Source organism: Polyangium jinanense, from assembly GCF_028435365.1.
Genome location: NZ_JAGTJJ010000032.1, coordinates 1 through 115343, shown reverse-complemented (window position 1 = coordinate 115343; position 115343 = coordinate 1). Strand labels below are relative to the sequence as shown.

The window sequence follows — 115343 nt, the reverse complement described above, 5'->3', positions numbered from 1 at the left end:
GTGCACCTCTCGCGGGAGCACGCGGCGCTCGAGGCAAAACGTCGCGAGGAGCCCCGCTGCCTCGCCCACGCTCCACTCGACCGGGTGGACACGGAAGGCACCGTTGGTGATATGGGTCGTCCCCAGGTTCTTGCCTCCTGGCAACAAGTTTTCCATACGCACCGGAATGAGCGCGCCCAGCGGAATCTGAAACGGCCAGCAGCCAAGGTCGAGGTAACCCGCGCCTCCGACGCGCGGGTGCAAATCGATGCGGTAGCAACCAATCCCGACGCTGTCGTCGAAGATCGCGGGGCCATCGGGGCGAAGCGGATACGCGATGTGCTGCTCGAGCACCGTGAACTCCGCGCGGATCCGGCGGGATTCGCGAATGTACGGCGCCGGCGCGAGGCCGTCCGCGGTGCCGCCGACCACGTCCGCGCGGAGGCGCAACCCGCGGTATCCGACGCCGCCATCGGGTCGGGGGGCCTCGGTCTGTAGCCAGTAGAGGAGGCTCAAGCTGAGCTGCCGCGCGGCGTCCTCGTTCCGCGCGGCTTCCGCCGCGTCGACGCCGCAGACGGGCCCGAGCCAGTAATCGTTCTGGGGCCAGTTCACGATGGTGACGTCGCTCCGCGCGAAGCCCGGCTCGAAGATGTCCTTGTCGAGGATACGCCGGAAGGTCCACCACGGGTGACCGTCGTCCGCGGCGAACAGGCCCCGCCTCAGCGGCTCGAGGGTCTCGGGGCGAACGGTCGTCCAATCGAGCAGGCGGCCTGGCCAGCTCTGTGGCTCGTACGCGCGCCAGAAATCGTATTGACGGGGTTTGTCGATGGTATGGTCTTCCCCGGGGAGGTGCTCCATCGCGAAGCACACCGTGATCGCTTGCTGGGCCCTCGGGTCCGCCGCCTCGGCGGCGTGCGGCTCCCCCGTCTCCCCGCGGGACTCTTGCCCGAGGACGTGTTCCACGCCCGCGAGGGCCAAGAGCTCGCCGTGGGGCGTGGCGTCGATGAAGTAATCGGCCTCGAGGAGGACGTCGCGCCCCGACTCCCGCCCTCGGACCACGACGCCGGTCACCCGGTCGCCATGCGTCCACGCCGAGATCGGCCGGTGGAGGCGAAGCTCGAAGAGGCTGCCGTTGAGCCGGTACGGCGCGATCATCTCGTGCAGCACGGCGACCGCGATGCGCGGATCGTGGCAGAGGCGGCTGACCCATCCATTCCCCGGGTTCAGGGTGGGAAGGGCCTTGGCCGCCGCGGAGAGTGGTACATTCCTGCGATAATATTGCCGGATCCCGTCGCGCAGCGCGCGGTAGCTCCGGTTTGCCCCATGTTCCTCGATCCACGGGTGTTCGTCGGGAGGAACGGCCTGGTTCGTCAATTGACCGCCGAGCCAGCGCGTCTCCTCGGTCAGCACGACACGGAGGCCCATTCGAGCCGCCGCGAGCGCCGCGGCGCAGGCGCCGAGTCCTCCGCCGATGATGGCCACGTCGGTCCGGATCACGTCCATGTCACGCCGCCTCGCGTTCGCGTTGCGCCGTGAGGATGTCGACGACCATCCGATTCGTCTCCCTCGCGCGATCCTTGAGGGCCGGGAGCAAGCGGCGGATCTTGGCGCGCGTCTCGTTACGCGTATCCCACGAACGGTCGAGCCTCGCGATGAGCTGGCCGGCGCTGATGCTGCCGAGCGGCGGGGTCTCCATTTCGAGGTCCTCGATGAACCCCTTCACCTTGGAGGCATAAGGCAGCGCGACGAAAGGGATCTCGCGGAGCGCCGAGAAGATCAAGAAGTGGAGGCGCATCCCCACCGTGAACTCGAGGTGGCCGACGAAATTGAGGATCTGCTGCGGCGTGTACGAGCGCCGCAGGACCTCGGCGCGCTCGGCGTTTTTCATGTGGGCGACGACGGCGTGGCTGTGCTGCACGTCCGTCCTTTCCATCGACACGAACACGACGTCCGCGTCGAGCCGCTCGATGACGAAGTCGGCCGCGTTCGCGAGCAGCGAATAATATTCGTCGGGGTCGATGTCGGGCGCCGCGGGCCCCGGCTCCCGGACGGAGAAGCCGACCAGGTGCCGTTCGAACTCGACGCCCTCCGCCTTGATGGCCTCGATGGGCAAGGGCTCCTCGCGCAGGAGCAGCGCTGGATCGGCGGTGAGGTGAATCTCGCGATCCACGCCGACGTCCTCGAGCAGGCGGCGCGCTTGCTTGTCACGGACGGTGACGACCGTCGCCGCGTTCAGGGCCGTCCGCACGGCTTGTCGTGCGCTCGGATCCACGAGCGGTCCGGCGCTCACGGCATAAACGACGACGGGGACGCCGAGCTCTTTCGCGATGAGCACCTCTCTCAGGTACGTCGCGGCATCACGATCGTAGAGAATGCCGCCGCCGCCGAGGATGAAGAGGTCGAGCCGTCCGACCTCGGCAGCGGATTCCTTGCGCGTGAGGCTGCGGACGGGTACGGCGCGGTCGACATCGTGCCTCCGTTCCGTGTCCTGGGGATTGAGGGAGAATACGGTGATCTCCGCGGGAACCGACGCTCGTAATTGCGTGATGATACCATCGAGGATGGCTTCGTCGCCGAGGTTCATGCCTCCGTACGAGCCGGAGATCCCGATGCGGTAGGGGTGGTTCGCCCGCTCCATTCATTCCTCCATTCGCGCGGTACCCGAGATGGGCCTGGGGCTGCGATGGCGAATGTCCAGCAGACGATACGGTCAGGCGGTGGGCAAGAGCGGCAGCTCGACCTGGAACGTCGAGCCCTGGCCGACCTCGCTCGACACGGAAATTCGCCCGCCGTGCGCCTCGACGATGGTGCGGGTGATGTAGAGGCCGAGCCCGAGCCCCCCGTAGTGGCGCGAAGATACGCCGCGGTGAAATCGCTGGAAGAGGTGCGCCTGCACCTCGTCCGGAATCCCGATCCCGTGGTCCGTCACCGAGAGTCGCGCGAGCTGCCCATCGATGCCGATCGTGATTTCGATGGGTTTTTCTTTCCCGAACTTGATGGCATTCGTGAGCAGGTTCGTCACGACCTGCTCCAGCCGGTACGGGTCCCATGGGCCGACGACCGGCTGATCCGCGCGCACGGTGAGCGTGCTGCCGGATTGCGCGATCTGATCGCCAAGGTGGGCGGCGACCTCCTGCACGAGCGCGCGCAGATCGACGAGCGTCGGGTTTAGCTCGAGCCTTCCCGCCTGGATCCGAGTGACGTCGAGCAGCGCATCGACGAGGCTGGCGAGGCGCTTGATCTGGCGCCCGGAGAGGGTGACCGCGGAGCGCACGCGCTCGACGTCCATGCCCCGCGAGAGCCGTTGCTCCAGCGATTGAATGGCGAGCTGCAGGCTGGTGAGCGGGGTGCGGAGCTCGTGGGAGGCGATGGAAAGGAATTCGTCCCGCACGCGGACCGCCTCCTCCGCCGCGGCGCGCGCGCCCCGCTCGTCGAGCAGGAGGCGATCACGCTGCAATTCGGCGTGCACGCGCGCGGTGACGTCGCGGAAGCTCCAGACACGCCCGACCACGCGCTCGCCGAGGCGCTGCGGCTGCGAATAACGCTCGAAGACCCGACCGTCCGCGAAAGGAAGCACATCGACGCTGCTCTCCTCGGGCGAGGAATAGAGGGCGTGGACCTTTTGCTCGAACGGTCCGGGTTCGAGGAGCTCATGGCGGACGAACGAACGGAACACGTCGTCCGACCCGCTGGCGAGGACGTCGTCGGGGAGGCGCCACATTTCCACGAACCTGCGGTTGTGGCGCACGACGTGCCGCCCGCAGTCGACGACGAGGATGCCGTCCGCCGTCGATTCGAGCGTGGCCTCGAGGAGCGAGTAAGAATGGCGCAGCCCCTCCTCGGCGCGCTTGCGGGAGGTGACATCGGTCGCGATGCCGCAAATGCCGTACGTTTTCCCGGCGAGATCGCGGAGCGGGAACTTGATGCACATATAGGTGCGCATCTCGCCTTGGTCCAGCGCCGACTCGTCGAACTCGATGGCCCGGTTCTCCCGCACGACGAGGAGATCATGGGCGCGATACTGATCGGCGAACTCGCGCGGGAAGAGCTCGTGGTTGGTCTTGCCGAGGATGTCCTCGTGGCGCATGTGGAGGAGCTCCTCGAGGCAGCGGTTGGCGAATACGAAGCGGCCCTCCAGGTCCTTGGCGAAGATGAGGGCGCTCGTATTGTCCACGATGGACTGGAGGAGCTCCTGGCTCTCTCGAACGGATTCCTCCGCGCGCCGTCGCACCGCGTTCTCCTGCTGCAGATCCGCATAGAGGCGCGCATTTTCGATGGAAATGGCCGCCTGGGCCGAGAGCAGCCGGATCACCTCGACGCGCGCGGGGGTGAACGCCGAGCGGGTGAGATCGTTCTCGAGGTAGATCACGCCGGCGAGGCGGCCCTTGTAGACAATGGGCGCGGCGAGCAAGGAGCGAGGCCGTCCACTCGTGAGCCAAGGCTCACGCGCGAACGGCCCGTCGCTCGGGCGGTCGTCGAGAACGATGGTCTCCCCCGTGCGCGCCACGTACGTCACGACGCCGGCGGGCAGGTCCGCGCGGCCCTCGAGGGGCGTCGCGCCGAGCGCGTGGACGGGCGCCTCCCCGATGCGGTGCTCGGCCTCGACGACGAGCCGTCCGTCGCGCAGGAGCAAAAGGACGCAGCGCCGCGCGCCGGTGTTCTCGATCAGGATGCGCATGAGCGCGTCGAGCAGTCGGTCGAGGACGATCTCGCCCGAAATGGCCTGGGAAGCCTTGAGCACCGAGGCGATGTCGAGCACGGCGCCTGCAGGTACGGCGGCCCCCGGGCCCCTCGCACCGCGGAGGATCTCGCCAGGGACGAGGTCCGGGTAGGAACGTTCGAGGCGCCGCATCACCTCGGTCGCGCCCCATTGGCCGTAGACCCTGTGCGCCTCGGTAAAGTAGGCGCGGGCGATGGTGGTCTTGCCGAGCGCATGGAACGAGAAGCCCGCGAGCTCGTTGGCGAGCGCCTCGTCCTGGAGGTAGCCGCCGCGCTGCGCGAGGGCGATGGCCTCGTCGTATCGATCGCCGGCGCCGCGCGCGTCGCCGCGGGCGCGCGTGAGCTCGGCGAGCAGGAGGACGCACCGATGCGCGAGGTTCTCCGGGCATAGGTCGGCCCAGCGGGAGAGCTTGCTCGCGTAGGCCTCGGCGGTTGCGAGGAAGTGCGCGCGCTCGTCGCTGGAGACGACATCCGACGCTCGCGCGAGCGCGAGGCCACCATAAAAATGCAAGGCCGGGTTGCCGTGCCAGCTCTCGACGCCCGAGAGCGCGGGGTTCGTCCGAAGCGCGATGCGCGCGGCCTCCTCGAACGCGCCCTGAAAGACGCAAAGGACCACAGCGTAAAAATGGGCGATGTAGAGCGAGGCCTGGTTGCCGATGCGGCGCGCCTCCGAGATGACCTCGTCGATGTCCACGAAGGGGCCCACGAGCGTCGTGGGTCGCTCGGTCTCGACCGAGAGGTTGTGCGCGAGTTGCCCCACCGCTCCGCCGATCCACGTGATGGCGTTGAACTGATCGAGCTTGCGCACCCGATGGAAGCTGTCCACCTCGGCGAGGAGATCGGGGAGCGGGAGGCCTCGGAGGAAGCTGTTCGTGAGGAGGTCGATCGTGTTGTAGAACGACCAGATGTAATGGCCGGTCTCAAGCCCCGCATGGATCCCCGCGAGGAGCGTCTCCCGGCAGGCCACGTAGCTCTCGCGCCAGTGCTGGACGCACGCGCCCCACATGTTGCAGAACATGGCCTCGCTCTGTTTGTCGCGGGAGCGCCGGACGAGGTCGCGGGCGACGCGGCCGAAGCGGTAGCCGAGCTCGATGTCGCCGCGGCCGCAGAGAAACGCCCCCAAGTTGATGCAGCCGTAGATCGCGTGTGACGACAAGCCGTGGCGAAAGGTGGTCTCGAGGCTCTTGGCGACGGTGATGCCGAGCTGGTTGAGGCTCAAGAACCAGCACGGCGCGAAGAGCTCCTGGAGCACGTCCTGCAGCGCGCGGATCTCGGGATCCACGAGCGGCGGGAGGTCGGGCAGCGCCTCCAGCGAGCGCTCCCGGACGAGGGCCATGGTCGTGCGGAGCTGCGCGTCGAGCGTCGCGTCGTCGGGGAATGGAGGCAGGTCGATCCCGAAGCCACGAAGGGCCGAGAGCCCCTCCGTGAGCACGGCCGGCAGGTCGTTTTTCAGCACCTGCACGTTCATCTTGAGCCTGAGCACCTCGGTGCGATCGAGCCTCCCCTCCGTGTGCTCGACGCAACGCTCCAGCTCGGCGAGGCCCTCGTCGTGCCGGCCGCAAAGCGCGAGCATGAGGCCCCGCTTTTTCGCGTACGCGAGGCGCAGGGCATGGTTTGACGTCCAAGCGTCGGGCGGCAGGCGCGGGAGGCCCTGCTCGAGGTAATGCAGGGCCGAGCAGAACGCGGCCGATTCCTCGGCGCGGATCGCGGCGTCGAGGTTCATGCGCGCGAGGCGCAGGCGTTCGGCGCCGTCCGTGAGGAGGTCGCCCGCGGCGTTCAAGTGGCCGACGACGTCGAAGAGGTTCTGGCTGTCCGCGAGATCGATGTGCCCCGCGAGATGCCGGCCGATGCGGAGGCGGTAAGCAGCCCGATCCCCCTCGGGGATCATCGCGTACGCGCTCTCCTGGATCTTGTCGTGGGCGAAGCGGTAGCCGCTCCGATCGGCGAGGAGCAACCCTTCCTCGACCGCGCATTCGAGGCGGAAAACCGCCTCCTCCGGCGAGCAAGCGAGCAAGGAGGCGAGCACGTCGAGGTCGAAGCGACTCCCAATCGCCGCGGCGATTCGCAGCGCCTCCTGGGTCCGCGCCGGCAGCCGCTCGATGGTGCGCACCATGAGGTCGACGACGTTTTCCGAGTACGCGAGCGCTTCGATCTTCGCGAGATCCCACCGCCAGCCCGCGTCGAACGTGTACGTGAGCACGCCGTGGTCGTGGAGGGATTGAACCAAACGTTTGACGAAGAACGGGTTGCCTCCGGTTTTCTTGAGCACCACGTCGGCGAGCGGGCCGGTGTCCTCGCGCCCGAGGCAATCGCCCAGCATGGCGAGCAGATGGCGCCGCCCGAGCGGGGCGAGGACGATGCGCTGCACCGAGAGCCCTCCGCGCTCGAGCTCCCCGAGCTCCATCATGAACGGGTGCGCGGGCGATATCTCGTTGTCGCGATAGGCGCCGCAGAAGAAGAGCGCCTCGAGCGAGTCGTCGGCGAGGAGCGTGCGGAGCAGGCCGAGGCTCGCGCCATCGATCCACTGCAGGTCGTCGAGGAAAAGAACGAGCGGGTGCTCGTGCCGCGCGAACACCGACACGAACAACGAAAAACACCGGTTCAGGCGGTTCTGCGCTTCGAGGGGGCCGAGCGTCGGGACCTCGGGCTGCGGGCCGATCACATGGGACAAGGAAGGGATGACGTCGCAGATGACCTGCCCGTTCTGTCCGAGCGCATCGAGCAGCGCGGTCCGCCACGTCCGGATGCGCGCCTCGCTTTCGACGAGGATCTGCCGCACGAGGGCGTCGAATGCCTGGATGAACCCGCTATAGGGCGTTGCGCGGTGGAACGGGTCGTGTTTGCCGCTCGTGAAGTAGCCCTTCTTCCGCGCGAGCGGTTTCAGGATCTCCTGCACGAGCGAGGACTTGCCGATCCCGGAGTAGCCGGACACGAGCACGATTTCCCGGCTCCCCGCGAGCGCGCGTTCGAATGCGGAGGTGAGCGCCTGGATGTCGTGCTCGCGGCCGTAGAGCTTCTGGTGGATCCGGAGGAGGTCGGCGCGGTCGTGTTGCCCTGGCACGAAAGGCGCGAGCTCGCCGCCGCTCTGCAGAGCCTCGCGGCAGTGATGGAGGTCGAAGAGCAAGCCTTCGGCGCTCTGGTAGCGGTCCTCGGCGTTTTTCTCGAGCAGCTTGAGCACGACACCGGAGACCGCCTCGGGGATGGCCGGATCGAGGACCGAGGGCGGCGCGGGCGCGACGGCGAGGTGCGCGTGGATGATCTGCATCGGATCGACGCCTTCGAAGGGCGGGCGACCGGTGAGCGCCTGATAGAGAATGGTCCCGAGCGCATAGAGGTCGGTCCGGTAATCGACGCCTCGGTTCATCCGGCCCGTCTGCTCGGGGGAGACGTAGGGCAGCACCTCGACGAGCACCACGGGTGCGTAGAGAAGCTCGTGCGCGCGGGTGATCTCGGCGTCGGCGCCGAGACCGGTGATCTTGACCGCACAGCCCTCGCCGACGAGCACGTTCCGCGGGCGGAGATCGCGGTGGACGAGCCCCGCGGCGTGCATCGCGGCGAGGCCTTCGGCGAGCGCGACCGCGAGATCGAGCGCCTCGCCCACGGGCATTTTGCGCGAGGGGCGCGCGGCGAGGGTCTGGGCGAGGTCGCGGCCCGGGACGTCTTCGAGCACGACGATCAGCGCGCCGGCGCGCTCCTCGACGCCTCGGATCGCGACGAGGCGCGACGAGGTGATGCGGGCGAGGCGCTCGTACTGCTGCTTGAAACGCGCGATTTCGACCGTGCGCGCACCCTCGGGGCGCAGGACCTTGAGCAGGACGGCCGTGTCGCCTTCGCGCCGCGCGCGATAGAGGGTGAAGTAGTCGGTTTCCTCGGTCTTCTCGGCGAGCGCGTAGCCTGTATCGGCCATCATGGAAAACCTCGCTCGACTGCCAGGCGCGGGCGCGAGCGATCCGTTTATGCCACAGGGCCGAGGCCACGATCCATCGTTGACGGTCATCCCTATCCGGTGAAACCAGCGTGGCGTGACGAACCTGCCTCCCCGCCGCCGACGCACCCCAAGAGCGCCTGCTCTGCTGGGTTCTCGTGGAGGAACCGAACGCTCATCTCGGCTGAGCATTGGCGCCGCGCCGGGGCGCGGCCCCGGACCCCGCGGGGGCTGTTCGCCCCTCGACCCGAACCAGCGCAAGCGCTGGACCTTCAGGGAAGAACTGCGCGGTGCGCAGTTCTTCCACGGGCCGGTGGCAAGACCATGGCCGGCGTTGACCATCGAAATGGCAGCGCGGCTGTTTTGGTTGGCGAGGGCGTTCCTCGGCCTGTTCGATGAACTGCGCATCGCGCAGTTCATCGAACCCGGGTCCAGCGCTTGCGCAGGCCCCGGGTGCAGGGGCGGATAGCCCCTGCTGGGGCCTGGGGCAACGCCCCAGCGAAACGCCGCCCAGAGGAGACGACGCCGCGCATTCACACGCCCTGGCAGCGCGCTGCGTATTTCGATGCCGATATCGTCGCCGCCCAGAAGAAGAAGAGCGATCTCGTCGCGTTCATGCGGACGCTGTAGGTTTTCCCCTCGCGTCCGTCTCGGCCGGGTCCTCCTCGGCCGGCCCTGCCATTCCGTCGACCATCACCGGATCGCTCTGCTCGGCGAGGTGCGGCTTGCCCTCCATGTCGATGTAGTGGCCGCTGCGCTTCGCCTTCGTTTCGAGGTAAAACTTGTTGTACTCGTTCGGCGGAATCACGTGCGGGATCCTACCTGCCACCTTCACGCCGTACTGCTCGAGCTGGCTTATCTTGTTCGGGTTGTTCGTGATGAGCCGGACCGACTTCACCGTGAGGCTCCGCAGCATGTGCGCCGCCACCGCGTAGTCGCGCTCGTCGTCGCGGAAGCCGAGCGCGATGTTCGCCTCCACCGTGTCGAGGCCCTGATCCTGCAGGCCGTACGCCCGGATCTTGTTGATGAGCCCGATCCCGCGTCCCTCCTGGCGCAGGTACAGCAAGATGCCGCGCTCCATCGACTGGATGCGCCGCAGGCCTTCGAGGAGCTGATCACGACAATCACAACGGAGCGAGCCGAGCACGTCGCCCGTCAGGCACTCCGAGTGCAGGCGCGTGGGCACCTCCTCGCCGCCCATCACGTCGCCGTGCACCATGGCCACGTGCTCCTTGGCGTCGCGGTTGTTCCAGAAGGCCACGATCTTGAAGCGACCGACCCGCGTCGGCAGATCCGCGACGCCCACTACCCGCACGCAGACCCCCGCAGGGCCGTAGCCGTCGCACTCGTGGACCCTGTCCCGCTCGACGAGATCGAGCAAGCCACCGCGTCCGGCGTTCGTCATCGACCTTTCTCTCCTCCCGCCATCCGCCTTGCGAGTAGCAGGCCCAGGGGCCGATGCCAAAAATCTTGGCCGAAGGGCGCCGCTCGATCGATAGCCACCCGTGGTGTTTCCGATCCGCGCACTCCTCGCCCCGGCCGCGCTCGCGTCCGTCCTCCTCGTCGGCTCGCCCGACGCCGAGGCCGCGTCGCTCGGCCTCCACCGCATCCGTGTCACGCCCGAGGCCGCCTACGGCGCCGTGGGTGGTCAGGCCAAACCCGTGCGCCTGACGCTCGATCCACGCCTGCAACGCGAGGCCGAGCGGCTGCTCGCGCGCTCGGGCGCCCCCGAGGCCGCGATCGTCGCCTCGGACGTGCGCACCGGGCGCATCCTCGTATGGGCGAGCCGCGGCGACCGCGACTTCGTGGCCGAGCCGTACGCTCCGAGCGCGAGCCTCTTCAAGATCGTCACGGCGGCCGCGCTACTCGACGGCGGCCACGCGAACGAAGGCACGGAGGCGTGCTGGTCGGGCGGCGAGCACGACATCACGGCGGCCGACCTCGATCGGCGCGGTGGCAGCGCTTGTACGCCGTTCGGCGAGGCCCTCGGCAAGAGCATCAACATGGTCTTCGCGCGTATGGCGAAGCGGCACCTCGACCCGGACGATCTGCGTCGCATGGCCTCTGCGCTCGGGTTTGCCGGCGACGTGCCGATCGACGTCCCCGCCCAAACCGGGCGCGTCGACATCCCCGCCGATCCGTTTGGCATGGCCCGCGCCGCGGCCGGGTTCTGGAATGGAAAACTCTCGCCGCTCGGCGCCCTCTTCGCGATGCAGACCATCGCCAACGGCGGCGAGCGCGTGCGGCTCGTGCTCAAGGATCCCGGCGTGCCCGTCGCCCGCGTCGTCGAGCGCCGCGCCCTCGATCCGCGCGTCGCGCGCACGCTCAATCGCATGCTCCAGGTCACCACGAAGCGCGGCACGTGCGTAAAGGCGTTCCGTCACGCCGATGGGACGCGCGCTTTGCCCGGCATGGCCGTGGCCGCGAAGACCGGCACGCTCGTCGGCAAGAAGCCTGCGCGCATGTTCTCGTGGTTCGCCTCCTTCGCGCCCGCCGACAAACCCGAGATCGCCGTGGCCGTCATGCTGGCGAACGACATCACCTGGCGTACCAAGGCGAACGTCGTCGGCCGTGATCTGCTCGAAGCCTACTTCGCGGGCAGCCGCGACGAACGACGCGCGCGCTGAGGGGGTGCTGCCACAGCGTCGCGCCGGGGTTTCACCCCGGGCCCGACCAGGGGCTCTTCGCCCCTGGACCCGAACCAGGGCGCAGCCCTGGACCTAGGGTGCAAAGGCCGCGGTGCGGTCGATGCAAGGGGTGGGCGCCTTCGGCGTGCCCGGACGAAGTCACGGTAGGGGGCGTCGCGGCGGAGCTTGTGACGTCGTTTACAGTTTTAGGCTACGGGGCGTAGGGCGCGGGACCGGAGCCTCGGGCAAACGATCGTCCAAAAAGGACCTCGGGGCCTCTGTCCGGGCATCGTCTCGCGGGCGCGGGGGCGCTAGACTCGTGCCGCGTGCAGGCAAGTCAACTCCCCCTCTCGCACGAGGCCACGGCCCTCGCCGTCTCCGCCGACGGCAAGCGACTCGCGGCGTCGGCGATCGGCAACGGACGCACGGTCGTCTACGATCTGCGTGTCGGCCGAGCGCTCTTCCGGTTCGGCGTGGGCGCGACGGGGCTCGCTCTCTCGCCCGACGGCGGGCGCCTCGTCACGGCGTGGTCGGACGACGCGCGCGTGCCGCCGAGCGCAGCCCGTTCCGCCCTCGACGCGCGCGTGGAGGCCGACGAGCCGGCGCACACGGTGCAGGTCTTCGAGCTCGTCTCCGGTCGACGGTTGACGCCCGAGCCGTGGCGCGGCGAAGCGCCGATCGCACTCTCGCCAGACGGCAAGCTGCTCGCGGTCACGGCCGATCGCCTCACGAGCGCGGTGCTCGTCTACCGCCTCGCCGACGGCGCGCTTCTGTACGAGCTCGCGTATCCGCATCGGCGCAGGCTGCGCAGCCTCGCGTGGAGCCCCGACGGTCGCCTGCTCACGGCGGCCACGGGCGTGACGCCGGTCGTGCACTGGTCGGTGGATGATTTTCAGGAAGTGCGGCCCGAGGGCGTGCGTGAGAACGACGCGGCGGTGGCGTTCTCGCCCGATGGAAAGCTCGTCGCGGTGGCGGGGCCGGACAGCCGGATTCGCCTGTTCGAGCCGGGCCACGAGGGCGAGCCGCGCGCGGTGCTCTCGGTGAAGAATGGCCTCAACTTGCTGCGCGGCGTCGCGGCGCTCGAGTTCTCGCCGGACGGCGCGCTCGTCACCGCGCTCGGTCGAACGCGCGCCACGCAGGTCTTCAGCGTGCCGCTCGCGCGCCCGCTCTGGACGGCGAGCCCGGGCCCGATGGCGTTTTTGCCGAACGGCAAAACCGTGGCCGCGTGGTGGTGCGGCGCCGTGTGGCTGCGTGACGCCGAGAGCGGTGATCTGCGCGTGTCCACGGCCGACGACGCCGGCGACGACACGCCCACGAACGGTGGTCCGGTGAGCCGCACGGTGACGCTGCGCAGCCGCGAGTTCGAGGGTCGGATCCCGACGCCCCCGCAGACGCTGCGGGTCGTGCCCTCGGCGCAGAGCGGCGCGGAGGTCGCGGCGTCGAGCGCGGCGGCGGCGCTCCTCGCGCGGCTGTCGACGGGCTGGGTCGAGTCGAGTTACCGCACGGCGGCGCACCTGCTCGCGCGTGATGCCGATGGCCTCGGCGTGCGCCTGCCGCTGCGCGGCGGATATGCGTACGTGCAGATCCGGACGAACGAGGAGCGGTATCGTATCCTCGTGAGCGTCACCGCGGACGAGCCCGATCAAGATCCCCCGCCCTCGTCGAGCCTCGCGCGCCTCTCGCGCTGGATTCGCGATCGCCTGAGCGCGGAGGCGCGCCGGGTCGCCGCGGCCGATCGCGAGTGGGTCGCGGAGATCGCGCCGGGCGCGGGCGAGGGGGACGTCCAGGTCGAGCGTGGTCCTGGCTCGCTCACCATCACGCTCGATCACGTGCCCCTGCCCTCGCTCGATGATCTCGAGGCCTTGATCCACGCGGCCGAGCTGAAGCTCGAGCCCTGAGCCGAAAGCCGCGCGTTGAAGAAGCCGCCGCCCGTCACCGAGTTCGTGCGATTTCCCATCACCGCCGGCGTGGCGATGCTCGCCATGTTCGTCACGGTCCTCGACGCGGCGGGTCGATCGATCCAGCAGCTCGTGATGAGCGTGCGCGCGTTCGAGGGCGAGCCGTGGCGGCTCGTCACGAGCGCCTTGCCGCATGCCGACGCGCTGCACCTCATCTTCAACGTCGCCTGGCTCTGGACGCTCGGGACGATGCTCGAGGAGCGCTTCGGATCGTTCCGCCTGCTCGGCCTCGTGCTGCTCTTCGCCGCGGGATCCGCGGCGGCCGAGTACGCGACGTTCATCGGCGGGATCGGCCTGTCCGGCGTGGTGTACGGGCTCTTTGGCCTCGCGTGGGTGCTCGATCGCGCGGACGCACGCATGCGTGGCACCGTGAACGCGCGCGCGACGCAGCTCTTCGTTGGCTGGTTTTTCCTTTGTATTGCAACGACCGTCTTCGACGTCTGGCGCGTCGCGAACGTGGCGCACGGCGTGGGCGCACTGCTCGGCGTGCTCACGGGGCTCGTGATCACGGGGGGCTTGCGCGTCGCGCAACGCAGCGCTCCGGTGCGCGCATCGGCGGGGGTCGCGATCTTGCTCGTCCTCGCGGCATCGGGCGCGGGCGCGACCGTGCTCCGGCCGCGCGTCAACTTCTCGAAGGACGCAGGTGCGGAGAGCGTGCGCCTCGGCAACGAGGCCTTCGACGCGGAGAACTACGACGAGGCCATCGCCCGATACCGAAGGGCGGTCGAGCTGAGCCCGAAGAGTGAGATCGCCTGGTACAATCTCGGCCTCGCGCACGGGCGAAAGGGCGAGCTCGACGACGCCGCGCGCGCTTATACGCAGGCCGTCGCGCTCGCGCCCGAGGACGGTGGGATCCGGCGGATCCTCGAGGAAACCGAGCGTCTCCGTGCACGCGCGGCGGAGTTCCCTTTCGACGAAGACGTCGAGCTCGAGCACGACGCGGGGCCTTGAACGGCCCTTCTCCGCGCGCTCCATCGCCCCTACACTCGTTCCTTCCGGAGGCCGCCCCTTGAAGACCGTCGAGTTCTTTTTCGACTTCTCGTCCCCCTACAGCTACCTCGCCGCCACGCAGCTCCCGGCGATCGCGGCGCGCACCGGCGCGACGCTCGTGTATCGCCCCTTCGTGCTCTTCGCCGTCTTCAAGGCTGCGGGTAACGACATGCCCGCCAAGATCCCCACGAAGGGCGCGTACCTCTTCAAGGACCTCGAGCGCTGGGCGCGGCACTACGGCGTGCCCTTCCGCTTCTCCAGCCACTTTCCCTCGAACACGATCAAGGCCATGCGTTTGGTCCACGTCGCCGCGGATCAAGGCAAGGCCGAGGCTTTCGCGCAGGCCGCCTTCCGCGCGATGTGGGCCGAGGATCGGGACATCGCGAGCCCCGAGACGCTCGCCGATCTCGCGCGCGGCGCGGGCCTCGATCCCGAGGCCGCGCTCGCCGCGATCGAAACGCCCGCGATCAAGGATCGCCTCCGGACGGGCACCGACGAGGCGATCGCGCGCGGCGCGTTCGGCGCGCCCGCGATCTTCGTCGGGGACGAGCTCTTCTGGGGCAACGATCGGCTCCACTTCGTCGAGGAAGCGCTGAAGGGCTGATGGCGCTTCGTCCTTTCGAACGGCTGCCGTACGAAGAGCTCCCCGCGCTGCCGCGCATCCCGCACGGCTACCACCGCGCCGAGGCGCGCCGCGTGCTGGTCTCGTCGCGTATCTTCGGCGACGTCGGCGTGCATGTCCGCGTCGTGGGACAGGGACCGCCGCTCCTGCTCGTGCACGGGCTCATGACGTCGAGCTACTCGTTCCGGTACGTGCTCGAGCCACTCGGCCGGCACTTCCGTGTCTTCGCGCCCGATCTGCCCGGCTCTGGCCGCTCGGACAAGCCGACCCGCGCGGATTTTTCGCCGCGGAGCTTCGGGACGTTCCTCGCCGAGCTGCAGCAAGCGCTCGGCATCCGTGGCTCGGCCATCATGGGCAACTCCCTCGGCGGGTACGTCGCGATGCACCTCGCGCTCCAGGATCCGGCCGCCGTCTCGCGCCTCGTGGTGAACCACGCGCCGGGCACGCCAGATCGGCGCTACGTGGCGCTCAGAGCCCTGCTCTCGACCGCCGCGGGACGCGCGCTTCTGCGTTACCTCGTGCAACGCGACCCGCGTCGCTGGGTGTACCGGAACGTCCATTACCACGACGAACGGCTCAAATCGCGCGAGGAGCTCGACGAGTACGGCGCGCCGCTCGCCACGGACGCGGGGCTTGCCTGCTTCACGAAATCGCTGCACGAGACCCTCGCGCCCGCGGGCTTCCACGCCTTCGTCGACGAACTCGGCCGCGAGCCCTTCCCCGTGCCGCTGCTCTTCGTTTATGCCCGCAAGGATCCGGTGGTGCCGCCGCGCGTCGGGGAAGCCCTCCACCGCCTCGCGCGGGGCTCCGAGCTTCGTTACCTCGACGGCACGTCGCATTTCTCCCACGTCGACTCGCCCGATCGGATGGTCGAGACCGTCCTGCCCTTCCTGCGCGCCGACGAAGCCCGCGAGCCCGCGGGGGCCTCTCTCGGCGGCTGACCTCGAGCCGATTCGCCATTCCCCGGGCGGGGCCATGCCGGCTCTCCGCGCGAAAAACCGTGTACGCTCCTCCCCGTGCGCTTCGTTTGCGTACCAACCATGCGAAGGTGAAGGGAGGCATTCGGATGAAATCGTCGTGGTCTTTGGGGGGGTTCGTCGTTTTGAGCGTGTCGGTCGGGATCGCCGGCTGCGGCAGTGAGGTAAACGGCGGCGGCGGTGGCGGCTCCGGCGGCTCCGGCGCGGGCAGCACCGCGTCGAGCGGCGGCTCCGGGGGCACGGGCGGCACGGGCGGAGGAATGGGCGGCGCGGGCGGCTCCGGCGGCGCGGGCGGCGGCATGATGGCGGGCTCGGGAGGCGCCGGCGGGGGAATGGGCGGCGCGGGCGGCGGCAATTATGCGAGCTGTGAAGAATGCACGGCCGACACGGGCGCACCCGCGAACGAGTGTCAGGCCGAGTTCGACGCCTGCATGGCCTGGAAGACGTGTGTCAGCATCTACCACTGCCAGCATACCGCCACCCCGAACGGCCCTGGCCCTTGCGACACCACCCAGGCCGGGGCCTGTTGCACGTGGTTTTGCCAGGAGATGGGCCTCGACATGGAGGGGATCACGCGTTTCCGGGCGCTCGACAATTGCATTCATTGCAAGACCTGCGCGGGGGTCTGCGAAACGACGGATACGTACTGTCCCGTCTTCGACCCGGGCGGCAGCTCGGCCTGCATTCCCTGAATTGATCCGACCGACGACGAACGCCGGTTGACGCCGCCGTCGACCTCTGGTCTGGAGCGTACGCATGCGCTCCGCTCTCGCCCACCTCGTCCCGCTCGCCCTTCTTGCCGGTTGCGCCGGAGAACCCCCGATGCCGGCCGAGCCGCCGCCGCAGTGTGCCCCCGAGCCGCCCGCCGCGGTGGCGCGCCCCTCCGCCGAGCCTTTGGCCCCCGCCGCTGCCCTGCCGGCGCCCGTCCCCGTGGACCTCGCGGCCCTCGAAGCGGAGCTCGTCGGCAAGCATGGCGAGGCAGCGCGGCCTCGGATCAAGCGGGGGCTCGCGCAGATCGCGTCGCTCTGGCGGGCGGAGGACGGGGATCTCGCCGCGTTCGCGCGCGAGCAGTTCCTCTCGGATCCGGCGGCGATCGACGCCTCGTTCGCCCGCCTCGAGGGCTTGATGGAGCAGCTCGAAGGCCACCTGCACGAAATGGGGCGCGCGCTGCGTTTCTCCACGGACACGGACACTGGGCCGCTCTTCCCGCTCGATCCGCTGCTCGCCGGCTACGAGCCCGCGGCGCACCTCTACGAGGATCTCTTCAAGGCGCGGATCGCGTTCGTCGCATTGCTGAATTTCCCGCTCTCGGACCTCGCCACGAAAAACGCCGAGGGCGAACGCTGGAGCCGGCGCCGCTGGGCCGAGGACCGGCTCACGGGGCGCTTCGCGATCCGCATCCCCGGTGAGATCGCCCAGGACATCGCGCGCGCGAACACCGAGGGCGACCTTTACATCTCCGATTACAACATCTGGATGCATCACCTCGTGAACGAGAAGGGCGAGCGCCCCTTCCCCGCGGGGCTCCGGCTCATCAGCCACTGGAACCTGCGCGACGAGCTCAAGGCCAATTACGGCGATCCGCGCGGTCTCGAAAAACAGAGGATGATCGTGCAGGTGATGGAGCGGATCGTCACGCAGACGATCCCGGCCGCGGTGATCGACGATCCGCGGGTCGACTGGAATCCGTTCACGAACGAGGTTCGCCTCGCGCCGGCCGCGGAGATCGAGCCTTCCGCGCCGAAACGCGCCCCGATCACGACGGCGTCGGCGAGCCCCGAGCCCTTCGTGCGATATGGAAAACTCCTCGCCTCGTTCCGGGCCTCGCGGCGGGCCGATCCGTATTCGCCGATCGCGAATACCGCCATCAAACGTCGCTTCGAGCTCGGCCGCGAGATCGGCGAGGATCGCGTGCGCGCGCTGTTCCTGGAGATCCTCGGATCGAGCACGATCCCGAAGGTCGCCGCCGAGATCGAGCGTCGGCTCGGCCGCAAGCTCGGGCCGCAGGATCTCTGGTATGCGGGCTTCAAGGCGCGCGGCGGCAAGACGGAGGCCGAGCTCGACGCGATCACGCGCAAAAAGTATCCCGACGCGAAGGCGTTCGCGGCCGACATCCCGCGGATCCTCGTGGATCTCGGTTTTCCCAAGGATCGCGCGAAGACGATCGCCGAGCGAATCGCGGTGGATCCTTCGCGCGGCGCCGGGCACGCGATGGAGCCACGGCGCCGCGGGGACAAGGCGCGGCTCCGGACGCGTATCGAGAAGGACGGGATGAACTACAAGGGATACAACATCGCCGTCCACGAGCTCGGGCACAACGTCGAGCAGGTCCTGTCGCTGTACGACGTCGACCACACGCTGCTCGCGGGCGTGCCGAACAATGCCTTCACGGAGGCGCTCGCGTTCACGTTCCAGGCGCGGGATCTCGAGCTCTTGGGCTTGCAGAAGACGACGGGCGAGTCCGATCGGGATCGGGTGCTCGGCGAGCTCTGGTCGGCGTGGGAGATCGCGGGCGTCGCGCTCGTCGAGACGGACGTCTGGCACTGGCTCTACGAGCACCCGGAGGCGACGGCCGAGGAGCTCGGGAAGGCCACGGTCACGATCGCGAAGAAGTACTGGAACCAGTATTATGCGCCGCTGCTCGGGTCGCCGGATTCGACGCTGCTTGCGATTTATTCGCACGCGATCTCGACGCCGCTCTACTTGCCGGATTATCCGCTCGGCCACCTCATTGCATTCCAGATCGAGGAGGCTGTCCGGAAGCAAGGCAAGCTCGGTCCCGCGTTCGAGCGAATGGCGAAATACGGGTCGGTCCTGCCGGACCTGTGGATGAAACACGCGACGGGGGAGCCGATCAGCGCGGGACCGTTGCTCCGAGCGACGGAGAAGGCCCTCGCGGGGAAGCCGTAGCGGCTTCGGTCAGGGCATGGAAGGCGGCGGCAGGATGCCGACGGCGTCGATCTCGTTGTAGCCGGGCACGGCCTTGGAGTCGAGGTCGATGCGCACGGCGGAGATCTTTGCGCAGGTCAGGGTCGGCACCGAGAGGATGTGCGCGCAGGCCCCAATCGACTTGGGCGCCGGATTGTCGTAAATCACCTTGTCACCGTCGGTGGTGGTGATCGTGACTTTCTTCACGGCGCCCGGGTTGTACGTCTCGTAGATCCAGACCGCTTCGCCCGTCATGGCAGTCGAGAACCCAACGGTCAAGAACTCGCCGTCAGCGTCTTCGGTCAACGTGGCCCAAGCCTTGGACTCGTCGGCTGCATCGGGATAGACATTCGGCGCGCCGAGAGCCTGCTCCGCCGAATACCCTCCCGCGGGAGAGTATTCGGTCGAGACGGCGACCTCCATGTCGGCCCACACCACGCTGGCCGGGGCCTGGATCTCGTTCACGAGATTGGTCACGTTGACGCAACGCTTCGTGTCGTCCACCTCGTCGACGACCTCGCCGTCGTTGCAGAGCGCCATGCTGCCGCCGCCCTGCCCGCCCTGCCCGCCGGTGCCGCCCTGTCCGCCCGTACCGCCCGTGCCACCGGTGCCACCGGTGCCACCGGTGCCGCCGGTGCCGCCGGTGCCGCCGGTGCCGCCGGTGCCGCCCATGCCACCGGCCGCGCCACTGCCGCCGCTGCCAGCGGTCCCGCCGTTGCCGCCGGAACCCCCGGTGTCGTCGCTGCAACCCCCAAAGCACGCGAGCATCACGAGCATCGGGGCCACCATCGAAATTCGTCGCAGATGAAGATTCATTCTATTTGCTCCTTCCGCTGAGAGTGCCCTCACAGGGAAGTCCGGAACGTATCCGGCCGGACGGACTCATGTCAACGCATCGCGACAGCCGCGCGCCGCCCTCGTCCGTGGTATGAATTCTGACCACCCGAGGAGGCCGCCGTATGTATCGCGTCACGATCCTGTACCCGCATGAAGAGGGCAAGCGCTTCGACCTCGACTACTACGTGCAAAAGCACATGCCGCTGGTGAAGTCCTTGCTCGGGCCGTTCGGCTTGAAGAGCGCCGAGGTCGCCGAGGGCCTGCCTCGCAATGGCGCGCCTCCTCTGTTCGTCGTCATGGCGAGCATGACGTTCGACGCCATCGAGGATTTTCAGCGCGGCATGGCCCAGCACGGCCGCGAGATCAACGCCGATCTGCCCAATTACACGGACCTGAAACCCACCGTGCAGATCAGCCGGATCCGCTGACGCGAGGCGCCTCGCGGCACCATTCTCACACCATGACCACAACCCCTCCCCGCGCCCTCGTCCTCCTCGCCGAAGGGGCTGAGGAAATGGAAGCCACCATCAGCGTCGACGTCCTTCGCCGCGCCTCGGTCGAGGTCGTCCTGGCCGGCGTCGACGGTGCGTCGCCGGTCCGTTGCAGCCGCGGCGTCCGTATCGTGCCCGACGTGGCCCTCGCCGAGGTGACGGGCTCGTTTGACGTCATCGTTTTGCCGGGCGGCAAGGGCGGCGCCGAGCGGCTCGCTGCTTCGCCCGCCGTGGGCGCGCTCCTCCGCGCGCAGGCCGAAGCGGGCCGCCTGGTCGCGGCGATCTGCGCGGCGCCGATCGCGCTCGCGGCGCACGGCGTCTTCGCGGGACGCCGCATGACGTGCCATCCCTCCGTGCGCGAGGTCGTCGCGCGTCACGGCAAACACGAGACCGAACCCGTGGTGATCGACGGGTCTCTCGTGACGAGCCAGGGCCCGGGGACGACCTTTTTGTTCGCCCTCACCCTCGTCGAGATGCTCTCGGGTGTTACCACCCGCGACGAAGTCCGCGCGCCGATGATGCTCATTTCGTGACGCATCGTGACGCGATCGAATCGTCAAGAAATGTGTAGCAAAGAGCGGCGGAATCTCGTAGAGTGGACATTCCCCGCACAATGCCCCTGATCACCTCTGATCGGGTTGGGCGGAGTCCTATTCTTGACGCGCGTGTGCTCTCCCCGCGCGACGGGAGGAGTGTTTCCATGGGCTTCCCGCACGGCGAATTCGTTGTCCTCGGCACCGTGGTCCTCGCGGGTATCGCGGGGATGTTATGGCTCGCGGGTCGCGCAGGTGGGGAGACGCCCGAGGAAGCGACGAGCCTGCGGAGCTCGCGCCGGGGAGACGGGGTTTCTCCCGCGGCGAACGCGCGCGGCCGGGACGAGGACGTCGAGGAGCCCGTCCCCGAGAGCGGAATCCGCGTCAAGCAGGGCGCGCGCGTGCGGCGCGTCGATGTTCGGCAAGGCGGTTGAGAGGGGGCACTGGTCTCTTCTTGGGGCCGCCGCGCCGGGGCGCTGCCCCGGGCCCCGCGGGGGCTGTTCGCCCCTCGACCCGAACCAGCGCAAGCGCTGGACTCGTGATGGAAGAACTGCGCGGTGCGCAGTTCTTCCATCGGGCCCGTTGGAAGACCAGGAACAGCGTTGTCGATCGAAAGGGCAGCGCGGCTGTTTTGGTCGGCAGGATCGTAGCTGGTCTTGATTCGGCCTGTTCGATGAACTGCGCATCGCGCAGTTCATCGACCCCGGGTCCAGCGCTTGCGCTGGTCCGGGTGCAGGGGCGGATAGCCCCTGCTGGGGTCCGGGGTGAAACCCCGGCGCTACGCTGCGGAGGCCCGCGCGATCACCTGACTGAATACCTCGACGGCCCAATCGAGGTCACTCTTCATCACGAATTCGTCCGGGGCATGCGCCTGCGCGATGTCGCCGGGGCCGATCACCACCGCGTCGATGCCCGCGACCGAGAAGAGCGCGGCTTCGGTCCAGAACGGCAGCGTCGCTTCGGCGCGCGGGAGCGAGCCGAGCAGCGCGCGGAACGGCTCGACGTCGCGGGTTTCGAACGGCGACATCGAGAGCTCCGTCCGCGTCACGATCCCCTCGCCCGCCGCGCGTGCGCTCGCCTCGACCTCGGCCTCGAAGGCGGCCGCGTCGAACCCGGGCGGCGGGCGCACCGAGAACGAGAGCGCGGCCCGGTTCGGCACCACGTTGAACGCGACGCCGCCCTCGATCGCCGCGACGTTCAGGCAAAGCCCCTTCATGTCGGCGGGCCCGCGATCGAGCCAGCGCCGGCCGATCTCGTCGAGCCCGACCGCGAGCCGCGCCATCGTGACGATCGGCTTCGGCATGTGATCGGCGCCCGACGAGTGCCCGCCGCGGCCCATCACCTCGGCCGACAGCGCCACGCAGCCGCGATGCCGTACGCCCACCGTGCGTCCCGTCGGCTCGCAGACCACGGCGCGCCGCACGACCTGGGCCCACGGGCTCGCCAGGAAATGCCGGATGCACGTGCCCGTCCTTTCCTCGTCGCCGGAGAAGACCACGCCCACGTTGCGCGGCTTCTTGCCTTCGAGCGCGACGAGCGTCGCGGCGATCGCGCCCTTCGTGTCCGCCGCGCCGAGCCCGATCACCCGATCTGCGGTGACCACGCCTTCCCACGGATCCACGGTCCACCCGCTGTTCGCGGGCACCGTGTCGACGTGCGCGTTGATGATCGTGCGAGGCTCGCCCCAGCGCGCGGCCACGTAGGCGCCCGTTCCTTCGGCGCGCGGCACTTCCACGACGCTGACCTCGTCCGCGCCGAGCTCGGCGAGCGCGCGCGAGAGCATGCGGCAGATCGACGGCTCGTCGCCCCCGGGGTTGTCGGTGCGGTGTCGGATGAGCTCGGCGAGCAGGGCGGCGGGATCCATGGCCGAGCATCCTACCTCGCCGGTCCTTTCGGACAACCGGCGAAAGCTTCCAGGCGCTCCGGGAGGGATGCTAGGCTCGCGCGCGAGACGAGAGCACCCGCTGTGGCATGGCGTCAGGCCCCGGTGCTCGAGGGGGTAGATCCGAGCACATGAAGGCACGAGTCGTGAGCGAGCTGGTACGGGCCAGGGAGCGGGTCAAGAGCCTGCTCCGCTTCCCCCCGCGTCCGGCCATGAGCGCCGACAACCTCTATGCTTATCTGGACGCCCTCTACCAGAAGCGGAACGTCGAAGGCCCTGTCGTCGAGATCGGCGTCGCCAGCGGCGGGACGACCGCGTACGCGTGCGACCTGCTTTCACGGATCGGATGCAAAAAGGAGTATTACTGCTTCGATACCTTCGACGGCTTCGTCGAGGAGCATCTCGACACCGATCACAAGCTTGGCCTCACGCCGAGGCACGACCACAGTTTCCGGGGGCTTTCCCTGGAGCGGGTGCGGGCCAACCTGGCGCGGTGGAGCATTCGTCGGAACATTCATTTCGTGAAGGGGGATATCTGCAAGATCGACGACGCCGAGATCCCCGAGAACATCTCCGTCGCGCTGCTGGACGTGGACCTGCGCGACCCGATCTACGTCGGGCTGAAGAAGCTCACGCCCAAGCTCGCCAAAGGCGGGGTCATCCTGGTCGATGATTGCAAGGCCAACACGTCGTGGGTGGGGGCCGACGTGGGCTACCTCGACTTCGTCCGGGATCACGGCCTCCAGCCCAAGTATTTCCTGGGTTTTGCCGTCGTCGAGAAGACGGACGGCGACGCCCCTTCCCTCTCTTGGTCGTTCTCGCAGACCGCCAACACCACGCCCCAGAACTTCTTCGCCTGAGGTCTTTGACGCGCCTCCGCGCGGGTGATACGTGCCCGCCCGCATGGAGGCCGTTTCCTGCATCTTCTGCGGTGACCGAGGGACGCGCCCGTACCACGCCGAGAACGGTCATCAGGCCGTCGCGTGTAACGACTGCGGCCTCGTCTTCGTCACCCCGCGGCCCACCGAAGGCGAGATGAAGCGCCTCTACGAGGGCCAGGAGACGAAGGTCAACCTCGGCCTCCAGATCCGCAACGTCGAGCGCGCCGTCTACGAGGCCCGCCGCGCCCTCGACCTCATCGGCCGCCACGTCTCCAAAGGCCGCCTCCTCGAGATCGGCTGCGCCGCCGGTTACTTCCTCCGCGAGGCGAGCCTCCGCGGCTTTTCGCCCACCGGCATCGACATCACCGGGCCGTTCGTCCGGTATGCGACCGAGGTCCTCGGCGTCGACGCGCGCGAGGGCACGCTCGCGTCGGTCGAGCTCGCGCCGCGGAGCTTCGACGTCGTCTACCACCGGAACGTCCTCTCGCACCTCGCCTACCCGCTCGACGCGTTCCGCCAGATGCACGGGCTCCTCCGGCCGGGCGGCTGCATGGTCTTCCAGACTGGCAACGTTGCCGAGCTCCCGGGCGAACGCTGGGCCGGCACGAACGAGCTCGATCTGCCCGATCACCTCTACCACTTCGGCGAGAAGCAGCTCCGCTTGCTCGCCGAGCGCACCGGCTTCGAGATCCTCGACGTGCAGCGTTACGCCCTGCTCCTGCACGAGCCCGCCCCACGCGCGGCCCTGCTCCGCTTGCAGTCGTTCTTCCAGACGAACGGCAAACCCGCATCTACCAAGCGGGAAATGGCCGAGCCGTTCGTCGTGCCGAACGAGGTCCCGTCTCGTCGGTTCCTCCAGACGCTCGAGGTCCTCGTGGACGGGTACATCACCTACGACCTCGGCGCCGTGGTTCCCAAGGAGGGACGCCGCGCCACGCTCGTCGTCATCGCCCGGGCTCGCTGACGTGCGCCCCTTCTCGTTCACGCATCGCCCCTTGCGCGCCTTTCGGCGCGGCGTCCGCGCCGCCCGCGCCGCCGTGAGCGGCCTCGTCATGCACGGCCCCGCGCGGCCCGAGGTCGCCCTCACGTTCGACGACGGCCCGAGCCCCGAGCACACCCCGGCGATCCTCGACATCCTCGCCTCGCGCCACGCCCGCGCCACGTTTTTCTTGCTCGGCAGCTCCGTCGAGCGATCGCCCGAGCTCACCCGCCGCGTCCACGCCGAGCAGGAGATCGGCTGCCACTCGTATGCCCACGATCGTTCGGCCGTGAACGATCCCGAGGCGTTCCGTGTCGACACGGAAAAAGCTCTCGACCTCTTCGATCGCACCGTCCGCGCGCGCCCCCGCCACTACCGTTTTCCCTGGGGAAACCCCGGCCGCATCGCCCCGCGCGATGTCGAGCGCCGCTTCGGCATGGTCTGCGTCCACTGGTCCGGCGGCGGTTTCGACGAACGCTCCGACACGGAGGCCATCGTCCGCAACATCGAGGACGCGCTCGAGCCCGGCGCGATCCTCCTGCTCCACGACGGCTGCGCGCCCGGCTCCGTGTACGCGGGCTCCCGCGAGCCCACCGTTCGCGCTTTGCCACGCATCCTCGACGCCCTCGAAGCCCGCGGGCTCCGCTCTGTCACCGTCGGCGAGCTGCTCTCGGCCGGATGAAATCGCCATGAACCGAAAGGCGCCTCCCCGCATCGTCCTCGACGCCCGCGTCCTGCGCGGCGCGCCCGGCGGCGTCGCGACCGTCGTTGCCGCGCTCGTCACTCACCTTCCCGCGCTCGCGCCCGACGTCCCGTTCGTCCTGCTCCGCCATCCCGACGCGCGTGGCCCGCTCTCGCGCGCCCCCAACGTCACCGAGTGGCTCGTCTCCGGCGACCCGAACCACCCGGACTCGCTACTCCGCCTCGGCGTGTGGCTGCGCAAGCGCCTGGGACCGGACGACCTCTTCCACGCGCCGTACCGTGTCCTGCCGTTCGGCGCGCCTGCGAAGAGCGTGCTCACGATGCACGACATCATGCAGATCGCGTGTCCCGAGCTCGTCTTCCCGAACCCCGTCCTTCGCAGGATCCTCGCGCCGTACTGGTCCACCACGATCCGCTCCTCGATCCGCCGCGCCGGCCTCATCCTCGCCGTCAGCCAGCACAGCGCCGACGACACCATCCGCATCGATCCTTCCACCGCGCCGCGCGTCCGCGTCACGCCCCTCGGCGTCGATCCCGTCTTCGCGCCGCTCGACGCATCGGAAGCGCTCTCCCGCACGAAAGATCTCGTCCCCGAAGGCCGCCGGTTTTTCCTGGTCCTCGGCGGCGGCTACCCCAACAAGAACCACGCCGCCGCGGTCCTCGCGTTCGCCCGCGCCTTCACCACGGCCGACGATCTGCACCTCGTCATCATCCAGCGCGAGCGCACCTTCCCGAAGGAGCTCGAGTCCGCCCTGCGCGAGACGGGCCTGCTCTCGCGCGTGCACGTCCAGAGCCGCGTCGGCCTCGCGGCCCTCGTCGGGCTCTACGCCCGCGCCGAGGCGCTGATCTTCCCTTCGCTCTACGAGGGCTTCGGTTTGCCCGTGCTCGAAGCCATGGCGTGCGGCTGCCCCGTCGTTTGTTCGAGCCTCACCTCCGTGCCCGAGGTCGCCGGCGACGCCGCGCTCGTCCGCGATCCGCGTGACCTGTCCGCGCTCGCCGATGCGCTCCGCGCCGTCGCCAAGGACGAGGCCCTCCGGCAGGACCTCCGGGCCCGTGGTCTCACGCGCGCGGCTCGTTTCCGCTGGGAAGACACCGCCAAGCGCACGCTCGACGCCTACCGCGAGATCGCCCCCTGGATCCCCTGACGAGCGGACTCCGCTGACGGGCGCGCGTCTTGCTTGCCTCCCGTGCGAGGCGTCTTGGCGACCGACGCGCGAGCGACGCACGAGAGCAAACAGACGAGCACGAGGCGCATTCGCCGCGCCTTCGCGCGCGTGCTCGTCTGTTCGGTCGGGCTCTTGCCCGCGTCGATCGCGCAGGCGGCCGACCCCGAGCCTCCGCCGCCGGTCCCGCTCGATCCGATCCCGGATCCCGTGCTCGATCCCTTCGCGAATGCCGTCGAGGTCGACGGAGCGCCTGCGCTCGGCCTTCCGCCGCTGCGGCTCTGGCTCTCGCCGGACGCTCCGATCGGCGCGCGGGTGTTTCCGGGCCCGGGGAACGCGCCGCCGCTCGTGCTCGCGGGCGCGGGTTTTTCCTGGGACCTCGATCCGCACCCGTGGCGCGTGCTCCGCGAGCCCCGCTTCCGCTATCGCCTGGCAGCGGGCGCCACGATCGTCGGCCTGATGAGCTACGGCCTCGCGGACTACTGGGTCCACATGAACGACAACAGCGTCGACTGGGAGCTCTCGTGGTCGGCGCCGAGCTTTTACAAAAAAGTCTGGACCCTCGAAGCCGTGCGGTTCGACACGAACAAGTTCGAGACGAACACGTACTCGCACCCCGCCGCCGGCACGATGACGTACCTCGCCGCACGTGGCGCCGGGCTCGGCGCGGGCGAGTCGTTCCTGTTCTCGTTCGGGGGCTCGCTCTTGTGGGAGTACCTCGGCGAGTACCGCGAAAAAGTCAGCCTGAACGACATCGTCCTCACGCCGCAAGGCGGCTTCGCCGTCGGCGAGGCGCTGCACCAGCTCGGTTTGTTCTTCGAGCGCGGCGAGGACAACACGGCGAACAACGTTCTCTCCCTCGTCTTCTCGCCGTTCCATTACCTCCGTCGGCGCCTCGATCATGGGCACGTCACGCGGGCGAAGGCGCTCGACGATCTCGGCTTGCCCGCGGACGCCTGGCATCGCTTCGACGTGCTCGTCGGCGTGAGCGCGGAGACCGGGAAGGACGGCCTGCGCCTGTCGCAGCGCCGTATCGGCGTGAGCACCGAGATCATCGATATCCCGGAGTTCGATCATTTCGGCGAGGTCACGAAGAGCCTCGATCCCGGCGACGTGACGAGCATCCGGCTCGTGGGATCCGTCGACGATCAAGGCGTCGAGCAGCTCGATTTCATCACGCGGGTTTTGCTCGGCGGCGTCTACGATCAGAAGATCGTGCCCGACGGTTACGGCGGCCGGCGCGGATACGCAATCTTCGCCGGCCCCTCGACGGCCTTCAACTACGCAAAGCACCGTCAGGACGGCATGGAGGAGGACAAACTGGGCGTCGCCAACGCGCTCGGCCTGACCGTCGATCTCACGCTCCACCACGGAAAGGCCCGCGCCCGCGCCAGCGTGGACGCCTACGGCGACTTCGGAGCCGTGCATTCGATGGCCGCGTCCGCGTACATCGGTACGCGCGGCGACAAGGGGTTAAAGACCGTGGTCGCGGACAAACGCTACTACTTCGCGCTCGGCGCGACCGTTCGCCCGACGCTCTCGCTTTCGTACCAGCGCTTCGAGCTCGGTGCGCAGCTCACGTACGATTTCTTCGAATCGATCGAGGGGCTCGATCGATTCCAGGAGCGAGTCACGAACGACGTGCACCTGCGGGATCAACGCTCGGGTGAGCGCGTCTGGCTGTCGTATATGCTGCCGAGCGAAAAGCAGCGGCTCGCGTGGGTCGAGGTCGAGCACCTCGATCGGTGGGGTCGGATGGGCTCGTTCCGCGCGTCACACGAGAGCACGAAGTTCCGCGCGGGGATCACGTTTCGGTTCTGAGTCAGCGCTTCCCGGGAACGCGCGCACGCCGGAGTATGCGATGCTAAAGGACATGCGCCGCACGCCTCAGCACCCCCCTCCCCACGTTCTCACGCTGGACGGGTTCGGCGCCGGGGGCTTGCCTTTGCGTGTCGTTCGCATCCCAGGGCAAAAGCGGTCCACGCTGCCGCCCGGGCCGCTCGTCTCGACCTTCTTCATGGTTTTCGTGCTGACTGCGGGAAGGGGGCGAGGCCGTCATCTGGAGCAGGTCGATCTCCATGCCGGGGATATCCACCTCGTCCCCGCGGGCGTGGAGCATCAGCCCCTCGATGTCGGCGACCTGGAGGGATGGATCGTGGGCTTTGATCCGACGCTGCTGAGCGCTCCGGAGCGGCTGCCGGGACGACCACGAATCCGGGGCGATGCGAAGGACGCGCCGGTGCGCAGTCTCTTTCTCCGGGGACTGCTCCGGCTGCGACCCGGAGAGCCCCGGCGGCAGCGAATCGAGCGCCTGGTGGCCGAAATGGATACCGAGCTGCGAGAGGCCCAGTGGGGCGCGGACAACGCCGCGCTCGCATGGTTTACCATCCTGATCACGGAGCTCATGCGCGAGCTTTCAGAGCACGCGCCTCTGGCTCCGCCCATGCTCAGCGGGCTCGTGCACGACGCGCTCAGTTTCATCGAGGCGCACTGTCTGGAGTCCCTCTCGCTGCAGGACGTCGCGTCGGCGGTCGGGCGCACGCCTTCCCACCTGGCCAACGCCATCCGCCGGGAGACAGGGCTGACGGTGGGGGACTGGCTGCGCGAACATCGAATGGCCGAGGCCCGGCGGCGGCTCCTGGAGACGGACGCGAGCATCGAGAGCATCGCAGACCAGGTGGGCTATGCCGACGTCACCCATTTCATCCGCACCTTCCGGCGCGCCCAGGGGATGACCCCCCGGGCCTTTCGCGATCAGCGTCGCCGCACCGGGGCCTGAGACGGAGCATTGGTCTCTTCTTGGCGCCGCCGCGCCGGGGCGCTGCCCCGGACCCCGCGGGGGCTGTTCGCCCCTCGACCCGAACCAGGGCAAGCCCTGGACTCGTGTTGGAAGAACTGCGCGATGCGCAGTTCTTCCACGGGCCGGTGGCAAGACCAGGAAGGTGCGTTGCCCGCTGGCGACGGGCACGTTGCCGGCAGAACCGTCAGCGCGGCTGTCTCGATTGGCAGGGCCTTCGCTGGTCTTGCCTTGGCCTGTTCGATGAACTGCGCATCGCGCAGTTCATCGACCCCGGGTCCAGCGCTTGCGCTGGTCCGGGTCCAGGGGCGGATAGCCCCGGTGGGGCCTGGGGCAAAGCCCCAGCGAAACGCTGCCAACCACCCTCCGACGGAAGGCGCGCGCGGCGCGCGTCAGGGGAGACCGAGCAGGGCGCGGCAACTGTCGGTGGCGTTCGAGCAGCCGTCGGCCGCGTTGCACGACTCGCATTTCGCGACGCAGATGTTCAGGTTCGTCTCGAGCGCGGAGTCGCACGACGAGCAATCCGGGTTCAAGCTCATGGGCCCGGATTTCTCGCACTGGGAGACGCACGCGCTCCGCTGCCCGTAGGCCTGCTTCGCGCAGGTGTCGACTTCGTTCGCGCATTGGGGCGTGGCCGCGCACGCGACGGCCTCGATGTCGGCCTCGCCCGGCTCGACGTAATCGATCGCCGGGAACGTGCACGCAGAGACGCCGAGGAGCAGACAGCAGAAGAACGAAAGCGGAGAGCGCTCGCGGCTCGTTTGCAGCATCAGAACCTCCCTTCGACCGATACGAATCCGACCCCGGGAGCGAACACGGGGTTCAAACGCAAGCCTGCACTCGGGGCGCTCGGGGCGGGCGCGGGCGCCGTGAGCAACAGCGCGACGCCTGCGACGGCCGCTGCCCCCGAGAGCCCGGCGAACACGTTGACGAGCGTCGCGTAGGTCGCGCCCTCGTTCGCGATCGGCGCGACCGACGGATCGCAGTTCGTGAGCGTCGGGCAAGCGGCCTCGACCTTCGAGAGCCGATCCGAGCGCAGCCCGATGAACACGCCCATGGTCACGAGCGAGGCCGCCGACACGCCGACTGCCGTCCAGCCGAGTGTTCGCTGAAGTGAGAAGGGCGCGGACGGGCCGCTGCCCTCGCCGCCTGGTGTCGCCGCGAGCTCTACCCGCAGGCTCTTGCCCTCTTCCAGCGTCACGCGTTGCTCGCTCACGACCGCGCCGTCCCGCCGCAACGTCACCGCGTATCCCCCTGGATCCACACGAAGCGCGGACCCTGCGGTGACCGGCCGCCCGTCCAGGGAGATCGCGTCGCCTGGGTGACCCTTCGCGACCAGGACCGTCAGCGTCGGCACACGTTTTTCGAGCGCGTCGATGTGCTGGTTTGCCTCGGCCACCACGTTCGGCGCGGTGGACGTTGCCTCGCGCGCGGCGATCCGGAACGTCTCCAGGGCGTCGACCAGCTTCCCGGTGTGCTCCAGGCAGAGTGCGATGTGGAAGCGCACCTGCGGGGTCATCTTCACCTGACCTACGCTCTGGAACAGCGCGAGTGCCTCGGCGAACTTGCCCTCGTCTTCGAGCTTTCGCCCCCGCGTGAACTGCTCCCGCGCCTCCTTCAGCTCTGCGGCTGTGGGAGGTTCGTTAGCCCACACACTCGCCGGCCACGAGGTGCCAGCGAGCAAGGTGATCCCCATGCAGGCTGCCTGAGAGTGAAACCGACGCAAAACGAACCCTCGGGAAAGATGGTACCACGCTTCTCCATGGGCTGGGTGCACGTGGGCCTCAGAAACCAGGGTCGTTGACGTTCGTCGTGGGGCGCTTCCCCGTCGGGCCCGAGGCCTTTCCCGAGGCCGATCCCGAAGGCCCATGCGTCACGGGATTGGCGCTGCGTGGCGCGACAGGAGCCTGCGTCGTCGTGGCCGTGGGCGTAGCGCTCGGAGGCGTCGCGGGGAGCGAAGTTTCGCGTGGTGTCGGGAGAGCTTCGGCCACCGGCGCGCTCGGGACAGGCGCGGGCGTCGCGGGATCTGCGTCGCGCTTGCCGGCGAGGGCGACCACGGCGAGGCCCGCGAGCAGACCCGTCGCGACGACGGCGGCGGCGAGCGCGGGTCCACGTTTGGGCGAGGAGGCAGGCTGCGCCGCGTCGGCGCTCGTGGGCGGGCGCAACGAAGGCAAGGCGCGCGGGCGCTCTATCGCGACCTCACCCGGACCGATCCTCGCGAGCGCATCTTCGAGCGCCGTCGCGAGCGCGTCGGCGTCGGCGAACCTGTCCGCGGGGTTCTTCTGCAGGCACCTCGTCACGATGTTGCGAACGACCTCGGGCACCGACACATCGAGCGACGCGGCAGGCGATTCGGCGATCTTCGTCATGAGCGCCTGGTAGTTTGGCGCGACGAACGGATGTTTGCCCGCGAGCATCTCGTGCAGCACGACGCCCAGCGACCACACGTCGGTGCGGTGATCGACGTCGAGCTCGCCGAGGGCCTGCTCGGGGCTCATGTACGCGGGGGTGCCGAAGGGCACGCCGTTCATCGTGGCGAGGGTCTCGTCGGCTTGTTGCTGCTTGCTGATGCCGAAGTCGAGCAGCTTCGGAACGAGGCCGCCGCGCATTCCACGGGAGAGGAAGATGTTCTCGGGCTTGATGTCGCGATGCACGATGCCGGCGACGTGCGCGGCGGCGAGGCCTCGCGCGATCTCGGCCGCGATCGCGACGGCCTCGGCGGGGCGGAGCGCGCCTTGCTCCTCGATGCGCGCGGCGAGCGACTGGCCTTCGAGCAGCTCCATCGCGAGGTAGAGCCCGCCGCCGGGGGCGACCTCGCCGAAGTCCGCGACGTCGACGACGTTTGGATGGCGGAGGCGGCCGATGGCCTGCGCTTCACGGAGGAAACGCGCGCGCGCCTCGGGGCCGGCGCGGAGGGGGAGGCTCGCGAACTTGAGGGCGAAGTCACGCCCGAGCAGCTCGTGCCGGCCGGCCCAGACCGTACCCATCGCGCCTCGCCCGATGGGGCGCAGGAGTCGGTAACGTCCGGCGACGAGGTCTCCTTCGTTCACGTGGGGATCGGCAAGTTCGGCAGGCGTGTGGGGTCGGGCGGGAGCCCTGGTCGACGAGCTTATCACTCCCCCTGGTAAGTGCCGAACACAGCCCTTCCGGAACTGGAGACTTGAGGTGTGGCCTGTCCAACCTGAACGACGACGGAGAGGAAGGCCGCGGGCTTGAGGCCTTCGTCGGGGCCGCTTTCGTTCGTGATGTAGGACAGGCCGATGCCGGCCAGGAAGCCGAAGGAGGTGGTATTGCCGCCGTCGCCGAGGACCGGGATGGTCGGGGCGACCCCGAGGTAGCCGAGCAGGCCCACGCGACCGTCGCCGAGCTGCTGGATGGAGCCGCCGAGCTGGCCGGCGACGGGGAAGGCGCGGCGGCGGACGGGGTCGTAGCTGTCGACGGCGAGGGCGACGCCGACGGCGCTGAGGACGCTACGCGTGACGAGGGGTCGTTCGAGCCAGGGGGCGCGCGTGATCTGGAGCGTGGCCAGCATGGCCGGGATCGTGAGGTAGGCGCGGAGGCAGCTCCCGGCGGCTTCGAGGGTCTCGAAGTTCGACTCGCCGCAGAGCGGGACGGAGTGGATGGTGGCCGAGCCGATGAGCCTGCGCGCCGCCTCGGGCGTGGCCTCGCCGCCCGAGCGCAAGGATGCCGCGACGCGCGACGCGTCGGAGACGAGGACGACCTTTCCGTCGGTGTTCAAAGGATCGCTGTAGACCGCGAGCCGGAGGCGCGAGTCGCCGTCGAAGTTCTCCGAGAGGGGCGGGAGCTGGAACTCGGCGGAGTTCGGCGTGACGATCCACTTGTGGTCGGTGAGCAGCTCGATAGGCGCGCCGTTCGAGGTGCGATCGGTGCGCGTGAGCGAGACGTAGAGCGCGAGCGGGGCGACGAGGCGTCCCTTGGTCGAGCCGGAGAGGCGGACGCGACAAACGCCTTGTCGGAGCGGCTCGGGCGCGATGACGAGCGACATGTGCGCGAGCGGCTGCGGCCCGGGGCCCGCGGGCGCCGTGGCCTTCATCGGGAGCGACGGACGCGGCGGCCCCATCGGCGAAGTCCTCGGCGCGACAGGCGAGGTTTTTGGCGCAGGGTTTTTACTTGTGGCCTGGACCTGGGGTTTGTCCCCGGGCTTCGGGGCCGTGCGCGGCGTGAGGCCCGAGGCTTCGGGCTCGCGGGGCGCGGTTTTTGGCGCGGCGTCGGGCGGAGGCGCGGCGGCGGCCTGCAACGGCCTCACGCCCGGCGGGGGCGCGGACGGGCTCGAGGGCGGCGCGGACGGCAGACCCGAGGACCTACGCATCGCGGGGCCGCAGTCGACCTTGAGATCCTCGAGCTGCGGATCGGGGAAGAGCATGCGCGCCGGGTTCGACTCGACGAGGTTTTCGAGCGGCGGGACCGACACGCGGTAGGTCGCGTTGACGACGGTGCCGGCGGCGGTGTTGTCGAGGTTGAACGCGGTCACCCGGAGCCAGCCGCCGCTCGGGAAGATGCGCAGCACCTTGCCGTCGGCCTTGCCGCAGCCGCCCGAGGCGACCTCGAAGACGGGCACGGTGAAGGTGCGCTGGAAGGGCTGCACGCGGGCGTTGCCGCAGCTGTCGACGATGGCGATGTAGCGGAAGTCGGCCATCTCGGACTGCTTCGGCCACTGCATGCCGAGCAGGACCTCGGCCGAGTCGGGCAGGGGCGGGACGGGCATGTCGTCGCGGCAGAGCGGGGCCTTTTCGACCTTGCGCGGGCCGGCTTTGTCGTTCGGCCCGATGGGCGGGTAGGCGCAGACGTGGCGGTAGTCCCGGCGGCCGAGGAGGACAGGGTCGAAGTCGAGCGTGCGTTTCCCCTGCTCGTCGAGGCGTCCCCAGATCGTGAGCGGCAAGGGGAGCGTCGGCGTCTGCAGCTTGATCGAGCGGAGCATGTCGTCGCCGATGCGGCTCTGTCCGGCCTCGCCGAGCGTGGTCGAGCATTGCCCCGTGGAGCAGAGCCACGGGCCGCCGCGGCGCGCGGTCTCGATCGGGACGGGGTCGGTGTCGCGGACGCTCATGAAGACCCGGCTCGCCTCGGGGAAGATCTCGGGCGCGGTGCCGGGCGTGGCGCCGCCGTTCACCGTCGCCGGGCCGCGCACGATCTGCAGGCTGCCGCTGAAATCCGCGGGCATCGGGGCCGAGCCCGAGGCCGGCGTGTTCACGCGCGTGGTCGTCGGCTCGGCCGTGTCCGTATCGTCGTCGCTGGTCGTGTCGGCGTCTTCGTCCTGCGCGGCGACGGGGCCCGCGAGCGAGAGCGAGAGCGATGCTGCGACGCCGAAGAGCGCGAGGAAGCGGAAGCACGCGGCGCGGGCGCGCGGGGCGCTTTCGTCGGGGACGCGAGGGGAGGCGAGGGGGGCTTGTCGCATGGGGTTCATCGCTCGGGTGGAGGCGGGGCGAAGGTCAGGGCGCTTCGACGATGCTGATCGGATCGGAGGCGCAGTCGGGGCTCGAGAGGAGCCGCGGCGTGACGTGGAGGCGAACCTGGCCGGGGGATTTCGGCGTGGCAGGGATGACCGTCGCGGGGGTCGGCTCCTTGTCGAGCGTCACGCTGGCCTGATCGATGGTGAGGAGCTGATCGTCGTCGACGCGGAGATCGACGGGCATGGCGAGCCGGACGCGGTTCACGTCGAAGGCGCTGACCTCGAAGAGATCGACCTCTTCGCCGGTGCCGGTGCCGGTGCCGACGACGCTCTGCAGCGCGCGGACGCGGAGCAGGCGCGGCTCCGGATCGACGAGGACCTTCGGGCCGGGATCGATCTGCTTCTGGCCCGAGGTGACCGCGAAGTCGGCCTCGCCGCCGATGTCGCTGAAGCAGAGGAAGAAGCGCTCGCTCTCGCCGGTCGATCCGAGCAGCACGCGCAGGCGCGTCTTGCGATCGGCGCAATCGGACGAGGTGGAGAGGGCGGCCTCGCTGAAGAGGGATTCGACGATGACGGGCGCGTTCTCCACGACGCCGGGCGCGTTCGAGGGCGGTGTGGCCCGGACGAACGCCTCGCGGGAGCGGATGGCGCCGGGCCGCCACTTGGAGCCCAGATCATCGGGCAGCGGGCCGACGGTGCACTTGAGCGCGAGGAAGGTCGGAAGGACGCGGGCGCCGTCGAGCGACTCGTCGAGGCCGGCGACGAGCATCGTGAAGTTCGTGGCGGAGTCCGGCAGGCCGGCCGGCAGGATCGTGATGGGCTCTTCCTTCGTTTGTTCGGCCCAGCTCACGAGGATCGACGCGCTGCCGGACCAGTCGCTCTGCGAAGAAACCATGAAGCGCGCGTAGCCCTCGCTCGACGCGGTGCATCGAAACGCGCCCTCGACCTCGTGGCAGGAGGGGTCGGTTTCGTCCGGGTAGGGCCCGAGGACGAGGGCTTCCGGCGGGTCGACGCGTACCGTGACGAACCCGCCGTACGCTGGCGCGCCGCCCTCCGCGAGGAACAAGGTGACGCCGGTCTCGGAGGGTTGTTGACGCGGCAGGACGGGCTTTCCGGCTTCGTCGAGTGTGTCCGCCGCGAAGAGGGAGCCCGCGACGTGGACGCGGATGTCGACCTGCCCGTTCGGGGCCAGCGGATACCCCGGCTCGATGCAGGCCGAAAACGCGAGCGGGACGAGGAAGGAAGCGCCGAACGCCGCACGCAGCATGCGGCCAGGCCGACGAGATGCGGAAGAGCGAGGAGGCGAGCTCACTTTTGGTAGATTTCGGTGTACTCGTTGCCGAGCGGGTGGCGGTGCCAGGCGTAAGCGGACTGCGGGAAGCCGTTCTCGTCCGTGTAATCGCATTGCCCGAGCTCCCACTCGGTGTGCCAGATGCTGGCGCCGGTCCTGGGATCGACCGACATGGAGTGCGCCGTCACGTCCTCTTCTTCGGGCTCGCCGCCGTGCGAGAGCCGGGCGCTCGGGTCGACGTATTGCTCGAGCACGTCGATCGGCACCCGCGCGACACGGCCGCCGGGCAGGGGGATCAAGAAGACCAAATCCTTGTGCGTGTCTCCCATACGGCTCCTGACAACGTCGCGGCAGGGGCGTTCCCATCCCACCGCCGGCCGATGAGCATACCGGAAGTCCCTCCCACTTGCGCTGGTCCACCGCGTTGAGGTTCAGGCGGTCCCCCCCACGACCCGAACCGCAACGCGTTGAGGTTCCGATGGTCCCCCCCACGACCTGAACCGCAACGCGTTGAGGTTCAGGCGGTCCCCCCCACGACCTGAACCGCAACGCGTTGAGGTCCCGGCGGTCCCCCCACTATGCCGTTGACCTCGAAGGGCGAATGGTGGCCCGATACAGAGTGGCGGCACGGAGCCGCGCAGGGACGGGGCCTACGTGTGACGGGCGCGGAGAGCAGCGGGACGGACCCTCGAATCGGTACGCTTGCCGCCGGGAAATACAAGGTCCTGCGTCTGATCGGGCGCGGCGGGATGGGCAGCGTCTACGAGGCGCAGAACGTCGCGATCGGCAAGCGCGTCGCCCTCAAGTTCCTCCGCACGCCGGCAGGCGCGGATGCCTCGGTACGGGCGCGCTTCCACAGGGAGGCGCGCGCGGTGTCGGCGATCGAGAGCGCGCACATCGTGCAGATCTTCGACACGGGGGAGACGGAGGCCGGAGAGCCGTTCCTCGTGATGGAGCTCTTGCAAGGCGAGGATCTCGCGACGCGGCTCCGGCGCCTCGGGCGCATGAGCGTGCCGCAAGCGGTGGCGATCGCGGCCCAGGCGCTGCGCGGGCTTCGGCGCGCGCACGCGGCGGGCGTGGTGCATCGTGATCTGAAGCCGCAGAACGTGTTCCTCGTCGACGCCGATGACGGGAAGACGCTGGTCAAGATCGTCGATTTCGGGCTGTCGAAGGTGCTCGGCAGCGAGGCGGAGCTCGTGGCGGCGTCGAACCTGTCCGCGCAGGATCCGCTGACGCGGGTCGGGACGCCGGTGGGGACGCCGTTTTACATGTCGCCCGAGCAGATCGAGGCGCAGGACGACATCGATCCGCGCACGGACATCTGGTCGATGGGCGCGATCCTGTACGAGGCTCTCGCCGGCGCGCCGCCGTTCTCCGAGCCGACGTTCGCGCGGCTCGTCATCGCGATCTGTCATCGGGATGCGCCGGAGCTCGGGACGCTCGTGCCCGGGCTGCCCGAGGCGATCCGGCACGTGGTGCAGCGCGCCATGGCGCGGGATCGCGGCGCGAGGTTTGCGACGGCCGAGGCGTTTCTCACGGCGCTGCTCGAGGCCGTGCCGGATCTCGAGCGCTCGCAAGGGCCCGGGTCACGGACCACGGACCCAACGCCGCCGCGCCCGCCGATGCCGACCTCGGGCGCGGATACGCCGATGAACGTTCGGCCGGGACCGACCGCGCCGGGAGACGTCGAGGCGTCCCACGAGAAGAGCGACAGCGGCGCGGAGGCACCGGGCGCGGAGCTACGCACGTACACCGTGGGAGGTGCAACGTTGTGGCTCAGCGCGTCACCCGCGTTCTCGCTCTGGCGAGGCGAGGTGAACGCGCCGGATCGGCTGCGCGTGGAGACGCGGGACGGCGGCTTGTTCGAGCTCAGGCTTTCGCCGGTGGGCGTGCTCCGGCTCGGTCGCGTCGAGCGGGTGGGCGACGAGCGGAACGAGCTCGTGTATCCGGACGTGGCTTCGCGCCTCGCCGCGACGTTGCGGCACGACGGCGTGCGCTGGTGGCTCCGGCGGCGCACCGAGTGCAGCGTGCCCGTGCAGGTCGGCGCGCATTCGCTCGCGCGAGGCGAAGAGGCGGCGCTCGTGCACGGGACGTTCGTGCAGGTCGGAGGCATGCGGGCGACGGTGGTGGATCGGCGCTACGTGACGCCGACCGTGCCCGCGGGGACCGTGGACGCGACGACGGGTCTGCTCGGGCGCGCGGGGCTCGAGCAGGAGATCGCGTCGTTCCTGCAGCGCAAGCGCAGCGGCGCGCTCCTGCTCGTGAAGGCGCAGCCGTCGGCGGTGCGCGCGGGCGGCGCGGAGTATCCGCCGGGCGCGATCGCGGCGGTGGCGATCCATCGGGCGTCGCCGAGTGTCGCGGTGGGGCTCGTCGAGGAGTTGGCCGTGGCGCTCGTGACCGGCGAGGCCGCGGAGGTCGCGGAGAAGGGGCGCGCGGCGGCCGCGTCGGCGCGCGCGGCGGCGGAGGGGCGATCGTTCACCTGCGGGTACTGGACGCTGTCCGGCGACGGGAGCGACGCGGGCCGCGAGCTCGAGCTCGCGCTGCACGCGATGACCGCGTTCTCGGAGACGTCGGGGCAAGCGGTCGCGGCGCTGCGGTCGAGCGTGCCGGGCGCGCGGGTGTCGAGCGTGCAGGAGGTCCTCGGCGCGTCGATCGACACGAAGCGTACGACGCTGCTCTTCGCGATCGAGGAGCAGAAGGCGCTCGAAGCGGTGGGTCCGCACGTGATCGCGGCGCTGGAGAAGGAGCTCGCGGCCGTGGCGGCGACGCATGCGGGGCAAGCCGCGCTCGTCGCGCCGATGGCGCCGGGCGTGGTGGCGGCGTGCGTGACACGGAAGGTCGACGCGGTCGCGCTTGGCAGCGCGGTGCAGTGCGACTGGCACGCGCGGCCGCCGATCCTCGACGGCAAGGTGGAGCTGCCGCGGACGCTGTCGTGGGAGGTCTTGCACGGCGACGTGCAGACGCGGGCGCAGGAGCTCGCGCGCGAGTGCGCCGATCCGCACGGGGTGCTCTCGGCGCTCAGCGGCGGACTCCCGTATCCGATCTCGGGGCGGGTGCACGCGGCGATCGCCGCGTCGAGCGCGATCGAGCGCGTGAAGATGCTCTTCGACGTGCTCGAAGGCACCTGGCGGTTCATCGCGACCGTGCTGCTCTCGGCGTACTTCGCGCGGCGTCCGGCCGAAGGCTCGGGCGAGGCCGCGCCGGGGTTCGACGCGATGGTCGAGCTCTACAAGCGTCACGGGAGCCGCGACGGCTTCGCGCTCGGGACGTGGCGGGAGATCGCGCGGGCCGCGGCGAAGGGGTTTGAAGGGCGCGACGATCCGATCGGCGCGCTCGTGCGTGACGTGCTCGGCGTCCGGCTCTCGCAGAACCAGACGTTCGAGACGCTCTCGAACCTGATGCAGGTCGAGCGCAACAGCTTCGCGCACGGTCACTACAACGAGGCCCGCGCGGCGGCCGATCTGCCCGAGTTCGAGCAGATGACGCGCACGCTCCTGCGGGCGCTCCGGCCGCTTTGCGCGTGGACGCTCGTCACGGTCGAGAAGACGGAGCCGGATCTCTACGGCGATCTGCAGACCGTCGAGTTCATCGACCACACGGGCGCGTTCAACACGGGGACGCGGCGGCGGCTCGGGCTGAACAGCCCCATGCGGCTCGCGAACGTGACGTACCTGGCGCGCTGGCGCGAGGGGCTCGTGCTGCCGCTCGAACCGTTCTTGCGGCGCGTGGCGCACGAGGACAAGTTCGACGTGTACTGGATGGAGCACCTGCCGCGCGCCGGGACGTGCGTCATGAGCTCGGTGGTCGGCGGCCCCTCCATCAAGGTGCCGGGCGACGTACGAAGGCTCCCGCCCCTCTTGCGGATCGTGATGGAACGAGCTTCCTGAGGAGCGCGGGGCAAGACGAGGACGAGGTAGGGATGCGGCTTCACGCGAATGTGTCGATCTGGCAGAGGGAGCACGACGGGACCTACGTGGCCGAGCTGAACGGTTACAAGCTCAAGCTGACGTGGAAACCCGAGGCCCCGGGAGAGCGGCGCGGCTTCAGTTGGGAGGCCGAACAAGAGGGCAAGGAGCCGATCAAATCGGACGAGCTCCACGAGGAGGCCGAGATCGCGATGGCGCAAGCCGAGGCTTTTGCGCAGGGGAAGCTCCCCTCGTAGCCGCGCGGCTCGCCGCCCTCGCGGCGGGTCGTGGTAGCCTCGTTAGCGCATGAGCGCCAAAGCGCCGCGGGATCACGCGCCGGGGGAGCTGCTCGACGGCCGGTTCTTGCTCCTCGAGCGGCTCGGTCGTGGCGGATTCGGCGACGTCTGGCGAGCCGAGGAACTCTTGCCGGACGGGGTGCCGCTGCGCACGGTCGCGCTGAAGCTCCTGCAGCGGACGGCGTACGACGCCGCCCACTGGGCCGAGGAAGCGAAGCTGCTCGCCTCGTTCCGGCACCCCTCCCTCGTGACGATCTACGCCGCGGGCCTGCTCCGCGCGCCCGAAGCGGTCCCGTTCGTCGCGATGGAGCTGCTCGAGGGGAAAAACCTCGCGGAGGTGCTGCTCCAGCGAAAACGCGTGCCCTGGCGGCGCGTGCTCGGCTGGGCGCGCGCGACGGCGGCGGCGCTCGACGTGATCCACGTGCGCGGCGTGGTGCACCTGGATCTCAAGCCGGCGAACCTGTTCGTCTCGAACGACGGCGCGCTCAAGGTGCTCGACTTCGGCATCTCGCGGCGGGCCGGCTCGAAGGCGCCCGAGATCACGCCACCCGCGTTCGCCGGCGGGGACGTGGCGGGGCTCGAGACGGCGGCGTTCGTCGCGGCGCAGGACGAGCGATCGTCCCAACCGACCCGCGCGCAGAGCTCGGGGCGCGCCGTCGTGGGCACGCCGGGGTACATGGCGCCCGAGATCCTCGAGCTCGCCGAGCCCACGCCCGCGGCCGACGCATATGCCCTGGCGGCGACCATCGTAAAACTCGCGACGGGGCGCATGCCGTACGAGGACGTCGCGGACGAGCCGATGGAGCTCGAAGGCGCCGCCGCGATGAGCGCGTGGTGGTCGGATCTGCGCGACGCGACGCTTCGCGGCCGCCTGCGTGATCTCGCGGCCGATCCGGCCGGTCTTCCGCGTGGGCTCGTAGCGCTGCTCGTGCGCCTCCTGTCCGTGGATCCGCTGCAACGAGGGGTCACGCCGGGCAAGCTCGCGGCGCTGTTCGACGCGACCTGGGAGCGGCCGTACGGCGTGATGGATCCGCCCTACACCGGGCTTTCGGCGCTGCCGAAGGAGGCCGAGGGACAGCTCTTCGGGCGCGACGACGACGTCGCGCGGCTCGGCCGTGAGCTCGCGTTCGAGCCGGTCGTGGTGCTGTACGGGCCACGCGGGGCAGGAAAGTCTTCCCTCGCGTCCGCCGGCCTCGTCCCGCACCTCGCGCGCGCCGCGGTGGACGGCAAGGACGACTGGATCGCGGTGGCCATTCGTCCCGGGGAGGATCCGGATCACGCGCTCGACGTGGCGCTCGGCGGCGTCGACGCGGCGCTCGTGGGCGCGTCGTCCGCGGAGATCGCGCGCCACGCAGCGAGCTCGTCCGTCGGGATCGTCCTGCTCGTCGATCCGCTCGAAGACGCGCTCTCCGCGCCGGAAGGCACGAACACGCGGCTCGCGCGGCTCCTCGCGGACCTCGCGGAGGGCGGCGAGCGGACAGGCCTGCGCGTGCTCGCGACGCTCGGCGAAAAACACGTCGCGAACCTCGCGGATCCCGCGGCGCCCTTCGCGTCCCTGCGCGCCGCGCTCCGCTTCGTGGGGCCGCCGCCGGCCGCGGCCGTGCACGACATCGTGACGGGGCCGGCGCGGCTCGCGGGCGTGCGGATGAGCGGCGCCGACGCGATCGTCGCCGACGTGCAGCGTGAGCTTCGCGGCGCGGACGATCGGTTGCCCCTCGTCGCGCTCACGCTCGCCGCGTTCTGGGACAAACGCGTGCTCTCCGCGGAGACGTGGCGCGCGCTCGGCGGGCTCGTCGGCGCGCTCGCCAAGCACACCGAGAAGCTTCTGGCCTCGATCGACGACGCTTCGCGGGAGATCGCGATCGAAGCCGTGCTGCGCCTCTCCACGACCGATCACAAGCCCATCCGCTGGGACGAGGACGAGCTCGTGTCGGTCCTCGGCGAGGACACGGCGCTCGTGCGACGCGTGATCACGCGCCTCGAACGCGAGGGCCTCCTCCGGCGGCGCGACGGTCGCGTCGAGCTCTCGCACCCCTCGATCGCCGCGCTCCCGCGGATCGAGCAGGTCCGCAGCCGCGAGGCCGAGCGGCTCGTCTTGCTCGAACGGCTCCGCGACGCGGCGATCGCCTGGGATCGGGCGGCTTACCACCCGGACTTCCTGCTCACGGGCTGGCTCTTCGAGGAAGTCGAGCGCAAGCCCACCTGGACGCGCGGCTTGCTCACCACGCTCGAACGCCAGCTCGTCGCGAGGAGCCGGCGCCTCGCGCGGCGGCGAACGATGCTGAAGGGCGCGTCGATCGCGCTTTTGCTCGCGCTCCTCGCCTCCGCCGTCGTGGGGAAACGCGCGATCGATGAACGCCAAGCACACGCCGAACGGGCACGCGTCGAGGCTGAAGAGCGCGCCTACATCGCCGAAGTCCTGTTCCGATCGCGCCGCGTCGACGACCCGTACCATCGTGCTGCCTGGATCGCGGAGGCGATCGAGTTCGGCGCGGAGGATCCGGCGCTGCCGCTCGATCTGCTCCGCGCGGCCATGGGCCTGCCACGCGCGCAGTTCCTCACGCTCGAACCCTCGACGAACCCCGCGTTCCCCTGGGATGATCGATGGCTCGTCGCCACGCAGGGCCAGACGCGCCTCGTCGTCGTCGATCTCCGCTTCGACCCCTTCTACCAGGCCACGCCGCCCGACAGCGCCGAGCCGGCCGCGGCCGCCGAGCTGCATCCGCGCGCGCTCGTCGTGCGCCCGCACGATGCTCCGTTCGTGGAGCGTGTCCCGCTCCCCTTCGACACCGCGCTCGCGACGCGCAGTGTCACCGGCGAAGTGCGCATCTTCCGGCTTCGTCCCGACGGCGAGGTCATGCTCGCGGCCATCGCGCCCCGCCGTTGCACGGGCGCGCTCGAGGTCGCGGACGCGGCGCCCGTGCTCGCGTGCGCCTCGGAGAACGGCCTTCTCCGCTGGGATCTCCGCCGCGCGGGCGAGGTCGACACGCACCCGTTCCAGGGCATCGTGCTCGACGTCTCGCCGGACGGCTCCCTCGTCGCGGCCGCCTCCGGATCGAAGCTCGTGATCTGGCGACCGGCCGTGGGCAGCATCCTCGAGGTCAAGCCGACGAGCGCGGTCGTCCTCGCGCGTTTTGGCCCGCGCGAGCCCTTGCTCGCCCTCGCCGAGCATGGCGCCTTCGAGATCGTCGATCCCGCGCGGCCGGAGACTCCGCTCTTCCGCGGCCCCAGCGTCGAGGCGCCCTCGTTCCTGCGCTGGGACGAAGGCGGCCTCGATCTCGCGGTCTGCGGTACCGACCCCACCGGCACCGACAAGTCGATCGTCGGCCGCTTCCACTACCTCCGCCTCGGCGGCCGCGCGCCCGGCGACGCTCTGCCCAAAGGCGCGCCTTGCTCGCCCGCGCCTCGCTCCAGGCGCCCCGCGCCCATCATCTCGCCCGACGAGGTCCCCGCGTTCGCGCGTGTCCCCATCGGCCCGCGGGATCTCCTCGGCGGCCATCGCCTGGAGAACGGCCATGTCGTGACGGGCGACCTCGTCCTCCTCTCCGGCGCGACGGGCGCGGTCGACTCGCTCGTCCGCTTTCGCGCCGAAGGCGGCCCTGCGCCCTCGCCGACGAGCTCGGTGCGCGCCGTGGTGCGCGAGAGCAACGATGTCGTCGCGTTCCAGGTCGACGACGAGGTCCGCTTTTATCGCGTCGCCGACGGCAAGCGCGAGCTCGGCCGCAAGGGCAACCTGCTCCGCCGTTGCCAGGACGGCCGCGTCGCCGCGTGGGAGCGCGAGGGCGAGGCCTGGCACGTGTTCGACGCCCGCAGCGGCGCCAGCATCGGAAAGATCCCGCGCGAGCCCGGCCTCGTCCTCGCCGTCGACAGCACTTGCCGCACGCTTTACACGCAGCGGCTCGACGGCGCGATCGTGGCGACGCCTCTCGACGGCGCGGCCTCTGCGCCCCGCGTGATCGCCTCGGCGGACGGCCACGTGTACGACGTGCGCCCGAGCGCGGCGCGTGACGGGATGGGCGCGGGCCTCTGGATCGCGGTGAGCTCCGGCGCGCTTGCGCGGATCGACGAGGCGACGTCGGAGGTTCGGGTCCTCGGGTATGCGAGCCCGCGCGCGACGGCGCTTGGTGATGGTCCTGCGCCGGGCGAGCTCGTCTATGCTGACGACACGGGGGTCGTCGTCCTCCGCGCGCGCGGCCCCGAACGCCTCCTCGAAGCTTCGGGCGCCACCGTTTGGGAGGACGTCTCCGTCGCGCCCGACGGCCGCTCCATGCTCCTCCTCTCGGCGGATCGCGTGGTGGCGCTCGACGTTGCGCGCCGCGAGATCGTGGGCAGCATGCCGCTCCGGGGCCGCACGCGGTTCGTGCCGTGGGATGCGGCGGGATCGGTGCTCGTGTGGTCGTTCGATCGGCCGGGGGGCGTGGAAGGCGAGGTCATCCCCCGGGGTCGGCCGCTCGCGGATGCGGTCGCGCGAACTCTCTCGAACCTGCGCGTCGATCGCGGGCGGCTCGGCCTCCAGCAGTGATCGTAGCCTTACCTACGGCCGCAACCTGCTTGCATCGACCGCATCGCGGTCGATGCACCAACGGTCCAGGGCTGCGCCCTGGTTCGGGTCCAGGGGCGAAGAGCCCCTGGTCGGGTCCGGGGTGAAACCCCGGCGCTACGTCGTGGAGCACCCCTTCAGGACACGCCGAGCAGCTCGACTTCGAAGACGAGCGTCGCGTTCGGCGGGATGAGCCCTGGGAAGCCGCGCTCGCCGTAGGCCAGGTGCCCTGGGATCGTCAGCTTCCGGATCTCGCCCACCTTCATCCCGGCCACGCCCTGGTCCCAGCCCTGGATCACCTGCTTGGCGCCGAGCTTGAACTCGAAGGGCTGGCCTCGATCGCGAGAGCTGTCGAACTTCTTGCCATCCGTGAGCGTGCCCACGTAGTGCACCCGGACCTTGTGTCCGACCTTGGCCTCTTCGCCCTGCCCTTCTTGGAGCTTCTCGATTTGGAGCTCTTCGGTCGCCATGTTGATTCTCCTCTCTCGTAAGTAGGCCGGTATTCGACCGATCGGCGGGGCGCTCGTCAAGCGAATCGAGCGCGTGCTTTGCGAATCGTGGTATCTTTTTCCGACCCTGCTCGATTCCAGGTGCGCGGCGGGCGCGCGAGCGCGGTAACATCGTCGGCATGAGCGATCAGAAGGGTGGACGCATCGCGCTCGTCACGGGCGGCGCGGTGCGTGTGGGGCGGACGATCGTGGAAGCGCTCGTCGATGACGGATACGAAGTCCTCATTCATTATGCGGCGAGTGAGGAGAGCGCACGCGAGGCGCGGGAGCACTTCCTTTCGCGTGGCGCGCGTGTCGAGCTCTGCCGGGCCGATCTCTCCGATCGAACGGGCGTGAGCGCCCTCGCCGCGCGGGCGCGCCGGTTCGGCGCGGGCAAACTCGACCTCCTCGTGCACAACGCTGCCCATTTCGAGCGTGTTCGTCCGGACGAGCTCGATGCGGGCGCCTGGGATCGGGCCATGGCGCTGAACGCGACCGCGCCTTATCTGCTCACGCTCGCGCTCGCGGCGGAGCTCCGGGCGGTGAGCGGGTCCGTCGTGGCGATCGGCTGCGTCAGCGCTGAAAGGCTGTTCAAGCATTACATTCCTTATTCGATCTCGAAGGCGGCGCTCGTCTCGGCCATGCAGGGCCTCTCCCTCGCGCTCGCGCCCGACGTACGCGTGAACGTGGTTTCACCGGGCACGGTCCTCCCGCCTGAAGGCGTCGACGACGAGGTGCGCGAGCGACTGCGCGGGAAGATCCCACTCGGGCGGATCGGCGATCCTGGGGATGTCGCGCGCGCGGTGCTGTTTTTTGCGAAAAACCACTTCGTGACGGGACAGGTGCTCGCCGTGGACGGCGGACGTTCGATTGTTTGAGGGTTCGTCAAGGCTGGATCATACATCGATTTTCCGAATTACCTCACCCAGCGGTTTTTCCGTTCCATGTTAGGTTTCCCCTTCATGAGAACCGATTTCCGCCTCGCCATACCGATGACGCTTTTGCTGGCCGCGTGCGGGGAGGACCCTCCGGTGACCGAGGTCCCCGAGGTGGCCGAGGATCTCTCGTTTCCCGAGGGATTTCTCTTCGGGACCGCGATCGGCGGATTCCAGGCCGAGATGGGGTGCCCGACGCCCGGCCTCGCCGGTTGCGTCGATGACGGATCCGATTGGTATGCGTTCGCCACCTCGCCTGAAACGGTACATTCTACCATGACATACCTGTCCGGCCAGGATCCGGCCGTCGTTGGGCCGGGCTTCTGGGAGCTCCACGAGCAGGATCTCGACCGCGCGCGGGGCGAGCTCCACAATGGCGCATTTCGCTTCAGCATCGAATGGAGTCGCATCTTTCCCGATCCGACCGACGGGATCGAGGGGTATGAGGCATTGCGCGCCGTCGCGAACGAGGCGGCGCTTGCGCATTACCATGCGATGTTGAATGGCCTCCGGGTGCGTGGAATGTCGCCGATCGTGACCCTGAATCACGGTACGCTCCCAGCATGGATTCATGATGCCGTCGGATGCCACCTGAACCTCGCCGCGTGTAAGCCGCGGGGATGGCTCGATCGGGAGCGAACGGTCGAGGAGATCGCCAAGTACGCGGGGTTCGTCGCGCGGGAGTTCGGCGCGGACGTCGATCGCTGGGCCACGCTGGACGAGCCGTTTGCGGTCCTCCTTTCCGGGTATCTCGCGCCGAGCGCCGAGCGCAGCCATCCGCCGGCCGTCGCGCTCGCGTCGGGCGCGGTGAAAGAGGTGTTCGTCGCGCTCGTCGAGGCGCATGCGCGCATGTACGACGCGGTGAAGGAAAGCGACGTGGCCGACGCTGACGGCGACGGAAACCCCTCCGACATCGGCCTCGTCTATGCAATGACCCCCGCGTCCCCGGCCGATCCCACGAGCGAGCTCGACGTGAAGTCGGCCGAGAACATGTTTTATCTGTACAACGTTGCGTACCTCGACGCGGTCGCGAAGGGGGAGCTCGACGAGGAGCTCGCGGGCAAGAGCGCGCGGCGCGCCGATCTCGAGGGCCGCATGGATTGGCTCGGCATCAATTATGACGCGCGCGCCACGGTGCGGGGCATGAGCGGACCCTTCATGCCGGACCTCACGCCGCTTGGCACGTTCGATCCGCTGGAAGTGCGCCGCGGGGAGGTCGATCCAGAGGGCCTTCACGAGATGCTGGCGCTCGCCTACCGCGAATATGGATTGCCCCTCTACGTGACGGGCAACGGGCTCGATCACCCTCTCGACGACGAGGACGCGGGCCCGAGCTTCCTCGTCCGTCACCTCGCCTGGGCGAACCGCGCGATGCAGGAAGGTGTCGATCTGCGCGGCTACTTCTTCTGGAGCCTGGTCGACGATTACGAGTGGAACCAGGGCATGAACCGGCGCTTCGGGCTCTATGCGGTGGACGCATCCGATCCGCAGAAGAACCGCACGCCGCGCAAGACGGCCGAGACCTATGGCATCATCGCCGAGGAGCGCCGGATCCCGCCCGAGCTCCTCGTGGCGTTTCCGGCGCCGCGATGAGGGCCCGGTCACCATCTCCACCGTTCGCAGCAAACGCCCCATCCGGGCCGAGGCGCGTTAAGATGAGGTGTGCTCCACGCCTCGCCCCGCTCTCCCCATCGCGAAGGCACCCTCGTTCAGGGGCGGGGCTCATGAGCCTCGTCGCGCAGAAGCTCCGGGCTGCGACCGCCGAGCAAGTCGAGCCTCGGCTCGACGGCCCGGTCGTCCGGATCCGCGCGCGTTTCGGCAAGACCTGGGCGGCTTCGGGCACGGGGTTCTTCATCGCGGACTGGCTCTCCTCGATCGTCACGGCGCGGCACGTCGTCGCGCTGGCGGACGGCGCGGCGCCCGCGGAGGTCTCGGTGCGCGTCCTCGCCGGCGGACGCTGGGTCGAACTCGAGGCCGTCGCCGTCGCGTATCCGTCGGGCGGCGTCGCGGCCGACGACGTGGCCATCGTCCGCGTGAACGCGCGGTGCACGAGCGCGCTGCGCATGGCCACGCTCGACGCGTTCGTGGCCGGCCAGATATGGGGGTATCCGCTCGGGAGCGAGGCGCCGCGCGCGCCTCTGGTCGTGCCGGCGAAGGCGCGGCCGAGCGAGGGGAAGGTCCTGCTCGATCGCCAGGGCCGCATCGGCATGAGCGGCGGGCCCGTGGTCGCCGTCGTCGGCGAGGGGCCGCCCACGGCGGTCGTCGGCATTTACCTCGGACCTGCCCCGAATGGAGGCGCACGGGCTCAGGCCCTCGCCGCCCCGTCGGTGCTCGCCAGCATGGAAGCCGCGATGGGTTGCGCTTGATTGCCTGCAAAGAGACGCCATGAGGACGAGGACCCAACCATCGATCGTCGGATTCGGGCTCGCGCTTTCGGCCTTGCTTCCGCTCGCGGAGGCGAGCGCCCAGGTCACGCCCGTCGTCGTCCCCTCGGATCAGCCCACGCCTTCCCCGACCCCGGCGCCCGTCGCGCCGCCCGTGACGTCCCCCGCGGCGATTGCGACCGCGCCCCAGGGCGACGCGGGCGATCCCATTCAGGTTCACGTGGGCCGCGTCGAATCCCTTGCCTCGTTCGCGCGTGCTTTGCGGGCCACCTGCGCCGCGCCGGCGACCGACGATCCGAAACCCGCGCTCGAAAAGGCCGCGGCGCGCCTCGTGGCCCAGCAAAAGGGCATCGAGGCCGTCGAAGCGCGGCAAAAGAAGCTCGAGCAAGAGGTCTCTGCGAAACCGTTCGATGCTCGTACGATCGCGGCGCTGGAGGCCGCGAAACGCGAGCGGAAGGCCCTCGAGGACGCCGCGCGGCGGGACGTCGCGGGGAGGCTCGACGAGCCCGCGCGGAATCTCACGGGCCTGCGGACCGAGCTCTGCGCCGAACTTTGCGCCGGCGGGGACACGGCCGCGTCTCCGGTCAACCTTTGCGCTTTTTCGGCGCCTACGCTCGCGAATGCGGCCGTCATTGCGGACCAACGCGGTGTCGAGGCGGTCGCGCGGTACGTGACGCGTAAATTCGAGCCGATCCGGATCGTCCTCGCGGATCGAAGCGTGTTTTCCCTCGCCGAGATCGGCGAGGCCGACCCACTCCTCGCCCGCAGATACCCCATTCTCGAAATCCCCTCCGCGGCGACGCGTGTCTTCACCGTCCAGCACACCGGCCTCGAGGTCGCCGCTTTCACGGCCGGCACACTCGACGTCGGCGTGCGCGCGCTCGCGAACCTCGTCGGCGACCGGGCCCGGCGCGAGGCGCTCGTGTGGTTCCTCGAGCGATTGCACGACGACGCCTGCGGCCCCGCGATGACGCCCGCCGGCACGCCGGGGGATTCGTACCGGGAGATCCGGTCCTTCTGGCTCCCCACGACCTGCGCGCTCTCCACGCGCCGCCTCGATTTCGCGCAATATGGCGGCGGCGAGAGCCTGCTCGGCGCGCTCCGCGGCGCCGTCGCCTCCGACGTGAAGAACTGGCCCGGCGTCGCCCTCGGCCTCGGCTTCGGCGCCTCGTTGTGGGCAGACGTGAAGCTCGGCGGGAACCTTTTTTCTTGCGCGGAGGACCCCTCCGCCCCGGTGATTTGCGACGCTGGCGCGCCCGACCGCGTCACCTGCCAGGCCCGCGCCCAGCGGCAGCTCGTGTGCGGCGCGGAAGTACGCGTGCGCGGGGCCGCGTCGAAGCTCGCCTCGGACCTCTCGACCGGCGCGAATGCCGCCCTGAGCCTCTCGCATTTCGGCGACGAGCTCGATCGCGCGAACGGATATCGCATCTTCCGCAATACCCCGCGCAAGCTCTTCAGCCAGCGCCTCGAGATCGCGGCGTGCGCCGCGTCCCTCCCGCACGTCTTCCAGGAGTATGGCGAGCTCGTCCGCCAGACCCGCCCCGGCCGAGCCGAGGAGACAGAGGCGCTCCTGCTCGCCGCGCTCACCACGTCGCCCGCGTGTTTCACGCTCGTCGGCCGAGGTTTTTCCCGGAAGGATTGCCCCGCGTTCTCCGAAAGCCCCGACGCAATCGGATCCCACGCATGTCACCGGAAAGACCCGGCCGCCTCGGGCGACGTGGACGCGGCCCTCGTCTCGGCGCTCGAAGCTGCCGCGCCGCTCGAAAAACTCTCGACGATCGTGCGCTGGTCGAAGTACGTGCGTCTTCCCGCGGTCGAACTGGGGGCCCGCTGGAGCGCCGTCCTCACCGCCTTCGAGGCCTATCGCGCCGCCGCCGAGGCGCTCCGGGCCACGGTCGATCCCAAGCTCGTGAACCCGCCGGCCCTCCAGATCGGCGTCGACGTCGACGGAAAGAAGATCGGCGAGATCGTACGGGCCCTCGAAGCGTACGCCCGCGATACCTCACGGTTGGCAAGCCAAACGAATTCCTTCGCCCTCCAGCGCGCGTCCATCGTCCTTGCCCGCGCGTCGCTCGACCTCGCCCTCGCCTTCGTCGCGGCCGGCGAGCAGCTCTCCGAGGCCGTCTCGTTCCCCGGCCTCTGCAAGGCCGCCACCTGTTCGCCCGGCGAAATCTCCCCGAGCTTCGCCGCGGCGCGGGCCGAGCTCGCGCGCCTCGTGGTGAGCCTCGAGACCCTCGAAGCGGCGCTCGCCGAAGATTGGGGCCGGGTCGTCGCGCGGGTCGTCGGGGCCGCGCGCGCCGAGCTCGAGCGCATGTGCACGGACGAGGAATGCAAGAAGCTCTGCGCCGCGGGGAAGGGGCCGTGCCGCCCCCTCGACGCCATCGCCCGCCACAGCGGCCTCTTCGCGACGATCGCCTTCGAGTCCGACCCCTCGCGCATCGCCGAGGCCCTCGACGCGGCCGCCATGCCCATCGGCGGCTGGCGACGGAAAAACACGCCCGGCGTCACCACGATTTCGCTCGGCGCATTCCCGGGCATGTTCGTCGGCGGCGAGCTGCGCTTCGGCACCTACGGGACCACCACCGAGCGCGGCGGCGTGCCGCACGTCGTCGCGCCGACTCTGGCCATGCCGATCGGCCTCGATTTCGCGACCGGCCGCGGCGATTACAACCTCGGCGCATTCATTTCGTTGATCGATCCGGCAGCCTACCTGCAATACGACGTCGAGCAGGCCGGCCGTCTGCCCGGGGCGCAGGTCCTCACGTTGCTTTCGCCCGGCCTGTACCTGCGCGCGGGCCTGTTCGACAGCCCCTTCAACATCGGCGTATACGGTGTGCTTCGGCCCGGGCTCCGCGCGTGGGAGTCCGGGCTCAGCATGCCGGGCGCGCACGCCTTGCAGCTCGGCGTGGCCGCGAGCGTGGACGTCACGCTATTCGATCTCTTTACAGGTCGATCCGCGGAATGATCACCACGGAATGGGATCGCCGCGGAAATGGTAAAACCCGCCCGATTCGGCGCGGGAGAGGCGATCGACGAGCTTGAGGATGCCCGCTGCCGACTCCTCGACGGACATCGGCGCGTTCGGCCCGCCCATATCGGTCTTCACCCAGTCCGGGTGGAGGGAGACCACCGTGAAATCCTCGCCGCGCAGGTCGATCGACATCGACTTGGTCGCCATGTTCAGCCCCGCCTTCGACATGCGATAGGCGTACGCACCGCCGTCCGTATTCTCGGCGATCGAGCCCATGCGGCTCGACATGTTCACGACCTTGCGCACCGAGCTCCGCCGGAGGTGGGGGAGCAGCGCCGACGTGACGCGCAGCGTCCCCACCGCATTCGTGTCGAAGGTCTGCGTCACGTCCCGGAAATCGAGGTCCGCGAGCGAAAGCCACTTGCCCATGACGCCCGCGTTGTTGATGAGCACGTCCACGGGCACATCGCCGAGCGCGGCGGCAAAGGCCCGCACGCTCGCGTCGTCCACGACGTCGCAGGCGAGGACGCGCAGCCGCCCGCCCGCGCCCTGGCCGAGCGCGGCGAGATCGTGGGCGGATTCAGGGTTTCGGACACCGGCGTCCACATGGTCGCCGCGCTCCAGATACCTACGGGCGAGCTCGAGGCCGATGCCCCGGTTCGCTCCAGTGATTACGACTCGCATGGCGTGGGGTCTAGCACGGCTTCTCCGTCATTTCCCGGTCGATTTGCAGCAACGGAATCCGAGGTGGTAATTGCCGTGGCTGTTGGGATCGGTCACGCGCGTGCCGTGCCAGTCGGGCGCGCGCCACCGGCAATCGTCCGGGTGCGCCTCGAAGTCCGAGAAGATGAACCAGCTCCCTTTCATCTCGGTCTGGCCCGTGCCGCCGCGGCTCGTCATCTCCTCGGGGCGGAGCGGTAAGTTCATGTGCTCAGCCACGTTCCCATGCTGATCGTACACGCCGAACGAGCTCTTGCACTCCGGGAACGATCCGGCCGGGAACGTGTTCGTCCCGCAGCGCTTCCATCCGCTCGACGTGCACCCCTTCGTCTTGCGGCTCTTCGTCGCGCACTTCGAATGGTCCTTCTCGCGGCCGTACGCCCAGACGATCTCTCGATCGCGGTTGTGCAGGTCCTTCGATTCCTTGCGCGCCTTGCCGAACGAATACTCGACCTCCGGCGCGTGCACGGCGCCGGCGCACGCGCCCTCCCATTCGTGCGCGTCGCAGAGCCTCTTTCCGATGGCCGCGCAGAGCTCGGCCGCCTCCTTCGCGCTCGGGCCGGTGATCGGGTGCTCGCACGGAATGCCGGGGAATTCGTACCGGTCGATGCAGACGCGCGCGTCCGCCTCCTTTTCGCCGGCGAGCGCGTCGTAGATCGGCGTCATGAACGGCGCGCCGCACGCGGGTTCGTCCTGCTCGAACCCCCCGGCCGTGTTCCGCGCCTCGCGGCATTCTTTGCGGGTCATCGGGTATTTCGTGACCTTGGGGTTGCCCTGGCCGAGCACCGACGAGCGCTGGAAAATGGCGCGCACCGCGGCCATTTGCTCGTCCGTGACGTGGAGCATCGAGACCATGCGCCGGAAGAGCGCCTCGCGTTGCTCCTCGATCGTGTCCGGATAGAGCTCTTCCTCCGGTAGCGGCGGCAGGGGCGCGAATACCTTCGGCGCGGGCGGCGCGGGCTCACTTCCGGACGGCGTGGGCGCGGCGGCAGCGGACGCGGACGGGGAGGGGAGGGACGAGGCCGGAGCGGCTTCGTTCTCGCCGGTCTCGGGGGACGAGCACGCGGCGAGGGCCAGAGCGAGGAGCGCGGGGGCGGCGCGGCGGATCGAGGAATCGAGCAGGGGCGACATGGTCACGAAAGACGCGTGGGCGGCGCGGTCGTCTTCCCCGGCGCCACAGCGGGCAAGCTATAGCCCGAGCCGCGCCGCTCGTCACGGGACGTCGAGGTCGAGGACGAGCATCGTCACGAGCGAGGTCCCGCGGGCCTTCACGTTCGCGACCGAGACCTTGTACTTGTGCCCTTTCGTGGGTTCGAGCGCGACGACGGGCGCCGCGTCGTCGGCCTCGTCGCGGCCGGCGATCTCGTTCGTCGTCGCGTCGAGGACCTCCAGATTGACGTCGTCGGCCAGACGATCGGCGCCCGCGAGGATCACGCTGAGCGGCGCTTCGAGCTCGAGCCCGCCCGTCTGGATGTTCTCCTCCTCCGCGAGGATCGTCCCGAAGAACGACCACTCGCCGTCGGCGTGGAACGCGAGGCCCTGCGAGCCCTTCATCCGTCGCGCGACGAGGTGCGAGGCCTGCGCCGCATTCGAGAGGGTGCGGCCGAAGGACTCGACGAAACGGTTCACCGGGATCGATAGGCCTCCCTCGCGCATGATCGCGACCACGCCAAACCCGCCGCCTTCGCCTTTTTTCGCGTTCCCCAGGCGAATGCGGTATTTGCCCTCCGCCTTCGGCGTGAGCTCGACGACAGGCTGCGCGTCGTCCATCGTATCGGCCGCGACGATTTTTCCTTCGGGGCTCTCCACGGCGAGGTCGAGATCTTCCACGCCGTCCGAGCCTCCGCCGAGGATCACGTACCTCACGCCGGCCCGAAGCGGGCGCGTGACCGAGACCTCGCGGCCATTTTCGAGGAAGGCGCCGAGCACGCAGGAGGCGTCCTCGTCGAAGCCGAAGCTCGATTGTTTTTCGAATCGTTGCGCCGCGCCCGTCACGCGTCCGACGGCCTGGGTCATGAATCGACCGGGCCGCCAGGCGGATGTTTCGTCGTCCTCCGCGTCGCTCGGCTCGGCGTGTGCCCGATCATGCTGCGCTTTTGGGGGGCGCGCGGGCCGCGTGACCGCCGCGCGTGGAGGCGGGGTCGCTTCGCCGCCGCCACAACCGGCCGCACATGCGAGCAGGACGGGAACGACGGCCCGGCTCATGAGCCGTCCGCGCAGCAGCGAAAGCCCGTGTTGTCCTCGGCGGCGTCGATGGGCCGCGAGCTCCTCGCGTCGCAGCTCATGTATTTCGCCGAGCTCGAAAACGATCCGCCGCGCCGACGGCATTCGGGGACGCCGCCGTCGCCCGGAATGCAGGCGTCTTCCCATTCCCACACGTTGCCGCTCATATCGACGAGCCCGGACGAACCGCCGCCGCAGCCCGGGAGCGCGAACGCGACGAGCGGCGCCCCGTACTTCGCGTCGGCGCCGTTGCACGCGTTCGAATCGTACGTCGATCCGTAGGGGAATGGTTTCGCGCCACCGTGCGTGCAGGCGCTGTGCCACTGGCTCTGCGCGGGATCGTCGTGCCCGAAATAAGGCGTGGGCCCGCCGGTGAGGCGCCCGCAGAGGCGCTTGCCAAAGGCCGCGCAGAAGGCGAGCGCGTCGCAGAAATCCACGTTCGCGACGGGATAGTCGTTCTTCGGCGGCGGCCCGGACGGAGGGACGAACGTGGTGTCCCCGGCGCAATCGGGGCGCTGCCCGCTCGTGTCCGGGGACGTCTCCAGCCACGCGGCATAATGCGCGTTCGTCACCTCGATCGTGTCGATGCAATAGGCCCGGCCGTCCCAGCCGCCGAGCGCGATCATCGGCGGGGTCCCGGGTACGTCCGGGCACGTCAAGGCGCCTGCGTCGTCCACGAAACTGCCTGTCGTCCCGCCGCTCGATTCCGTCCCGCCGTCACAGCCGGAGGCGGCGACGACGAGCCCGAGCCCGGACACCGCGAAGCTCAATCGGCGCAGCATCGGAAGCCCGTATTCGCCTCAGCGGCGTCCCGCGGACGCGAGCTCGCGACGTCACAATCGACGTTGTCGGCCGAGCTCGAAAACGATCCGCCGCGGCGACGGCAGAGATCCACGCCGCTGTCCCCAGGGATACACGAATCCTCCCATTCCCACACATTCCCGCTCATGTCGACGAGCCCCTCGAACCCGCCCTCGCAGCCTGGAAGCGTGCCCACGGGCAGGACCGCGCCATAGGCGGCGTCCTTCACGTTGCAGGCATTCGCATCGTACGCCTGTCCATAGGGGTAGCCTTGCGTGCCGCCGTGGCTGCACGCGCTGTACCATTGGTTTCGCGAGGCGTCGTCGTCCGCGAAATACGGCGCCGGGCCGCCGCCGATGCGGCCGCAAAGGCGCTTGCCCACGCCCTTGCAATACGCGAAGGCGTCACACCAGTCGACGGATCCGACCGGGTAATCGTCCTTCGGCGGGGCGCCGGTGGAAGGCGTGAAAGAGAGATTCGAGGCGCACACCGAGTTCTGGTTCGCGACGTTCGGGCCAGTTTCGAGCCAGGTCGCATACTGTGCGTTCGTCACCTCGGTGGCATCGATGCAATAGGCCTTCCCGTCCCAGCCGGGCACCGCGACCATGGCCGGCGTGTTCGCGATGGAGGGGCATGTCTTCGCGCCCGCGTCGTCGATGAACATCCCGCTGCTGCTGGAGCTCGCTGCGCCGCCCATGCCTCCCGCGCCGGCCATGCCGCCGGCGCCGCCCGTGCCTCCGTTTCCTGTGCCGCCCGTGCCGGCGCCGCCCGTGCCCGAGGTGACCGAGCTCGCGGCGCCGGTGCCTCCGTTTCCGCCGTTACCGCCGGAGCCGGTCGAGGAAGACGACGAGCTAGGTTGTCCAATGACGTCGGGGGGCTCTTTGGAGCCGCAACCCGCGGCGAACTGGCTCGCCGCGACGGCGACGGGCAGGGTGGCAAAGCCCAGGAGCACGGCACGGCGGAGAAGGTCTCTGCGCATCGATCCCTCGCGCTGCGGAAGCATACGACGAAGGTCGATGGATACCCCATCGGAGACGCGGCGAGAAGGGCTCGTCCGGAGGAAGGAGGGCCCGCGTGGGGCCCTCGTCGGGAAGGCGGGGCGTCAGGGCGTGACGCTGAGGACCGGGAGCTCGGTGACCTCGAAGGAGAGGCCGGGGTTCGAGCCGGCGCCATTGAGGTCGCAATAGGTCCAGCTCGACCCGGCGGTGCGGCTGAAGCGATAGACGTAACGGTAGGAGCCGGGCGTGGCGGGCGCGCTGAAGGAGGCCTGGTATTCGTCGTCGTTACCCACCTGGATGTTGAACGTCGCCGGTACGAACGTGAACCCGCTCTGCGTGGTCGGGTTGACGTTCGCAGGGCCGACCCCGAGCTCGGCCACGATGGCGGCGTTCGCGCCGGCCGCATCCGTGAAGCCGGTCTCGTAGACGCGGCCGTAGATCGTCGGGCTCATTTGACCGGCGGACACGGTGGCACTCGCCGGGAACTGGACGCTGCAATAATCCATTTCCGTCGGGTCGGCCGACTCGTTGATCGCGCCTACGAGAGGGCAGGTGCAGACGAGCGCGGCGGTCGCGGAGTTGCGGGGCGCAGGCGCGGCCGTCGAGAAATCGGTCGCATTCTGGTTCGTGTCCGTGCACCCGGCGCCGGCTCGCACGACGGCGAGCGAAACGGACGGCGCCGGCGTCGGCCCTGTCCCCTCGTAGCCGGTCGCGGTCGTCCCGTAACCCACGAGGTCCTGAATTTGCGCGCCCGTCGGATTGGCACCCGAGAGGGCCGTGGTCGTGTTGACGAGGGCCACCTTGCCGGCACTCTGGCCGATGTTCGTTGCGCTCGTCGCCTGGGCCGTGGGCAGCGGGTTGCCGACCGCGCCGCTCGATCCGAATTGAACCAGGTAATAGCCACCCGCGGGGATCGAACCCGTCAGGGCCACCGTTTGCCAGCTCGTCCCCGCCGCGGCCGCATACTGGACGGTCCAGCCCGCGACGCTCACGGTCGACGAGCCGCGGTTGTGGAGCTCCACGAAATCATGGGTATAAGGTGCATTCGTGGATCCACCGCCGCCGTACACCTGGCTGATCACGACCGAGCCCGTGCACGAGGTCGTCGTTGGCTCCGCCGTCAAAAAACCGTCCACCGACGTGTAATTGGTGGCGAGCGGCGTGCCCGATGCATTCTGCGCCCCCGTCGTCACGCGGATCTTGTACGCCGTGAAGTACGAGAGCGTCGGTGCAGGCGCAAGCGTCGCGACCGTGTTGCCCATGCTCATCGTCGGCGCGGCCGACGCGAATCCGAGGCACGAGGCAAAGTCGTCCGTCGAGATCTGGATCGACCCCGTGCAGGCCCCGGTCTCGGTCGTCGCGGTCAGCGTGGCCGGGTTCATGGCGGTGCTGAACGTGACGGCGATCGTCGAGCCCACCGGGACATCGAGCGCCCCGTCCGCCGGCGTCGTCCCCGTGACCGTCGGCGCCGCCGGCGCGACGCACATCCCATTGGCGTCGCATTGCGTGCCGCCATTCTGGTTGCACGGCGTGCCCGCGCTCAGGGGCGTGTGCGTCGGCGTTCCGTTGTTGCAGCTGTCGAGCGTGCAATCGTTGCCGTCGATCGGCAGGTCGCTATTGTCGATCGCGGTCGTCGTGCTGCCCATCCCGTCGCAGACGGCCGCTGTGCAATCGCCGGGCACCTGCGTCGCGACCGGCGTGCCCGAGGGCGCGTACGTCATGCCGCAGACGCCTGTATTGCAGACCGGCGCGCCACACTCCGTGACCTGGCCGGGGCAATCCGCCGCCGTGGTGCACCCGACACACTGGCCCATGCCATTGCACTGATTGCCATTGCCGCAATCCGTGCCCGACGGAAGATTCGTGTGGGAGACGCCGTTCACCGGATCACAGGCGTCGGCCGTGCAAGCGTTGTTGTCGTCGATGTTGACGGGTGTGTGCGAGACGCCGGTCGCCGGATCACAGGCGTCCGTGGTGCACACGGTGTTGTCGTCGATGCCGACGGGCGTGTGGGAGACGCCGCTGATCGGATCGCAGGCGTCCGCCGTGCAAGCGTCATTGTCGTTGACGCTGACCGGATTCTGAACCGGCCCGTTCGTCGGATCACACGCCGCCACCGTGCATGCATTGGCGTCGTCGGCCGGCAGATCGGTGGCGTCGTCCACGGCCACGATGTTGCCATTGCCGTCGCACTCATCACGCTTGCAATCGCCGTCCGTCGGATCGCCCGCGGCGGTCCCTTGCGCGGCGTTATTGACGCCGCAAGCCCCCGCCGTGCAGGTGCGGGTCTGGCAGGCCGTGTCCGCTCCCTGGCAATCGTCCGGGCTCACGCAGCCGACGCACGCGCCCATTCCGTTGCAGAACAGGTTCATGCCGGCGCCGCACGCCGTGCCGGACATCAGGTTCGTGTAGGTCGGCGTGCCGCCCGAGCAGGCGTCGCTCGTGCACTCGTTGTTGTCGTCGGGCAGGTCGGCGTCGTCGTCGACGCTGACCACGTTCCCGGCGCCGTCACACTGATCGACCTTGCAATTGCCGTCCTGCTGGGTCGCGACCTGCGTGCCGGCATTCGCGAACGCCGTGCCGCACATCCCTGCGTCGCAGGTGGCGACGATGCATTCGTTCCCCGTGGGAGGACAATCTGCAGGAACGGTACACTGCGCGCTGCCGCCACCGGCGCCACCCATCCCGCCGGCGCCGCCCATCCCGCCGACGCCGCCCATCCCGCCGGCGCCGCCCATACCACCGACGCCGCCCATACCACCGACGCCGCCCATACCGCCGGCGCCGCCCATACCACCGATGCCGCCGACGCCGCCCATGCCGCCGGTACCACCCATGCCGCCGACTCCGCCCATACCGCCGATGCCGCCGACGCCGCCCATGCCGCCGGTGCCACCCATGCCGCCCGAGCCGGGGCCCATCCCGCCAGTGCCGCCGGTCCCTCCCGTGCCGGCGCCCGGCGACTGGTCGATCTGGCTCCGATCCACCGCCGCGATGATCTCACACCCCGTACCGGTGGAAAGGATGGCGAATGCCATCAAGGTCAGCTTCGTGGTCCTGCGCATCTTTTGTCCCTCCGTACCGCGTCTACCACGGAGGCCGGTCGGGACGAACGCAAAACCAGAGACGGCCCGGGCGGCTTCACCCGAACGTCACGCACGAGGACGAACCCCCACATGTTCCCGGTGAAACCTGCGCAGAGCCAGGTTTTTGGCGGTGGTTTGATGTGACGAACTTAACGGACGAGGGTGGGTCGCGGGTGTTTTCGCGCGCCGTCCTCGAACCGCCCGGTTTTTTCGGTGAGGTGGATGCGATAAAGGTGTGCGTCCGGGTGAACCGCGCCCTGACGATGCGGGCCAAGCGGGCCACGCGCCGTCTCGCTCGCCTCGCGCGAGAAATAACGCTCGAGGAGGACCTGCAGCGCATGCGCGGCATCCCGTCCCGTGAGCTCCTCGAACGTGCCCCACGCGATCACGCTGCGCCAATGCGCGGGTCCGTCGATCTTCTCGACCTCGACGCAGACCTCCGGGTTTTCGCGCATCATCGCGAGCTTCAGGCCCTCACTCGTGTGGCTGTAGACGTAGTCGTCTTCGTACGCGTACGTGATGGGCACGACGTAGGTTCGGCCGCCCGCATGGCAGCCGAGGTGGGCGATCATTTGGGTCCCAAGGACCCGTTCAATCTCGTCTGGGCTGAGCTTGCCGACCATGAGAGCGCGCGCCTCCTCCCTCGCAGGCAGGGCAGCGGGCTCCTTGGGGCTCTGGTGCAATGACGTCAACAAGCGGGGCCGCGTGGGCCCCGCTTGCTCACTCGGCGGCCGGGGCGGGCTCGGCGTCGCCTTTCACGATGCCGCGCGCCCGCAGCCACGCCTTCGCATTCTCGATGGCGAGGTACAGGGCAGGGATCACGACAAGCGAGAGCAACGTCGAGCTCACGACGCCGCCGATGACCGCGATGGCCATCGGCGCGCGGAACTCGCTGCCCTCGCCGTTCGAGATCGCAGTCGGCAGCATGCCGAGCACCATCGCTGCGCTCGTCATCAGGATCGGGCGGAGCCGCTCCGGGCCGGCCTCCAGGATGGCCTGCAGCGGCGTCTCGTTGTTCTCGCGCACGCGCACGATCGCCCGGTCGACGAGCAAGATCGCGTTTTTCGTGACCAGGCCCATGAGCAAGATGATCCCGATCATCGCGCCCATGGCCATCGACGTATCCATCAGGAAGAGCCCCAGGATCGCGCCGACGAGCGCGAGCGGCAGGGTCATCATGATCGTCAGCGGGTGGATGAAGCTCTCGAACTGCGACGCGAGCACGAGGTAGATGAAGATGATTGCGAGCAGGAGCGCCGTCCCCATCGACGAGTTCGTGTCGTTCATCTGCTCGATCTGCCCGTCGTAGGTGAGTGACGTGCCCTTCGGCTTCTGCAGCGCGTCGATCCGTGGCGTGAGTTCGCCCACGATCTCGCCGAGCGAGCGGCCACGCGGCGTCGCCCACACGGCGATCTGACGCTGCCGATCCTCGCGCTCGATCACCTGCGGGCCCTCGCCCATTTCGAGCCGCGCGATGTCCGAGAGCGCGACCGCGCCTCGCGGCGACCACAACGTCAGCCGCGAAAGCTCGGCCGGCGAAGCCCGGTCCTCCTCGCGCATCTGCACGCGGATCGGCACCTCGTCCTTACCCTGGCGGAGCTTGCTCGCCTCCTCGCCCTCGATCGCGGTGCGCAGCGTCATCGCGACCTGCGCCACGCTGATGCCCTGATCGGCCGCGCGCTGCCGGTCCACCTTCACGCGCATTTCGGGCCTGCCGGGGGAGAACTTCACCTGCACGTCCGTCACGCCCGCCGTGGTCTGGAGAACGCCCGCGACCTGATCGGCCAGCGCGCGGATGTCGTCGTACGACTCGCCCCGCACGTTGATCATGATGGGCGCCTGCACGCCCGCGCCCTCCACGAACTCGGGCTCCGTGATGACCACGTTCGCGCCGGGCACGGCCTTCGCAATCGCGCGCACGTCGTCCTTGATGGCGTCGAGCGGCACCGCCCGCTCGTGTTTTTTCGTCGTCAGGATGCGGTAGTGCGCCTTGTTCACCTCGCCGTTCGGCCCGAGCGTCACGTAGAGCGTCCTGAGCTGCGGGTGCGCGAGCAGCTTCTTCTCCGCTTCGAGCGATTGCGTGGCGAGCTCGTCGAGCGACGTCCCCGCCGGCAGCTCGATCTCGACCATCATCTCCCCGCGATCCTCAGGGTTGACGAAGTCCGAGCCCATGAGCGCCATGAGCTGCCCCGAGCCGATCAGCGTGCCGAACGCGACGAGCCCGACCACGAGCTTGTGCTTCACGACCCAGCCGAGGACGTCGCGGTAGCTGTCGTCCATCGCGCGAAAGACCCACTCGAACGGCCGCTTGAGCCAGGCGAATGGATCCTTGGCCCCGTGCTCGAGCGATTTCGAGAACCGCGACGAGAGCATCGGATCGAGCGTGAAGGCCACGAAGAGCGACACGAGCACCGCGCCCGAGACAGTGAGCCCGAATTGACGGAAGAACTGGCCCACGATGCCGCCCATGAACGCCACCGGCACGAAGACCGCCACGATCGTCAGCGTCGTCGCGAGCACGCTGAGCGCGATCTCTTTTGTGCCGTTCAGCGCCGCTTCCATGGGTGGTTCGCCGCGCTCCAGGTGCTTGAAGATGTTCTCGCGCACCACGACCGCGTCGTCGATGAGCAGGCCGATCGCCAAGGAAAGGCCGAGCAGCGTCATCATGTTCAGCGTGAAGCCGAGCACGTACATCAGGAAGAACGTCGCCACGACGCTCGTCGGCAGCGCGACCGCGCTGATGAGCGTCGAGCGCAGATCGAGCATGAAGATCAGGATGATCAGAATCGCCATCGCGCCGCCGAACCAGATGGCGATCTGCACCTCGTGCGCGTTCTCCTGGATGAACGTCGACTGATCCATGATCAGCGACGTCTTGAGATCCTCGGGGAACGTCTTCTCCAGCGTCGCGAGCTTCTTCCGCACGCCCTCGCAGATCTCGACCGTGTTGCGGCCGCTCTGCTTGACGACCTCGAAGGCGACGGCTTCCTCGTTGTTCACGCGGATACGCGTACGCATGTCCTCGAAGCCGTCCTGCACGTCGGCCACGTCCCGCAGGCGCACCGACGAGCCGTCGCGGGCCATCGAGACCACGAGATCACGCAGCGTATCCACCGCTTCGAGCTCGCCCATCGCGCGCACGCTGATCTCGCGCGTCCCCTGCTCGTAGCGCCCCGCGGGCACCGTCAGGTTCGCGCCCTTGATCGCCGCCACGATCTGCGCGGGCTGCACGCCGAGCGCGTCGATCCGCGCCCGATCCAGGAGCACCTTCACCTCGCGCTCGGCGCCGCCGCGGATGTTCACCGCCGCCACGCCGTCGACCTGCTCGAGGGACGGCCGGATCACGTCATCGGCAAAATTCCGGATCTGGCTCAGCGATCGTTTGCCGCGGAGCGTGTAGATGAGCACCGGCGCCGCGCCCGTGTCGAGGCGCGAGATCACGGGCTCTTCGATGTCCTTGGGCAGCTTGAAGCGGGCCTGCGCCACGCGCTCGCGTACGAGCTGCGCGGCCTCCTGGATGTCCACGTCGAGCTTGAAGATCACGACCGTGGTCGACACGCCTTCCCGCGAGAACGTGCGCACGCGGTCGATGCCATTCAGCGACACGACCGCGTCCTCGATGGGCTTCGAGATCTGCGTCTCGATCTCCGCCGGGCTCGCGCCCGGATAGACGATCGTGACGCTGGCGACGGGGAAAGAGACGTCCGGGAACAGATCCGTGCCGAGGCGCTTGTAGCCCACGATGCCGAGCACGAGCAGCGCCACCGCGACCATCACCGTGAAAACGGGGCGCTTGATGGCGATCGCCGAGAGGTTCATGAGAGGTCCTCGTTCGCCTGGAAATGGGAGCCGATCACTTCGCGGGCGCCGGCGCCGCGGGTCCGAGATTGAGCGCTTCGCCTTCCTTCACCTCGGGGCTCGGGTTCGCCACGACGGACGCCCCAGCCTCGAGCCCCTTGCGCACGTACAGCGAGCCGTCGGGCGCGATCGTGAACGAGACCCGCACGATGTGCGCCTTGCCGTCCTGCACGACGACGATCTCGTCCTGCGCCCCGGGCCGAAGCGCCGAAGCAGGGAGCCTGAGCACCTCGATCGTCTCCGCGGCCACGATCTGCGCGCGGACGAATGATCCCGAGAGCAGCCCGACCTCGGGCCCGTTCGGGATCTCCGCGATCACCGGCACCCTGCGCGTCTGCGGATCGAGCGAGCCGAGCACCGCCGTCACCTTGCCCGTGGCCTTCGGCGCGCCATCGATTGACACCGCGGCGCCGACCTCGAAGACGTTCGCGTCGTTCTCGGAGACCGAAGCCGCGAGCTTGAGCACCGACGTGTCCTCGACGTGATAGAGCGGCTCGCCCGGCGCGACGATCTTGCCGATGCCGTTCGGCGCGCGCGTCACGAGCCCGCCGAAGGGCGCCACGAGCGTCGCATTGCCCACCGACACCGAGGCGAGCCGCGCCTGCGCGCGCGCCTGTTCGAGCTGCGCCGCCGCGAGCAGCGCCCGCTGCGTCGACGTCGTCTTCTCCGCCTCGGGCACCGCGCTCTGCTGGTAGAGCGTATCCGAGCGTTTTTGCGCGTCCTTCGCCATTTCGAGCGAGATCTCCGCCACGCGTACGCCCGTCTGCGCCACGTTCGCCTGCGCCGAGGCCTCCGCCGCGTCGACCACGCCGAGGACCTGCCCCGGCTTCACGACGTCGCCGATCTTCGCCTTGATCGCGAGCAGCCGCCCGCCTGCTTTGAAGCCCACGTCGGCCTGCTGAATCGGCTCGAGCGTGCCCGTCACGGCGACCCTCGGCTGCCAGCGCATCGGCTCGGGCTTCGCGATCAGCGTGCCGCCGTGTGCTGTCACCTTCGGCGGCGCGGCCGCATTTCCCGGCGCCGCGGCGTGCTCGGCCGTGACGGCCGATTGCGCCTCGATGGCCTTTTTCTGGTCCATCTTGGCCTTGACCCGGACGCCGATCAGACCCCCGGTGCCCAGCACGATCACGAGGGCAATCAGCTTGCCCGCGCCAAACTTTTTCGTCGTACCCGTCGTTGCCACGGTGCTCATCCTGTCTTCGCTCTCGCCCTGGGTTCTCGCGGACGTTCGTCCCGCTCCCGGTTCTTCGTGACCGTCCGGTCAACTACCGCACTCGACGCGGCAGAGAAGAGCCCGCGCGCGAGCAAATCCTGCGCTTGACGCGCCCAGCTTTCGATGTCCGGGCGCCGCGGCTGCTTGATGATCTCGCGCACCAGCCGCTCGTGCGTGCCCGCGACGAGCCGTGCGACGATCGCCGGCTCGATGTCGTCGCGATAAAGCCCCACCTCCACGCCGTGCCGCAGCCAGGTCTCGGCTTGCCGCTCGATGCGCTCGGCGAACGCGTCCATCAGGTACGCGTAGGGCGTCCCGCCGCCGCCCGTGAGGATCATCCCCAGGATCCCGCGGTTTTGCCAGCAAAATTCGAGCAAGTCGACGACGTGCGCGAGCCGTCCTTCGAACAGCGCCTCCATGCTCTCGGGCGGCGCGCACTCGTCGAAGCGCGCCGCCTCGATGCACGCCGAGAGCCGCGCGACCACGCCCTCCACGATCTGCCGGAAGCAGTCCTGTTTGCTCTTGAAATGCAGGTAAAAGGCGCCCTTCGAGACGCCTGCTCGGATGGTGATGTCTTCGACCTTGGCCGCGGCGAGGCCGTTCTCCGCGAAGATTGCTTCAGCGGCTCGTAAGAGGTCGATACGCGCGCGTGGATCGGCGATACGAGGCATTCCTGACCGGTGGGTCACTATGGGGGGATGCCCCTTTCCGGTCAAGAGGACTCGGACCCCCATCGCGACCGCGCTACGATGGGGCGTCCTTGCTTCTTCGAGGAGGCTCTCCATGCGTGTGCTCCCCCGTTTGTCGCTTGCTCTTGTGGCGGCCGTCGCGCTGATCCCCGCTGCCTCGCAGCCTGCCCGCGCCTGCCCACCGCCCTTGCCGGGCCTTTCCAACCACATCCCCGAGAGCGGGGCAACGTACCCCGCCAACGCTGCATTATTCTTTTGGGGTCATTCGATCTCGCTCGACGCCGTCACGGTCACGGTCGATGGAAACCCCGCGTCGTTCGTGCCAACCGGGGACGCCGTGCTCACCGGGCTCGGCGGGTTCGCCGTGCGTATCGACCCGACCCCGTCGCTCGGCCAGGTCGTGAAGGTGAGCGGCAACTTCTGCACCCCGGACGTGACGTGTGAACCCAAATCAATTGCGTTCACGGCAAGCGCGCCGGACACGACGTCGCCCGCGCCGGTGAAGAGCCTGCTCTTCAACGTCTACGACTACCCCGATTTCAAGTCGAGCGGCGGCGATTGCCAGATCGACAGTGATCTCGCGTATTTTCTGCACGTCGACACGGACGCGCCGGAGGCGGGGGCGGCGCCCGAGGTGTGGCGTGTCGAGGCGTTCCGCGACGCGGCGATGCAGGACCTCGCATTCGAGCGATCGGTGCGCGCGGGCAGCATGATCCGGTTCCAGAAGCTCGCCCTGGAGCTCCAAGGCGCCGAGCCGGCGACGGCCTTCAAGTTCCGCGTGACGACGCATGACGCCGCAGGAAACAAGGGCGGATCGTGGGTGGTTTCGTCGCCCTGCCACGTGCGCGTCGACCCGCCGGGCACCTCGCAGTGGCCCCCCGACGAGCCGATGTGGACCGCGGCCGACGTCCACCCCGGCGGCGTCTGTGACGAAGGCGGAAGCGGCGGCGCTGGCGGAGGCGGAAGCGGTGGCGCTGGCGGAAGCGGCGGCACCGGCGGAAGCGGAAGCGGAAGCGGCGGCGGAAGCGGAGGCGCCGGCGGAAGCGGAAGTGGTGGTGGCGGCGGCAGCAGCGGCGACGACGGGTCCTGCGCGGTCGGCGTGCCGGGCGGGGCGCCCTCCGGCGCTGCGGGGCTCGGGCTCGTCGTGCTGGGCTGGGTCTCGCGACGCGCTCGGAGGAGGCGCAACAAGGCCCTCAATCGTTAACTACCTCTCGGTATGCCGGCACGAGCGATCCGACGTCGAGCCGGTCGCCCGCTGTTCCGCGTTGGCACCTCGGGCAGGATGGCCGTACCCGAGCTCTTGTCGTGGGAATGAGCCTAGCGGACTCGGCTAGCCCATGAGCTCAGTGGGGGGGGCGGGGCCAGCCTCCTTGGCAAACGCACTTGGAGCGACCCGGTCCAACACACTTCCCCCGCGAGCCGGGACGCACCGACTGACAATGCCTCATGCACAGCCACGGGTTGGAGGGGCACCCCATATCAGCCGCGAGCGCGTCTTCCGCCTCCGCAGTCGTGGACTCCTCGGGCGTGCTCTCCTCGCTTGCGATCGTGAGCGCGTCGTTCACCGACTCGTCCGCGTACGCCGTACCCCCGAATGCCACCGGCGCGGCGGCGGCCAAAAGCAGTGCTGCGATCTTCAGGAACTTCATGAACGCCTCCCCCCTGAGACGGATTCGGCAAGCCACGGGGCGAAATGCGCCCGTCGCTGCCGCTCGTCCGTCCACCACGTAGCTCTTGGGATCGAGGTCGCCTGACGTCGAGCCACTCGCCCGCGGTATCGGCCTCGATGTCACCAACCGCTGCTGCCGTGCTCTCCCCCTGAACGAGCACCGTCGAGGGTGACCTCGACGACGGGTCCTGCGCGGTCGGCGTGCCGGGTGCGGCGCGTTCGAGCGCGCGGGACTCGGACTCGTTGAGTTGACGTGACCTGCACTACGCGCTCGACGGTGGCGCTACACGTCTTGATGGCCACGGACCGTGAGCCACCCCCCGAGATCCCCACATTTGTTACGAACGGTCGTTGCGCACGTTCAAAAGATGAGCGACGGTTCATCCCGTGAGCAACTCGTCCGATCGACGAACAACGCTTCCACGTCGCCGTGACGAGGCCAAGGCGCTCTTCCGCAACGCGATCCTCGACGCCGCCGAGCACGTCTTCGCCAAGCAGGGCTTCCACGGCGCGCGCATCCAGGACATCGCCGACCACGCGCGGATCGCCGTCGGCACCGTCTACAACCACTTCGAGCAGAAAGAAGACGTGCTCCATGCGCTGCTCGAGGTGCGGCTCGATCAGATGATCGACAACCTCCGGCCGCAGCCCACCGATCCCGAGCCCTTTGAGCAGAAACTGACGTGCTGCGTCATCCGCACGCTCCAGTTTGTCGAGGCGCACCGCGACTTCCATCAGGTGGCCCTCGACTGCGGGCTCTTCGCGAAGGGCACGGCCTCGGCGTCGAGCATCCTCAAGGACAAGGCCGTGGAGCACTTCGAAAAACTCCGCGCCACGATGCTCGCGCTCGTGAACGAAGGGCTCCAGTCCGGCGCGCTCCGGCCGATGGATCCGGTGCCGCTCGCGCGCGCGCTCGGCGGCCTGATCCGCTCTTCCTCCATCGGCATGCTCATGGAGCAGAGCCACCCCGACCTCGAAGCCGAGGCTTCGCTTCTCGTGGACCTCTATTTGAACGGCGCGGGCCGGGCCGATCGCACCGGGCGCCCGCGTGATGAAAACGATCTTGGAGAACGATGATGCGTCTTGATCAATCCGCGTACGTCGCCGCGCTTGCGCTGCTCCTTTCGTTCACGCCGTCGTGCGCACGAAAGAGCGCCGAGCAGAAGGCAAAACCCGCGGAGAGCGCCACCGCCGAGCCCGCGCCGGCGGTGAAGTTCGCGAAGGTCACCGAGCGCAAGCTGTCGCCCACGCTCGAGCTGACCGGCACGCTCGCCGCCGACGAGACCAGCGAGGTCGCCGCCGCGACCTCCGGCATCGTCACGAAGGTCGTGATCGACGTGGGAACGCGCGTGAAGAAGGGCGACATCCTCGTGCAGCTCGACAGCAGCGATCCCGCCCTCCGCGCCCAGGCCGCCGACGCGTCCGCGGCCCAGGCGCTCGCCAAGCTCGGCGTGAAGAGGGGCGAGAAGTTCGATGCGAACAACGTGGCCGAGGTGCGCGCCGCGAAGGAGAGCATGGACCTCGCCGTGTCCGAGGCCGACCGGACGAAGAAGCTCTACGAGGGTGGATCGGTCGCCGCGTCCCAGTGGGATCAGGCGCGATCCCGCGCCGAGCAGGCGCGCGCCCAGTACGAGGCCGCGCTGAACGGCGCGGCGCAAGGCTGGGCCGGCCTCGCGGCCGCGCAGTCCCAGGCGAACCTCGCGCGCAAATCGGTCGCCGACACGAGCATCCGCGCGCCCTTCGACGGCGCCGTCGCCGAGCGCCGCGCCACGGTCGGCGAGTTCGCGCCGATGGGCAAGGTCGTCGCCGTCGTCGTGCGCGACGAGACGCTGCGGCTGCGCATCGACGTCCCGGAGACGGACGCGTCGAAGGTCACCGTTGGCAAGGAGGTGACGCTCACCGTCTCCGCGCACCCGGGCAAGACCTTCAAGGGCCTCGTCAAGCGCGTCGGCGCGAGCCTCAAGGCGCAGTCGCGCACGCTGCCGATCGAGGCCGAGGTCGCGAACGCCGACGGCCTGCTCAAGCCCGGCTATTTCGCGCGCGCGTACGTCGAGCTCGGCGAGGCCGACACGAACGCGCTCTTCGTCCCCCGCGCCGCCATCGGATCGAGCGGCAGCGCCAATCGTGTCTTCGTTCGTTCGGGCAACCGCGTCGTCGAGCGCATCGTCACGCTTGGCCGCGAGATCGACGGCGAGGTCGAGATCCGCGGCAATGTCCTCCCGAGCGACGAGGTCGCGACCGAGCGAGTCGACCTTTTGCAGGACGGCGTCGACGTGAACGTCGCCCCCGCGTCCGGAGCGAAGTAACCCATGCAATGGCTCGCAGCGATTTGTGTACGACGACCCGTCTTCGCGACGGTGCTCGTGCTCATTCTGACCGTGGTCGGGCTGTTCTCCTATGTGCAGCTCGGCCTCGATCGCTTCCCGAAGGTCGACTTCCCGGCCGTCGTGATCACCACGATCCTCCCGGGCTCGGCGCCTGAAGAGGTCGAGACGGAGATCAGCGACAAGATCGAGAGCGCGGTCAACACGATCAGCGGCATCGACGAGCTCCGCAGCTCCTCCTCCGAGGGCGTGAGCATGGTCATCGTGACGTTCGTCCTGGAGAAGGACGTCGACGTCGCCTCGCAGGAGGTCCGCGACAAGGTGAACGCGGTCCTCAACGAGCTGCCGCCGGGCATCGAGCAGCCCGTGATCGCGAAGATGGATCCGGACGCCGCGCCGATCCTCACGCTCGCGCTTTCGGGCCCGGGCAACGTGCGTGACGTCACGGAGATCGCGGACAAGACCGTGCGCCGGCAGATCGAGTCGATCAACGGCGTCGGCCAGGTGACGCTGATCGGCGGTCGCCCGCGACAGATCAACGTGTGGATCGACCCGGAGAAGCTCCAGAAGTACGGCATCTCGGGCCCCGAGGTCGAGCGCGCGCTGAAGACGCAGAACATCGAGCTCCCGAGCGGGCGCGTCGAGCAGGGCTCGCGCCAGCTCACGCTCCGCACGCGCGGCCGCGTGGAGTCGATCCGGGAGATGGGCGAGATCGTGGTGGCCACGCGTGACGGCTACGGCGTGCGCCTGAGCGACATCGGCGAGGTCGAGGACGGCACGGCCGAGCCCGAGTCCGTGGGCTTCAAGGGCCAGCGCGCGACGGTCGTGCTCAACGTCCGCAAGCAGAGCGGCACGAACACGGTCGAGGTCGTCAACACCGTCAAGGAGCGCCTCGAGGAGCTCGGCAAGCGCCTGCCCCAGGGCTACACGATCGACATTGCCCGCGATCAGTCCGAGTTCATCGAGAACTCGATCCACTCGGTGAAGGAGCACCTCGTGCTCGGCGCCCTCTGCGCGGCGCTCATCGTGTTCGCGTTCCTCGGCAACGCCCGCTCGACGATCATCGCGGCCGTCGCCATCCCGACGAGCGTCATCAGCACCTTCGGCATCATGCGCGCCGCGGGCTTCACGCTGAACTCGATCACGCTCCTCGCCCTCACGCTCGCCGTCGGCATCGTCATCGACGACGCGATCGTGGTCCTCGAGGTCATCTTCAAGCGGATCGAGGAGAACGACGAGCGGCCCATGCAGGCCGCGATCAACGGGACGAAGGAGATCGGCCTCGCCGTGCTCGCGACGACGCTCTCGCTCGTCGCCGTCTTCCTCCCGGTCGCGTTCATGGGCGGCATCGTCGGCCGCTTCATGAGCTCGTTCGGCTTGACCATGTCGTTCTCGATCATGGTGAGCCTCCTCGTGAGCTTCACCCTGACGCCGATGATGTGCGCGCGGTGGCTGCGCAAGCACGTGAAGAAGGGGAGCGCCGGCCAAGAGAAGGCCGCCGCGACCCCGACCCCGGCCCCGGCCCCGAGCCATGGGCACGGCCACGGCCACGGCGAGTCGACGGGGATCTACGGGGCGATCGAGCGGTTCTACGTCCGGATCCTCCGCTGGTCGATGTCGCACCGCTGGGTGATCGTGGTCTCGTGTGTCGTCGCGCTCTTCTCGATCCCGGTCCTCGCGGGCCGGGCGAACGCGAACTTCCTCCCCGACGAGGACGAGTCGCAGTTCCAGGCGAGCATCCGCGCGAACGAGGGCACGAGTCTCGACGAGATGCGCCTCATCGCGACGCGTATCGTCGGCGATCTCGAGAAGATCGAGGGCGTCGCGTACGCGATCACGACCGTCGGCGACGACGCGCAGAAGACCCCGAACCTCGCGAGCCTCTACGTAAAACTCGTCCCCGCGAACGAGCGCAAGCTCTCGCAGCAGGAGCTCATCGACAAGGCGCGCGCGGAGCTCTTGCCCAGGTACGGCAAGGACTACCGGATCTCGATCGGCCCCGTGAACTCGATGGGCGGCGGCGCGAACTACCCGGTCATGTACCAGATCACCGGCCCGGACATGACGAAGATCTCGTCCTACGCCGAGGCGCTGCTCGCCAAGATGAAGACGCTGCCGGGCGTCGTCGACGCCGACACCTCGCTCATCCTCGGCAAGCCCGAGCTTCGCGCGCACATCGATCGCGAGAAGGCGTCGGATCTCGGCGTGAGCGTCGCCGACATCGCGAGCTCGCTGCGCCTGCTCGTCGGTGGCTACGAGGTGACGAACTACAACGAGAAGGGCGAGCAATACGAGGTCCACGTCCGCGCGGTGCCGAGCTACCGCTCGAACGTCGAGGGGCTCAAGCGGCTCACGGTGCCCTCGATGCGGCTCGGCACGGTCTCGCTGGAGAACCTCGTGTCGTTCACGGAGGGCTCGGGCCCGTCGAAGATCGACCGCTACAACCGGCAGCGGCAGGTCATGCTCATGTGCAACCTGCAGAAGGGCTTCTCGGAGCGCACGGTCATCGAGGCACTCGACAAGGCCGCGAAGGATCTCGGGATGGAGCCGGGCTACTCGGCGAGCGCGACGGGCCGGTCCCGCGAGCTCGGCCGCGCGGCGAAGAACTTCGGTCTCGCGTTCCTGCTCTCGTTCATCTTCATGTACCTCGTGCTCGCGGCGCAGTTCGAGTCGTGGCTGCACCCGATCACGATCCTGCTCAGCCTGCCGCTGACGGTGCCGTTCGCGATCCTCAGCGTGATCATCTTCCGGCAATCGCTGAACATCTTCTCGATGCTGGGCATCCTCGTGCTCTTCGGCGTCGTGAAGAAGAACTCGATTCTCCAGATCGATCACACGCTGAAGCTGCGCGAATCGGGGCTGCCGCGTCTTGAAGCGATCCTGCTCGCGAACAAGGATCGTCTCCGCCCGATCCTGATGACGACGGCGGCGTTCGTGGCCGGCATGGTCCCGCTCGTCGCCTCCAGCGGCGCCGGCGCGGGCACGAACCGCGCGACGGGCTTCGTCATCATCGGCGGCCAGTCGCTCGCGCTCCTCTTGACCCTGCTCGCCACGCCGGTCGCGTATTCGCTCTTCGACGACCTCTCGGTCTGGGCGCGCAATACGTTCAAGTTCGGCTCGAGCGACGACGAAGCCCCGACCGCCGATCCCAATCCGGCCCCGGCGCCGGGTGGGGAATGACGTAGTTCCCGCCTTCGAGCCTCCTCTCCTCCATCCGTGATACGGAGCTCCTCGTGCACGACGCCGAGGAGCTCCGCCGGTTCGCCCGAAAGGACTGGGCCGCCGCCGCGCGCGGCAAGGAGCACTCCTTTCGCGATTGGAAGAGGAAGCACGGCCCTGCCGCCGGGATCCGCATTGCTGGCAAGTTCTCTACGAAGAAGACGCATCCTTCCAAGCCACCGAAGGGAAAGGAACTCGTGGCGCTCGTGCACGACCCGCTCCACACGAGGCCGTATCGACAAGCGTGGCAGTCCATCCTTGCTGCGCCCGTCCTTCACGGGAGCCTGTTGACGAACCCGGACGCCCGGTAGGCGATCCGAAGCGTTCGGCTTCGGGACCCGGAGGCCCGGTCGGCGATCCGAAGCGTTCGGATCGGGTACCCTGCGTCCCGGTCGGCGATCCGGAGCGTTCGGATCGGGTACCCGGGCTCCCGGTAGGTGCACCGAAGCGTTCGGATCGGGTACCGGGGCTCCCGGTGGGCCATCCATTTTACGGCTGAGCACGCGTCCGGTCGTCTGTTCGTGTTCAAAAGCGGGGCACTGGCTATCGCGGGGACACCCTCGCGTCGGTTTCCTGTTGTGGAACTTACACACGATGGCGCCCAGAAGACGGCGCCCATGCTGGATCGCAGTGCGTCCCCACCGCCGCGGGCAGACCTGAAATTGCGCGAGACGCCGCAGAATGTGGCGAATGGAAATCCAGGCTCGGCCCGGACGCGGGATGATCGGACCGGTCAAACGGGGAGCAATGTCCCGCCTCGCGCCGCGGTGAGGTCCCGCTGTTGCAGTGGCGGGGCGCGACCACGGGGCGCCCTCGACGAGGGCGACGAAGCATCGGGATGATGCCGGCGCATTCGCTCGATCGGGAGGAGCCCGAGCGCGAATGCGCCTGCGCGTCACGACAGGGACCGATCCGAGCAATGGGCGCGAGGGCGGACTCCGGGGTCTTGTCTTGTTCGCAATGGGAGGGGGATCGATGCTCAGCTATCGTAGGAGTGGCTTCACAGCGGCATGCCTCGCCATGGTGGGAATGCTGGCGTGCGGTTCGGATGAGCCGCCGGAGGAGCACGTCGGCACGGCTGTGTCCGCCATCGTCGCTGGCCCGGTCGGCACGGCGTCAGGGTTCGAGGATGATGATGGGAACCTCGCGCCGGGGCCGGCCCCCGACGGCTTCGACTGGAACAGCTTCGCCACGACCACGTGGACCGGGTCTGCGCCGAACCGGGCCACGACCAAGTCGACCGCGGGCTGGGACTTCGCCGGTTTCGAAGACCGGCAGGCCTCGAACAGCGACAATTCATTCGCCGGCGGGGTGAAGCAGGACAACAACTGTGCGTCGGTCGGCACGGGCAAGCCCCCGAACAAGGACGACCTCGAGCGGGCTTATTTTGCGACCAAGACCGTGAACGGGAACGTCTTTCTGAACCTCGCCTGGGTCCGCATCCCGCAGAACACGACCTCGCCGTCGGCGCACATTGGCTTCGAGTTCAACAAGGCCACGAGCGGCGCTTGTCCCGCCGGCTCGGGTGGTTTGGTCCAGCGGACCGCAGGCGACATGCTGATCGTGTACGACTTCGAGGGCGGTGCGACCAATACGCCGACCATCACCCTGCGGCGGTGGGTTACCTCCGGGCCATGCGAGGTAGGCAGCAGCTCCGCGCCATGTTGGGGGCCCGCCACGAACCTGACTGCGCTCGGGTTCGCCGAAGCGCGGGTCAATACATCTGGGGCAGTCACGGACGGGATCAGCCCCAGCCCCCCGGATAACCTCGGGACCAATGAATTCGGCGAGGCTGGGATCAACTTGACCGCCGCCGGGGTTTTCCAGCCGGGCGTCTGCGAGGGCTTTGGCAAGGCTTACGCGGTCAGCCGCTCTTCCGGAAACTCGGCGACCGCGGCGATGAAGGATCTCGTGGGCCCGGGCGACTTCAGGATCGCGAACTGCGGCGAGATCAATATCATCAAGCGCACCAACCCGCGGGGCCTCAACCAGAACTTCGGCTTCACCTCCACCATCCCCGGTAACACGAGCTTCAGCCTGAACGACGTCGGCAACACGACCTCGGACAGCGCAGGCAATACCAAGTCCATCACGCAGGTGCAGGCCGGCACGTACACGGTGACCGAGGGGGCCGACCCGGCCGGGTTCCAATTCACCAGCGTGAGCTGCACCGGCACGGGAGGTTCCACCGGGACGCAGGACCCGGCCACGCCGAAGGAGGTCGACATCAACCTCACGGCGGGCGGCTCGGTGACGTGCATCTACGTCAACAGCCAACAGCGCGGTGCCCTCAAGATCATCAAGAACTCGATCAAGGCCGGGGTTCCGTCGCTCCCCGGGGCGAGTTTCACCATCACGACGCCGGCCGGCAGCTCCATCCCCGTCACCACCGGTCCCGATGGCACCGCGTGCGTCGACAATCTGGACTTCGGCACCTACAACGTGACGGAGACGGGCGCGCCGAGCGGCTACGCAATCGACAATCCGAACGCGCAACCCGTGGTGGTGAGCGCGAACGGGACGTGCGCCAGTGGAGCGGCAACGGTCACGTTCACTGACACGCCGCTCACCAACATCGAGTGCAAGGCCACGAGCCAGGCCGTCAACGGCACCAAGAGCAAGATCACCTGCCGCGACGCGAGCGGCACTGTGATCGCAAGCTCGGGAGCGGCATTCATCGATCCCGCGACGGCCGCGGCCAACGGCCTGATGCCCGGGACCTACACCTGCATCATCGAAGTGGATCCCTGATCCACCTCCGATAGCGCCCTTCGCCGCCGCATCCACCTCCGCAGCGGCGGCGAAGGGCGCGCCTCGGCCTCGCGACGCCGGGACGCAAAGAAAGGACTTGCATCCGCTCCCCCCGATCCGTTCCAATCCGGACACCCCTGAAAAGGTCGGAGGAACGATGCCCACCATCCAGAGCGGAGGCAGCCCCGGGACACGGATCGAAGCCGGCGACGCTGTCCTCAGCGCCGCCGCTTCGATCGATACGAGTCCCATCGCCGGGCGGATCGCCGCGTTCGAGAAGATCCACACAAGCTACAGCGCCGCGGCGGCCGCCGCGCAAAAGGCAGCCGAGGCCCTGCGCGCGCAGCAGGAGAAGGTCGCCGAGGCCGACGTCGATCAAGACGGTTCGGTCGATACCCTCGCGAGCGTGCTGCCGGCCGACGGATTGCCCCGCGCCAATCCGTTCAAGCCCTTCGGCGTCGCCGCGCCCAACAAGGTCAAGGAGCTCGGGTACGCCAGGGAGGCCAAAGTCCTCCTCGGCCTGGAGAAGGCCATTCTCAAAAAGAAGGCCTCGTTCTCCCAGCAAAGCCTCGACGCCGCGAAGGCGACCGGCAATGCCGCCCGCAAGGTCGAGGCCGCCATCAAGCCCATCGCGAAGCTCGAAAAGGCGCGCGCGGACGCGATGGCGAAGCGGGATGCGCTGGAGCAGGCCTGGGAGACGGCCTTTGCGAGCCTCAAGCGCGGCGCCAAGGCCGCCGAGGACGACGGGCACCGCGGGCTCTATGCGGCGCTGTTCGAGAGGGCAGCCCCGGCGAAGAAGAAGTCACGCGCGAAAAAGGCGGACGACGCCAGCGCCCCTGCCCAGCCCTGATCCATCACTCAGAACACGACGGCCACGGGACGTTGCGGAGGTAATACTCCCACGTCTGGAAGTTCGACGTGTTGCTCCGCTGCACCTGCCCGCTCGTGCACCAGCGATTCTCGGTCCACGACGTCCCGCGCGCGAGGCACTGGTATTGCACCATCGCGCGTTTCGGCCCGGCGCAGCCGTGAAACTTGTACTGCAGGCAGCTCTCCATGTCGGGCGTGACGTTCACCTTTTGCTCGGAGATCACGCTCGCCGTGTCACACGCGTCGCCGGTCCCGTCTCCATCGCAATCGGATTGCGACGGATTCACGACGCGCGGGCAGTTGTCCGAGATGTCCGAGACGCCGTCGCTGTCGGTATCGATGGGGCCACGGAATTCCGCCTGGCCTGCGGAGGCCACGTGGATCGTTCCGGACATCGTCCCGAGCGCGGCGAACAGCACCGCAATACGAATGGCTCGCTTTGTTCCACGCATGTGATCCCCTGCCGAGCAGGAAGTGCGCCGAGCCTAGACGTATCGCCCCGGGAGGGCCAAATTCCAGGGTTCGGCGCAGCTTCCGGCAGGGGAAATCAGGCGAAAATGTAGCGACGCTGCTTCGCGGCCGCGAGCAGATCCGCGCGGTGATCGGGGTGCGCGATGTCGATGAGCGCGAGCGCGCGCTGGCGAATGTTTTTGCCCCAAAGATCGGCAATACCGTGCTCGGTCACCACGTAATGGACGTCGCCACGGCTCGTCACGATGCCCGCGCCGGCCTCGAGTGTCGCCGCGATGCGGCTGACCGTGCCTTTTTTCGCCGTCGAGCGCATCGCGATGATCGGCTTGCCCCCGCGGCTCCGCGCCGCGCCGCGGATGAAATCCACCTGGCCGCCGATGCCCGAGAAGAAACGCCCGGCGAGCGTGTCGGCCGCGACCTGGCCCGTCAGATCGATCGCCAGCGCCGCGTTGATCGCGATCATCTGGTCGTTCCGCGCGATCGTGAACGGGTCGTTCGTGAAGCTGGACGAGCGCATCTCGAGGAAGGGGTTGTCGTGCACCCAGCGGTAGAGCGCGCGGCTTCCCATCACGAACGAGGTCACGATCTTCCCCGGCAAGAGCGTCTTCTTGCGGCAGGTGATCACGCCTTTTTGGACGAGGTGCATCACGCCGTCGGAAAACATCTCCGTGTGGATGCCGAGATCGTGGTGGCCTTCGAGCGCGGCGAGCGCCGCGTCCGGGATCTTGCCGATGCCCATCTGCAGCGTCGCGCCGTCCGGCACCAGGCTCGCCACGTGGCGGCCGATCGCCCGGTCGACGTCGTCGAGCGGCTCGGCTTCGCGCTCCGGGAGCTCGTCGTCGACGGGCACGAGGTGCGCGATCCGATCCACGTGCAGAAACGAGTCGCCATGGGTCCGCGGCATGCGCGGGTTCACCTCGGCGAGCACGAGATCGGCCGTGTCGATCGCGGCGCGCACGATGTCCACCGACACGCCGAGGCTCACGTAGCCGTGCTCGTCCGGCGGCGAGACCTGCACGAGCGCCACGTCGATCTTCACGCGGCCCGAGCAGATGAGCTGCGGGATCTCCGACAAGAAGACGGGCATGAAGTCGGCGCGCCCCTCGGCCACCGCGTCGCGCACGTTCGCGCCGATGAAAAACGCCGTGTGACGGAAGCGTTTTTCGAGCCCCGGCTTCACGTACGGTGCGGGGCCGAGCGTGAGCAGATGGACGATCTCGTTGCCTTCGAGGTGCGTCCCTTTCTCGGTCATCGCCTCGACGAGCCGCGCCGGCTCCGCCGCGCCCGAGCCGATGAGGATGCGGCGTCCCTTGGGGATCGCCCGTATCGCGCCTTCGGCTGTCGTGATCTTGTCCGCGAAACGCTCGCGCCAATTCATCCGGTTCCCTGTCCTCTCGTCACGCTTCTTCGCGCATGAGGGCGCGGTACGCCATCTGATCTTCGTACATGCGCAGGAACACCTGGTGCTTCCGGTCGTGGAAGCGCGCGACCTCGCCGCCCGTGGGTGCGACGACCGCGCCGGCCTCGCTCATCGCGCCCATCGCCGCGAGCACCGTCGGCTGATCGCCCGAGGCCACGGCGCCGAGGATCGCCGCGCCGAGCAGGACCGCCTCGGGCTCGCGGGGGAGGATCACGCGGCAGCCCGTCACGTCCGCGTGTTCCCGTACGAAGATCGGGTTTTTCGTGTCCCCGCCCGTCGCGTAGAGCGCCTCGATCCGATACCCCGCGTGGTTCATCGCCGCGAGGATGTGCCGCGTCCCGTGCGCGAGCGCCTGGATCGTCGCGAGGTACAGGACCGAAAGCGCATCCACGTCGTCCGCGAGCCCGAGCCCGCTCACCATGCCCTTGAGCGTCGGATCGGCCCGCGGCGACCGGTTTCCGTGGTGATCCGGCAGCACGTGCACGTCCCGCGTGATCTCCGCAGGGAAGGCGTGTTTCGCGGCGAGCGCATCGAGCCGCTCGTTCAAGAGCGCGTACACCGTCGTCCCGCGCCGACGCGCTTCCTCGGCGAGCTCGGGCCCCCGCGCGTGCGAATGCACGACGTGATCGATCAGCGCGCCGGTCGCGCTTTGCCCGCCCTCCGTGAGCCAGAGGCCCGGGATCATCGCCGAGTTGTACGGTCCCCACACGCCCGGCACGAAGCGCGCTTCGCGGGACGAGGCCATGTGGCACGTCGACGTCCCGCCGATGAGCGCGAGCCGCTCCTCCATCGCGGCCTCGTCCGGCGCAACTCCATTCGTTGGGATCCCAAGCAAACCGAGACCGCCGGCGTGCGCGTCGATGATCGGCACCGCCACGGCCGTCCCGGCGCGGAGGCCCAGCTCGGCCGCGGCGCGCTCGGTCAAACCGCCGGCGCGCTCGCCCATCGGACGCACGCGTGTTCCGATGCGTCCATACCCCTCGTCGACGAGATCGCCGAGGCCGATCGAGCGGAAATACGCGTCGTCCCAGCGCCCGATGCTCCCGTCCGCGCCGGGCTCGTGCCCGAGGTACGTCCACTTGCAGACCGTCGTGCAGAGCGACCGCACGTCGTTGCCCGTCGCGCGATAGGCCAGGAAATCCGGCAGATCCAGGAAGCGCGCCGCGCGCCGGTAGCTCGCGGCGAGGTGCGCCTTGAGCCAGACGAGCTTCGGCGTCTGCATCTCCGGCGAGATCACGCCGCCCACGTACCGCAGGACCTCGTGACCGCCCGCGTTGATGCGCGCCGCCTGCTCGATCGCGCGGTGATCCATCCACACGATCACGTTCCAGCGATCGTCGCCCGTGGGGCTGACGGTCACGGGGCGATCTTCGCCGTCGAGCAGCACGAGCGAACACGTCGCGTCGAACCCCACGCCCACCACGAGCTCGGGACGATCGCCCGCCTCGCGGAGGGCCACGCGCGTGGCCTCGCATGCGGCCGTCCAGATCTCGTCGGACGACTGCTCGACGAAGTCCGGCGCGGGGCGGTGGAGCGCGATCGGACGCACGCCGATCCCGAGCTTGCGTCCTTGGCCGTCGAAGAGGGCGGCGCGTACGCTGCCTGTGCCCACGTCGATCCCGAGATAGTGACGGTCTTGCATCCTGGCCGATTATACTCCGCGCCCATGTTTGGCCGGACCCTTCGTTTCGCCCTCGTGCTCGTCGCGACGCTGCTTCTGCTCTCGTGCAACCGCAAGGAGGGCGGCGCGAAGAAGATCGCCGTCATCCCCAAGGGCACGACGCACGAGTTCTGGAAGGCCGTGCACGCGGGCGCCGTCAAAGCCTCGCGCGAGATCGGCGTGGAGATCGTGTGGAAGGGCCCGCTCGCGGAGGACGATCTCAAGGGACAGATCGATGTCGTGCAGAGCTTCGTCGCCCAGGGCGTAAGCGGCATCGTGCTCGCGCCGCTCAACGACAAGGCGCTCGAAAAACCCGTCGCGGGAGCGGTGGCGGCGAACATCCCCGTCGTGATCTTCGACTCGGATCTCGCGGGGAGCGCCCACAAGAGCTTCGTCGCGACCGACAACCTCGCGGCCGGCCGGCTCGCCGGCGAGAAGCTTGCCGCGCTGCTCGGGCAGAAGGGCAAGATCGCGGTGCTCCGTTACCAGGAGGGCTCGGCGAGCACGCAGAAACGCGAGGAGGGCTTTCTCGAGGCCATCCGGAAGATCCCGGACATCAAGGTCGTGAGCGACAACCAGTACGGCGGCGCCACCACGGAGAGCGCCTTCGAGAAGGCCGAGAGCCTGCTCGCCGCGCAGAACGCCGGCAGCGGCGGCGTGGACGGTGTTTTCTGCCCCAACGAATCGACCACGTTCGGGATGCTGCTCGCGCTCCGGAAGGCGGGTCTCGCCGGCAAGATCAAGTTCGTCGGGTTCGACGCGTCGGAGAAGCTCGTGAGCGCGCTCCGGGACGGGCACGTGGACGCGCTCGTCGTGCAGGATCCCTTCAAGATCGGCTACGAGGCGGTGCGCACGATGGCCGAGGTCCTCGCGGGCAAGGCCGTGCCGCCGCGCATCGACACGGGCGCCGTGGTCGTCGACAAGGCGAGTCTCGACAAACCGGAGACGAAGGCGATCGTCGCGCCCGACCTCACGCCGTGGCTCGGCAAGTGAGCGGTCTCGTCGCGCGCGGCGTGGCGAAGGCCTACGGCGCGACGATCGCGCTCGCCGGGGTCGATCTCGAGGTCCGCGCGGGCGAGGTGCACGCGCTGCTCGGCGAGAACGGCGCGGGCAAGAGCACCCTCGTGAAGATCCTGGCCGGCGCGGTCAAGCCGGACGGCGGGACGCTCACGCTCGACGGCGCGCCTTACGCGCCGAGAGACCCCGCCGCCGCCCGCGCGGCAGGCGTGCGCCTCGTCAGCCAGGAGCGCGCGCTCTGCCCGCACATGACCGTGGAGGAAAACGTCCTGCTCGGCGGCGAGCCCACGCGGCTCGGCGTCCTCAAGCGCGAGGAAGCGCGGGGGGTCGCGGCGCGCGCGCTCCTCGCGATCGATCCTTCGGGCGCGAAGAAACATCGCTTGCGGCCCGACGCGCTCGTGCGGGACCTCGGCCCCGGAGAGCGGCAGCTCGTGGAGATCGCGCGCGCCATCACCGAGCCGCGTTGCCGCTTGCTCCTGCTCGACGAGCCTACGTCGAGCCTCGGCGCCGACGATGTCGAGGCCCTCTTCTCCGTCGTCGCGCGCCTGCGCGAGGCCGGCCTCGCCATCGTGTACATCTCGCACCACCTCGACGAGATCCGCCGCATCGCCGATTGCTTCACGGTCATCCGTGACGGCCGCACGGCCGGGACTGGGCGCGTCGCGGAGGCCACGCCTGCGGACATCGTCACCATGATGGCCGGTCGATCCATCGAGGATCTCTACCCCCGATCGCCGCGTGTCCCCGGCGACGTCGTCCTCGGGGCGCGTGATCTCGCGGGCGCGGGTTTGCCCGTGCGCGCGAGCTTCGAGCTTCGCCGTGGCGAGGTGCTCGGCATCGCCGGCCTCGTCGGCTCGGGCCGCACCGAGCTTCTCCGCGCGATCTTTGGCCTCGAACGCGTGCGCCGCGGCGAGGTCCGCGTGGGCGCGTACGTCGGCCCGGCCTCGCCAGCGGCCCGGCTCGCGCAGGGCGTGGGCTTGCTCAGCGAGGATCGTGGCGGCGAGGGCCTCGCGCTTGGGCTTTCGATCGCGGACAACGTCACGCTTTCGCGGCTCGTCGGCCTGGGACCGCTCGGGTTCGTCGCGCCTTCTCGCATGCGCGCGGCGGCCGCGCGGTTCATCGAGAAGCTCGGCATCGTCTGCGCGGGCCCCGACGCGCCCACCTCGTCGCTCTCGGGCGGCAACCAGCAGAAGGTCGCGCTCGCGCGGCTGCTATACCACGACGTCGACGTGCTCCTGCTCGACGAGCCCACGCGCGGCGTGGACGTGGGCGCCCGCGCCGCGATCTACGCGCTCATCGACCGGCTCGCGTGTGAATCGAACAAGGCCGTGCTCGTGGTGTCGAGCTCGGCCGAGGAGCTCGTGGGGATCGCGGATCGCATCGCGGTCATGCACAAGGGCGAGCTCGGCCCGGCGCGGCCGGTGGGTGAGCTCGATGTCCGCGCGGTGATGCTGGAGCAGGCAGGGGCCTCATGAAGTACTTGCGTAAGTACCCGTTCCTCGGCCCGCTCGTGGCCGTCGTCGTCGTTTACGTGATCTTCGCGATCGTCGCGGGTGGCTCGTTCACGCGGGCGGAGAACCTCACGACGATGGCTGGCCAGACTGTGGTCGTCGGGATCGCGGCGAGTGGCATGACGCTCGTGATCCTGCTCGGCGGGATCGATCTCTCGGTCGGCTCGAACGTCGCGCTCTCCACGGTCGTCTGCGCGCTCTGCCTGAAAGAGGGCGCGCCCGCGATCCTCGCTGCCGTGGCGGCCATGGCGAGCGGGCTCGTTGCGGGGCTCTTGAACGGCGCGCTTGTCACGACGTTGCGGATCACGCCGTTCATCGTGACGCTCGGCACGATGCGGGCGCTTCGCGGCCTCGCGAAGGGGCTCGCGGACGAGCAGAAGATCGACGCGCCTTCCTCGGGCATCGAGGCCCTCGTCGCCCCGCTCCCGCCTGGCTACGGCTGGGCCCTGTTTCCGCCGGGCGTGTGGATCATGCTGGCCACCTCCGCGCTCGTGGCCGCGATGCTTGTGTACACCAAAGGCGGCCGGCACATCGTGGCCATCGGCTCGAACGAGGCCACGGCGCGGCTCTGCGGCGTGCGCGTGGAGCGCGTGAAATGGCTCGTCTACGGCCTTGCGGGCCTCTTCGCCGGGCTCGCGGGTGTGATGGAGTTCTCGACGTTGACGGTTGGGGATCCAACGGACTCGATTGGCCTCGAGCTCGAGGTGATCGCGGCTGTGGTGATTGGCGGCGGCTCCCTCGCGGGTGGTGAAGGCTCGGTTGCGGGCGCGCTCTTTGGCGCCCTCCTGATGACCGTGATCCGCACGGGATCGACCTACCTTGGCATCGACAACTGGGTGCAGGACATCGTGACGGGCGGGATCGTCGTGACCGCGGTCGCGCTCGATCGCGCGCGGCGCGCGAGCGAAACGCGCCGCTGAACCGATGCCCCTTGGATCGACCGCATCGCGGTCGATCCACCACCGGTCCAGCGCTTGCGCTGGTCCGGGTCCAGGGGTGGACAACCCCTGGTCGGGCCCGGGGTGAAACCCCGGCGCAACGCCGTGAAAACCCCTAACTCGCCTCGCGCAGCCCTGCGAGCAACGACACCAGCTCGGAGGGCTCGAACGGCTTCGCGAGGTGCGCGCGGTAGCCTGCGGCGAGTGCGCGTTCTCGGTCCTCTGGCCGCGCGAATGCGGTCACTGCGACGGCGACGACCTCCTTTCCGTGCCCGTTCCGGCGCGCCCGGAGCTCCCGCAGGAGCGCGTATCCATCCATGTCTGGCATGCCGATGTCGCTCACGATGAGATCGATCGTCTGCGATGCCGACACGTCGAGCGCCTCCGCGGCCGAGGAGGCTGTGCACACGACTGCCTCGTGCTCCTCCAGCACGCGCTTCACGAGCTCCCGTGAATCGGCCTCGTCGTCGACCACGAGCACCGCCACGCCTTGCAGGTTTCGCGGATCGTTTGCGCGCACGCTTGGGGGCAGCCGCGAGGGGGGACGGCTGCGCTCGCTGGCCTCGCAGGGCAGCTCGACCTTGAACGTTGCGCCTTTGCCGTGGCCCTCGCTCTCGGCGCACACCACGCCCCCGTGCAGCTCGACGAGACGCTTCACGATGGAAAGCCCCAGGCCGAGACCGCCGTGCCGCCGCGCCATCGAGGAGTCGGCCTGGCGGAATCGTTCGAACAGAAACGGAAGGAACTCGGGCGCGATGCCCTGACCCGTGTCCCGCACGGTGATCACTGCGCCCTCGCCCTCTTGCTTCAGGTTGACCTCGACGCGCCCGCCCTTCGGCGTGAACTTGATTGCGTTCGAGACCAGGTTCCACACGATCTGCTGCAGGCGCGCCGGGTCGCCGCGCACCGCGACGCGCGCTGGATCCGGGGGCCCGCGCAGTGCGACGCCCTTGGCTTCCGCGGAGGCGCGACAGGCCTCGATGGCGGCTTCCACCACGGGCGAGAGCTGCGTTGGCTCGAGCTCCACGTGGATCTTGCCTGCGACGATGCGGCTCACGTCGAGCAGATCGTTGATGAGCTGCGCCTGGAGGTGCGTGTTCCGCTCGATCACGGCGAGCCCCTTGGCGAGCTGCTCCGGCCGGATCCCGGGCCGTTGCACGAGCTGCGCCCAGCCGAGGATCGCGTTCAGCGGTGTGCGCAGCTCGTGCGACAGCGTCGCGAGGAACTCGTCCTTCATGCGGCTCGCCCGCTCGGCCTCGGCTCGCGCTGCGCGCTCGCTCTCCAGCAGGAACAGACGCTCGATGGCGGCCTTCTTCTCCTCGGTCACGTCGCGGCTGATCCCCACGATCCGGGCCAGCTTGCCTTCCTCGTCGTAGGTGATGCGCCCGAGCGAATGGATCCAGCGCTCGCCTTTCTCCGGGTGCAGGATGCGGAACTCGTGCGTGAAGTCTGGCCTCCGCTCCGCCGTGCGACGAGCCATGTCGGCGTCGGCCTCCGGCAGGTCGGCCGGATGCACCCGGCTGCGCCAGTCGGCGAGGCGGAGCGGGCGGTTCTTCAGGTCGTGCCCGTAGAGCTCGTACTGGGTGTCGGACCACGTGTAGAGGTCGCTCGCGACGTCGTACTCCCACCACCCGGCCTTCGCCCCGTCGAGCGCCATGCGCAGCCGATCCGCGCTCTCGGCGAGGGCGGCTGCGGCCTCCCTTTGCTCGGTGACCTCCTCGCAGACCACGTTGATGCCGACGATGGTCCCGCTCGCATCCCGCAGCGGGAAAAAGCTCTCCATCCAGACCCGCTTCTTGCCGGGCTGGGCGGGCGTCTCGCCGACGAGCTCCACGTCCTTTTGTGGCACGCCCGTCTCCAGGATTTGGCGCAGCATCGGCTCGGCCACGTCCGCGATGTTCGGCAGAAGCTCGCGCACCGAGCGGCCGATGTGCGCGGCGGAGGAAATGCCGTTGATCTCGGCGAGCCGCTGGTTGATTCGTACCCAGCGGAGCTCCCGATCGAGCACGCAGAGCCCGATCGGCGCGGCGGCATACGTCGCTTCGAGCTCGGCGAGCTGGCGGCGCGCGACGGCCTCGCTCTCCCGCAGCGCCTCCTCGGCCCTTCGCGCGACCCGGAGGGAAGCCATGACCTCGCGCTCGCTCGCTTCCAGCGCGGCCGCGCGTTCGGCGATGCTCCGTTCGAGCTCCGCATTGCGACGACGAACCTCGGCCTCGGCTCGAATACGCGCTTCGAGATCACGCGAAACGGCGGCCTCTCGCGCGCGCCGCGCTCGCTCGTTGAGCACGCTGATGCCGAGCCCCGTGATCACGAACAGGGCGAGGCGCGCCTGATCCGCGAGCGAATCGACGTGCAGACTGCCGAGCGGGCTCAGGAAGAGCACGAGCCCGAGGAACCCGCAGAGACACGTGGTGAAGATGCCCGCCCAGAGCCCGCCGTACGCGGCGGCGATGGCTACGGGCAGGAGCAGGGCGAGGAGGGGAGCATTGCCGTCCAACCACGGTTCCAGGGAGAACCGGACGAGGACGATGACGAGCATGACTGCGATCGAGAGGCCGTAGGCGTGCGGCCACGTCTTCCCGGGCCCCGGCCCGACATGATCGCTCCGGGGGGCCTCGAGCCGCGCTGCGCGGCATTCGTCGGCTGTTTGCATCGACCCTCGCTCGGAACGGCGGAACCGAGGCGCTTCCGTCTCGCTCGACAAGGCTAACGAGAACGCAACACGTTGGCAACGTGGACTGCATTCTCGTCTCGCTCGCCTACGCCCGGTCGATATCCCTGAAAAAGATACCGACCGAGCGGAGCGTTCGTGCGCCCTAGCCCGCCCGATCGGCCAGGATTCGTACCTTGAAGCCGAGCTCGCGCGACAGCGCGACCATCTCGTCGAACACGTCCCCGTAGGCCACGGCCACGTGGTTCGAGAGGTAATGCGCCATCAGCGTATCGCGGCCGATGCCCATATCCGCGGCCATGAACGGCCATTCCCGCGTCGTGCCCTCCCACCAGGCATCACGCACCGCGGGCGGGAGTTTTACCACTTCACCCTTGCCGATATCCATCCAGAGCGCGCCTTCCTTGATGTACGTGCGCGCCCAGGTCATGGCCCCGGGCAAACTCTCGCCCGCGAGCGTGCCGCCCGGCGTCGGGAAATACATCGCCGGCTGCCTGTAGCTATGCGCGCCGCGCAGCGTGTCCTTGTCGTGGTTGAACGCGTATGCGCCGCACGATCCCGAGTTCAGGAGCACCCACAAGAATCGCCCCTCGTGCTCGGCTCCCCAGCGCACGTCGTGGAACATCACGGCCTCGTGCAGGCCTTTTTCCCGCAGGAGACGCTTCATCAGCTCCATCGGGATGGCGTTGCCCTGATCGGCCTCGGTCGCACACGCGATCGTCGTGCCGTTCGATTCGGGCCGGCAGGCCGAGTTGAACAGGCCCTCGGCGAGGTCCGAGGGCGGGCGCAGCGGGATCAGCCCGAGCTGGTATTGCCAGCCCAGACAATCGGCCTTGTATTCGTTCACCATGTCGAGCACCACGAGGTAATCGCGGAGCTGCTCGCGCGTGGCGCGCTCGTCGAAATCGGCCGCGCCGTTCTCGCCCCAGTGGAACGTGAGCCCCCGATCCTTCACGAACCGGAGCGCGTCGTCGATCCGTTTTTCCGAGATTCCGCGGCCCCGATCGATGATCCAGGCCTGATCGATCTTGTGCTCCGTGAACCCGTGCTTGTTCAGGAGCCGCGGCCCGAAATACCCGTTGATCATGCCCATCGAGGTGTCGCCGAGCATGAGCAGGAGCACCCGCCGCTTGTGGATCTCCGCGGCCACCTTCCGGGCGATCGCCTCCGCCGCCGGCGCGACCGGGCCGGGCTCGCGGATCGCGTCCTCGGGCCAGGTGAGGCGGCCCGTCCGACACCATGTATCGAGCCGATCCATGAATGCCTTGTCTGCGGTCCAGTCCTCCGCGTCCGTCCAGATCCGCGAGAACGGCCGATCCAGGCTCTCCAGGCAGGCGCCCGTGTTCAGGAGGCCCACGAGACCCGGCCAGCGGCCCGAGAAATTCGAGGCCAGGAGCAAGGGGTTTTCCTTGCCGACCACGCCGTCCGTCGTGTGTGGCCCGTAAAACCAGTGCACGCACACGCCGATCATCGGATCGTCGATCGGCCCGAGCTTCTCGATGGACTCGTGGGGTTTGGACAGGAACCCTTCGACCCGGTAGGGCGAATGGCCGAGCTTCTGGAGCGCGCGCTCCATCTGGATCGTCGCGGCCGTGATGCTGGGGACAGCGACCTCGTTGGGCTTGGCCCGCGCGTCGCCGGGCCAGAACAGGGCGATCTTCTTCATCGCCCTGCAATCGACCACACGGCGGCCGGCGTCAAGCGCGCTCGAAGAGCCTCTCGTGCAGCACCGCGGCCGCCGCGCCTACGTCCTTGTCGGCCACGAGCATCGTCAGGCTGATGCTCTTCATGCCGTAACTCACCATTTCCACGTTCACGCCTGCGTCCGCGACGGCCTGCAAGATCGCCGCGCCAAGCCCCGCCTGCTCCGCGAGCTTCCGGCCCACCACGACCATCAGCGTCTTTCCCGCCTCGACCCGCACCTCGCCGAGCCGCTCGAGGTCCGAAAGCGCGCGCTCCAGAGGCTCGCGCCGGTCCGTCGTGAACGACACGCTCACCTCCGAGGTCGCGATCATGTCGACCACGACCTCGTGCCGCCCGAGCGCCTGGAACGCCTCGCCGAGGAAACCCGCCGCCCCGAACATGCGCGTCGACAGCATCGTCACGGCGAGCTGCCCTTCCTTGTAGGCGATGCTCGTCGCGGGCAGCTCGCTCGCGGGCGCGGACTCGCGGATGACCGTGCCGGGGTGCTCGGGCCGGTTCGTGTTGAGCACGCGGACCGGGATGTTCTTCTGCATCGCCGGAACGAGCGTCGACGGGTGCAGGACGCGGCTGCCGAAGTAGGCGAGCTCCGCGGCCTCGTCGAAGCGCATCTCGGAGATCGAGCGGGCCTTCTTCACGACGCTCGGATCCGCGGTCATCACGCCGTCGGTGTCGCTCCAGATCTCGACCTCCTCGGCGGCGATCGCGGCGCCGACGAGCGTCGCCGTGAGATCACTGCCGTTGCGGCCGACGGTCGTGATGTCGCCGGCCTCGGTTTTCCCGACGAAGCCCGTCACGATCGGCACGACGCCGGCCGGCACGCGCTCGCGCACCGCGCGCTGCATCGCGGCCTCGTAGCCGGGCAGGGGACGCGCCGAGCCGAACGCCGCGTCCGTGAGGAAGCCGAGATCCCAGACGTCGAAGGCCTGCGCCGGAAAACCTTGTCGCGTGAAGAAGTCGGCGATGACCCGCACGGCCATGCGCTCGCCGAAGCTCGCGGCGTAGTCGAGGCTGCGCAAGCTGAGCTCCCGCACGAGCGACAGGCCCCGGTAGAGGGCCGAGATCTCCTCGAAAAAGGGCGCGAGCAGGGCGTCGTCGCAGCCGAGCTCGCGGGCGATCGCGGTCTGGCGCTCGATCACGCGCTCGGGGGCGTAGACGCCGCGGGCGGCCTCGCGCGCGCCCGAGAGCAGCGCGTCGGTCATGCCTTTGTGGGCCGAGCTCACGACGAGCGGCGTACGCGCCGCGCGCCCGCGGACGATCGCGAGCACCTTCTCGATCTGCTTGCGGTTGGCGACGGAGCTGCCGCCGAACTTCATGACGATCATGGCGGCCGGACGGTAGCGCAGTGCGTCGAAACGTGCAGCCGGTTTCTCTTGATTTGCCCGTGAAGTCGGGCGAACGAGATTCCGGTTTTACGGCGAATGTCCGAGCACGGCGCGAACGGCAAGACCGGCGAGCGCGCCGCCGATGACGATCCACGTCGCATTGATCTTTGGCTGCATCGCGACGGGCAAGGCGGCGGCGAGGATCAGCCATGCGGGCAGATCGACGAGCGCGCCGCGGCCGAGGGCGATCGTGGCGGCGACGAGCAGGCCGAGCGAGGCGGCGGCGGCGCCGTCGAGCAGGCCTGCGAGGCGGGGCGCGGCGCGCATCTTCGGCAGGATCGGCGCGCTCGCGCGAACGAACACGAAGCTTGGGAGGAAGATGGCGAGTGTGGCGACGGCTGCGCCGGCGGGGCCTTCGATCAGGTAGCCGATGAATGTCGCGGTGGAGAGCACGGGCCCCGGCGTGAACTGGCCGATCGCGACCGCGTCGAGTAGCTCCGCCTCGGTGAGCCAGCCCCGCTCGGTCACGAGCCCTGCGCGGAGCAGCGCGATCAGCACGTATCCGCTGCCGTAGAGGATGCTTCCGACTTTGAGGAAAAACAGCCCGAGCGGCAGGAGCTTTCCCCCGCCCGCGGCCGCGGAAGCGGCAAGGGGAAAGGCGAGCACGGCGGGCGACGACCCCGCCTTTTTCGTCTCCGCGGCCGGCTTTTCGGGCGGCTTCTTCGAGCCCGGGACGATTGCGCCGAGCGCCGCGCCTCCGAAGAGCACGCCGATCTCGTTCACGCCGAGCACGCTCGCCGCGGCCGCGGCGAGGCCGAGCGAAAGGAAGAAATAATCCTTCTTTCGAGGCAGGACGAGCCGCGCCATGGCCGCGAGCACGATCGAGAGCATCGCGGGCTTCAGGCCATAAAGCAGCCCTTCGAGGGCGGGGAGCGTGCGCAGACGCTCGTAGGCCATTGCGAACCCGGCCGTGATCAGCGCGGCCGGCAGAATGAAGCAGGCTCCGGCAGCCACGAGCCCCGGCGTTCCGGCGCGGCGATAGCCGAGATGAATCGCCATTTCGGTCGAGTTCGGCCCGGGGATCAGGTTCGTCGCGGCGAAGAGATCCAGAAACTCTTCGCGCGTCACCCATTTCCGGCGGACGACGACCTCGGCCTCCATGAGCGCGACGTGCGCGGCGGGGCCGCCGAACGAGGTGAATCCGAGGCGTAAAAACAAGAGCGCCACCTCGCGCAGCCGGCCCGGATCGGCTGCGGCGGGTGGCGCCGGGGGAGGCGTTGCCTCCTCGCTCAGATGTGGACTCCGAAGGTGAGCATGGCGTCGATCTCGCGCTCGGCGACGAGCCAGTCCTCGACGGGATTGGTCTTCCCGAATCCGAGCGTCTCGGCCCGGCGATACGCGGCGAGCGCGATCATCCGGCGGCGTTCTTCGATCGAGATGGGCCTGCGCTCGGAGGCGGCGGGCGCTTTGGAATCCTCGTCGGTCGCGGCCGGCTCTGCTGCGGGCGTGGGCGCGACGGCGACGGGCGGCGGCGCGATCGACTCCGCGATGGCGGCGGCTGCGGCGGTTTTCGCGCCCTTCTTGCCTGCTTCGCTCTTCTTTTGCGCTGCCTTCTTGCCTTTCGTCTTCATCGATCTCTCCTCGGTGGGTTCTTCCGGGCGAGGCGGCTCCTAACGTGGCCGCGGGCGAGGGGGCAAGTTCGTGGCGGCCGGGCGCACCCAGGAGCGGTACGGACGTTGCGATACGTCCGGGCATGAAGCGCCAGGCGTTCATGCGCAGGGTTCTGGTGGGAATGGGCCTCGTGGCCCTCGTGGCCTCCTCCGCGAGCGCGGACGAGCTCACCTATCCAGAGGAGGCGACGGGCGAGGGGACATCGGCGCTCGTGGCGCAGGGGCAGATGTGCCGCGCGCGTTGTTGCAATGGGCATAGGTCCGACCGGTTTTGGCAGGCCCCTATGCTGTGTCGCCTATGGGCCCAGGGTTTCTGCAAGGCCCGCGGGAGCCTGCTGACGGAGGCGCGATTCGGTCTCGTCCGGGTCTGGAACCAGTATTGCCCCGTGCCATGACGTGCGAGAGACGAGGGCGGATCGTCGCCTCGGGCGTGATCCTCTTCCACTCGCCTGCATGGGCGATTCCACCTCTGCCATGAGCCTGAGCATTGGTCTCTTCTTGGGCCCGCCGCGCCGGGGCGCTGCCCCGGGCCCCGCGGGGGCTGTTCGCCCCTCGACCCGAACCAGGGCAAGCCCTGGACCGTTCGTGGAAGAACTGCGCATCGCGCAGTTCTTCCAACAGGCCGGTGGCAAGACCATGAAGGTGCGTTTCACGCTGGCGACGGGCAAGTTGCCTGTTGAATCGTCAGCGCCGCGGTCTTGATGGGCGGGGTCGTCGCTGGTCTTGACCTGGCCTGTTCGATGAACTGCGCATCGCGCAGTTCATCGACCCCGGGTCCAGCGCTTGCGCTGGTCCGGGTCCAGGGGCGGATAGCCCCGGTGGGGCCTGGGGCAAAGCCCCAGCGAAGCGCCTCCCAGACGAGACCAATGCTCAGGCCATGAACGGCTTCACCCGTCCGGCTTCCAGTACCGCTCGGGGCGCTCCAGGATCCCTCGCGTGATCTGGTAATGCCTCGTCTCCTGCAGTGCGACGTGAGGCAATGCGGGGTCGTCGAAGTCGATGATGACGGCGCCTGGGAACGTGAGCAGGATTGGTGAGTGCGTGGCGATGATGAACTGCGCCCGGCCGCGCTCGACGCGATCACGGAGCAGATAGAGCAGCGTGAGCTGGCGTTGCGGTGACAGCGCCGCCTCCGGCTCGTCGATGAGGAAGAGCCCCTCGTGCACGCGCTCTTGGAACACGGTGAGGAACGCCTCGCCGTGGGACCGGAGGTGCAGCGATTTGCCGCCGTAGTGCATGTAGGGATCGCCGAGAAAATCCGGATCGCGTTTTCGTTCCTCGAGGAGCGTCGCGAAGTTCACGAGCGTCTCGGCGCGGAAGAAGAAGCCGTCCCTGGGGCGATGACGGAAGCGCGGGCGCAGCACGCGGGCGAGCTCGGAGCCGCTCTCGTGATAGCTGGCGAGCACGTCGGTGTTCGCTCCGCCGCCCACGTGCAGGCCGCAGAGGTCCGCGATCGCTTCGAGCAGCGTCGATTTCCCGGAGCCGTTCTCGCCCACGAAGAAGGTGACCGGCTGATCGAGCCCGAGGTCGAGGCCGCGGACGAACGGCAAATTGTACGGGAAACGTGGCTCGTCGGGGATACGCTCGGCGACGGCGTACACGCTCCGGAGGTACATCTGGCCTGCGAAGGGCGTCGGTGCAGTTCTCTTCGACGTCATGCCGTTCCCCGGTCACTCTCGCGGTCCATCATGATTTATTCCGGCTCTGCCATGAGCAACGTCACCCTTGCGCGGCACAAGGCGACCGAGATTTGATGAAACCCCTGACTGTACATGGCGACTTCCAGGGGATCCGAAAGCTTCGACAAGCGGCCGGCGGCTGATTGAACCTTCTCATACGCGGTCTCGAATGCGGTGAGCAGCGCTTGTCGAGCCTCCGGCGGTAACTTCAAGTTCTTGCCCTGCGGCCTTCCCAGTGGCGACCCCTCGCGGTACCAGTCCGGGGCGAGGTCTGGATGCGCGTCATAAATGGGTGCCATCACGGTGTCGAACATGTCGGACATCACAGTCCCCAAGAGCAAGGCGCAAGCGTGGAAGGGCTCCTCTGGGCACGCACCCTTCAGCTCGCCGAGGGTCTTGTCGACGACGTAAGAGGACTCGTGGAGCGCCGTTAGAATCTCGTTTGCGATGCTTTTTTCCATTCGGTGTCAGTCTCCCTCCTCAATACAGCTTTACTCCCCAACAATTCTCCGCTTGCAGGCATTGTCTACGACACTTGAAAAATGGGTCCCCGCTCGGCGAGCCCGATGGGATGGCTTCCCTTGTACATTTCTCGATGCACTTCTCGAGCACCTTCTTGCACCGCTCCTTCTCCGCCTCCTCGTCGGTCGCGTCGTCCCTCGTTGCCAGCCCGCTGATGGCGTGTACGGTGACGGCCACGACGATCGTCACCCCGGCAGCGACGAGCACGATCGGCACCAGGTTCACGGCGACGGGAAGGACCAGGACGTTGCCCATCGGGACGCGGGCGTCCGGGGACATCGTGCCGCGGGAGACGGTCGCCGAGGGGCGCAGCGGGGTGACGACCCCAGGCAACGACATGGCCAGGAGCGCTTGCGTCATGCACGACTCGATCTCCCGATCGCCGATCAGCGACTCCCGGATCTTGGCTTCGTGGATCTCGCCGTCCTCCTTCACGGCGACGTCGAACATGATGGCGTAGTGCGTATCCGTCAGGCGCCCCGCGCCCTGCTCGGCGCACTCCGTGAGCCGGGCGACCGTGGACGCCGGGACGCTTGGACCGTCCGAAGAGCGATGGCTCGGCCCCATCCTCGTCCCTTGCGGGCCGCTCGCGCAGCCGAGCGGCGTGAACACGCATCCCAAGCCGAGGGCGAGCCCCAAGGACGCCGTGAACTTCATCGCCATCGCCCCCATGTTTGGCAGTCTAACCGCCCCGCAAGAGCGGCGCGACCCGAGCGCGTGGACGGCGGATCCGTCGCCCAGACGCGATCCTCCTCCACTCTCCGGCTTCGCCGAGCCAGACGAACCCGTCTCTCTCCTGCTCCACGAAAATCACCCAGGAACAACGTCCCTGATCCTCGCCCGCGCGCGGCCCGCGCTCGCCAAGACGAGACGTGATCCTCCCGAGGTCACGGCCTGTTCGCCGGCAGATCACGCGTCTCCTCTTCGCCCGCTCGACGTGCACGGCGCCAAGCGACGCGTGTTTCGGGTCCCTCCACGAAGCGCACGGGGGTAGGCGAGGCGCGTCGGCTCCTTTCGCTTGACGTGGCGGGGCCTGGTCCGGTAGCACACTCGCCATGCGTCAGATTCCGATCACCTATGGTCTGCTTTATTTCCTCGACGAGCTCGAATTCACCGAGTCGGGACTCGCCGCCGACGAGGACGCCGCCGTGCTCGCCCCGCCCTTCGCCGAGGCCATCGGCGAGTGGGAGAGCCTCTTCGCGCAGGAGCGCGCGGCGCGCCGGGGGGTGACCCGGGCCGAGGCGGTGGTCGCGGTCCGCAACGAGCGGCTCGATTCGCTCACGAAGCGCTTCGCCGCCGCCGTGCGCGCATTCGTGCCGGAGCTCCTCGCGAAGTTCTTCGGCGGCGCGGCCCCGGGGCAATTCGTGCGCAAGGGGCTGCGCGACCAATGCGAGAAGACGCGCGAAGTGCTGCTGCCCGAGGCCAAAAAGCTCGGCCCGAATCACGAGCTTTCCCCCTTCGCGACGCCGATCGACACGGTCAGCAAAGCCGCGCTCGAAGCGCTCGAGGTGCGCACCAAGGCCAAAGGGAATCGGCAACTCGTCTCGAACGAGACCGACGAATGGAAGGAGGGCATCAACGCCCTGCGGACGACGACCTACGCGGAGCTGCTCAAGATCGCGACGGCGAAGAAATTGCCGAAGTCGTGGGTCGAGTCCTTCTTCCGGAAGCCCGACGCGGCCAGGGGCGAAGACGTCGATACGGGCGAAGGCGCCGAGGTGGAAGGCGAAGGGCCCTGAGAGGGTGCTGCCGCAGCGGAGCCGCAGCACCCTCTCCCAGGGGGATCAGGCGGGCATCACGGGTTGTACGACACCGTGAACGCCATCGCCTGGATCGTGGCGATGACCTGGGTCGGAGCGCCGACCGGCGCGAGATCGATCGGTTGCTGGAGATGGTAGACCGAGCCCTGCGGAGGGAAAGTCGTCAGGTTGTCGTTGACCAGCGCGGCTGTCTTCGTGTTCCTCAACACGAGGGGGGGGCCACCACCCGGCGGCTTCTCGATGGTGAACGTGAAGTCGTGGAAGATCGTGTTGCGGAACTTGGGCGGCAAAGCGCTGACGAGCTCGAGCAGGCTCAACGGGGTCGTGTCGATGTCGGCCTGGGAGAGGGTGACCCTCCCGAGCACGGGGGAGTCCGCCGACACCTCGTGGCCGATGATCTTCAACTTGACGCCGCCCAATCCGGCACTGAGGTTCTCCTCGACCCGGACCCTGATCCCGCCCTTGAAGTCCAGGGTAACGATGCCGAGGACATTCACCTGCAAGGGGACGCTGACCGCATACATGGTCATGGGGATCTCTAGTCCGATCGGGGGTATCAAACCTTGTAACGACATAATCTCCTCATGGCTCGTGGGATGAGAGGCGTGTCGCCCCGCACTGCAAAGGCGACCCGCCCCGGGTCTACGTCGCCGCGGATAGCCTCGGAAGGCTCCACGACGCTCGCGTGTCTCCCCTTCTAGAGCGCGTCCGGCCCTGGGCGCTATGGGACCAAAGTCCTACACGAGAGCGTGGGCCGGCGTTCACCCATGAACCGCCGGGGATGACGGTGTATCCTTCCGCGCCATGGCCGATCCCTTCCGTGAACGACAGCTCTCTCCCGCCGAGGTGCGCCGCATCCTGCGCCGGGCCTTGGAGCTTGCCGAGCGCGACGCCGAGACGCAGGCCGTCGAGACCTCGATGACCGAGGCCGAGCTCGTGCGCCACGCGGGCGAGCTCGGCATTCCGCGCACGGCCATTCGAGGCGCGGCGGCCGAGCATGCGCCGCCCGAGGAGCCGAAGGCCCAAGGCGGGTGGCTCGGCGCGCCGCTGCGGACGCTGTTCGAGGAGGAACTCGACGGCGAAATCACGTCGGATTCGCACGAGGATCTCGTCGACGTGATTCGCAGCGTGACGGGCGACGCGGGGCAGGTGCAGATCGTGGGAAAAACCCTGACCTGGACGCCCACGGTGAACCCGCAATCGCAGCCGAGGCAATTGACGGTCACGGTGCGGTCGCGCAATGGGAAGACGCTCGTCCGCGTGGAGGAGCGATACACGAATTTCGCCGCGGCCTTGTTCCTGGGCATCGGGCTCGGCTTCGGGCTCGGCGGAGGATTGCCCACCGCGGTGGCCATTGCGACCACCACGAAAGATGGATTCGCCGCGGCGCTGGCCGGGGTCGCCGTCTTGATGTTCGCGTTCCTGATCCCGCGGCTTTTGTTCCCCTGGCTCGTGCGGCGGCGGTCGAGGAAGCACCGCGAGCTCCTGTCGCGCCTCTCGGGCGTGGCGCACGCGGCGTCGCCGGGCGCGCGGGCCGTGGAGGAAGCGGCCGCGCCGCGGAAGCGGAAGCGGAAGCGGATCGCGGAAGCGAGCGCGGAAGCGGAGGCCGAAGCGGGCGCGGAAGCGGAAGCGGAGGCGGAGGCGGAAGCGGAAGCAAACGCGGGGCGCGGGGCGCGGGCGCGCCGCTGACCTCCCCTCGACCTCCCTCGTCCGGTCTGTTCAGTGGTCCTCGGCTGATCCGTCGTCCAGGACACGAACCAGGGCTCCGCCTGCCGGTTTCGGTCTTCACCGGACAAGTTCACCCGTGATCGGACAGCCTATGTCCGTCACGGGCGCCCGGTTCGTGTCATCTTTCTTGGCCCGCGTTCAGGTACCTGGTAGGGTGTTCAGTATGCACCGCGCCGCTGCCACGGTCCTCGCCCCGGACGCCGACGCCCGCCACAAGGAGCTCTTCCAGAGCGCCCTCGTCCGCCCCGCGATCGAAGGCCTTTCCGGTCGCGCCAAGGCCCTGCCCCTCGGCCTCCGCACCGTCGACGCGTCCTTGCCCGAGGGAGGCCTGCCGCGAGGTGCCATCGTCGAGCTGACGGCGCCCCAGGGCCTCGCCCGCTCGACGACGCTCGCCTTGTCCCTCTGCGCCTCCGCGCAAGCCGAGGCCCGCCTCCGCGGCGAGAGCGACACGCGCGGCGCGTGGTGCGCCTGGCTCGACCCCACACAAACTCTCTTCGCGCCCGCCCTCGGCCGCGCCGGCGTTGATCCCGACCGGCTGCTCGTCGTCCGGCCGAACCTCGACGACCTCGCCCGCGTCGCCGTCCGCGTCGCCGGTTGCCACGCCTTCTCCGTGGTCGTGGTCGACACGGCCGGCGTGCCCGGCTGCCGCGGCGAGGCCCGGCTCGACCGGTGGGTCACGATCGTCCGCCGGCTCGCCCTCGCCGTCGAGGGCAGCGACACGACCGTCCTCTTGCTCACGGACGCGGCCGCCTCCCGCGCGATGCCGCTGCCGGCCGCGATGCGCATCGAGCTCGAGCGGCTCGGCGAGGATCGGCTCGGCTTGCGGGTCGCCAAGGACAGGCGCGGTCGCGTGACGGGAGCGCAGTCGATCGAGCTTGGAAAGAGCGCATGATGGGCGCATGAGGATCGGGTGATGGGCCGGCGAATCGTGGCGGTGGTCTTGCCCCAGCTCGGCTGCGAGCTCGTGCGGCAACGCGCCGTTCCAACGCTTGGGGCTTCGGATCGCCTTCGGCGCCCTTCGCCCCAAACCCCCGAGGAGAGCCACGCAGACGGCCCACTCGCCGTGCTGTTTTCCCGGGGCAAACCGGACGGGGGAGGGGAGGCCGAGGACCGGGCCACGGCCACGCTCGACCTCGTCGACGAGGCCGCCTTTCGGTACGGGATCCGCCCCGGCCAGCGCGTGGCCGAAGCACAAGCGACGCTCGCCGAGCTCACGATCCAGAACGTCTCGTTCGTGGAGGTCGACGCGGCACTCGGTCGTGTGGCGGAAGTTTGTCTGGGTCTCGGGACGACGGCCGCGATCCGCCTCGCCCCCGAGCACCCCGACGAAGACAAACGCCGCGGCCCGGCGGGCGACGCGCCCTTCGACACGGTCTTCCTCGACGTCACGGGCGCGGCGCACCTCGTAGGCGGCGAGGAAGCTCTGCTCGACGAGCTCTGCGAGCGGATCCACGCGCTCGGTCACAAGGTCCAGGCCGCGATCGCCGACGGCCCGCGTATCGCCCGCGCCCTTGCCCGGTTCGCCGCGAGCCCGGTTCTCGCCAGCGGATCGGCCCTCGTGGTGCGAAAAGCCCCGCATCCGACGGTCGTCGCCAAGCCCGGCGCGCGTGTCCTCGGCCCGCTGCCGCTCACGGCGTTGCCGCTCGATGGCGACACGGCGGCCTTTTTCGGCCGGCTCGGCATCTTCACGGTCGAGGCCCTGACGAAACTCCCGCGCGGCGAGCTCACGCCGAGGCTCGGCCTGCGCGCCGCCGAGGTGCTCGATCTCGCCTCCGGCCGCGACGATCTCCCGCTCGTCCCGTACGCGCCCCCGCGCACGATCGTCGAGGAGACGAGTTTTGACGACCCGATCGGAAGCGTCGAGCCGATCCTCTTCGTCCTCCGCGGCATGACCTCGCGCTTCGCGGCCCGCCTCGGCGCCCGCGGCGAGGCTTGCCTCTCGCTCGTGATCACGATCCCGCTCGATCGATCCATCGCGAACCTGCGGGATCCAGGCAAGGAGCCGGTCCTCTCGCTCTCGATCGAGCTGCCCTCGCCGCTCTCCGACGCGAACGACCTCCACCGCGCGCTCCGGGCCAAGCTCGAACGCGCCGAGCTCTTCGCGCCGGCCGTCGGCGTTCACCTCGAAGTCTCGCAGATCGTCGAGGCGCGGCGCATCCAGATCGATCTCTCGCGCGACAAGGCCGTTCGTCCGGACGCCCTGCCGGCCCTGCTCGCCGAGCTCTCCGCCGAGATCGGCCAGGATCGCGTGGGCTTGCTCGAAGCGACGCACGCCCACAAGCCCGAGGCGCGCTCGAAGCTCGTCCCCGTCCGGGATCTCGACCAGAAGCGCGCGCCCGCCCAGGCGGGCGACCTCGAAGCCGCCGAGGATCGCGACGTACCGCTCCCCACGCGGCTCTTCCCGACGCCTGTCCCGATCGGCCGCATCACGAAGGGCGCGGTCGTCGCCGTGGACAACCGCCTCTACGCCATCGAGTCCTTGCGGTTCGTGATGCGGCTCGACGGGGTCGAGTGGTGGACGAGCTCTTCGGCCTCGCGGGATTACGGGGTCGCCTGGCTCGTCCCGGGCGCCACGAGCGGGAAGGGCCCGGCGGGGCCCAAGGCCGAGGGGGCGTCGCGGGCGGCCGGCCTCGCGTGGGTCTTCGTGGACCGGACGACCGGGGAAGGGTACCTCCAGGGCTGGTGCGAATGAACCGACGAAGGCCGGCCCTCTCCGTCGTCTCCGGTGGCTCGCCCGAGCCTCCGCCCGAAGGGCCCGCGGAAAAACCCGCGTTCGCCGAGCTCTGCGCGCGCTCGGCGTTCTCGTTCCTCGAAGGCGCCTCGCAGCCCGAGGAGATGGTGCGGCGGGCGCACGAGCTCGGTTTGTCCGCGATTGCCATTGCGGATCGGGACGGCCTCTACGGTTCGGCGCGGGCGCACGCGGAGGCGAAGAAGCTCGAACAGCCGTACATCGTCGGGTCCGAGCTGACCGTGGAGAGGGACGGCGTCCGGTGCGGCAGCGTCGTCCTCCTGGCCCAGGATCACGAGGGCTATTCGAACCTCTGCCGCCTGCTCACCCTCGCCCACGCGACCCACGAGAAGGGCACGGCGGGCATCACGGTCGAGGAGGTCGCACAGGCGCACCGCGGCCTCTTCGCCCTCGTCCCGCTCGCGACCCCTGCGCTCGCGACCGACGCGCTCCTCGGGCCGCTCCGCGACGCCTTCGCCGAGCGCGCTTTCCTCGCCGCCTGGCGGCACCTCGACCGCGGCGACGCGGCCCGCCTCGAAGCCGCCACGAAGGCCTCCGCCCGCTACGACCTCGCCGTCCTCGCCACCGCGCGCCCGCTCTTCCACCACGGCGGCCGCAAGCCCCTCGCCGACGTCCTCACCTGCATCCGCCACAAGACCACGCTCGATCAGGCCGGCGCCCTGCTCGCCCCGAACGCCGAGGCCACCCTGCGCGGCGCCGCCTCGATGCTGAACCTGTTCCGCGACGAACCCGCCTGGGTCGCGCGCACCGTCGAGGTCGCCGAGAGCTGCCGCTTCTCGCTCGCCGAGATCCGCTACCACTTCCCGAGCGAGGGCCTCTGTTTGCCCGGCGAAACCCCGGACGACGCGCTCCGCCGCCTCACCTACGCGGGCTGCAAGGACCGCTACCCCGAGGGCACGCCGCCGAGGGTCGCGGCGCAGATCGAGAAGGAGCTCGATCTCATCAAGCTGCTCGACGTCGCCGCGTACTTCCTGAGCGTCCACCAGATCGTCGCGATCGCCCGGGAAAAGCGCATCCTCTGCCAGGGCCGCGGCAGCGCGGCGAACAGCGCGGTCTGCTTCGTCCTCGGCGTTACGGCCGTCGATCCGGCGCGATCGAGCCTGCTTTTCGAGCGTTTCCTCTCGCCCGAGCGGCGCGAGCCTCCGGACATCGACGTCGACTTCGAGCACGAGCGCCGCGAGGAGGTCATCCAGGCCATCTACGAGATGTACGGCCGCGACCGCTCCGCCATGGTCTCCGAGGTCATCTGCTACCGCGGCAAGAGCTCGCTCCGCGAGGTCGGCAAGGTCTTCGGTTTGACCACGGATCAGCTCGATCGGCTGAGCGGGCTCGCGCTCTACCACGAGGCCGACACGAGCGAGAAGAAGCTCGCCGAGCTCGGCTTCGATCCGAACGACGCGCGCCTCCGGCAGGTGATTTTCCTGGCGAACGCGCTTGAAGGCATGCCGCGGCACCTGTCGATCCACGTGGGCGGCTTCGTGCTCTCGGCCGCGCCGCTCCACCACGTCGCCCCGATCGAACCCGCGCGTATGCCCGGCCGATCCGTCATCCCCTGGGACAAGGACGACCTCGACGAGCTCGGCTTCTTCAAGGTCGACATCCTCGCCCTCGGCATGCTCACCGCGATCCGCAAGACGCTCGCGATGATCCACGAGCGCGCGCGCCCGGACGAACCCTTCGACCCGATCGACGCGCTCGCCCGCATCCCGGCCGAGGACCCGGCCGTCTACCAGGCGATCCAGCGCGCCGACACCGTGGGCGTCTTCCAGATCGAGAGCCGCGCGCAGATGTCGATGCTGCCGCGCCTCAAGCCGAAGGTGTTTTACGACCTCGTGATCGAGGTCGCGCTCGTGCGTCCGGGCCCGATCCAGGGCGGCATGGTGCACCCGTACCTGCGCCGCCGCACCGGGCAGGAGGCGCCGATCTCGCCGCACCCTTGCCTCGACGAGATCCTCTCGCGCACGCTCGGCGTCCCGCTCTTCCAGGAGCAGGTCATGCAGATCGCGATGGTCGGCGCGGGCTACACGCCCGGCGAGGCCGATCAGCTGAGGCGCGACATGGCCGCGTGGAAGAAGCACGGCCGCCTCGCGCGGCACCGCGAGCGGCTCCTGCGCGGCTTCTCCGAAAAGGGCATTTCCGCGCGCTTCGCCGAGCAGCTCTACCAGCAGATCCACGGCTTCGGCGAGTACGGTTTTCCCGAGTCCCACGCGGCGAGTTTTGCCCTGCTCGTCTACGCCTCCGCGTGGATCAAGGTGCACCACCAGGCCGCGTTCACCTGCGCGATCCTGAACTCCCAGCCGATGGGGTTTTACAGCCCGTCCTCCCTCGTCCAGGACGCGCAGCGGCACGGCGTCATCGTGCGGCCCGTGTGTGTCGTGTCGAGCGGCTGGGATCACTTCCTCGAAGACGCCGGCGTGATCCGGCTCGGGATGCGTCTCGTAAAAGGGTTCGGCTGGAGCGGGGCCGAAGGCGTGCTCCGGGCGCGCGCGGAGGCGCCGTTCACGGGCGTCGCGGACCTCGTGCGGCGCGCGGGCCTGCAGAAGAACGAGGTCGAGGCCCTCGCGGAAGCGGGCGCGCTCGAAGCGCTCGTCCCGAGCCGGCGCGAGGCGCTCTGGCGGGCCCGCGCGCCGCGGCTGCCGGACGGGCTCTTCGCGAAGGTCCCGCTCGAAGAAGAGAAGGACGTGGGCCTGCCGAAGATGCGCCCCGCCGAGCAGCTCGTGCTCGACTACGGGCGGGTGGGTTTGTCCCTGCACGACCACCCCTTGCGGCACTTGCGCCCGCGGCTCGAACAGGAGGGCACGGTGACGGCGGCCTCGATCAAGGAGCGGCGCACCGGCGAGTCCGTGCGTGTCGCGGGCCTCGTGGTGGGCCGACAGCGCCCGGCCACGGCGAGCGGCGTCACGTTCGTCACGCTCGAAGACGAGACCGGTGTGATCAACGTCATCGTGCGCAAGGACCTGTTCGAGGCGAGTTACGCGGCCGCGCGGTACGCGAAGATCATGGCCGTTCGAGGTCGGGTCGAGCGGCAGGGGGAGGTCGTTCACCTCCTCGCCGAGGCCCTCGATCGCCTCGATGCGCCCGGCAAACGCGGCGTTCCCACGCGATCACGCGACTTTCACTGAGGCGCGCGCCAGGAATCGTTTGTCCTCCAATCGACCGTTTCACGCGCCTCCCCGGTCGCTTTTTGCTCGCCAGACCGGCCGCGACACGGCAAAGATCGCGGCTGATGTTCGGCCTCGAACGACCCCTGGCCCGCGGCCTGCTCGCCGCGGCCCTGCTCGCCGCGTGCAGCAGCGGGTCGTCCACGACCACCGAGGCCGCGCCTTCCGCGAACGGATCGCCTGATCCGCCGCCGCTCGGCTCGTTCATCGCGCCGAGCCCCACGCAGCCCCCGCAGCCCAAGTCGCCGCAGCCGAACCCGCTCGGCCTGCCGCCGCGCAAGATCAAGCTCGACCCGGGGCGCCGCGTCTTCACCTTCTCCGAGCCCATGCTGGCGAACGCGCGCATCGGCTCGACGCTCGTGCTCTACGCGGCCACGGCGGTCGGCTTCGACGGCGACGACCTCGTCATCGAGGGCCAGTCCGGCGGCCCGTCGTACAAGGTCCACCCGGGCTACGTGATCCCGGTGCCGGACAACGTGAAGCCGAGGCTCAACGACGTCGTGCTGACCGAGTGGAACGGCGTGATGAAGCACGCCATCGTGCGGCGGTACGTGAAGGATCGGATCGCGGTCCGCTACACGGACATGGAGGCGCGCGCGCCCGAGGGGCTTTTGAAGGGGGTGCGCTGGGTCAAGCAGGTCGACGGGCTCCAGCCCGGCAACTATGCGGCGCACCGGCAGGAGGGCGAGTACCGGCACGTGCTGCTCGTTTCGCCGTTCGAGGCGGGCGGGGTGAAGCGCTGGTTCTGCCTGGGATTCGGCGGCGCGGCGCTCATCGCCGACGAGGCCGATTTGCAGCCGATCCCGATCAAATGGAAAGGCAAGCCCGGCGCCGTTGTATGGGCCGAGTGGGCGGGCACGATGCGCCGCGCCGTCGTGCAGAGCGAGAGCGAGCCCGGTATCTTCACCGTGAAGTTCGAGCGAGCGGGCAAGCCAGAGGTCGTGGGTTATGGCCTCATCATGGACCCACTCTGAGCTGCCATACCGCGTATCATTTTGCGCAGTTTGCAGGCCTGGAATTGCTTCCTGTGTGGTGTTAGGAAGCCTGATCCATGCAGCTCCGAGAAGCCATTCGCGCCGCGCGTCAGTGGATTCCTTTCACCGCTCGCACCGTCGGGTATGGGACGATCTCGCTCACGCTCGGCCCGGTCACGAACGATCACCGCGCCAGCACCTGGGCAATGAAGCGCTGGTGCAAGGCGAGCGCGCGGGGGCTGCACATCGACGTCGACGCCACGGGGCTCGAGAACGTGCCCACCGACGGCGCGTACGTCTATGCCTCGAATCACCAGAGCCTGCTCGACATCCTCGTGCTCGGCGCGGTTCTGCCGGGGGACTACAAGTGGGCCGCGAAGCGCGAGCTCATGAACATTCCTTTCCTCGGCTGGCACCTCAAGCTCGCGGGGCACGTCCCGGTCGAGCGTGGAGGCGGGCCGCGTGTCGCCGCCGAGGTCATCAAGCGCTTCCAGGAGGTCCTCGGGCGCGGAAAACCCCTGCTCATCTTCCCCGAGGGCACGCGCAGCGAGGACGGCATCCTCAAGGACTTCAAGATGGGCGGCTTTTACGCTGCCGTGCGCGCCGGCGTCCCCGTCGTGCCCGTCGCGCTGGAGGGTGCGGGCAACCTCATGCAGAAGGGCGCCATCGACACGGGCGACGGCTCCATGCGCCTCGTGCGCGTGCGCGTGGGCAAGCCGATCCACCCCATCACCACGGGCAAGGAGTCGGCGCGCGTCGTCGACCTGCGCGACCGCACGCATGCCGCCGTCGCCGAGATGCTCATCTCCCTCGGCGGTCGCGTCGCCGACGCTTCGTCCCAGCCGAACGAGAGCTCGACCGCAGCCTCGTCGGCCGAGTCCTGACGCTCGCTCCCTCTTGACCCCGACGTGGGGCCCGATACCCTCGAAAGATTCCTCGTTACTTTCCAGGGTGGAGGGACTCATGGCTTTCAAGCTTTCGCGCTTAGGTGTTCGGCCATTGGCGGTGGCAGCGGTCCTCGGCTTCCTCGTAGGCTGCGGGGGGCAGAGCGAGGGAGGAGGGATCGTGCCGAGCAGCTCGGGCGAGCAACCCGACTTGCCCATCCCCGATCCTCCGGACGAGCCCCCGGTCGACTACCCCGACGTCCCCGTTTGCAATGCGGACATCTCCATCGCCGCGGACAGCCGCGCGCTCATGGTGCGGGATCCGGCCGTGCTCGCGCGCTTCAGCCTCGACCGCGTCCTGAATCAGATCATCACGCTCGCGGTCGTACAGACCACGCCCGAGGACCTCGTGAAGCGCCTCTTCGACGCGCAGAACCCCGCGGCCGAGGGGGTTTTTTCGGACAACCCGCATTGCGACGATCCGGACAACGCCGCGTTCAAGAACGGCGCGGCCCTCTTCTGCCCGCGCGCCGAGGGGGCGCTCGCGTCGAGTCCGGGCCTCTTCGAGGCGGGCCACCCCGACTCCTTCGAGCCCGTGGCGATCATCAACCGCTTCGACCTCACGCCCACGTCCGGATCGAACTGCGGCGAGCACCGCATCGTCTACGCGAAGACCTCAGGCCGCACGGACCCGGCGAACCGTGTCTTTTTGATCTTCGAGGCGGCGCTGCCGAACCCGTCGGGCTTCGACGTCATCACGGCCTGTCGTCCCGTGGCCGAGGCGTGGGGGAGCCTCGCGACCGAGACGGACGTCGAGACGGTCGCCGACAAACTCGAAGAGCTCTTCTTCACGGGCGTGCAGGGCTTCCTGCCCGTCGTTCACCCCAACAATTATGGCGCCATCTCCAACGAGAACGATGCTTACGGCTCCTCGCACGGTCAGGTGCGCGTGAGCCAGCAGATGCAGGTGCCCTGGGAGATGCGCGAGTATCACCTGAAGCGCCTGCCGGACGGGTCGACGGCGTTCAAGCTCACGTTCCAGCCCGTCACCGTCAAGAACAACCCCCTGCCGGAGCTCTTCGATCGGGCGAACGAGTCGGAGACCGCCGTGAGCTTCCGGAGCGAGTTCGTCGATCTGAGCCTCTGGGAGCTCGCGCAGAAGGAGCTCCCCAGGGTCCGCATGCAGACCGGCAAGCATTTCAACATGGGCGAGAGCGTCGTCTCCGGAGAGGCCTCCGTCGATTACGCGTCGCGCGCGATCGGCGTCGCAGGCTCCGATTTCGCGACCGAGATCCAGGATGCAATCGCGTACCACGGCCTGGGCAAGGATTGCCCCCCGGGTGATCCGCTCACGCCCGAGGCGGTCCTGCACCGCGCGACCTCGCTCACGTGCGCCGGTTGCCACGCGCCGCAGCGTTTCCTCGGCCCGGAAAGGTCGCTCGGCTGCGGGCTCACGTTCCCGTCCACGCTCGGCGAGGTGCACATCGACGAAAACGGCACGCTCTCGGAGGCGCTCACGGACGTGTTTTTGCCGCGGCGCGCGGAGGTCCTCTCGACGTACCTACAGGCGTGCGACGTCGGGGCCATCATGAACAACCTGGAGCCCGGCAACAGCGCCATTCCGAAGTGAAGGGGTAGGCCTGGGGCCGCCGCGCCGGGGCGCCGCCCCGGGCCCCGCGGGGGCTGTTCGCCCCTCGACCCGAACCAGGGCAAGCCCTGGACCATTTGGGGAAGAACTGCGCGATGCGCAGTTCTTCCCACAGGCACGGCGTTGCCGGTCGAAATGGCAGCGCGGCTGTCTTGCTTTGGCAGGGTCGTTCTTGGTCTTGACTCAGCCTGTTCGATGAACTGCGCAACGCGCAGTTCATCGACCCCGGGTCCAGCGCTTGCGCTGGTCCAGGTCCAGGGGCGGATAGCCCCGGTGGGGTCTGGGGCAACGCCCCAGCGCGGCGCCTCCGGGGGAAGTGAGGCTCAATTCGAGCCGCACGGCCCGACGTTCCCTGCTCCGAAATAATACTTCGTGATTCCCTCGCCGCACGGGCACTTCACCGCGCCCATCTCCGCGACGAGACAAGCGACCACCTCGTCGTTCGGCTCCTCCATTCCGAGCGCCTCGACGCATCCGTCGGGGCCCATCTGCACCTCGAGCCAACCGTTCGTCTTGCAGCCTGAGGCCTCCTGGCATGCCTTCGCCATCGCGGGGACCCAGTCCTCGAAGGCGCACGGAAAATCGTTCGAGCCGACGCATTTGCCCGTGGGGCGATCCGCGCAGAGGGGGTAGGCGTCGCTGCCGAGGCCGCTGTCGAGCTCGGGGATGCCGCCGGCGTCGAAGTCGGGGGGACGGTCGAGGATCGAGCTATCCGGTTCGTCACGGATGTCGGCGTGCCGGATGCAGGCGAGCGGCGTGGCGAGGGCGCCGAGGCCGGCGGCGATGAGTGCGACGAGGGTGAGGTGTTGCGATTTCACGGCACGCGCTCCTGCTCTTTGGCTGTGAGCGTCCGGAACCAGACGATACGATGGGGCGATTGCGTGACCACCGTGTCCGGCTCGATGCGGATGAGCTCGCGGATCGGGAGATCGTGGTCCTTGGCGAGCTCGCGCGCCTCCTCGTAGGTCTCGGGTCGGACGTCGTGGACCGTCATGAACAGGAGCCGCGCATCCTCGAATTGCAGGCGATCGAGGATGCGGACGAGCGTGAGCTCTCCCGGTTCATAGTACCCCTCCACGGCCACGAAGGCGCCGGGCGTGTCGATGTGGGCCTCGGGCGGGGTCAATGCGTCCGACGCGCAACCGGCCACGAGGGCGGCGCTCGCCCACCCGAGACAGAGGTTCCGGAGCAACACTTGCAACAATCCGAGCCTCCCTTCAGAAGCCGAGTGTAATCCCTGCGCTCGGCGCGAGCACGAACGCGCCGAACGGGAACACGGCATGCGCCGCGATCTCCAGGAAGGCCGCCCGGCGGCTCTCCCACGCGAATGCGAGGCCCGTCCCGGCGCCGACGAAGCCGTCGCCTGCGCGTTTCCAGACCGTGACCTCTTGCTCCAGGTCATTGCCGCCCTGGTACGGCGGAGCGAGCGGGTTTTCCCGGACGACCGTGCTTCCCTTCATGTCGACCATCGCGTATCCGCCGGTGAGGAACGCATACGGCCGGAACCCCGAGCGGGCGAAGAGATCGTCGCCGAACCAGTGCGTCGCGCGGGCGGCGACGGAGAACGGCACGAACGCCGTGCCGTCGCGTGGCGTCGGTCCCTCGCCGAAGAAGGCCCAGCCGAGCCGCAGGCCGAGCGTCGTGTCGTAATGGATCAGCCGCTCGTAGCCGAGGACGATCCGCGTCGGCCCGAGGCCCCCGGAGAGCTTTGCGTTCGTCTGGACCGGCGTGCCCGTGTATTGCGCGTCGTCCGCGCGGAAACAGGCGTACCCCTCGTTTTCCTGCGAATACAGGCTGCATGCGCCCGCCGTGGCAAAGGCGGCCACGTCTTGCTGCACGCCGAGGGTGACCCAGTTCTTGCGTCGATCGACCCGCTCGCAGAACCCGCGCCAGCTGCACGTCGTGCCGCCCTCGCAATCGGCGTCCGACTGGCAGGCGATCTCCACGACGCGCTCGCTCGGGCAGCCGAGCAGGCCCGCGGGGCAATCGGCCGGATCGGGGCATTTCGCGCCGCTGCTCTGGCCGGGCCCCAGCACCGTGTCGTGCTTGATGGTCACGAGGTACGGCCGCGCGCGGGATGCGCCTGTCGCGATCACGCGGCCCTCGGCGTCGTGGACGCGGATGTAGTAGCGGAGATCCCCGGTGACGGTGCTGATCTCGAGGCACGGGATCGCGCCCTCGTATTTCGCGCCGTTTCGCCTGAGCTCGAGCGCCGTCCAGTCCGGATCCCCCCAGAGCCGGTAATGCACGAGCACGCGGCGGGCGCGGAGCGCGATGTCGAGGGGGAGCTCGATCGAAATGGGAACGGCGCGGAGAATGCCTTGCTCGGCCGTTCGCTCCAGCGTCGGGTTGTGCAGCACCTCGGGGCCCATCGTGGCCCGGTCCTCGGCCGGCTCCTCGGCCCGGCCCGGGCCCGAGACCGAGGCGACAGCGAGCGCGGCGATCGCGAACATCCCCTTCGCGCCGCTCATTTCGCGCCTCCCTTCGCGGGCTTGGCCTCGTCCTTCGCCGCCGGCTTCTTTTCGAGGATCCGGAACTCGACGCGCCGGTTCTTGCTGCGGCCCTCCTCCGTCGTATTGTCCGCGATCGGCTTGTCCGAGCCGTATCCCTTTGGCACGAGCCGCGCGCGAGTGATGCCACGCCGGACGAGCCATTCGACCACGCTCTCGGCGCGGTCTTGCCCGAGCTTGCGGTTCACGTCGGGCGTGCCCGTGTCGTCCGTGTGGCCTTGCACCTCGACCCGCGTGACCTCCGGATGATCCGTGAGCACCCGCGCGACCTCGCCGAGCACGCCGTCGCTCTCCGGACGCAGCACGGCCGTGCCCGTCTCGAATTGCACCTGCTGCGAGATCACGATTTCCTGCTCGGCGAGCGACGCGACGGGCGGAGGCTCCGGCTCCTTCGGCTTCGGACAACCATTGCCCTCGGGCGGCTTCGGACCGGGCTCCGTGGGGCAGGTGTCTTTCTTGTCGGGCACGCCGTCCGCGTCCGTGTCTTTCGGGCAGCCGTGCGTCTTGCGCACGAACGTGGCCTCGCCCGCGGCGCGTGGGCATGCGTCGTTCTCGTCGGGAATGGCGTCGCCGTCGTAATCGGGCGGAGGCTCGGGACAGCCGTGCAGCAGCGGATCCCCCGATTCCACGCCGACGAGATCGAGACAAGCGTCGCTCTTGTCCGGAATGCCGTCCTCGTCCCGATCCGGCGGGGGTTTGGCCTTCTCCGGCGCATACCCGAACAGCGCGAGCACCCGCACGTCCGCGCTCCCCGCGCCATGCCCGAGGCCGGGTCCCATGGCGAGCCCGACTTCGAGCGGTCCGCCGGTGATGCGGTAGTGCCCCGTGACGAGCGCATGTGCGACGGTCGCGCGGGGATCGAAGAGGCGCGCGCCGCCGAGGAACGGCAGCTCGGCCGAGAGCTCGCCGCCGAGGGTGAGCGTGCGCGCGCCATCCACGAAAAACCCGCCCGCGAGGCCGAACGTGAGGGAGGTGGCGACACGCGTCGGCAAGACGCCCGGCAATGCGACGGCCGGGCGGGTGCGCAGGCCGCCGGAAAACGCGCCGTGGAGCCGCTTGCCCGTGGCCTCCGCGACGAGGGCGAAGCGCCCGCGAACGGCGCCGTCGCCGGCGTATCCGTCGGTGGCCGTCGGGAGCCAGAGGGACGCGGAGAGGCCGAGGGCGGCGCCCTGTCCGGCTTCGTCGAGGCCGCCTGCGAGGCGGACGCGGGCGCCGATTCGTATGTCCCCAAATGATGCCCCGACGCCGGCACGGGGGAAGGCGTCGCCCGAGGGCGGGGTGCTCCCAGCCTGGGTGATGGAGAAGGGGATGTCGAGGGAGACGGTGGCCCGATAGAAGAGCGAGAGGGACGCGAGGGCGTGGAAGTAGGTTTGATCTGAAATGATGGGGTCGAGCTCGTCGTGATCGTTGCGGAGGACCAGCGGGCGGCGTGCGTAATCGAGGACGAGGCGCGCCGAGGGGAGGAGGTGGCCGCGGACGTCGGCGTGCTCGACGAGGAAGGCGCGATCGCCGGCCGGGGCGGGTTCGACGGCGAGGGAAGGGGTCTCGTCGGCGGCGGCGAGGCGCGGTGAGGCGACGAACGCGAGGGCCGGGAAGAGGAACGGCAGGAAGCGCGGCCCGGGCGTCACGGCCCGGGACGGTAGGCGGGGGTGGGGGAGGGGGTCAAGGGGCAGCTTTGTGACGTGTAGGGTTGGGGCCCCTGTTTGCGTTCTCGTGGGCATGCGAGTCTCCACCCTCCTTTCCGCATCCCTCCTCATCACAACCGCGCTTCTCGGCGCCTGCAGTTCCTCCGGGACCGGGAGCCCCCCCGCGACCGGAGCCGAGAGCACGAACACCTGTGCCGAGCGCTCGAATCGAGCCATTCAAGCGGTTCAGGCCGTCGTCGAAGCCAACCGCGCCTGCACGACCGACACGGACTGTACGCTCGTGGGCATCGCCGGCGCCTGCTTCGATGCGTGCTCGTCGGCGGTGAGCGTCACCGGGGTCGATGCCGTCAAGGCAGCCATCGCAGAGGCCGAAAGCCGCGAGTGTCCAGCATTTGCGGCCGCAGAGTGCCGCCATATCGTGCCCCCGTGTGTCCCGCCGTTGCCTCCCGTATGCCACGCAGGGAAGTGCCAGTAGCTGACAAATTTCTGGCGCTTTACCGCCGCTGGGCATCCGCCCCACACCCGGACATCCTTTTCGCCGGCCTGGCAAAACAGGCCCATGCGCTTTCCCCGTGATGTCTGCCGCCATCCGAGCGAATCGCGAGGGCGCTTCCTTCTTGACAGACTTCGATCGGATTGGTCTACCCGAGGACGGGATCCCTATGCCGTCGGTGCCCGCTCGTCGCGTGGGGGGCACGAGCAACCACGGCCACGATTGCAGGGGTTCGGTCAAGGATGCCATGCGTTCGAGTCTTCCCAACTACGTCCTGTCGGATATCCTTCACGAGACCGAGACCACCATCATCCATCGGGGGCACAGAATTTCGGATCACGCCCCGGTCGCGGTGAAGCTCCTCAAGCACGAGCACCCGACCCCGCGGGACATCACGAAGCTCCGGCACGAGTACGCCATCCTGAAGCGCCTGCACATCCCGGGCATCCTCACGGCCTACGCCCTGGAGCGGCTCAGCAACGGCCTCGCGCTCGTCATGGAAGATCGTGGCGGCCAGCCGCTCGACAGGATCCTCGAAGAGCAGCGGCTCGACGTCGGCACCACGCTCCACATCGCCTCCGCGCTCGCGGGAATCCTGGATTCCCTGCACCGCGCCCACGTGATCCACAAGGACATCAAACCTTCCAATCTCCTCTACAATCCCCGAACGCGCGAGGTCATGCTCATCGATTTCGGCATCGCCGCGCGCATCTCGCAGGAGATGCAGCGCGCTGCGACCCCGGAGCTCATCGAGGGCACGCACGCGTACATGTCGCCCGAGCAGACCGGGCGCATGAATCGGCAGATCGACCACCGCACGGATTTTTATTCGCTCGGCGTCACCCTCTACGAGATGCTCACCGGCGTTCTGCCTTTCCGCTCGAACGACGCGATGGAGCTCTTGCACAGCCATATCGCGCGGCAGGCCACGCCCCCGCACGAGCTCGCGCCGGAGATCCCGAGGGCCATCTCGGACATCACCATGAAGCTCATGGCCAAGGCCGCGGAGGACCGTTATCAGCAGGCCTATGGGCTGAAGGCGGATCTCGACGAGTGCCTGCGGCAATGGGAGGCGAACGGGTGGATCGGGCCCATGGCGCTCGGCCGACTCGACCTCGGCGGCGAGCTACGCGTGCCCCAGAAGCTTTATGGCAGGGAGGACGACGAGCGGGCGCTCCTCGCCGCGTGGGATCGCGCGCGGGAAGGCAAAGCCGAGGGGCTGCTCGTCGCCGGTTATGCGGGCGTGGGCAAATCGGTCCTCGTGGGCGAGATGCACAAGGCCATCGCGCGCCGCCCCGGAGCGTATTTCGTCGCGGGCAAGTTCGACAAGCTCAATCGGAGCGTGCCTTATGCCCCCTTCGTCCACGCCTTCCGGGAGCTCATCCGGCGCATCTTGACCGAGCCCACCGAGGCCCTCGCGCGCTGGCAGAGCAAGCTCCGGAGGGCCCTCGGGCCCAATGGCCAGCTCATCGCCGACCTCATTCCCGAGCTCTCGCTCCTGCTCGGGCCGCAGCCGAGCCTCCCGGAGCTCGCGCCGGCAGAAGCCCAGAACCGGTTCGCCCTCGTCTTCGAGAGTTTTGCGCGCGCGTTCACCGCCGAAGAGCACCCGCTCTGCATCTTCCTCGACGATCTGCAATGGGCCGATCCCGCGTCGCTCAGGCTTCTCCGGATCCTCCTCTCCGGCCCGCAGAGCCGCTATCTGCTCGTGATCGGCGCCTATCGCGACAACGAGGTCGAGCCCGGGCACCCGCTCCTTTTGGCCCTGGACGAGCTCCGCAAGGAGGGCGTCGCGCTCCGGTCGATCACGCTCCAGCCGCTCTCGCCCCGGGCCGTCGGGGAAATGATTGGCGACATGCTCGGGTGCGACGCCGAGGCGTGCGCGCCCTTCGCGGAACTCGTCTTCGCGAAGACCCACGGAAACCCGTTTTTCATCCATCAGCTCCTGCGCGACCTCCACAAGCAAGACCTGATCGCGTTCGACGCGCGCGCTCGCGCCTGGGTATGGGACCTCGAGCGGATCCAGCGGGCGAACATCACGGACAACGTCGTCGATTTCATGATGCACAAGCTGCGGGAGCTCAGGCCCGCCACGCAGCGCGCCTTGAAGCTCGCCGCGTGCGTCGGGCACAAGTTCACCCTGCGCACGCTCGCGACGCTCAGTGAGCAATCGATGACCGAGGCCGTCGCGGCCCTCTGGGAGGCGCTCGAGGAGGGCCTCGTCCTGCAAATCGACGAAGGCGAGCGGTTCCTCGACGCCGCCGATATCTCGGCGACCGAGTCCTTCGACGTCTCCTACAGGTTCCTCCACGATCGCGTGCAGCACGCGGCCTACGCGCTTCTGGAGGACGGCCGCGAGCGGGAGACGCACCTCCGCATCGGCCGGCTCCTGCTCGCGGGCCGCGCCGCGAATGCGGTCGGCGAGGAGCTCTTCGATATCGCGAATCACCTCAACATCGGCGCCGAGCTGATCACCGATCCGGCCGAACGATGGACGCTCGCCCGATTGAACCTCGCGGCCGGGCGAAGGGCCAAAGCGGCGGCCGCTCATCAGACCGCGGCCGGTTATCTCGGGGCAGGGGTCGCGCTCCTCGCCGCGTCGAGCTGGGATGAGGACCATGATCTCGCGTTCTGGCTCCACGTGGAGCAAGCCGAATGCGAGGCCATCAACGGTCGCATGGACGTGTCGGATGCGCTCTTCGAAGTGCTCCTCGCCCGCGCCCGGACGAAGCTCGAGCTCGCGCACGTCGATTGCCTGCGCATGAACCTTTGCACCACGGCCGGCCGGCTGCCCGAGGCCATCCAGGCCGGGCTCCGAGGCCTCGCGCTCTTCGGGGTCGAAATCCCCGAAGGCGAGGAGGCGCGAAAAGCGCTGCTTGCCCGGGGAATGGCGGAGGTAGACGCGATCAGGGGCGAGCGACGCATCGAGGATCTCGTGGACGCCCCGGAGATGACCGATCCGGAACGCAGGGCGGTCCAGAAGCTTTTGATCTTCCTCACCTCACCGGCCTACTACGAGGGGCCGACGTTCATTGCCCTCGTCGCGCTGAAGCAGGTCGAGATCTCCCTTCGATACGGCCATTCGGACGGATCCGCCTATGGCTACGTCCTTTATGGCTTCATCCTGGCCGGGGGGATGGACCGGTACGCGGAGGCCCATCGTTATGGCCGGCTCGCGCTCGCCTTGCAGGAGAAGTTCGGCAGCGCCGAGCTCACGGCCAAGGTGAACATGGTGTTCGGCGTGTTCCTGCATTTCTCGCGGCCGGTCCGGGAGGCCATCGAGTATTACAGGCGCGCCTACGAGTCCGACCTCGTCTCGGGCGATTTCGTGTACACGTCGCACGCCTGCTTCTACACGATGATCGTCCGGCTGAGCCTCGGCGAGGATCTTTCCGTGGTGCGCGAGGAGCTCGACCGGTTCCTCGCGCTCACGCAGCGGACCAAGGAAGCGATGGCCATCGGCTTCCTGACGATCGCGAAGCACACGCTCGCGGCCCTCACGGGGCGCACGGAGAGTCGCACTTCCCTTGCCAGCGAATCGTTCGACGAAGCCGCCTTCGTCGCCGCGCAGGAGGCGGCCGGGGCGTACTTCATCACGTGCTGGTATTACACGGTGAAGGCCCAGCTCTTTTATCTGCACGGCGATCCTCGTGCCGCGCTCGAAATGGCCAAACGCGCGGAGGAGAGGCTCGGCAGCAGCGCGGGCCAATACTTCGCGACCGAGCTCGCGTTCTACCTCTGCATGGCGAGTCATGCGCTCTCTCTGGGCGCCTCGCCCGAAGAGCGGGCGCAGTACGCGGCGGCGGCCGCGCCTCATCAGGAAAAGCTCGCGCGGCTCGCGGAGAGCTCTCCCGAGAACTTCCGGCCGAAGCTCCTGCTCGTGCGCGCCGAAGAAGCCCGCGCTGCGGGGCGGGACGCCGAGGCGATCGATCTCTGCGACGCGGCCATCGAGGCCGCCCGCGAGAATGGCTTTACCTCGCTGGAAGCCCTCGCGAACGAGCTCTGCGCGCGGCTTTACCTTGCCAAGGGCAAAACCCGGGTCGCGCACATCTACATGTCCGACGCGCATTACGCCTATCTGCGCTGGGGCGCCACGGCGAAGGCAGACGACATCGCCGATCGATATGCGCACCTGCTCCCCCCGGCCGCGGCGCTGCCCGTGACGAACGTCGCCACCAAGACCGCCGCGAACCTTCGGTCCTTCACGACGACGACCACGACGAGGGCCCTCGCCGCCGAGCTCTTCGAGGCCGCGGCCGTCGTCCGGTCGGCCCAGGCCATTGCAGCGGAGCTCGTACTCGACAAGGTGGTCGAGCAGGTCTTGAAGCTCGTCATCGAGATTGGCGGCGCGCAACGGGCGGTGCTGCTCCTCGGGCGCGACACGCAGCTCGTGATCGCGGCCTCGATCACGGTCGAGCCGGACCGGGTGGAGCTCGGCCTTTCGACGCCGCTCGAAGAGAGCACGGGCCTGCCTCGGACCATCGTGCAATACGTCGCGAGGACGAAAGAGCCCATCGTGCTCGGCGACGCAGGCGCGGAGAGCCGATTCTCGGCGGACCCCTACATCGCGGAAACAAAACCAAAATCGGTCCTCTGCCTGGGGATGGTGCAGAAGGGCGAGCTCGGGGGGATCCTCTACATGGAAAACAACTGTGTGAAGGAGGCCTTCACGCCGCGCCAGACGGAGCACTGCACGCTCCTCGCGTCGCAGGCGGCCATCGCCGTGGCAAATGCGCTCCTCTATCAGCAGCTCCAGGGGCTGACCGCCGAGCTCAAGCGCTCGAACGAGGCGCTGGAGAGCGAGGTCGAGCGGCGCACCGCGGAGCTCTACGACGCGAACGAGCGTCTCTCGAACGAGCTCTCCGAGCGGGCGCGAGGCGAAGAGGAGCGCGCCCGATTGCAGGAGGAGATCATCCGCGCGCAGAGCGCCCGCCTCTTGGAGCTGTCCACGCCCATGATCCCGATCACGGACCGAATCATGGTCATGCCGCTCATCGGCGCGATCGACGAGCAGCGGGCCGAGCAGGTGCTCACAACGGCACTCGAAGGCGCGCAGACGTATCGGGCCGAGGTCGTGATCATCGACATCACGGGCGTGAAGGTGATGGACACGGCCGTCGCCAGCACGCTGCTCCGCACGGCAGGGGCGCTCAAATTGCTCGGCGCCGAGGCAATGCTGACGGGGCTCAGCCGCGAGGTGGCGCAGACGCTCATCTGTCTGGGCCTCGACCTCGGGAGCATCGTCACGATGGGCACGCTCCGCAGCGGCATCGCACGCGCGCTCAAGCTCCGCGGGGCGGCGTCGCTCCGAGCACAGGGATAAGTCTCATCTGGGAGGCGCTGCGCTGGGGCGTTGCCCCAGGCCCCACCAGGGGCTATCCGCCCCTGGACCCGGACCAGCGCAAGCGCTGGACCCAGGGTCGATGAACTGCGCAATGCGCAGTTCATCGAACAGGCCAGGTCAAGACCAGCGACGACCCTGCCAACCAAGACCGCCGTGACTGGCAACGTTGTCCCTGGTCTTGCCACCGGCCGTTGGAATAACTGCGCATCGCGCAGTTCTTCCACCCCGAGTCCAGG

Annotated in this window: 83 protein-coding genes (1 of these 83 running past the window's edge); 43 read left to right on the top strand and 40 right to left on the bottom strand. The window is 69.0% G+C overall.

Translation table 11 applies throughout. The features are described 5' to 3' along the window. From KEG57_RS35800 to ribA, 4 genes are all read right to left on the bottom strand, one after another. On the bottom strand, positions 1-1482 hold the 5' portion of the coding sequence (locus KEG57_RS35800) for an FAD-dependent oxidoreductase (protein WP_272459265.1). Its footprint begins 87 nt before the window's first position; only the first 1482 of its 1569 coding nucleotides appear in the window; the start codon lies at positions 1480-1482; its stop codon lies beyond the left edge, outside the window. A gap of 1 nt (position 1483) precedes the next feature. After that, a complete protein-coding gene (locus KEG57_RS35795; RefSeq protein WP_272428310.1) occupies positions 1484-2617 on the bottom strand; it encodes a polysaccharide pyruvyl transferase family protein in 1134 nt (377 codons plus the stop codon). 72 nt (positions 2618-2689) lie between these two features. Next, positions 2690-8608: an AAA family ATPase gene (locus KEG57_RS35790; RefSeq protein ID WP_272428311.1), complete on the bottom strand. Its 5919-nt coding sequence runs from the start codon at positions 8606-8608 to the stop codon at positions 2690-2692. Between the two features lie 628 nt (positions 8609-9236). After that, positions 9237-10028, bottom strand: coding sequence for a GTP cyclohydrolase II (gene ribA / locus KEG57_RS35785; RefSeq protein WP_272428312.1), 792 nt, complete (start codon positions 10026-10028; stop codon positions 9237-9239). Between the two features lie 100 nt (positions 10029-10128). On the opposite strand from ribA, the gene KEG57_RS35780 reads away from it, so the two are divergent. The 7 genes from KEG57_RS35780 to KEG57_RS35750 all read left to right on the top strand — a co-directional run bounded on the left by KEG57_RS35780 (position 10129) and on the right by KEG57_RS35750 (position 18707). Then, positions 10129-11250, top strand: coding sequence for a penicillin-binding transpeptidase domain-containing protein (locus tag KEG57_RS35780; RefSeq protein WP_272428313.1), 1122 nt, complete (start codon positions 10129-10131; stop codon positions 11248-11250). Between the two features lie 326 nt (positions 11251-11576). Beyond that, positions 11577-13148: a WD40 repeat domain-containing protein gene (locus KEG57_RS35775; protein ID WP_272428314.1), complete on the top strand. Its 1572-nt coding sequence runs from the start codon at positions 11577-11579 to the stop codon at positions 13146-13148. A 15-nt stretch (positions 13149-13163) separates the two neighbouring features. After that, on the top strand, positions 13164-14159 hold the full coding sequence (locus KEG57_RS35770; RefSeq protein ID WP_272459264.1) for a rhomboid family intramembrane serine protease: 996 nt from the start codon (positions 13164-13166) through the stop codon (positions 14157-14159). A 58-nt stretch (positions 14160-14217) separates the two neighbouring features. Further along, the gene (locus KEG57_RS35765; protein ID WP_272428316.1) at positions 14218-14802 is read left to right on the top strand and encodes a 2-hydroxychromene-2-carboxylate isomerase; all 585 of its coding nucleotides are present in this window, start codon (positions 14218-14220) and stop codon (positions 14800-14802) included. Then, positions 14802-15761 (top strand): alpha/beta fold hydrolase, encoded by a 960-nt coding sequence (locus KEG57_RS35760; protein ID WP_272428317.1) that lies wholly within the window; start codon positions 14802-14804, stop codon positions 15759-15761. Before KEG57_RS35765 ends, KEG57_RS35760 begins: the two co-directional genes overlap by 1 nt. Before the next feature lie 125 nt (positions 15762-15886). After that, a complete protein-coding gene (locus tag KEG57_RS35755) occupies positions 15887-16489 on the top strand; it encodes a hypothetical protein (RefSeq protein WP_272428318.1) in 603 nt (200 codons plus the stop codon). 64 nt (positions 16490-16553) lie between these two features. After that, on the top strand, positions 16554-18707 hold the full coding sequence (locus KEG57_RS35750) for a hypothetical protein (protein WP_272428319.1): 2154 nt from the start codon (positions 16554-16556) through the stop codon (positions 18705-18707). 9 nt (positions 18708-18716) lie between these two features. On the opposite strand, the gene KEG57_RS35745 is transcribed toward KEG57_RS35750, so the two are convergent. Further along, entirely contained in the window at positions 18717-19541 is an 825-nt protein-coding gene (locus tag KEG57_RS35745; protein WP_272428320.1) for a hypothetical protein, read from the bottom strand. A gap of 143 nt (positions 19542-19684) precedes the next feature. Here KEG57_RS35745 and KEG57_RS35740 point away from each other — a divergent pair, with 143 nt between their 5' ends. The 3 genes from KEG57_RS35740 to KEG57_RS35730 all read left to right on the top strand — a co-directional run bounded on the left by KEG57_RS35740 (position 19685) and on the right by KEG57_RS35730 (position 21020). Continuing rightward, entirely contained in the window at positions 19685-19990 is a 306-nt protein-coding gene (locus KEG57_RS35740) for an EthD family reductase (protein ID WP_272428321.1), read from the top strand. 32 nt (positions 19991-20022) lie between these two features. Then, complete coding sequence (locus KEG57_RS35735) at positions 20023-20586, top strand: DJ-1 family glyoxalase III (protein WP_272428322.1); 564 nt, start codon at positions 20023-20025, stop codon at positions 20584-20586. Between the two features lie 167 nt (positions 20587-20753). Then, positions 20754-21020, top strand: a complete 267-nt coding sequence (locus KEG57_RS35730) for a hypothetical protein (protein WP_272428323.1) — start codon at positions 20754-20756, stop codon at positions 21018-21020. A 344-nt stretch (positions 21021-21364) separates the two neighbouring features. Here the strand turns inward: KEG57_RS35730 and KEG57_RS35725 are convergent, their stop codons facing one another. Beyond that, positions 21365-22450 carry a M20/M25/M40 family metallo-hydrolase gene (locus KEG57_RS35725; protein WP_272428324.1) on the bottom strand — a complete coding sequence of 362 codons (1086 nt, stop codon included), beginning with the start codon at positions 22448-22450 and terminating at the stop codon, positions 21365-21367. Between the two features lie 149 nt (positions 22451-22599). On the opposite strand from KEG57_RS35725, the gene KEG57_RS35720 reads away from it, so the two are divergent. Genes KEG57_RS35720 through KEG57_RS35695 form a run of 6 tightly spaced genes read left to right on the top strand, consistent with a single transcriptional unit; the run spans position 22600 to position 28972 of the window. Continuing rightward, on the top strand, positions 22600-23328 hold the full coding sequence (locus KEG57_RS35720; RefSeq protein ID WP_272428325.1) for a TylF/MycF/NovP-related O-methyltransferase: 729 nt from the start codon (positions 22600-22602) through the stop codon (positions 23326-23328). A gap of 43 nt (positions 23329-23371) precedes the next feature. Then, positions 23372-24313 (top strand): class I SAM-dependent methyltransferase, encoded by a 942-nt coding sequence (locus tag KEG57_RS35715; protein WP_272428326.1) that lies wholly within the window; start codon positions 23372-23374, stop codon positions 24311-24313. Between the two features lies 1 nt (position 24314). Next, on the top strand, positions 24315-25010 hold the full coding sequence (locus KEG57_RS35710) for a polysaccharide deacetylase family protein (RefSeq protein ID WP_272428327.1): 696 nt from the start codon (positions 24315-24317) through the stop codon (positions 25008-25010). Between the two features lie 7 nt (positions 25011-25017). Continuing rightward, a complete protein-coding gene (locus KEG57_RS35705; protein WP_272428328.1) occupies positions 25018-26175 on the top strand; it encodes a glycosyltransferase family 4 protein in 1158 nt (385 codons plus the stop codon). A gap of 54 nt (positions 26176-26229) precedes the next feature. Beyond that, complete coding sequence (locus KEG57_RS35700) at positions 26230-28014, top strand: DUF3943 domain-containing protein (protein WP_272428329.1); 1785 nt, start codon at positions 26230-26232, stop codon at positions 28012-28014. 40 nt (positions 28015-28054) lie between these two features. Then, the gene (locus tag KEG57_RS35695) at positions 28055-28972 is read left to right on the top strand and encodes a helix-turn-helix domain-containing protein (protein WP_272459262.1); all 918 of its coding nucleotides are present in this window, start codon (positions 28055-28057) and stop codon (positions 28970-28972) included. A gap of 410 nt (positions 28973-29382) precedes the next feature. On the opposite strand, the gene KEG57_RS35690 is transcribed toward KEG57_RS35695, so the two are convergent. From KEG57_RS35690 to KEG57_RS35665, 6 genes are all read right to left on the bottom strand, one after another. After that, positions 29383-29760, bottom strand: a complete 378-nt coding sequence (locus tag KEG57_RS35690) for a hypothetical protein (RefSeq protein WP_272426637.1) — start codon at positions 29758-29760, stop codon at positions 29383-29385. Further along, complete coding sequence (locus tag KEG57_RS35685; protein ID WP_272426638.1) at positions 29760-30686, bottom strand: hypothetical protein; 927 nt, start codon at positions 30684-30686, stop codon at positions 29760-29762. The genes KEG57_RS35690 and KEG57_RS35685 overlap by 1 nt, the downstream gene beginning before the upstream one ends. A gap of 88 nt (positions 30687-30774) precedes the next feature. Further along, complete coding sequence (locus KEG57_RS35680) at positions 30775-32040, bottom strand: serine/threonine-protein kinase (protein ID WP_272426639.1); 1266 nt, start codon at positions 32038-32040, stop codon at positions 30775-30777. Between the two features lie 62 nt (positions 32041-32102). After that, positions 32103-34403: a hypothetical protein gene (locus tag KEG57_RS35675; RefSeq protein WP_272426640.1), complete on the bottom strand. Its 2301-nt coding sequence runs from the start codon at positions 34401-34403 to the stop codon at positions 32103-32105. 34 nt (positions 34404-34437) lie between these two features. Next, a complete protein-coding gene (locus tag KEG57_RS35670) occupies positions 34438-35664 on the bottom strand; it encodes a hypothetical protein (RefSeq protein ID WP_272426641.1) in 1227 nt (408 codons plus the stop codon). A 41-nt stretch (positions 35665-35705) separates the two neighbouring features. Beyond that, positions 35706-36017 (bottom strand): hypothetical protein, encoded by a 312-nt coding sequence (locus KEG57_RS35665; protein ID WP_272459261.1) that lies wholly within the window; start codon positions 36015-36017, stop codon positions 35706-35708. Positions 36018-36344: 327 nt separating this feature from the next. Between KEG57_RS35665 and KEG57_RS35660 the strand changes: the two genes are divergently transcribed. The 3 genes from KEG57_RS35660 to KEG57_RS35650 are packed head-to-tail and all read left to right on the top strand — an operon-like array spanning position 36345 to position 44411. Next, positions 36345-39575, top strand: a complete 3231-nt coding sequence (locus KEG57_RS35660; RefSeq protein WP_272459260.1) for a serine/threonine-protein kinase — start codon at positions 36345-36347, stop codon at positions 39573-39575. 32 nt (positions 39576-39607) lie between these two features. After that, the gene (locus KEG57_RS35655) at positions 39608-39850 is read left to right on the top strand and encodes a hypothetical protein (RefSeq protein ID WP_272426644.1); all 243 of its coding nucleotides are present in this window, start codon (positions 39608-39610) and stop codon (positions 39848-39850) included. A 49-nt stretch (positions 39851-39899) separates the two neighbouring features. Next, entirely contained in the window at positions 39900-44411 is a 4512-nt protein-coding gene (locus KEG57_RS35650; protein ID WP_272426645.1) for an nSTAND1 domain-containing NTPase, read from the top strand. A 155-nt stretch (positions 44412-44566) separates the two neighbouring features. Here the strand turns inward: KEG57_RS35650 and KEG57_RS35645 are convergent, their stop codons facing one another. Further along, positions 44567-44899 (bottom strand): FKBP-type peptidyl-prolyl cis-trans isomerase, encoded by a 333-nt coding sequence (locus KEG57_RS35645; RefSeq protein WP_272426646.1) that lies wholly within the window; start codon positions 44897-44899, stop codon positions 44567-44569. Positions 44900-45057: 158 nt separating this feature from the next. Between KEG57_RS35645 and KEG57_RS35640 the strand changes: the two genes are divergently transcribed. From KEG57_RS35640 to KEG57_RS35625, 4 genes are all read left to right on the top strand, one after another. Beyond that, positions 45058-45795, top strand: a complete 738-nt coding sequence (locus KEG57_RS35640) for an SDR family oxidoreductase (RefSeq protein ID WP_272426647.1) — start codon at positions 45058-45060, stop codon at positions 45793-45795. Between the two features lie 84 nt (positions 45796-45879). Beyond that, complete coding sequence (locus KEG57_RS35635; RefSeq protein WP_272426648.1) at positions 45880-47445, top strand: glycoside hydrolase family 1 protein; 1566 nt, start codon at positions 45880-45882, stop codon at positions 47443-47445. A 131-nt stretch (positions 47446-47576) separates the two neighbouring features. Further along, on the top strand, positions 47577-48218 hold the full coding sequence (locus KEG57_RS35630) for a S1 family peptidase (protein ID WP_272426649.1): 642 nt from the start codon (positions 47577-47579) through the stop codon (positions 48216-48218). A 19-nt stretch (positions 48219-48237) separates the two neighbouring features. Continuing rightward, positions 48238-51201 (top strand): hypothetical protein, encoded by a 2964-nt coding sequence (locus KEG57_RS35625; protein WP_272426650.1) that lies wholly within the window; start codon positions 48238-48240, stop codon positions 51199-51201. Here the strand turns inward: KEG57_RS35625 and KEG57_RS35620 are convergent, their stop codons facing one another. From KEG57_RS35620 to KEG57_RS35575, 10 genes are all read right to left on the bottom strand, one after another. Next, the gene (locus KEG57_RS35620; protein ID WP_272426651.1) at positions 51202-51891 is read right to left on the bottom strand and encodes an SDR family oxidoreductase; all 690 of its coding nucleotides are present in this window, start codon (positions 51889-51891) and stop codon (positions 51202-51204) included. A gap of 27 nt (positions 51892-51918) precedes the next feature. Continuing rightward, positions 51919-53058 carry an SUMF1/EgtB/PvdO family nonheme iron enzyme gene (locus KEG57_RS35615; RefSeq protein WP_272426705.1) on the bottom strand — a complete coding sequence of 380 codons (1140 nt, stop codon included), beginning with the start codon at positions 53056-53058 and terminating at the stop codon, positions 51919-51921. Positions 53059-53139: 81 nt separating this feature from the next. Then, a complete protein-coding gene (locus tag KEG57_RS35610) occupies positions 53140-54132 on the bottom strand; it encodes a hypothetical protein (protein WP_272426652.1) in 993 nt (330 codons plus the stop codon). Next, positions 54129-54932 (bottom strand): formylglycine-generating enzyme family protein, encoded by an 804-nt coding sequence (locus KEG57_RS35605; protein ID WP_272426653.1) that lies wholly within the window; start codon positions 54930-54932, stop codon positions 54129-54131. The genes KEG57_RS35610 and KEG57_RS35605 overlap by 4 nt, the downstream gene beginning before the upstream one ends. After that, positions 54917-55930, bottom strand: a complete 1014-nt coding sequence (locus KEG57_RS35600) for a formylglycine-generating enzyme family protein (protein WP_272426654.1) — start codon at positions 55928-55930, stop codon at positions 54917-54919. The genes KEG57_RS35605 and KEG57_RS35600 overlap by 16 nt, the downstream gene beginning before the upstream one ends. Before the next feature lie 123 nt (positions 55931-56053). Beyond that, positions 56054-59014: an Ig-like domain-containing protein gene (locus tag KEG57_RS35595; protein ID WP_272426655.1), complete on the bottom strand. Its 2961-nt coding sequence runs from the start codon at positions 59012-59014 to the stop codon at positions 56054-56056. 170 nt (positions 59015-59184) lie between these two features. After that, positions 59185-59658: a pyridoxamine 5'-phosphate oxidase family protein gene (locus KEG57_RS35590; protein ID WP_272426656.1), complete on the bottom strand. Its 474-nt coding sequence runs from the start codon at positions 59656-59658 to the stop codon at positions 59185-59187. 97 nt (positions 59659-59755) lie between these two features. Beyond that, on the bottom strand, positions 59756-62854 hold the full coding sequence (locus KEG57_RS35585) for an efflux RND transporter permease subunit (protein ID WP_272426657.1): 3099 nt from the start codon (positions 62852-62854) through the stop codon (positions 59756-59758). Positions 62855-62888: 34 nt separating this feature from the next. Continuing rightward, positions 62889-64076, bottom strand: coding sequence for an efflux RND transporter periplasmic adaptor subunit (locus tag KEG57_RS35580; protein WP_272426658.1), 1188 nt, complete (start codon positions 64074-64076; stop codon positions 62889-62891). A gap of 5 nt (positions 64077-64081) precedes the next feature. Then, entirely contained in the window at positions 64082-64777 is a 696-nt protein-coding gene (locus tag KEG57_RS35575) for a TetR/AcrR family transcriptional regulator (RefSeq protein WP_272426659.1), read from the bottom strand. 112 nt (positions 64778-64889) lie between these two features. Here KEG57_RS35575 and KEG57_RS35570 point away from each other — a divergent pair, with 112 nt between their 5' ends. The 7 genes from KEG57_RS35570 (at position 64890) to KEG57_RS35540 (ending at position 75608) form a co-directional block, all read left to right on the top strand. Then, on the top strand, positions 64890-65999 hold the full coding sequence (locus KEG57_RS35570) for a hypothetical protein (protein WP_272426660.1): 1110 nt from the start codon (positions 64890-64892) through the stop codon (positions 65997-65999). Between the two features lie 852 nt (positions 66000-66851). Continuing rightward, positions 66852-67541, top strand: a complete 690-nt coding sequence (locus KEG57_RS35565; protein WP_272426661.1) for a TetR/AcrR family transcriptional regulator — start codon at positions 66852-66854, stop codon at positions 67539-67541. Continuing rightward, positions 67538-68770, top strand: a complete 1233-nt coding sequence (locus tag KEG57_RS35560) for an efflux RND transporter periplasmic adaptor subunit (protein ID WP_272426662.1) — start codon at positions 67538-67540, stop codon at positions 68768-68770. Before KEG57_RS35565 ends, KEG57_RS35560 begins: the two co-directional genes overlap by 4 nt. A gap of 3 nt (positions 68771-68773) precedes the next feature. Then, entirely contained in the window at positions 68774-71968 is a 3195-nt protein-coding gene (locus tag KEG57_RS35555) for an efflux RND transporter permease subunit (RefSeq protein ID WP_272426663.1), read from the top strand. A 53-nt stretch (positions 71969-72021) separates the two neighbouring features. Further along, the gene (locus KEG57_RS35550; protein WP_272426664.1) at positions 72022-72318 is read left to right on the top strand and encodes a hypothetical protein; all 297 of its coding nucleotides are present in this window, start codon (positions 72022-72024) and stop codon (positions 72316-72318) included. A gap of 664 nt (positions 72319-72982) precedes the next feature. After that, positions 72983-74758, top strand: coding sequence for an MSCRAMM family protein (locus tag KEG57_RS35545; protein WP_272426665.1), 1776 nt, complete (start codon positions 72983-72985; stop codon positions 74756-74758). Positions 74759-74915: 157 nt separating this feature from the next. Further along, entirely contained in the window at positions 74916-75608 is a 693-nt protein-coding gene (locus KEG57_RS35540) for a hypothetical protein (RefSeq protein WP_272426666.1), read from the top strand. Positions 75609-75612: 4 nt separating this feature from the next. On the opposite strand, the gene KEG57_RS35535 is transcribed toward KEG57_RS35540, so the two are convergent. From KEG57_RS35535 to KEG57_RS35525, 3 genes are all read right to left on the bottom strand, one after another. Continuing rightward, positions 75613-76080 (bottom strand): thrombospondin type 3 repeat-containing protein, encoded by a 468-nt coding sequence (locus KEG57_RS35535; RefSeq protein WP_272426667.1) that lies wholly within the window; start codon positions 76078-76080, stop codon positions 75613-75615. A 95-nt stretch (positions 76081-76175) separates the two neighbouring features. Beyond that, the gene (locus tag KEG57_RS35530) at positions 76176-77477 is read right to left on the bottom strand and encodes an acetyl-CoA hydrolase/transferase family protein (RefSeq protein ID WP_272426668.1); all 1302 of its coding nucleotides are present in this window, start codon (positions 77475-77477) and stop codon (positions 76176-76178) included. Between the two features lie 19 nt (positions 77478-77496). After that, a complete protein-coding gene (locus KEG57_RS35525) occupies positions 77497-79161 on the bottom strand; it encodes an FGGY-family carbohydrate kinase (protein ID WP_272426669.1) in 1665 nt (554 codons plus the stop codon). Between the two features lie 24 nt (positions 79162-79185). Between KEG57_RS35525 and KEG57_RS35520 the strand changes: the two genes are divergently transcribed. The 3 genes from KEG57_RS35520 to KEG57_RS35510 are packed head-to-tail and all read left to right on the top strand — an operon-like array spanning position 79186 to position 82627. After that, the gene (locus KEG57_RS35520; RefSeq protein ID WP_272426670.1) at positions 79186-80172 is read left to right on the top strand and encodes an ABC transporter substrate-binding protein; all 987 of its coding nucleotides are present in this window, start codon (positions 79186-79188) and stop codon (positions 80170-80172) included. After that, a complete protein-coding gene (locus KEG57_RS55805; RefSeq protein ID WP_272426671.1) occupies positions 80169-81671 on the top strand; it encodes a sugar ABC transporter ATP-binding protein in 1503 nt (500 codons plus the stop codon). The genes KEG57_RS35520 and KEG57_RS55805 overlap by 4 nt, the downstream gene beginning before the upstream one ends. After that, on the top strand, positions 81668-82627 hold the full coding sequence (locus KEG57_RS35510; protein WP_272426672.1) for an ABC transporter permease: 960 nt from the start codon (positions 81668-81670) through the stop codon (positions 82625-82627). The genes KEG57_RS55805 and KEG57_RS35510 overlap by 4 nt, the downstream gene beginning before the upstream one ends. A 133-nt stretch (positions 82628-82760) precedes the next feature. On the opposite strand, the gene KEG57_RS35505 is transcribed toward KEG57_RS35510, so the two are convergent. The 5 genes from KEG57_RS35505 to KEG57_RS35485 all read right to left on the bottom strand — a co-directional run bounded on the left by KEG57_RS35505 (position 82761) and on the right by KEG57_RS35485 (position 89973). Beyond that, positions 82761-85298 (bottom strand): hybrid sensor histidine kinase/response regulator, encoded by a 2538-nt coding sequence (locus KEG57_RS35505; protein WP_272426673.1) that lies wholly within the window; start codon positions 85296-85298, stop codon positions 82761-82763. A gap of 163 nt (positions 85299-85461) precedes the next feature. Continuing rightward, a complete protein-coding gene (locus KEG57_RS35500; protein WP_272426674.1) occupies positions 85462-86982 on the bottom strand; it encodes a hypothetical protein in 1521 nt (506 codons plus the stop codon). 31 nt (positions 86983-87013) lie between these two features. Further along, entirely contained in the window at positions 87014-88342 is a 1329-nt protein-coding gene (locus KEG57_RS35495; protein WP_272426675.1) for an aspartate kinase, read from the bottom strand. Between the two features lie 87 nt (positions 88343-88429). Then, positions 88430-89569, bottom strand: coding sequence for a chromate efflux transporter (gene chrA, locus KEG57_RS35490; RefSeq protein ID WP_308215657.1), 1140 nt, complete (start codon positions 89567-89569; stop codon positions 88430-88432). Between the two features lie 62 nt (positions 89570-89631). After that, positions 89632-89973: a DUF2934 domain-containing protein gene (locus KEG57_RS35485; protein WP_272426677.1), complete on the bottom strand. Its 342-nt coding sequence runs from the start codon at positions 89971-89973 to the stop codon at positions 89632-89634. A 122-nt stretch (positions 89974-90095) separates the two neighbouring features. Here KEG57_RS35485 and KEG57_RS35480 point away from each other — a divergent pair, with 122 nt between their 5' ends. Then, entirely contained in the window at positions 90096-90407 is a 312-nt protein-coding gene (locus tag KEG57_RS35480) for a hypothetical protein (RefSeq protein WP_272426678.1), read from the top strand. A gap of 492 nt (positions 90408-90899) precedes the next feature. Here the strand turns inward: KEG57_RS35480 and KEG57_RS35475 are convergent, their stop codons facing one another. From KEG57_RS35475 to KEG57_RS35465, 3 genes are read right to left on the bottom strand one after another with little or no spacing between them, the layout of a single operon-like run. Then, complete coding sequence (locus tag KEG57_RS35475) at positions 90900-91670, bottom strand: AAA family ATPase (RefSeq protein ID WP_272428259.1); 771 nt, start codon at positions 91668-91670, stop codon at positions 90900-90902. 35 nt (positions 91671-91705) lie between these two features. Next, on the bottom strand, positions 91706-92152 hold the full coding sequence (locus KEG57_RS35470; RefSeq protein WP_272428258.1) for a hypothetical protein: 447 nt from the start codon (positions 92150-92152) through the stop codon (positions 91706-91708). A 19-nt stretch (positions 92153-92171) separates the two neighbouring features. Further along, complete coding sequence (locus tag KEG57_RS35465; RefSeq protein ID WP_272428257.1) at positions 92172-92885, bottom strand: hypothetical protein; 714 nt, start codon at positions 92883-92885, stop codon at positions 92172-92174. Between the two features lie 383 nt (positions 92886-93268). On the opposite strand from KEG57_RS35465, the gene KEG57_RS35460 reads away from it, so the two are divergent. Further along, positions 93269-93952, top strand: coding sequence for a hypothetical protein (locus KEG57_RS35460; protein ID WP_272428256.1), 684 nt, complete (start codon positions 93269-93271; stop codon positions 93950-93952). Between the two features lie 56 nt (positions 93953-94008). Here KEG57_RS35460 and KEG57_RS35455 read toward each other — a convergent pair whose 3' ends face one another. Continuing rightward, positions 94009-94503 (bottom strand): hypothetical protein, encoded by a 495-nt coding sequence (locus KEG57_RS35455; RefSeq protein WP_272428255.1) that lies wholly within the window; start codon positions 94501-94503, stop codon positions 94009-94011. Between the two features lie 274 nt (positions 94504-94777). Between KEG57_RS35455 and KEG57_RS35450 the strand changes: the two genes are divergently transcribed. The 7 genes from KEG57_RS35450 (at position 94778) to KEG57_RS35420 (ending at position 105099) form a co-directional block, all read left to right on the top strand. Next, positions 94778-95662 (top strand): hypothetical protein, encoded by an 885-nt coding sequence (locus KEG57_RS35450; protein WP_272428254.1) that lies wholly within the window; start codon positions 94778-94780, stop codon positions 95660-95662. Positions 95663-95864: 202 nt separating this feature from the next. After that, the gene (locus KEG57_RS35445; RefSeq protein ID WP_272459259.1) at positions 95865-96593 is read left to right on the top strand and encodes an ImuA family protein; all 729 of its coding nucleotides are present in this window, start codon (positions 95865-95867) and stop codon (positions 96591-96593) included. A 21-nt stretch (positions 96594-96614) separates the two neighbouring features. Then, positions 96615-98393, top strand: coding sequence for a DNA polymerase Y family protein (locus KEG57_RS35440; RefSeq protein ID WP_272459258.1), 1779 nt, complete (start codon positions 96615-96617; stop codon positions 98391-98393). After that, positions 98390-101572, top strand: a complete 3183-nt coding sequence (locus KEG57_RS35435) for an error-prone DNA polymerase (protein WP_272459257.1) — start codon at positions 98390-98392, stop codon at positions 101570-101572. The genes KEG57_RS35440 and KEG57_RS35435 overlap by 4 nt, the downstream gene beginning before the upstream one ends. A 104-nt stretch (positions 101573-101676) precedes the next feature. Then, positions 101677-102585, top strand: coding sequence for a hypothetical protein (locus KEG57_RS35430; protein WP_272428250.1), 909 nt, complete (start codon positions 101677-101679; stop codon positions 102583-102585). A gap of 77 nt (positions 102586-102662) precedes the next feature. Next, positions 102663-103469 (top strand): lysophospholipid acyltransferase family protein, encoded by an 807-nt coding sequence (locus KEG57_RS35425; protein ID WP_272428249.1) that lies wholly within the window; start codon positions 102663-102665, stop codon positions 103467-103469. Between the two features lie 181 nt (positions 103470-103650). Beyond that, entirely contained in the window at positions 103651-105099 is a 1449-nt protein-coding gene (locus tag KEG57_RS35420; protein WP_272428248.1) for a hypothetical protein, read from the top strand. 341 nt (positions 105100-105440) lie between these two features. Here the strand turns inward: KEG57_RS35420 and KEG57_RS35415 are convergent, their stop codons facing one another. The 5 genes from KEG57_RS35415 to KEG57_RS35395 form a co-directional block, all read right to left on the bottom strand. Continuing rightward, a complete protein-coding gene (locus KEG57_RS35415; RefSeq protein ID WP_272428247.1) occupies positions 105441-105935 on the bottom strand; it encodes a hypothetical protein in 495 nt (164 codons plus the stop codon). Next, positions 105932-106321, bottom strand: coding sequence for a hypothetical protein (locus KEG57_RS35410; protein ID WP_272428246.1), 390 nt, complete (start codon positions 106319-106321; stop codon positions 105932-105934). The genes KEG57_RS35415 and KEG57_RS35410 overlap by 4 nt, the downstream gene beginning before the upstream one ends. A gap of 13 nt (positions 106322-106334) precedes the next feature. Then, on the bottom strand, positions 106335-107588 hold the full coding sequence (locus KEG57_RS35405; protein ID WP_272428245.1) for a hypothetical protein: 1254 nt from the start codon (positions 107586-107588) through the stop codon (positions 106335-106337). Next, entirely contained in the window at positions 107585-109255 is a 1671-nt protein-coding gene (locus KEG57_RS55800) for an OmpA family protein (RefSeq protein ID WP_272428244.1), read from the bottom strand. The genes KEG57_RS35405 and KEG57_RS55800 overlap by 4 nt, the downstream gene beginning before the upstream one ends. Before the next feature lie 243 nt (positions 109256-109498). Next, positions 109499-109624 carry a hypothetical protein gene (locus KEG57_RS35395; RefSeq protein WP_272428243.1) on the bottom strand — a complete coding sequence of 42 codons (126 nt, stop codon included), beginning with the start codon at positions 109622-109624 and terminating at the stop codon, positions 109499-109501. A 389-nt stretch (positions 109625-110013) separates the two neighbouring features. Here KEG57_RS35395 and KEG57_RS35390 point away from each other — a divergent pair, with 389 nt between their 5' ends. Beyond that, complete coding sequence (locus tag KEG57_RS35390; RefSeq protein WP_272428242.1) at positions 110014-115086, top strand: AAA family ATPase; 5073 nt, start codon at positions 110014-110016, stop codon at positions 115084-115086. The last annotated feature ends 257 nt before the right edge of the window (positions 115087-115343 follow it).

Bases quoted from the DNA above. Each gene is read 5' to 3' on its own strand.
- KEG57_RS35390 (WP_272428242.1), top strand. From the start codon at position 110,014: ATGCGTTCGAGTCTTCCCAACTACGTCCTGTCGGATATCCTTCACGAG.
- KEG57_RS35460 (WP_272428256.1), top strand. From the start codon at position 93,269: ATGCGTCAGATTCCGATCACCTATGGTCTGCTTTATTTCCTCGACGAG.
- KEG57_RS35455 (WP_272428255.1), bottom strand. From the start codon at position 94,503: ATGACCATGTATGCGGTCAGCGTCCCCTTGCAGGTGAATGTCCTCGGC.
- KEG57_RS35705 (WP_272428328.1), top strand. From the start codon at position 25,018: ATGAACCGAAAGGCGCCTCCCCGCATCGTCCTCGACGCCCGCGTCCTG.
- KEG57_RS35610 (WP_272426652.1), bottom strand. From the start codon at position 54,132: ATGAGCCGGGCCGTCGTTCCCGTCCTGCTCGCATGTGCGGCCGGTTGT.
- KEG57_RS35685 (WP_272426638.1), bottom strand. From the start codon at position 30,686: ATGGGGATCACCTTGCTCGCTGGCACCTCGTGGCCGGCGAGTGTGTGG.
- KEG57_RS35675 (WP_272426640.1), bottom strand. From the start codon at position 34,403: ATGCGACAAGCCCCCCTCGCCTCCCCTCGCGTCCCCGACGAAAGCGCC.
- KEG57_RS35470 (WP_272428258.1), bottom strand. From the start codon at position 92,152: ATGGAAAAAAGCATCGCAAACGAGATTCTAACGGCGCTCCACGAGTCC.
- KEG57_RS35730 (WP_272428323.1), top strand. From the start codon at position 20,754: ATGGGCTTCCCGCACGGCGAATTCGTTGTCCTCGGCACCGTGGTCCTC.
- KEG57_RS35750 (WP_272428319.1), top strand. From the start codon at position 16,554: ATGCGCTCCGCTCTCGCCCACCTCGTCCCGCTCGCCCTTCTTGCCGGT.
- KEG57_RS35795 (WP_272428310.1), bottom strand. From the start codon at position 2,617: ATGGAGCGGGCGAACCACCCCTACCGCATCGGGATCTCCGGCTCGTAC.
- KEG57_RS35615 (WP_272426705.1), bottom strand. From the start codon at position 53,058: ATGTCGCCCCTGCTCGATTCCTCGATCCGCCGCGCCGCCCCCGCGCTC.
- KEG57_RS35720 (WP_272428325.1), top strand. From the start codon at position 22,600: ATGAAGGCACGAGTCGTGAGCGAGCTGGTACGGGCCAGGGAGCGGGTC.
- KEG57_RS35440 (WP_272459258.1), top strand. From the start codon at position 96,615: ATGGGCCGGCGAATCGTGGCGGTGGTCTTGCCCCAGCTCGGCTGCGAG.
- KEG57_RS35725 (WP_272428324.1), bottom strand. From the start codon at position 22,450: ATGGATCCCGCCGCCCTGCTCGCCGAGCTCATCCGACACCGCACCGAC.
- KEG57_RS35520 (WP_272426670.1), top strand. From the start codon at position 79,186: ATGTTTGGCCGGACCCTTCGTTTCGCCCTCGTGCTCGTCGCGACGCTG.
- KEG57_RS35755 (WP_272428318.1), top strand. From the start codon at position 15,887: ATGAAATCGTCGTGGTCTTTGGGGGGGTTCGTCGTTTTGAGCGTGTCG.
- KEG57_RS35525 (WP_272426669.1), bottom strand. From the start codon at position 79,161: ATGCAAGACCGTCACTATCTCGGGATCGACGTGGGCACAGGCAGCGTA.
- KEG57_RS35655 (WP_272426644.1), top strand. From the start codon at position 39,608: ATGCGGCTTCACGCGAATGTGTCGATCTGGCAGAGGGAGCACGACGGG.
- KEG57_RS35650 (WP_272426645.1), top strand. From the start codon at position 39,900: ATGAGCGCCAAAGCGCCGCGGGATCACGCGCCGGGGGAGCTGCTCGAC.
- KEG57_RS35430 (WP_272428250.1), top strand. From the start codon at position 101,677: ATGTTCGGCCTCGAACGACCCCTGGCCCGCGGCCTGCTCGCCGCGGCC.
- KEG57_RS35475 (WP_272428259.1), bottom strand. From the start codon at position 91,670: ATGACGTCGAAGAGAACTGCACCGACGCCCTTCGCAGGCCAGATGTAC.
- KEG57_RS35485 (WP_272426677.1), bottom strand. From the start codon at position 89,973: ATGAAGACGAAAGGCAAGAAGGCAGCGCAAAAGAAGAGCGAAGCAGGC.
- KEG57_RS35695 (WP_272459262.1), top strand. From the start codon at position 28,055: ATGCTAAAGGACATGCGCCGCACGCCTCAGCACCCCCCTCCCCACGTT.
- KEG57_RS35635 (WP_272426648.1), top strand. From the start codon at position 45,880: ATGAGAACCGATTTCCGCCTCGCCATACCGATGACGCTTTTGCTGGCC.
- KEG57_RS35505 (WP_272426673.1), bottom strand. From the start codon at position 85,298: ATGCAAACAGCCGACGAATGCCGCGCAGCGCGGCTCGAGGCCCCCCGG.
- KEG57_RS35570 (WP_272426660.1), top strand. From the start codon at position 64,890: ATGCGTGTGCTCCCCCGTTTGTCGCTTGCTCTTGTGGCGGCCGTCGCG.
- KEG57_RS35715 (WP_272428326.1), top strand. From the start codon at position 23,372: ATGGAGGCCGTTTCCTGCATCTTCTGCGGTGACCGAGGGACGCGCCCG.
- KEG57_RS35630 (WP_272426649.1), top strand. From the start codon at position 47,577: ATGAGCCTCGTCGCGCAGAAGCTCCGGGCTGCGACCGCCGAGCAAGTC.
- KEG57_RS35435 (WP_272459257.1), top strand. From the start codon at position 98,390: ATGAACCGACGAAGGCCGGCCCTCTCCGTCGTCTCCGGTGGCTCGCCC.
- KEG57_RS35605 (WP_272426653.1), bottom strand. From the start codon at position 54,932: ATGCTGCGCCGATTGAGCTTCGCGGTGTCCGGGCTCGGGCTCGTCGTC.
- KEG57_RS35740 (WP_272428321.1), top strand. From the start codon at position 19,685: ATGTATCGCGTCACGATCCTGTACCCGCATGAAGAGGGCAAGCGCTTC.
- ribA (WP_272428312.1), bottom strand. From the start codon at position 10,028: ATGACGAACGCCGGACGCGGTGGCTTGCTCGATCTCGTCGAGCGGGAC.
- KEG57_RS35545 (WP_272426665.1), top strand. From the start codon at position 72,983: ATGCTCAGCTATCGTAGGAGTGGCTTCACAGCGGCATGCCTCGCCATG.
- KEG57_RS35530 (WP_272426668.1), bottom strand. From the start codon at position 77,477: ATGAATTGGCGCGAGCGTTTCGCGGACAAGATCACGACAGCCGAAGGC.
- KEG57_RS35560 (WP_272426662.1), top strand. From the start codon at position 67,538: ATGATGCGTCTTGATCAATCCGCGTACGTCGCCGCGCTTGCGCTGCTC.
- KEG57_RS35760 (WP_272428317.1), top strand. From the start codon at position 14,802: ATGGCGCTTCGTCCTTTCGAACGGCTGCCGTACGAAGAGCTCCCCGCG.
- KEG57_RS35450 (WP_272428254.1), top strand. From the start codon at position 94,778: ATGGCCGATCCCTTCCGTGAACGACAGCTCTCTCCCGCCGAGGTGCGC.
- KEG57_RS35480 (WP_272426678.1), top strand. From the start codon at position 90,096: ATGAAGCGCCAGGCGTTCATGCGCAGGGTTCTGGTGGGAATGGGCCTC.
- KEG57_RS35690 (WP_272426637.1), bottom strand. From the start codon at position 29,760: ATGCTGCAAACGAGCCGCGAGCGCTCTCCGCTTTCGTTCTTCTGCTGT.
- KEG57_RS35585 (WP_272426657.1), bottom strand. From the start codon at position 62,854: ATGAACCTCTCGGCGATCGCCATCAAGCGCCCCGTTTTCACGGTGATG.
- KEG57_RS35540 (WP_272426666.1), top strand. From the start codon at position 74,916: ATGCCCACCATCCAGAGCGGAGGCAGCCCCGGGACACGGATCGAAGCC.
- KEG57_RS35640 (WP_272426647.1), top strand. From the start codon at position 45,058: ATGAGCGATCAGAAGGGTGGACGCATCGCGCTCGTCACGGGCGGCGCG.
- KEG57_RS35625 (WP_272426650.1), top strand. From the start codon at position 48,238: ATGAGGACGAGGACCCAACCATCGATCGTCGGATTCGGGCTCGCGCTT.
- KEG57_RS35405 (WP_272428245.1), bottom strand. From the start codon at position 107,588: ATGAGCGGCGCGAAGGGGATGTTCGCGATCGCCGCGCTCGCTGTCGCC.
- KEG57_RS35790 (WP_272428311.1), bottom strand. From the start codon at position 8,608: ATGATGGCCGATACAGGCTACGCGCTCGCCGAGAAGACCGAGGAAACC.
- KEG57_RS35445 (WP_272459259.1), top strand. From the start codon at position 95,865: ATGCACCGCGCCGCTGCCACGGTCCTCGCCCCGGACGCCGACGCCCGC.
- KEG57_RS35620 (WP_272426651.1), bottom strand. From the start codon at position 51,891: ATGCGAGTCGTAATCACTGGAGCGAACCGGGGCATCGGCCTCGAGCTC.
- KEG57_RS35535 (WP_272426667.1), bottom strand. From the start codon at position 76,080: ATGCGTGGAACAAAGCGAGCCATTCGTATTGCGGTGCTGTTCGCCGCG.
- KEG57_RS35500 (WP_272426674.1), bottom strand. From the start codon at position 86,982: ATGAAGAAGATCGCCCTGTTCTGGCCCGGCGACGCGCGGGCCAAGCCC.
- KEG57_RS35745 (WP_272428320.1), bottom strand. From the start codon at position 19,541: ATGAATCTTCATCTGCGACGAATTTCGATGGTGGCCCCGATGCTCGTG.
- KEG57_RS35510 (WP_272426672.1), top strand. From the start codon at position 81,668: ATGAAGTACTTGCGTAAGTACCCGTTCCTCGGCCCGCTCGTGGCCGTC.
- KEG57_RS35590 (WP_272426656.1), bottom strand. From the start codon at position 59,658: ATGGTCGGCAAGCTCAGCCCAGACGAGATTGAACGGGTCCTTGGGACC.
- KEG57_RS35575 (WP_272426659.1), bottom strand. From the start codon at position 64,777: ATGCCTCGTATCGCCGATCCACGCGCGCGTATCGACCTCTTACGAGCC.
- KEG57_RS35465 (WP_272428257.1), bottom strand. From the start codon at position 92,885: ATGGGGGCGATGGCGATGAAGTTCACGGCGTCCTTGGGGCTCGCCCTC.
- KEG57_RS35495 (WP_272426675.1), bottom strand. From the start codon at position 88,342: ATGATCGTCATGAAGTTCGGCGGCAGCTCCGTCGCCAACCGCAAGCAG.
- KEG57_RS35595 (WP_272426655.1), bottom strand. From the start codon at position 59,014: ATGCGCAGGACCACGAAGCTGACCTTGATGGCATTCGCCATCCTTTCC.
- KEG57_RS35735 (WP_272428322.1), top strand. From the start codon at position 20,023: ATGACCACAACCCCTCCCCGCGCCCTCGTCCTCCTCGCCGAAGGGGCT.
- KEG57_RS35425 (WP_272428249.1), top strand. From the start codon at position 102,663: ATGCAGCTCCGAGAAGCCATTCGCGCCGCGCGTCAGTGGATTCCTTTC.
- KEG57_RS35555 (WP_272426663.1), top strand. From the start codon at position 68,774: ATGCAATGGCTCGCAGCGATTTGTGTACGACGACCCGTCTTCGCGACG.
- KEG57_RS35645 (WP_272426646.1), bottom strand. From the start codon at position 44,899: ATGGCGACCGAAGAGCTCCAAATCGAGAAGCTCCAAGAAGGGCAGGGC.
- KEG57_RS35670 (WP_272426641.1), bottom strand. From the start codon at position 35,664: ATGCTGCGTGCGGCGTTCGGCGCTTCCTTCCTCGTCCCGCTCGCGTTT.
- KEG57_RS35665 (WP_272459261.1), bottom strand. From the start codon at position 36,017: ATGGGAGACACGCACAAGGATTTGGTCTTCTTGATCCCCCTGCCCGGC.
- KEG57_RS35600 (WP_272426654.1), bottom strand. From the start codon at position 55,930: ATGCGCAGAGACCTTCTCCGCCGTGCCGTGCTCCTGGGCTTTGCCACC.